The sequence below is a fragment of the Tomitella biformata AHU 1821 genome, from assembly GCF_000524475.1.
In the GTDB taxonomy this organism is placed as follows: Bacteria; Actinomycetota; Actinomycetes; order Mycobacteriales; family Mycobacteriaceae; genus Tomitella; species Tomitella biformata.
Genome location: NZ_BAVQ01000009.1, coordinates 1 through 115,343 on the forward strand (window position 1 = coordinate 1; position 115,343 = coordinate 115,343).

At 66.3% G+C, this 115,343-nt stretch carries 103 protein-coding genes and 3 pseudogenes (1 of these 106 running past the window's edge); 47 read left to right on the forward strand and 59 right to left on the reverse strand.

Annotated elements, in window-relative coordinates; all coding sequences use genetic code 11:
* The first annotated feature begins 234 nt into the window (after positions 1-234).
* Both TBIF_RS05735 and TBIF_RS05740 read left to right on the forward strand, forming a co-directional pair.
* Complete coding sequence (locus tag TBIF_RS05735; RefSeq protein ID WP_024793897.1) at positions 235-567, forward strand: ArsR/SmtB family transcription factor; 333 nt, start codon at positions 235-237, stop codon at positions 565-567.
* A 14-nt stretch (positions 568-581) separates the two neighbouring features.
* Positions 582-1,070 carry an SRPBCC family protein gene (locus TBIF_RS05740; RefSeq protein ID WP_024793898.1) on the forward strand — a complete coding sequence of 163 codons (489 nt, stop codon included), beginning with the start codon at positions 582-584 and terminating at the stop codon, positions 1,068-1,070.
* Between the two features lie 10 nt (positions 1,071-1,080).
* Here the strand turns inward: TBIF_RS05740 and TBIF_RS05745 are convergent, their stop codons facing one another.
* On the reverse strand, positions 1,081-2,535 hold the full coding sequence (locus TBIF_RS05745; RefSeq protein WP_024793899.1) for a CYTH and CHAD domain-containing protein: 1,455 nt from the start codon (positions 2,533-2,535) through the stop codon (positions 1,081-1,083).
* Positions 2,536-2,593: 58 nt separating this feature from the next.
* On the opposite strand from TBIF_RS05745, the gene TBIF_RS24365 reads away from it, so the two are divergent.
* A complete protein-coding gene (locus tag TBIF_RS24365; protein ID WP_051461374.1) occupies positions 2,594-3,154 on the forward strand; it encodes a 2'-5' RNA ligase family protein in 561 nt (186 codons plus the stop codon).
* A gap of 147 nt (positions 3,155-3,301) precedes the next feature.
* Complete coding sequence (locus tag TBIF_RS26430) at positions 3,302-3,436, forward strand: DUF8730 family Cys-rich protein (protein ID WP_268746896.1); 135 nt, start codon at positions 3,302-3,304, stop codon at positions 3,434-3,436.
* 61 nt (positions 3,437-3,497) lie between these two features.
* On the opposite strand, the gene TBIF_RS05765 is transcribed toward TBIF_RS26430, so the two are convergent.
* Positions 3,498-5,432, reverse strand: a complete 1,935-nt coding sequence (locus TBIF_RS05765; protein ID WP_024793901.1) for an oxidoreductase — start codon at positions 5,430-5,432, stop codon at positions 3,498-3,500.
* Positions 5,433-5,669: 237 nt separating this feature from the next.
* On the opposite strand from TBIF_RS05765, the gene TBIF_RS05770 reads away from it, so the two are divergent.
* Both TBIF_RS05770 and TBIF_RS05775 read left to right on the forward strand, forming a co-directional pair.
* Positions 5,670-6,827 carry an acyl-CoA dehydrogenase family protein gene (locus TBIF_RS05770; RefSeq protein WP_024793902.1) on the forward strand — a complete coding sequence of 386 codons (1,158 nt, stop codon included), beginning with the start codon at positions 5,670-5,672 and terminating at the stop codon, positions 6,825-6,827.
* Positions 6,828-6,878: 51 nt separating this feature from the next.
* The gene (locus tag TBIF_RS05775; RefSeq protein ID WP_024793903.1) at positions 6,879-7,505 is read left to right on the forward strand and encodes a TetR/AcrR family transcriptional regulator; all 627 of its coding nucleotides are present in this window, start codon (positions 6,879-6,881) and stop codon (positions 7,503-7,505) included.
* An 83-nt stretch (positions 7,506-7,588) separates the two neighbouring features.
* Here the strand turns inward: TBIF_RS05775 and TBIF_RS05780 are convergent, their stop codons facing one another.
* The 5 genes from TBIF_RS05780 to TBIF_RS05800 are packed head-to-tail and all read right to left on the reverse strand — an operon-like array spanning position 7,589 to position 12,919.
* A complete protein-coding gene (locus TBIF_RS05780; RefSeq protein WP_038170005.1) occupies positions 7,589-8,623 on the reverse strand; it encodes an NADP-dependent oxidoreductase in 1,035 nt (344 codons plus the stop codon).
* Between the two features lie 28 nt (positions 8,624-8,651).
* Positions 8,652-9,437 carry an SDR family NAD(P)-dependent oxidoreductase gene (locus TBIF_RS05785; RefSeq protein ID WP_235174528.1) on the reverse strand — a complete coding sequence of 262 codons (786 nt, stop codon included), beginning with the start codon at positions 9,435-9,437 and terminating at the stop codon, positions 8,652-8,654.
* Between the two features lie 29 nt (positions 9,438-9,466).
* Positions 9,467-10,498 carry an ABC transporter substrate-binding protein gene (locus TBIF_RS05790; RefSeq protein WP_024793906.1) on the reverse strand — a complete coding sequence of 344 codons (1,032 nt, stop codon included), beginning with the start codon at positions 10,496-10,498 and terminating at the stop codon, positions 9,467-9,469.
* Positions 10,498-11,823, reverse strand: coding sequence for an FAD-binding protein (locus TBIF_RS05795; protein ID WP_024793907.1), 1,326 nt, complete (start codon positions 11,821-11,823; stop codon positions 10,498-10,500). The genes TBIF_RS05790 and TBIF_RS05795 overlap by 1 nt, the downstream gene beginning before the upstream one ends.
* Positions 11,824-11,875: 52 nt before the next feature.
* Positions 11,876-12,919 carry an ABC transporter substrate-binding protein gene (locus TBIF_RS05800; protein ID WP_084611563.1) on the reverse strand — a complete coding sequence of 348 codons (1,044 nt, stop codon included), beginning with the start codon at positions 12,917-12,919 and terminating at the stop codon, positions 11,876-11,878.
* Between the two features lie 109 nt (positions 12,920-13,028).
* On the opposite strand from TBIF_RS05800, the gene TBIF_RS05805 reads away from it, so the two are divergent.
* On the forward strand, positions 13,029-14,090 hold the full coding sequence (locus TBIF_RS05805; RefSeq protein ID WP_038170010.1) for an NAD(P)-dependent alcohol dehydrogenase: 1,062 nt from the start codon (positions 13,029-13,031) through the stop codon (positions 14,088-14,090).
* Between the two features lie 18 nt (positions 14,091-14,108).
* On the opposite strand, the gene TBIF_RS05810 is transcribed toward TBIF_RS05805, so the two are convergent.
* From TBIF_RS05810 to TBIF_RS05845, 8 genes are all read right to left on the reverse strand, one after another.
* Entirely contained in the window at positions 14,109-14,873 is a 765-nt protein-coding gene (locus TBIF_RS05810) for an SDR family NAD(P)-dependent oxidoreductase (RefSeq protein WP_024793910.1), read from the reverse strand.
* A gap of 9 nt (positions 14,874-14,882) precedes the next feature.
* Positions 14,883-16,607 (reverse strand): ABC transporter permease, encoded by a 1,725-nt coding sequence (locus TBIF_RS05815; protein WP_372435165.1) that lies wholly within the window; start codon positions 16,605-16,607, stop codon positions 14,883-14,885.
* A gap of 5 nt (positions 16,608-16,612) precedes the next feature.
* Positions 16,613-17,767 (reverse strand): ABC transporter ATP-binding protein, encoded by a 1,155-nt coding sequence (locus TBIF_RS05820; protein WP_024793912.1) that lies wholly within the window; start codon positions 17,765-17,767, stop codon positions 16,613-16,615.
* Positions 17,764-18,588, reverse strand: a complete 825-nt coding sequence (locus TBIF_RS05825; protein ID WP_024793913.1) for an SDR family NAD(P)-dependent oxidoreductase — start codon at positions 18,586-18,588, stop codon at positions 17,764-17,766. The genes TBIF_RS05820 and TBIF_RS05825 overlap by 4 nt, the downstream gene beginning before the upstream one ends.
* Positions 18,585-19,616 (reverse strand): ABC transporter substrate-binding protein, encoded by a 1,032-nt coding sequence (locus TBIF_RS05830; RefSeq protein ID WP_024793914.1) that lies wholly within the window; start codon positions 19,614-19,616, stop codon positions 18,585-18,587. The genes TBIF_RS05825 and TBIF_RS05830 overlap by 4 nt, the downstream gene beginning before the upstream one ends.
* 205 nt (positions 19,617-19,821) lie before the next feature.
* Positions 19,822-21,450 carry an MFS transporter gene (locus TBIF_RS05835; protein ID WP_084611564.1) on the reverse strand — a complete coding sequence of 543 codons (1,629 nt, stop codon included), beginning with the start codon at positions 21,448-21,450 and terminating at the stop codon, positions 19,822-19,824.
* 37 nt (positions 21,451-21,487) lie between these two features.
* A complete protein-coding gene (locus TBIF_RS05840) occupies positions 21,488-21,862 on the reverse strand; it encodes a hypothetical protein (protein WP_024793916.1) in 375 nt (124 codons plus the stop codon).
* Positions 21,859-22,224: a nuclear transport factor 2 family protein gene (locus TBIF_RS05845; protein WP_024793917.1), complete on the reverse strand. Its 366-nt coding sequence runs from the start codon at positions 22,222-22,224 to the stop codon at positions 21,859-21,861. The genes TBIF_RS05840 and TBIF_RS05845 overlap by 4 nt, the downstream gene beginning before the upstream one ends.
* 106 nt (positions 22,225-22,330) lie before the next feature.
* On the opposite strand from TBIF_RS05845, the gene TBIF_RS05850 reads away from it, so the two are divergent.
* The 11 genes from TBIF_RS05850 (at position 22,331) to TBIF_RS05900 (ending at position 32,590) form a co-directional block, all read left to right on the forward strand.
* On the forward strand, positions 22,331-23,119 hold the full coding sequence (locus tag TBIF_RS05850; RefSeq protein WP_024793918.1) for an enoyl-CoA hydratase/isomerase family protein: 789 nt from the start codon (positions 22,331-22,333) through the stop codon (positions 23,117-23,119).
* Between the two features lie 36 nt (positions 23,120-23,155).
* Positions 23,156-23,527: a Zn-ribbon domain-containing OB-fold protein gene (locus TBIF_RS05855; RefSeq protein ID WP_024793919.1), complete on the forward strand. Its 372-nt coding sequence runs from the start codon at positions 23,156-23,158 to the stop codon at positions 23,525-23,527.
* Positions 23,524-24,675: a thiolase family protein gene (locus TBIF_RS05860; protein ID WP_024793920.1), complete on the forward strand. Its 1,152-nt coding sequence runs from the start codon at positions 23,524-23,526 to the stop codon at positions 24,673-24,675. The genes TBIF_RS05855 and TBIF_RS05860 overlap by 4 nt, the downstream gene beginning before the upstream one ends.
* A 24-nt stretch (positions 24,676-24,699) precedes the next feature.
* Positions 24,700-25,908: an acyl-CoA dehydrogenase family protein gene (locus tag TBIF_RS05865; protein ID WP_024793921.1), complete on the forward strand. Its 1,209-nt coding sequence runs from the start codon at positions 24,700-24,702 to the stop codon at positions 25,906-25,908.
* Positions 25,905-26,867, forward strand: coding sequence for a phosphotransferase family protein (locus TBIF_RS05870; protein ID WP_024793922.1), 963 nt, complete (start codon positions 25,905-25,907; stop codon positions 26,865-26,867). The genes TBIF_RS05865 and TBIF_RS05870 overlap by 4 nt, the downstream gene beginning before the upstream one ends.
* A 32-nt stretch (positions 26,868-26,899) precedes the next feature.
* Positions 26,900-28,102 (forward strand): acyl-CoA dehydrogenase family protein, encoded by a 1,203-nt coding sequence (locus TBIF_RS05875; RefSeq protein ID WP_024793923.1) that lies wholly within the window; start codon positions 26,900-26,902, stop codon positions 28,100-28,102.
* On the forward strand, positions 28,099-28,851 hold the full coding sequence (locus TBIF_RS05880) for an SDR family NAD(P)-dependent oxidoreductase (protein ID WP_024793924.1): 753 nt from the start codon (positions 28,099-28,101) through the stop codon (positions 28,849-28,851). Before TBIF_RS05875 ends, TBIF_RS05880 begins: the two co-directional genes overlap by 4 nt.
* Before the next feature lie 14 nt (positions 28,852-28,865).
* Positions 28,866-29,648 carry an SDR family NAD(P)-dependent oxidoreductase gene (locus TBIF_RS05885; protein ID WP_051461375.1) on the forward strand — a complete coding sequence of 261 codons (783 nt, stop codon included), beginning with the start codon at positions 28,866-28,868 and terminating at the stop codon, positions 29,646-29,648.
* A gap of 109 nt (positions 29,649-29,757) precedes the next feature.
* Entirely contained in the window at positions 29,758-31,227 is a 1,470-nt protein-coding gene (locus TBIF_RS22950; protein ID WP_038170016.1) for a class I adenylate-forming enzyme family protein, read from the forward strand.
* A gap of 20 nt (positions 31,228-31,247) precedes the next feature.
* Positions 31,248-31,583, forward strand: a complete 336-nt coding sequence (locus TBIF_RS05895; RefSeq protein ID WP_024793926.1) for an EthD family reductase — start codon at positions 31,248-31,250, stop codon at positions 31,581-31,583.
* A complete protein-coding gene (locus TBIF_RS05900) occupies positions 31,580-32,590 on the forward strand; it encodes an MBL fold metallo-hydrolase (RefSeq protein ID WP_024793927.1) in 1,011 nt (336 codons plus the stop codon). The genes TBIF_RS05895 and TBIF_RS05900 overlap by 4 nt, the downstream gene beginning before the upstream one ends.
* A 4-nt stretch (positions 32,591-32,594) precedes the next feature.
* On the opposite strand, the gene lplAB is transcribed toward TBIF_RS05900, so the two are convergent.
* Together lplAB and TBIF_RS05910 are read right to left on the reverse strand one after the other, a co-directional pair.
* A complete protein-coding gene (gene lplAB / locus TBIF_RS05905) occupies positions 32,595-33,644 on the reverse strand; it encodes a lipoate-protein ligase LplAB (RefSeq protein ID WP_024793928.1) in 1,050 nt (349 codons plus the stop codon).
* An 88-nt stretch (positions 33,645-33,732) separates the two neighbouring features.
* The gene (locus TBIF_RS05910; RefSeq protein ID WP_038170019.1) at positions 33,733-34,524 is read right to left on the reverse strand and encodes an SDR family NAD(P)-dependent oxidoreductase; all 792 of its coding nucleotides are present in this window, start codon (positions 34,522-34,524) and stop codon (positions 33,733-33,735) included.
* 294 nt (positions 34,525-34,818) lie between these two features.
* On the opposite strand from TBIF_RS05910, the gene TBIF_RS05915 reads away from it, so the two are divergent.
* The 4 genes from TBIF_RS05915 (at position 34,819) to gcvH (ending at position 41,073) form a co-directional block, all read left to right on the forward strand.
* Positions 34,819-36,423 (forward strand): ABC transporter substrate-binding protein, encoded by a 1,605-nt coding sequence (locus TBIF_RS05915; protein WP_024793930.1) that lies wholly within the window; start codon positions 34,819-34,821, stop codon positions 36,421-36,423.
* 208 nt (positions 36,424-36,631) lie between these two features.
* A complete protein-coding gene (gene gcvP / locus TBIF_RS05920) occupies positions 36,632-39,532 on the forward strand; it encodes an aminomethyl-transferring glycine dehydrogenase (protein WP_084611565.1) in 2,901 nt (966 codons plus the stop codon).
* Positions 39,533-39,555: 23 nt separating this feature from the next.
* Positions 39,556-40,644, forward strand: a complete 1,089-nt coding sequence (gene gcvT, locus TBIF_RS05925; RefSeq protein WP_024793932.1) for a glycine cleavage system aminomethyltransferase GcvT — start codon at positions 39,556-39,558, stop codon at positions 40,642-40,644.
* Positions 40,645-40,674: 30 nt separating this feature from the next.
* Entirely contained in the window at positions 40,675-41,073 is a 399-nt protein-coding gene (gcvH, locus tag TBIF_RS05930) for a glycine cleavage system protein GcvH (protein ID WP_024793933.1), read from the forward strand.
* A gap of 17 nt (positions 41,074-41,090) precedes the next feature.
* On the opposite strand, the gene TBIF_RS22955 is transcribed toward gcvH, so the two are convergent.
* From TBIF_RS22955 to TBIF_RS05945, 3 genes are all read right to left on the reverse strand, one after another.
* Entirely contained in the window at positions 41,091-42,710 is a 1,620-nt protein-coding gene (locus tag TBIF_RS22955; RefSeq protein WP_235174530.1) for an LCP family protein, read from the reverse strand.
* A 96-nt stretch (positions 42,711-42,806) separates the two neighbouring features.
* The gene (locus TBIF_RS22960; protein WP_038170023.1) at positions 42,807-43,238 is read right to left on the reverse strand and encodes a GtrA family protein; all 432 of its coding nucleotides are present in this window, start codon (positions 43,236-43,238) and stop codon (positions 42,807-42,809) included.
* Positions 43,235-45,424 carry a glycosyltransferase family protein gene (locus TBIF_RS05945; RefSeq protein WP_200182808.1) on the reverse strand — a complete coding sequence of 730 codons (2,190 nt, stop codon included), beginning with the start codon at positions 45,422-45,424 and terminating at the stop codon, positions 43,235-43,237. Before TBIF_RS05945 ends, TBIF_RS22960 begins: the two co-directional genes overlap by 4 nt.
* A 135-nt stretch (positions 45,425-45,559) precedes the next feature.
* On the opposite strand from TBIF_RS05945, the gene TBIF_RS05950 reads away from it, so the two are divergent.
* Positions 45,560-46,525, forward strand: a complete 966-nt coding sequence (locus tag TBIF_RS05950; protein WP_024793935.1) for a glycosyltransferase — start codon at positions 45,560-45,562, stop codon at positions 46,523-46,525.
* The gene (gene rffA, locus TBIF_RS05955) at positions 46,522-47,661 is read left to right on the forward strand and encodes a dTDP-4-amino-4,6-dideoxygalactose transaminase (RefSeq protein WP_024793936.1); all 1,140 of its coding nucleotides are present in this window, start codon (positions 46,522-46,524) and stop codon (positions 47,659-47,661) included. Before TBIF_RS05950 ends, rffA begins: the two co-directional genes overlap by 4 nt.
* A 327-nt stretch (positions 47,662-47,988) precedes the next feature.
* Here rffA and TBIF_RS05960 read toward each other — a convergent pair whose 3' ends face one another.
* Genes TBIF_RS05960 through tal form a run of 6 tightly spaced genes read right to left on the reverse strand, consistent with a single transcriptional unit; the run spans position 47,989 to position 55,954 of the window.
* Positions 47,989-49,434, reverse strand: coding sequence for a type III PLP-dependent enzyme domain-containing protein (locus TBIF_RS05960; protein WP_024793937.1), 1,446 nt, complete (start codon positions 49,432-49,434; stop codon positions 47,989-47,991).
* A gap of 13 nt (positions 49,435-49,447) precedes the next feature.
* The gene (locus TBIF_RS05965; RefSeq protein ID WP_024793938.1) at positions 49,448-50,989 is read right to left on the reverse strand and encodes an FAD/NAD(P)-binding protein; all 1,542 of its coding nucleotides are present in this window, start codon (positions 50,987-50,989) and stop codon (positions 49,448-49,450) included.
* A complete protein-coding gene (locus tag TBIF_RS05970; protein WP_024793939.1) occupies positions 50,989-52,083 on the reverse strand; it encodes a pyridoxal-phosphate dependent enzyme in 1,095 nt (364 codons plus the stop codon). The genes TBIF_RS05965 and TBIF_RS05970 overlap by 1 nt, the downstream gene beginning before the upstream one ends.
* A gap of 58 nt (positions 52,084-52,141) precedes the next feature.
* The gene (pgi, locus tag TBIF_RS05975; RefSeq protein WP_024793940.1) at positions 52,142-53,812 is read right to left on the reverse strand and encodes a glucose-6-phosphate isomerase; all 1,671 of its coding nucleotides are present in this window, start codon (positions 53,810-53,812) and stop codon (positions 52,142-52,144) included.
* A complete protein-coding gene (gene gnd / locus TBIF_RS05980) occupies positions 53,809-54,828 on the reverse strand; it encodes a phosphogluconate dehydrogenase (NAD(+)-dependent, decarboxylating) (RefSeq protein WP_024793941.1) in 1,020 nt (339 codons plus the stop codon). The genes pgi and gnd overlap by 4 nt, the downstream gene beginning before the upstream one ends.
* 1 nt (position 54,829) lies before the next feature.
* Positions 54,830-55,954 carry a transaldolase gene (tal, locus tag TBIF_RS05985; protein ID WP_024793942.1) on the reverse strand — a complete coding sequence of 375 codons (1,125 nt, stop codon included), beginning with the start codon at positions 55,952-55,954 and terminating at the stop codon, positions 54,830-54,832.
* 189 nt (positions 55,955-56,143) lie between these two features.
* Here tal and TBIF_RS05990 point away from each other — a divergent pair, with 189 nt between their 5' ends.
* The gene (locus TBIF_RS05990; RefSeq protein WP_024793943.1) at positions 56,144-56,908 is read left to right on the forward strand and encodes a DeoR/GlpR family DNA-binding transcription regulator; all 765 of its coding nucleotides are present in this window, start codon (positions 56,144-56,146) and stop codon (positions 56,906-56,908) included.
* A gap of 142 nt (positions 56,909-57,050) precedes the next feature.
* Positions 57,051-57,698, forward strand: a complete 648-nt coding sequence (locus tag TBIF_RS05995) for a HemK2/MTQ2 family protein methyltransferase (protein WP_024793944.1) — start codon at positions 57,051-57,053, stop codon at positions 57,696-57,698.
* A 32-nt stretch (positions 57,699-57,730) separates the two neighbouring features.
* On the opposite strand, the gene TBIF_RS06000 is transcribed toward TBIF_RS05995, so the two are convergent.
* Positions 57,731-58,780: an iron-containing redox enzyme family protein gene (locus tag TBIF_RS06000; protein WP_024793945.1), complete on the reverse strand. Its 1,050-nt coding sequence runs from the start codon at positions 58,778-58,780 to the stop codon at positions 57,731-57,733.
* Between the two features lie 9 nt (positions 58,781-58,789).
* On the opposite strand from TBIF_RS06000, the gene TBIF_RS24825 reads away from it, so the two are divergent.
* Positions 58,790-59,017 carry a CDGSH iron-sulfur domain-containing protein gene (locus TBIF_RS24825; protein WP_084611566.1) on the forward strand — a complete coding sequence of 76 codons (228 nt, stop codon included), beginning with the start codon at positions 58,790-58,792 and terminating at the stop codon, positions 59,015-59,017.
* Here the strand turns inward: TBIF_RS24825 and TBIF_RS06005 are convergent.
* A complete protein-coding gene (locus tag TBIF_RS06005) occupies positions 59,014-59,625 on the reverse strand; it encodes a TetR/AcrR family transcriptional regulator (RefSeq protein ID WP_024793946.1) in 612 nt (203 codons plus the stop codon). The genes TBIF_RS24825 and TBIF_RS06005 overlap by 4 nt on opposite strands.
* A gap of 190 nt (positions 59,626-59,815) precedes the next feature.
* Between TBIF_RS06005 and TBIF_RS06010 the strand changes: the two genes are divergently transcribed.
* The 7 genes from TBIF_RS06010 (at position 59,816) to TBIF_RS06040 (ending at position 64,905) form a co-directional block, all read left to right on the forward strand.
* A complete protein-coding gene (locus TBIF_RS06010) occupies positions 59,816-60,754 on the forward strand; it encodes a metal-dependent hydrolase (RefSeq protein ID WP_024793947.1) in 939 nt (312 codons plus the stop codon).
* Positions 60,754-61,938 carry a hypothetical protein gene (locus TBIF_RS06015; RefSeq protein WP_024793948.1) on the forward strand — a complete coding sequence of 395 codons (1,185 nt, stop codon included), beginning with the start codon at positions 60,754-60,756 and terminating at the stop codon, positions 61,936-61,938. Before TBIF_RS06010 ends, TBIF_RS06015 begins: the two co-directional genes overlap by 1 nt.
* 187 nt (positions 61,939-62,125) lie before the next feature.
* Positions 62,126-62,491 (forward strand): PLD nuclease N-terminal domain-containing protein, encoded by a 366-nt coding sequence (locus TBIF_RS06020; RefSeq protein WP_024793949.1) that lies wholly within the window; start codon positions 62,126-62,128, stop codon positions 62,489-62,491.
* A 61-nt stretch (positions 62,492-62,552) separates the two neighbouring features.
* Positions 62,553-62,843, forward strand: coding sequence for a DUF4287 domain-containing protein (locus tag TBIF_RS06025; RefSeq protein ID WP_024793950.1), 291 nt, complete (start codon positions 62,553-62,555; stop codon positions 62,841-62,843).
* A gap of 59 nt (positions 62,844-62,902) precedes the next feature.
* Positions 62,903-63,913: an LLM class flavin-dependent oxidoreductase gene (locus TBIF_RS06030; protein WP_024793951.1), complete on the forward strand. Its 1,011-nt coding sequence runs from the start codon at positions 62,903-62,905 to the stop codon at positions 63,911-63,913.
* A 43-nt stretch (positions 63,914-63,956) separates the two neighbouring features.
* Entirely contained in the window at positions 63,957-64,346 is a 390-nt protein-coding gene (locus TBIF_RS06035) for a TA system antitoxin ParD family protein (RefSeq protein WP_024793952.1), read from the forward strand.
* 16 nt (positions 64,347-64,362) lie between these two features.
* Positions 64,363-64,905 (forward strand): ATPase, encoded by a 543-nt coding sequence (locus TBIF_RS06040; RefSeq protein ID WP_024793953.1) that lies wholly within the window; start codon positions 64,363-64,365, stop codon positions 64,903-64,905.
* A 22-nt stretch (positions 64,906-64,927) separates the two neighbouring features.
* Here TBIF_RS06040 and TBIF_RS06045 read toward each other — a convergent pair whose 3' ends face one another.
* The 3 genes from TBIF_RS06045 to dapA form a co-directional block, all read right to left on the reverse strand.
* A complete protein-coding gene (locus TBIF_RS06045; protein ID WP_024793954.1) occupies positions 64,928-65,941 on the reverse strand; it encodes a hemolysin family protein in 1,014 nt (337 codons plus the stop codon).
* Positions 65,941-67,308, reverse strand: a complete 1,368-nt coding sequence (locus TBIF_RS06050; protein ID WP_024793955.1) for a hemolysin family protein — start codon at positions 67,306-67,308, stop codon at positions 65,941-65,943. The genes TBIF_RS06045 and TBIF_RS06050 overlap by 1 nt, the downstream gene beginning before the upstream one ends.
* A 148-nt stretch (positions 67,309-67,456) precedes the next feature.
* Positions 67,457-68,347, reverse strand: coding sequence for a 4-hydroxy-tetrahydrodipicolinate synthase (gene dapA, locus TBIF_RS06055; protein ID WP_024793956.1), 891 nt, complete (start codon positions 68,345-68,347; stop codon positions 67,457-67,459).
* A 185-nt stretch (positions 68,348-68,532) separates the two neighbouring features.
* Here dapA and TBIF_RS06060 point away from each other — a divergent pair, with 185 nt between their 5' ends.
* Positions 68,533-69,501, forward strand: coding sequence for an NADPH:quinone oxidoreductase family protein (locus tag TBIF_RS06060; RefSeq protein WP_024793957.1), 969 nt, complete (start codon positions 68,533-68,535; stop codon positions 69,499-69,501).
* A 30-nt stretch (positions 69,502-69,531) separates the two neighbouring features.
* Positions 69,532-70,626 carry a CaiB/BaiF CoA transferase family protein gene (locus tag TBIF_RS06065; protein ID WP_024793958.1) on the forward strand — a complete coding sequence of 365 codons (1,095 nt, stop codon included), beginning with the start codon at positions 69,532-69,534 and terminating at the stop codon, positions 70,624-70,626.
* 46 nt (positions 70,627-70,672) lie between these two features.
* On the opposite strand, the gene TBIF_RS22965 is transcribed toward TBIF_RS06065, so the two are convergent.
* From TBIF_RS22965 to TBIF_RS06105, 9 genes and pseudogenes are all read right to left on the reverse strand, one after another.
* Positions 70,673-71,536: an alpha/beta hydrolase fold domain-containing protein gene (locus tag TBIF_RS22965; protein WP_024793959.1), complete on the reverse strand. Its 864-nt coding sequence runs from the start codon at positions 71,534-71,536 to the stop codon at positions 70,673-70,675.
* Positions 71,533-72,474, reverse strand: a complete 942-nt coding sequence (locus tag TBIF_RS06075) for an NAD-dependent epimerase/dehydratase family protein (protein ID WP_235174532.1) — start codon at positions 72,472-72,474, stop codon at positions 71,533-71,535. Before TBIF_RS06075 ends, TBIF_RS22965 begins: the two co-directional genes overlap by 4 nt.
* The gene (locus TBIF_RS06080; protein WP_148302175.1) at positions 72,471-73,265 is read right to left on the reverse strand and encodes a hypothetical protein; all 795 of its coding nucleotides are present in this window, start codon (positions 73,263-73,265) and stop codon (positions 72,471-72,473) included. Before TBIF_RS06080 ends, TBIF_RS06075 begins: the two co-directional genes overlap by 4 nt.
* A gap of 95 nt (positions 73,266-73,360) precedes the next feature.
* Positions 73,361-75,202 carry a flavin-containing monooxygenase gene (locus TBIF_RS06085; RefSeq protein ID WP_024793962.1) on the reverse strand — a complete coding sequence of 614 codons (1,842 nt, stop codon included), beginning with the start codon at positions 75,200-75,202 and terminating at the stop codon, positions 73,361-73,363.
* Between the two features lie 121 nt (positions 75,203-75,323).
* Positions 75,324-75,791 carry a VOC family protein gene (locus tag TBIF_RS06090; RefSeq protein ID WP_024793963.1) on the reverse strand — a complete coding sequence of 156 codons (468 nt, stop codon included), beginning with the start codon at positions 75,789-75,791 and terminating at the stop codon, positions 75,324-75,326.
* A gap of 31 nt (positions 75,792-75,822) precedes the next feature.
* Complete coding sequence (locus tag TBIF_RS06095; RefSeq protein ID WP_024793964.1) at positions 75,823-76,713, reverse strand: cyclase family protein; 891 nt, start codon at positions 76,711-76,713, stop codon at positions 75,823-75,825.
* A 270-nt stretch (positions 76,714-76,983) separates the two neighbouring features.
* On the reverse strand, positions 76,984-77,646 hold the full coding sequence (locus TBIF_RS26165; protein ID WP_235174534.1) for a zinc-binding dehydrogenase: 663 nt from the start codon (positions 77,644-77,646) through the stop codon (positions 76,984-76,986).
* A pseudogene (locus TBIF_RS26585) lies at positions 77,647-78,192 on the reverse strand (alcohol dehydrogenase catalytic domain-containing protein); the annotation flags it as partial.
* Positions 78,143-79,564, reverse strand: coding sequence for a DUF1254 domain-containing protein (locus tag TBIF_RS06105; protein WP_024793966.1), 1,422 nt, complete (start codon positions 79,562-79,564; stop codon positions 78,143-78,145). The gene TBIF_RS06105 and the pseudogene TBIF_RS26585, both read right to left, overlap by 50 nt.
* Before the next feature lie 912 nt (positions 79,565-80,476).
* Between TBIF_RS06105 and TBIF_RS06110 the strand changes: the two genes are divergently transcribed.
* Together TBIF_RS06110 and TBIF_RS06125 are read left to right on the forward strand one after the other, a co-directional pair.
* Positions 80,477-81,583 (forward strand): alkene reductase, encoded by a 1,107-nt coding sequence (locus TBIF_RS06110; RefSeq protein ID WP_024793967.1) that lies wholly within the window; start codon positions 80,477-80,479, stop codon positions 81,581-81,583.
* 641 nt (positions 81,584-82,224) lie between these two features.
* Positions 82,225-82,974 carry an SDR family NAD(P)-dependent oxidoreductase gene (locus TBIF_RS06125; protein ID WP_051461376.1) on the forward strand — a complete coding sequence of 250 codons (750 nt, stop codon included), beginning with the start codon at positions 82,225-82,227 and terminating at the stop codon, positions 82,972-82,974.
* 238 nt (positions 82,975-83,212) lie between these two features.
* Here the strand turns inward: TBIF_RS06125 and TBIF_RS06130 are convergent, their stop codons facing one another.
* Positions 83,213-84,148 carry a helix-turn-helix domain-containing protein gene (locus TBIF_RS06130; protein ID WP_024793969.1) on the reverse strand — a complete coding sequence of 312 codons (936 nt, stop codon included), beginning with the start codon at positions 84,146-84,148 and terminating at the stop codon, positions 83,213-83,215.
* Positions 84,149-84,444: 296 nt separating this feature from the next.
* Here TBIF_RS06130 and TBIF_RS06135 point away from each other — a divergent pair, with 296 nt between their 5' ends.
* From TBIF_RS06135 to TBIF_RS06160, 5 genes and pseudogenes are all read left to right on the forward strand, one after another.
* On the forward strand, positions 84,445-85,959 hold the full coding sequence (locus TBIF_RS06135) for an MFS transporter (RefSeq protein ID WP_024793970.1): 1,515 nt from the start codon (positions 84,445-84,447) through the stop codon (positions 85,957-85,959).
* A 20-nt stretch (positions 85,960-85,979) separates the two neighbouring features.
* Positions 85,980-86,807 (forward strand): SDR family NAD(P)-dependent oxidoreductase, encoded by an 828-nt coding sequence (locus TBIF_RS06140; protein WP_024793971.1) that lies wholly within the window; start codon positions 85,980-85,982, stop codon positions 86,805-86,807.
* Between the two features lie 350 nt (positions 86,808-87,157).
* A pseudogene (locus TBIF_RS26170) lies at positions 87,158-87,442 on the forward strand (transposase); the annotation flags it as partial.
* Between the two features lie 228 nt (positions 87,443-87,670).
* Positions 87,671-88,195 (forward strand): nuclear transport factor 2 family protein, encoded by a 525-nt coding sequence (locus TBIF_RS22980; RefSeq protein ID WP_024793972.1) that lies wholly within the window; start codon positions 87,671-87,673, stop codon positions 88,193-88,195.
* Positions 88,196-88,929: 734 nt separating this feature from the next.
* Positions 88,930-90,540, forward strand: a complete 1,611-nt coding sequence (locus TBIF_RS06160) for an ABC transporter substrate-binding protein (RefSeq protein WP_024793973.1) — start codon at positions 88,930-88,932, stop codon at positions 90,538-90,540.
* 311 nt (positions 90,541-90,851) lie between these two features.
* On the opposite strand, the pseudogene TBIF_RS06170 reads toward TBIF_RS06160, so the two are convergent.
* The 7 genes and pseudogenes from TBIF_RS06170 to TBIF_RS06200 all read right to left on the reverse strand — a co-directional run.
* Positions 90,852-91,463: pseudogene (locus tag TBIF_RS06170) on the reverse strand (transposase); the annotation flags it as partial.
* Between the two features lie 580 nt (positions 91,464-92,043).
* Positions 92,044-93,942 carry a flavin-containing monooxygenase gene (locus tag TBIF_RS06175; protein WP_084611569.1) on the reverse strand — a complete coding sequence of 633 codons (1,899 nt, stop codon included), beginning with the start codon at positions 93,940-93,942 and terminating at the stop codon, positions 92,044-92,046.
* A gap of 45 nt (positions 93,943-93,987) precedes the next feature.
* A complete protein-coding gene (locus tag TBIF_RS06180) occupies positions 93,988-95,562 on the reverse strand; it encodes a class I adenylate-forming enzyme family protein (protein WP_024793976.1) in 1,575 nt (524 codons plus the stop codon).
* Positions 95,559-96,371: an enoyl-CoA hydratase gene (locus TBIF_RS06185; RefSeq protein ID WP_024793977.1), complete on the reverse strand. Its 813-nt coding sequence runs from the start codon at positions 96,369-96,371 to the stop codon at positions 95,559-95,561. Before TBIF_RS06185 ends, TBIF_RS06180 begins: the two co-directional genes overlap by 4 nt.
* Entirely contained in the window at positions 96,368-97,453 is a 1,086-nt protein-coding gene (locus TBIF_RS24370; RefSeq protein WP_084611570.1) for an acyl-CoA dehydrogenase family protein, read from the reverse strand. The genes TBIF_RS06185 and TBIF_RS24370 overlap by 4 nt, the downstream gene beginning before the upstream one ends.
* Positions 97,454-97,459: 6 nt before the next feature.
* Entirely contained in the window at positions 97,460-98,611 is a 1,152-nt protein-coding gene (locus TBIF_RS24375; RefSeq protein ID WP_024793979.1) for an acyl-CoA dehydrogenase family protein, read from the reverse strand.
* A gap of 5 nt (positions 98,612-98,616) precedes the next feature.
* Positions 98,617-99,765: a Rieske 2Fe-2S domain-containing protein gene (locus tag TBIF_RS06200; protein WP_148302177.1), complete on the reverse strand. Its 1,149-nt coding sequence runs from the start codon at positions 99,763-99,765 to the stop codon at positions 98,617-98,619.
* A 307-nt stretch (positions 99,766-100,072) separates the two neighbouring features.
* On the opposite strand from TBIF_RS06200, the gene TBIF_RS24380 reads away from it, so the two are divergent.
* Entirely contained in the window at positions 100,073-101,101 is a 1,029-nt protein-coding gene (locus TBIF_RS24380) for a TetR/AcrR family transcriptional regulator (protein ID WP_024793981.1), read from the forward strand.
* Between the two features lie 92 nt (positions 101,102-101,193).
* Here the strand turns inward: TBIF_RS24380 and TBIF_RS06210 are convergent, their stop codons facing one another.
* The 9 genes from TBIF_RS06210 to TBIF_RS06250 all read right to left on the reverse strand — a co-directional run bounded on the left by TBIF_RS06210 (position 101,194) and on the right by TBIF_RS06250 (position 111,617).
* Positions 101,194-102,264, reverse strand: a complete 1,071-nt coding sequence (locus TBIF_RS06210) for a Zn-dependent alcohol dehydrogenase (protein WP_024793982.1) — start codon at positions 102,262-102,264, stop codon at positions 101,194-101,196.
* A gap of 261 nt (positions 102,265-102,525) precedes the next feature.
* On the reverse strand, positions 102,526-103,275 hold the full coding sequence (locus TBIF_RS06215; RefSeq protein ID WP_024793983.1) for an SDR family NAD(P)-dependent oxidoreductase: 750 nt from the start codon (positions 103,273-103,275) through the stop codon (positions 102,526-102,528).
* 166 nt (positions 103,276-103,441) lie between these two features.
* Positions 103,442-103,936: an SRPBCC domain-containing protein gene (locus tag TBIF_RS06220; protein ID WP_024793984.1), complete on the reverse strand. Its 495-nt coding sequence runs from the start codon at positions 103,934-103,936 to the stop codon at positions 103,442-103,444.
* Between the two features lie 150 nt (positions 103,937-104,086).
* The gene (locus tag TBIF_RS06225) at positions 104,087-105,214 is read right to left on the reverse strand and encodes an alkene reductase (RefSeq protein ID WP_024793985.1); all 1,128 of its coding nucleotides are present in this window, start codon (positions 105,212-105,214) and stop codon (positions 104,087-104,089) included.
* A 394-nt stretch (positions 105,215-105,608) separates the two neighbouring features.
* A complete protein-coding gene (locus TBIF_RS06230) occupies positions 105,609-106,652 on the reverse strand; it encodes a ferredoxin--NADP reductase (RefSeq protein WP_084611572.1) in 1,044 nt (347 codons plus the stop codon).
* A gap of 350 nt (positions 106,653-107,002) precedes the next feature.
* Positions 107,003-108,673 carry a flavin-containing monooxygenase gene (locus TBIF_RS23000; RefSeq protein ID WP_038170034.1) on the reverse strand — a complete coding sequence of 557 codons (1,671 nt, stop codon included), beginning with the start codon at positions 108,671-108,673 and terminating at the stop codon, positions 107,003-107,005.
* A gap of 75 nt (positions 108,674-108,748) precedes the next feature.
* Positions 108,749-109,474, reverse strand: coding sequence for an SDR family NAD(P)-dependent oxidoreductase (locus tag TBIF_RS23005; protein ID WP_038170037.1), 726 nt, complete (start codon positions 109,472-109,474; stop codon positions 108,749-108,751).
* Positions 109,475-109,500: 26 nt separating this feature from the next.
* Positions 109,501-110,442, reverse strand: a complete 942-nt coding sequence (locus TBIF_RS06245; protein WP_024793987.1) for an alpha/beta hydrolase — start codon at positions 110,440-110,442, stop codon at positions 109,501-109,503.
* A gap of 482 nt (positions 110,443-110,924) precedes the next feature.
* The gene (locus TBIF_RS06250; protein ID WP_024793988.1) at positions 110,925-111,617 is read right to left on the reverse strand and encodes a hypothetical protein; all 693 of its coding nucleotides are present in this window, start codon (positions 111,615-111,617) and stop codon (positions 110,925-110,927) included.
* A 104-nt stretch (positions 111,618-111,721) separates the two neighbouring features.
* On the opposite strand from TBIF_RS06250, the gene TBIF_RS24385 reads away from it, so the two are divergent.
* The 3 genes from TBIF_RS24385 to TBIF_RS06265 all read left to right on the forward strand — a co-directional run bounded on the left by TBIF_RS24385 (position 111,722) and on the right by TBIF_RS06265 (position 114,131).
* Positions 111,722-112,357 carry a TetR/AcrR family transcriptional regulator gene (locus TBIF_RS24385; protein ID WP_024793989.1) on the forward strand — a complete coding sequence of 212 codons (636 nt, stop codon included), beginning with the start codon at positions 111,722-111,724 and terminating at the stop codon, positions 112,355-112,357.
* A 173-nt stretch (positions 112,358-112,530) separates the two neighbouring features.
* Positions 112,531-113,643 carry an oxygenase MpaB family protein gene (locus tag TBIF_RS24390; protein ID WP_024793990.1) on the forward strand — a complete coding sequence of 371 codons (1,113 nt, stop codon included), beginning with the start codon at positions 112,531-112,533 and terminating at the stop codon, positions 113,641-113,643.
* 38 nt (positions 113,644-113,681) lie between these two features.
* Positions 113,682-114,131 carry a MaoC/PaaZ C-terminal domain-containing protein gene (locus tag TBIF_RS06265; protein ID WP_024793991.1) on the forward strand — a complete coding sequence of 150 codons (450 nt, stop codon included), beginning with the start codon at positions 113,682-113,684 and terminating at the stop codon, positions 114,129-114,131.
* A gap of 21 nt (positions 114,132-114,152) precedes the next feature.
* Here TBIF_RS06265 and TBIF_RS06270 read toward each other — a convergent pair whose 3' ends face one another.
* Positions 114,153-115,193: an NAD(P)-dependent alcohol dehydrogenase gene (locus TBIF_RS06270; RefSeq protein WP_024793992.1), complete on the reverse strand. Its 1,041-nt coding sequence runs from the start codon at positions 115,191-115,193 to the stop codon at positions 114,153-114,155.
* A 79-nt stretch (positions 115,194-115,272) separates the two neighbouring features.
* A protein-coding gene (locus tag TBIF_RS23020; RefSeq protein WP_235174538.1) for an ArsR/SmtB family transcription factor crosses the window boundary here: on the reverse strand, positions 115,273-115,343 show its end. The gene runs 250 nt beyond the window's last position; 71 of the gene's 321 nt are visible here — the last part of the coding sequence; its start codon lies off the right edge, out of view; it ends in the stop codon at positions 115,273-115,275.

The following is a 115,343-nucleotide window of genomic DNA, read 5'->3' on the forward strand; positions in this document are numbered from 1 at the left end:
CACCAGACCTCTCCCACCTTCGACCCTAGCGGGCCGTCGAGCTGGGAAAACCCAACACCAAAACGATATAAGCCATTCTGATCGCACGCATCGCGCTCGCTTTCGCCGTGGGGGTTCGGGATAGCTCCACCTCCCGCGAGACAGAGCGAGGTGAGCCTAACCTAAGTCCGACAAGGTTGCGGCGATCCCGCGGGCCATTGCGCAGCTCCGCACCCCGGGGTAACGTACAACCTTATGGTTGCACTTGAGTTGAGCGACGCCGAGGTGGATCGAATTTTCCAAGCCCTCGCGGACGCCACCCGCCGCGACATCGTCACCCGGGTCATCCAGAACGAGCAGTCCGTCTCCACCCTCGCCCAGCACTACGACATGAGTTTCGCCGCGGTGCAAAAACACGTGGCGGTGCTGCAACGGGCCTCGCTCATCACCAAGCAGCGCCGGGGGAGGGAGCAGATCGTGCATGGCAACATGGCCGCCCTCCGCAAGGCCGCCACGCTGCTCGACGCCTATGAGCAGCTGTGGGGCCATCGCCTACAGCAGATCGCCGACGTCCTCGCCGAAGATTGAGAAGGGATTTCATCATGACTGTCATCAGTTCGAAGAAGGACCTCGCCGCCTTGCGCATGACGATCGTCGCGGAGTTCGACGCGACCATCGAGCGCGTCTGGCAGATCTGGGCGGACCCGCGCAAGCTCGAGCGTTGGTGGGGTCCGCCGACGTGGCCGGCGACGTTCGCCCGCCACGACTTCACCGTCGGCGGCGAGTCCCGCTACTTCATGACCGGCCCCGAGGGCGAGAAGGCACCCGGCTGGTGGCGGATGACCGCCATCGACGGCCCCCACAGCCTCGAGTTCGACGACGGATTCGCCGGCGAGGACGGCGAGCCCGATCCGGCGATGCCCACCATCCACGCCGCCGTTGCCCTGGAGGCGTCCGGCGCCAAGACGCGAATGTCCATCGTCAGCACGTTCGCCACGACCGAGCAGTTCGAGCAGGTCATCGAGATGGGTATGGAGGAGGGCATGACGGAGGCGATGGGCCAGATCGACGCGATCCTGACCGAGGGCTAAGCGCCGCCAATCAGATGGCCAACCGAGCAGCGTCCGCGCGGGCCTGCCGCGCCCGCTGCAACTCGAGTCCGTAGAGCAGGCCGAAGGTGAAGCCGTTCTCGCCCGGCGCCACGTCTGCGCGGGCCCCGAGGATTCGGAGCGTTCTCGCGGCGACGACGCTGTCCTGGTGCTCACCAAGCACCTGCTGGAGCACCTTGAACCGGGCGACCTTTTTCCTCGCCCCGCCAAGGACGGGCGCGGCGAGCTCGTAGGCGTAGCGGGCGCGCTTGGCCGCTTTGCGGGCGCGGTGCAGGTCGGCGTCGCCGCCGCTCGCCGCCGCCGCGGCCACCCGGCGGACCGCCTGCCGATCGGCCCGTCGCGCATGCCGTCCGATCCCGTCGGGATCTCGCGCCGCCGCCATGACCAACGGCGGGACTGTCCGCCACCTGGCCAACGCCGCCAGCAGCGCCCGATAGCGGTCCCCGTCGAGGGCGATGCGCACCTCGTCCTGGCGCCGGATCTGCTCAGCAAGTAGATCGCTCTCGATCCGGGCGGACACCGGCCCCAGCACCAACTCGGCGGGGAGGTCCGTCAACGCCTTCGCGAACCGCTTCCGTTGCACTTGGCGGTCGCGCACCTCACCGAGCAGCCCTGCATACCAGGACAACTCCGTGTCGAGCCCCGCTGATTCGCCGGGATCAAGCAATGGGCCGAATACCCGCAGCGTGCTGCGGAGGCGTCGGGCCCCAACCCGCGTGGAGTGCACTGCGTCCAGACCCCGGCGGAACCACACATCGCCAGCCACGATCGCCTGGACCTGCGCCTCCAGGTAGCGGGTGAGCGCCGCCACCGTTGTGGCGCTCGCGCCCGCAGCGCTGACCCCATCGTGGTGGTCCCCGAGCGCCCGGCTCAGTTTCGACGGATGCCGCGATGGCCGCGCGCCGGCCCGGATGAGGCGTTTGCCGATCGCCCTCAGCACCCTCGCGTCCGCATCCTCGCCAAGTTCGACCTCCACCTCGCGCCACTCGCTGGCGACAGCGCCGTCACCTGTGACGGTCGCTCGCACTCGGTCGTCGGCAACCTCGGCCAGCAGTCGCCCGTCGCGGCCGTGGAGACGCGTCGTGCGCCGCACCGTCGTCAGAGTGGCCACCGGGCGCACACACTTGCCGAGGGCCACACCCGAGACCAGGCTCCCCAACTCGTCGGGCACTGCATCGCCCTCGCCCAAGAGCACCCGGATCTCCGTGCGCGCCTTGTCTGCGGGAACTTTCAGCTGCCACCCGACATCGGCATCCCCAGTCCGTCGGCGCAGTGTGATGCGCTGGCGCAGCAAATCGAGGTCCGCGGTGTCGTAATAGGCGCTGTCGAGGTTGACCGTGGCCTCCTCGATTCGGCCACCCGCGGGGAGTAGCCCATCGAGAGCCGGGCGGACAAACTTGCGCCCCACCTCGTATTTGTCTTCTCGCTCGATCTGCGTCGTCGCCATCCATCTATTCTGCGCGAGAACTCATAAAGGGTCTTGGACTCGCAGCTAGCCTGGAATCATGGAGCGGCCCATCAGGCGAGTGTTCGCGGCAATCGTTCCGCCCTTGGCCGTGCGCGAAGACCTGGCCCGACGTCTCGCCGCCGCCTCGGACGTCCGCTGGACTCCGGCGCCGAACATGCACGTCACTCTGGTATTCGAGCCTGCCTGCGCGGACGTGCCAGAGCTCATCACGCGGCTGGGCTCGGCCGTCGCCGGCCACCGAGCATTCCGGTTGCGGATCGGCGGGGCGGGCTCATTCCAGGCCCGACGCGGCTACACCCTGTGGATGGCTGCGCGGGGCGCAATCGAGGCGGATCAGACCGCACTGCGCGCAGTGCGGGTCGCCGTCGGGGCCCGAGCGGACGCCGTCGGGCACTTGACCCTCGCCCGGGTCCGCGAGTCCGTGGATACGGCCGCCGCGCTCGCCACGATTGCCGCGCTGCCCACGCACGAGTGGCCGGTGGAGGAGGTCTGGCTGTACGAGTCGGTCCTGGCCGGGGGCCCGGACGGGCGGTCGCGGTACGACCCGCTCGCCCGGTTTCCCCTGGCGCCTACACCGGGGCCTCCGCGAACTCCTTGAACGCCGTCATGATCTTCAGGCCGGGTGTCCCGGTGATCGGCTCGAAGGAGAGCGGACCGTCCTGCCCCCATGTGAGCAACCGCATCTACGCCCACCACACCTCGTACGTATTGTTGGGGTCGTCTGTCCCAATCTGAGGAGATCTCCATGTGCTACCCCGTTCCCTGCTCGGCCTGCGCGAAGACGACCTGGGCCGGCTGCGGCGAGCACGTTGACGAGGTCATGGTCAATGTCGCCGAGCAGCAGCGCTGCGCCTGCGAGAACCCCGTCCCCGTCGGCTAGTTGTCGTCCCTGGGGACGTTGCTAACGTCAAGACCCTCGATGGGCGGCGACCAATCCAGGCTTAAATTTCTGCGCCAGCGCGGTACCCCTCTGCGATTGCGTGGCTCAAACGTCTCGGAGACACACAATCTCCGATCACGCTCACACCATCGCCGACCTCCATATCGAACGGCGTCACCGGGATTCGCGGCTGATGCCAAACCGTAAGCACAGACCCGGTCTCGATGTCCCCGACACCGAACAGTGGCCTCAGCACCAGAGTGTCTGCCGGATTATCGGGCACTATCAATGAGTGTCCGACTCGGAGCTCGACGCCGGCCTCGCCCAGTCGAGACAACAACGGCCCCGCGCTCTCCGCAGGTACCCTCGATGCCAGCGCCGTCAGCGCCGTGGCGAAGGTGACCTGCCAACCATTACGGGCCAATGCCTCGGCCGCGCTGTAGGCGGGCCAAAATCCGTCGCCCTCGTCGTATACGAGAGCGCGTTTCCCTTGAACCTCCGGAAGGCTCCCCAGCAGGACATCATCGACGCTCGCTGTGGGACGCCCGCTCAGCTGGGTTGGCGGGCTCGCTGGCCGGGAGCCGGTGGCGAGCACGATGTGGTCCGCTGTGGATCGGATCTCGGCAATGTCATCGACCTCGATACCCGCCGCCAGATTCACATCAACTTTGAGGCGCCTGAGCTCGCGTTCCAGGTAATCGATGGCATCGATGAACGCCGCCCGGTGGGGGGACGCGGCCGCGATCCGCGCCGCACCGCCGAGCTCGATCTCCTTCTCGAACAGTGTCACTTGGTGACCTCGCCCGGCGGCCACCCTGGCGGCCTCCATCCCGGCAGGGCCACCGCCGATGATGTAGACCTCCTTGGCGTGCGGAGCCTTGATCCCCACTCCCGCGTGCCGCCCCCGCCCTACCTCAGCATTGACCGCGCAATGCAGGTGCGGGTCGAAGGCTCGGCAGTCCTGGTTGATCCCCAGGCATCCTCGGATCTCGCCCAGTCGGCCAGTCTCCGACTTCACCGGCAGATCAGGGTCAGCGATCAGCGCCCTGGCCATGCCCACCAAGTCAGCGTGTCCGGACTTGATGGCGTGTTCGGCGGTCGCGGCGTCGCGGATCCGCTGACCGACCAGCGTCGTCACCCCGGTCGCCGCCCGCACCCGAGACGCGGAGGGCACAGCGACGGCGTCGGGATTGGTGGAGTCCTTGACGTATTTGCCGCGTGTGCCATGGGTGATGCTGAAGTAGTCCACCCCGAGGTCCGTCAGGTTCTCCGCGATCCGCACGCAGTCTTCGATACCCATGCCACCGGGAATCTCCTCTTCGCCGCTGAGCCGGACGCCAAGAGCGAAGCCCACTGGCATCACCGAGCGCATAGCCTCCATCACCATTCGCATAAACCGCATCCGGTTCTCAAACGAACCGCCGAAGTCGTCGCTGCGCCGGTTCGTCAACGAGGACATGAATTGCGCCGGGAGGTAGCCGTGCGCGGCGTGGATCTCCACCCCGTCAGCACCTGCTTTGACCAGATTCTCGGTGGAGACCCGCCATCCCTCAACAATGCCCTCGATCTCGCGCACGGTCAGCTCATGCGGCGGATAGGCATCCCGCACGGTCTTGATCGGCGATGGCGCGACCGGTGCCGCCTCCGACTCGCCGCCGATGAACTCGCGCCCAAGGTGGCACAGTTGCCCCACGAACCGTGCACCGTGTCGATGGATGACCTCAACCTTGGCCGCCGTGGACGGCACGAATTCGTCTAAGTAGGCCTCCACCAGCTTCCTCGACCGCAGCGTTGTCGTCGGATGCACCACGGTGGCCCCGCCGATGATCAGGCCGACGCCCCCGGCAGCGAGCCGCTCGAAGTGGCCGGTGTCCCCCAGGGTGGGAATGCCATGATCGACCATGCTGGTGCCCGCGGGTAGCGCCACCAGGCGGTTCTTCAAGGTCATCCCGCCCACCTGAAGAGGTGAGAAAAGGCGGGGGAATTCGGTGCTCATACTGGACCTTTCGCGATGCCGCAATACCGTACTGAGTTCAGTTCTGCTTCATTGAGCGTAGGCCCACCGGCACCCGCGAGGCAAGGATCGCGAAAGCGCGTAGACAGCCTCGGCTCGCAGCGCACACCGCAGCATGGCCGCGGCCAACGCAATCGCAGCGACGTTGACAGGCCCCGAGCAGGCAAACTAAAGTGAGTTCGATTCTGGTCAATGGCCACAGAGGATGGAGTCCACACCATGACAGTCCTAGATATCGACATATCGGCGAGCATCTCCAGTGTGGTTCCAGTGGTACCGACCACAGAAGAGACCGATCTGCGGGAAGCCGTGCGCTCGCTCTTAGCGGCACAAGATGGAATCGAGCAGATCCGCCAGCTCGCCGAACTGGAGCCTGGGTACTCAGTTGAGCTGTGGTCCCTACTCGCCGACTCGATGTCGATCAACACGATCGCCGTCCCGGAATCATCTGGCGGGCTGGGGTACGGCGTCGCCTACCTCTCGGCAGTCATCGAGGAGTGCGGCCGTGAGCTGCGACCGGAACCGGTGCTCGGCTCCGCTGCCATCGGCGTGCCGGCGCTGCTGCTTGGACAGGATTCGACGCTCGAGCCGATGCTGTCTGGCGCGCTGAGCGGGCAACTCGTCGTCGCGGCCAGCGCGCTGAGCCGCAATTCGGACGCCATCGAGGCCGCCCCCGAGGCCGACGGCTGGCGACTCACCGGCACGGCCCATAATGTGCCAGGCGGGCACTTGGCGGACATCCTCGTGGTCTCCGCCGAGACGAGCTCGGGCCGGGGCCTTTTCGCGGTGGGCTCGGACTCGCACTTGGATAGGCAGCGTCATGAGTCGATTGATCCAACCCGACCGCTGACCTCGATCTCGTTCTCCTCGACCGCCGCGATCGCGTTGTCTCTCGGCACGCAGACCGAGGCGGAGATAACGACCCTCCGAAATCGCGCGGTGATCGCGCTCGCGGCCGAGAATGTCGGGATCTGCGACCGCCTTTTCGAGATGACCTGTGAGTACACCCGATCACGCAAGCAGTTCGACCGGCCCATCGCCTCATTTCAGGCGATCAAGCACCGCCTCGCAGACATGCTCCTGAGCGTTGAGCGCGCGCGATCGGCGGCGCTCTACGCCGCCGCCCATTTCGACTACGACCCGTCCACCGCCCATCTTGCGGCCGCCACGGCCGGGGCTGTGTGCGCGGAGGCGGCGCAGCATATTGCCGCCGAGTCAATCCAACTCCACGGCGGGATCGGATTCACGTGGGAGCATCCGGTGCATAGCTACTACCGGCGCGTGCTGACCAACGAATCCTTGTACGGCGACGCGACCTCGCATCGGCGAGAGATCGCCCGGCACCTTGGCCTCGCCAAGAACAGCGATTTGACCTGACTTCAAGTTACTTGTGGGTACACTTGCATCGATCTACACGAAGGAGAGCAGATGTCCGTGGCACCTGAGGTGCGTAAAGAGGGGCCACGATCCAAGCGGGCCTCTATCCTGACCGCCGCCATCGAACAGTTCGGCGAGGTCGGATACGAGCACACCAAGTGGGCGTCCATCGCCGGCGAGGTGGGCATCGGGCAAACTGCGCTGTACCACTACTTCGAGTCGAAGGCGCACTGCCTGCTGACCATCATGCAGTTGGAGCTCACCGATTCAGCCGCGAGATTCACCACTGGGACAGAGGGAATCGCTGACTCTGAGGAGATGCTCCGGTCTGCAGTAGCCGCATCGCTCCACGGATCCCCCATCGATGCTCTGCAGCGCCGCATTCTCCAGAATCACATGGACATCCTGGCCTCCCCGCGCCAGTCCGAAAAAGAAGAGGCAGAACGTCTGCACTCACGTGAACTCGTGGCCGAGATCGAACGAAATTGGACGAATCTGCTGAAGAGCGGGATGGACGACGGGACCTTCAACGCCGATATCGATCCGCGGGTGAGTGCGAGATTAGTGCTGGGTGTTCTGGTCAGCGTGTGGCGCTGGTACCGGCCCGGGGGTCCGATGCCCCTCGATGAACTGATCGACTCCGTCTCCGACGCAGTCGTTCGAATGGTGCGAGCCTAATTTCGCGTGCCGCCTACTGGGGTAACCCACTTCGGCGGCACGCGAAATTCCAGCACCGAGCCCCGGCTAGACCATGCCCATCGTTATTCGATCCGGCACAGGGTCTTGCCCACGTGGCTTCCGTTCAACATCGAGACCAACGCTGCGGGCGCCGCCGCCACGCCAGAGAACACCGTGCTCCGCCAGGACAGGCGCTTCTCGGCGAGGTGCGCACCGATCTCCGCCTGCATCTCTGCCTCGAGATGCAGGAATGAGCCGGCGCGAAATCCCTGCATGCTGGCCTCTTTGGCGACCAGCTGGAACAGCTTCGACGGCCCCGGGTCGGGAGTTGATCCGTCGTATTCGGAGACCGCCCCGCACAGCGCTATTCTCCCGCCATGCCGTAGGTTTCCCACCGCCGCAGTCAGGTGCCCCGCGCCGACGTTGTCGAAGTACTTGTCGATACCGCTGGGCGCAAGGCGGCGGAGCGCCTCATCAATGGACTCGCTGCGATAGTCGAACACGTCAGACAACCCGAGTTCACCGGTCAGATAGTCCAGCTTCTGCTGGCCGCCCGCGGAGCCGATCACCCGGCAGCCTCGTAGTTTCGCTAATTGGGCGGCGATGCTGCCCACCGCCCCTGCGGCCGCCGACACCCAGACGACATCGCCGGGCTGGACCGCAAGCACCCCGACCAATCCGGCGTAGGCCGTGAGCCCCGAGCTCCCCAGCGGCCCCAGGAACCATTCCAGGGGGAGGCTGCCGGGGCGCACCTTGGCGAGAGCGCCGTAGCCTCCCAGCGAACCGGCGCCCCCGACAACTGCATACTCTCTGAAACCGTGCATGTGGGAGACGATGTCCCCCACTTCGAATCCATCGCAACGACTTTCGACCACCGCGCCCAAGGCCAAGCCGGGCAACGGCTCGTTCAAGCCCACTGGCGGGAGGTAGCCCGGAGGCGTGGCCGCCGCCAGCCGGATCCGTATCGAGGGGTCGACCGATAGCCATAGGTTGCGGACGAGCACCTCGCCTGCGGCCGGTTCCGGAATTGCCGCGTCAACGACCTCCAAGTCGCCCTCGGCCAATCGGCCATGCGGCCGACGGCGGAGCCGCAGCATCTGATTGCCGTCCAGACTCATTGCTCCACCTTTCGCGGCCGCAGCCGAATCACGCGACGGTGAACTGTCCGCCGTTGGTCAACAGAATCGCTCCAACCACATTCGCGGCGGCCGGAGAAGCCAAGTAGAGGATCGACTCGGCGATCTCCTCGGCCGTCGCATAACCTCTGGCCGGCCCAGCCTCCATCGCCGCCCGCAGGTGCGCCGGCGTGCGCGCAGCCATCCCCGTATCAACTGGCCCAGGCGCCACCACGTTGACCCGAATTCCATACGGCAGCAACTCTTTTGCCGCTGCCTGGCTCAGCGCATGCACGCCGGACTTAGACGCGGCATAGTGCGGATAGCCCGTGAGAGTGTCGAAGGCCGACGACGAGCCAACTGTCACAATCGCGCCGCCGCTTCCCCGCATCACTCGGGCACCGGCGCGGAGCAGATGGAAGGTCCCGTCGAGGTTGACGCGCATAACGCGCCGCCACGCCTCGTCGGATAGCCGGCTCAGCACGTCCACCGGTGCCCCGGATTCGGCTGCCTCGTAGATCCACTTCTTGCTCTCGGGATCGTCCACCCCGGCCGCATGCACGATGACGTCGATTCGGCCCGACGCCTGGACCGCCTCATCGATCGCGCGGTCCACCTGTGCCGGGTCTCCGACATCTACGCCCAGGGCGGTGGCCCGCTCTAGTTTGCTGGAGGTTGCCTCCGCTGTGCCGTGCGCGATGTCTACGGCATAGATGTGCTCGGCTCCACGCGCGGCCAACAGTCCGCATGTCGCGGCCCCGATCCCCGAGCCAGCCCCGGTGACAAGGCAAACTTTTCCCGCGAACTGATCCTTCACTGATATCTCCCTAGTGCGGCCAGTGACACTTAGCGGAAGAGTGTCTCTAGTTCGGTGCGGTAGCGCTGAGCGCCCTCACCGACGGTTACTTCGAGGTTCTGATCTGGAACTTCCTGCGCAGCGGCCAGTGACCCCGTCACTCCGGGAAGAACGGAGGCATACCCCACGGAGGTCGCTTCCTGGCCGGGCACGGTCACCATGAAGTTCGCCAATACCTGGGCCGCGTTCGGGTGCGGGGAGGTCCCCATCACCAGTCCGTACCACTTGGCACCCCAAATGTGCTCGCCAGCGGTCCACTCGACCGGAGCTCCGGCCTCCTTGGAGGGAAGCATCGGGTCAGCCATCAGCCCGGCGCTGATCTCGCCTGATGCCAGTGCCTGTCCGAGCGGCTGGTTGCTGGGGTAGATCCGCGGCTCCTGCGCGGCCAGGTCGGTGAGGTATTCCCGACCGCCATAGTTGGCCTCGATATGCGAGTAGTAGTCAAGGTAGGTCGGGGACGTCGCGGGATTGACGATGCCGACCTTGTCCTTTAGCGCCGGATCCAGTAGGTCTGCGGGCTCCTCAATGCCGTTCGGCAGCAAGTCCGTGTTCCAGCCCAGGCCCAGGATGACCGCGCCCTCAAGGAAGAACCGATCGTCGACGATGCTGGTGGCGCGATTGTATTCGGGATTGTCGAAGTCGGGGCCGATGATCGAGGCCGCGACATCGGAGTCCGCGTTGGCTTGCATCCACGAGACGTCGGTGATGACGGCGACGTCGCCGATGCCCTTACCCGAACGGGTCTCGGCGTCCATTTTCGCCAGGAGGTCGGAGTCGACGCCGCGGACCACTTCGAGGTCGATCTCCGGGTAGGCCGTCTCGAAAGCCGTCTCGAGTGCTGCCAGCCTGGGGGCAGCCTGGGTCGAGTAGATCGTCACCTTGCCCTCGTTATTGGCAGCGGCAACGACGTCCTCCCAGCTGCCCTCGACGGGGCCGGTGGTCCCAGTGGAACCGCCGCAGGCGGCAACGGCCACCGCGGTCACTGCCATGACGGCCAGAAGCCGAATTTTTCCAGCGTTCATTATGATGCCTTTCCTGCAATTGATGTGTTGGCTGCGGCGAGACCGAAGACGAGCGCAGAGGCGATACCGCCCGCGTATGCGCGGCGCCACAGTCCGCCGGTGTCTGAGCCTGCCGCTAGCAGGCCTGGAATCGGATCGCCGAGATCGGTCAAGACCCGAGCGTTTTTGTCGATGCGGAGTCCCTGGAAGGGGAAGGTGATCGCCGGAATGGTCTCAATGACGTAGTACGGCGGGGTGGTGAGCGGTTCCCGGTCACGCAGACGCCCGGGCGTCGGTTCGCCAGTGGCGACCTGGGCGTTGAACTCTTCGATGGCCGTGGCGATCGCGGTCCCGTCGTAGCCCCATTCCTCCGGAAGATAGGCCAGCTCGGAGAGCGTCTCAGCCTTCCCGACCCGCCCACCCCGCTTGCTGGCCAGCGCGAACTTGTCGACGGCGACGGCACCGTCGACGTACGAGCCGAGCATCCACTGCTGGTAGACGCGCTCATCGGCGATGAGCAGGCCCCGCGACTCGGGTTGGTCGAGCAGCTCCATGGTGGTGAGGTGGTCCCCGAGCGTCTCATCGGTGAAGCGCTCGTTGGCGAGGTTGAACAGCAGCGCGTGCTCGCTGTAGTAGAGCGAGAGGTCGACGAAGTCCGCGTCGGTGAATGCGACGCCGCTGGGGATCAGATGGCCGTAGAAGCCCGCATTCTCGAATCCGGTTGCTGCACCCGCCGCAACCCCTAGCCGATAGCCAGTCCCCGTGCTGCGGGGGTTCGAGCGCAGCGGCATCTGCGCCGCCGCCGGCCCCAGCAGCTCCGTCAATAACTCCGGGCTGCCCTGGAACCCGCCGGTGGCGAGCAGGACGTGGTCCGCCAGCACGTCTTGCGCCACGCCCGCCCGGGTCACCGCAATACCGGTGACGACGCCGTCGTCAGTGAGTAGGCCGTCCACAGTCGTCTCGAGCCAGACAGCCCCGCCTGCATCAAGCGTCTTCCGCCGGCAGTTGTCAACGTACTGGTTGGTGTCGAATTTATGACCGCGCCCGCCAAAGTCAAGGATGCGCTGGGAGGCGCCCACCTCGACCCCCATCGACGCGATCCATTGCACACCCTCGTCGAAGCCGTCCACCAACGCGTGCCGGAGGGTCTCATCGCCAGCCGGGTTCGCGCGGTCCATCACCTCCCGATCGGGCGCGGTCCACGCGTAACCGGCGTACCGCGCCGATCCGCCAACCTCGCCGCCAATCTCCACCACCAGCACAGACTGCCCGGCCGTCGCCGCGCGCGCGGCCGCGGTCAACCCAGCCATGCCTGCTCCGACCACCACGAGGTCATACCTGTTCATGCTCTGTTGACTACCCATTACCGTCCTTTAGCTGGTCTTTACAGGTCTTCCACTACTGAATAAACATCTGGCCCCACTGCTGCTGAAACTTCGTCACCGCCTCGGGCGTCAGAGCATCGATGTCCGGGATCGGGGTGTCTTGTGCGCGCGCGACCGCGCCGGGGATATCGGGCAGCGCGGACGCATAGCCGGCGGAGAGCGCTTCCTGGCCCTCCGGTGTCACCATGAAGTTCGCCAAGACCTGGGCCGCGTTGGGGTGCGGTGCGGCCGCGAGCACATGGCTGTACCAGGGCGTGCCCCAGGCTGGTTCCGGCAGCGTCCAGCCGACGGGCGCGCCCGTGGCCTGCTCCCGCACCAGCGGCTGCACCATCGGGGTGGCCACGATCTCGCCGGAGTTCAGAGCCTGCGCGATACCGAGTGAGCTCGGATAGATACGCGGAGCCAGCGCGGCCAGGCGTTCATTGAAGTCACTGCCCCAGTTCTGGTCGAAGAACTGGAATTGGTCGATCACCGCCGCGAATCCGGACGGATTGACCACGCCGATCTTTCCGCGCAAGGACTCGGTCAGCAGATCCTGCGGCGTTTCGAGTCCCCCAGGGAGTAGCTCGGTGTTCCACCCGAGCGCCATGACGGCCGCACTCGTGAGGAACAGTTTGTCATCAAGGACGCTGCGATCACGCTCATACACGGGGTTGTCAAAGGCCGGCCCCACGAGGTTCAACGAGTAATCGCCGGACTCCGCCGCCCGCGTGGTCCACGCCGGATCTGAGGTCATGTGCACATCCGCGGTGCCCTTCCCCGTCCGCTGCTCCGTCTCCACCCGCGGGTTGATCTCGACATCGGTACCCCGGGTGAACTCCATGGAGATGCCCGGATACGCCGACTCGAACGCCTCCTTCAGCAACTGCAGATTGTCCGGATGCTGCGTCGAGTACAGATAGACGCTGCCCTCCTGCTCCGCCGCCGCCACAACGTCCGCCCAGCTCCCGGCCACCGGCCCAGACGCGGTCTCGGCTGCGGAACTGCAAGCGGCTGCGGCCGCAACCGCTACCACCGCGCCAAGAGCTCCTGCGATCCGCCGAATACGCTTGCGCACAAGACCCTCCTTGGTAAACTGATTTCAGTTCAAACTAATCGACCGGCCGGTGTGGTGTCAATCACTCACTGACCTGACCCGCAGCCTCCTAGCCGAAAGAAGGGCACCAATGGCGTCCCGAAACATGCTTGCCGTGCAGTTGACCGAGTGGGGCAGCGAGCCCACTGCGCGGGAAGTGCCTGTCCCCACACCCACGGGCACCGAACTGCTGATCGCTGTCGGCGCCGCCGGGCTCTGCAGGTCCGACCTGCACGTGATGGATACTGCGCCCGGGAAATTCGCCTACTCACTGCCAATGACTCTGGGACACGAGGTCGCCGGCACGGTTGTCGAGGCGGGGCCCGACGCTGACCATGCCAGGATCGGCGACTCCGTTGTGGTCCATGGCATCTGGGGCTGCGGAGCCTGCCGGAACTGCCTTCGGGGTCGGGAGAACTACTGCCTGTGTCTCGGCGTCGACGCCAACGGCCGCCGGCTCCCGCTGGGCAACGGCCTGGGCCACGACGGCGGCCTGGCCCAAGCCATGCTGGTCCCGCACGCGCGCCATCTCGTGAACACCGGCGACCTCGACCCCGTGCGTTCCGCGCCCCTGGCGGACGCGGGTCTGACCGCCTACCACGCGATCTCCGAGCACCGCGCGCTACTCGACCACAACTCCGTGTGCGCGGTCGTCGGCGTGGGCGGCCTTGGCCACATGGCGGTGCAGATCCTCCGGACCATGGGCGTCGGGCAGATCGTCGCGGTCGACACCCACGACGACGCGCTCAGCCTGGCCCGGAGCCTTGGCGCGCATAGCGCGGCCACCACACTGTCCGCGGGGCTCGGCGGAAATCTCGCCGATGTCGTGTTCGATTTCGTTGGCTCTCAGCGCACCCTGGAGGACGGGCTGTCCGCCTTGGCACCGGGCGGACGATTGGTCGCCGTGGGCAGCGCCGGCGGCCAATTGGCCGTGTCCAAGGATCTCGGGCTGGCCACGGGCTGGTCCGTGAGCGCCCCGTTCTGGGGTTCGGCGGGCGACCTCGCAGCGGTGGTGGACCTCGCGCAACGCCGCGAGCTCGAGGTCACCTCCACCACGTTCGACCTCATTGACGCTGTGGAGGTGTACCGAGAGCTACGGCACGGCCACATCAGTGGCCGTGCCGTAGTGATTCCCCCGCCACTGGAGTTGTAACGCTCCAATTTCTACGCTCTAGGCGCAGGTCCAGCCTCCGTCGACATACAGCTCGCTGCCGGTGACGTACCGTGCGTCGTCACCGGCAAGGTAGGCCACCGCGGCGGCGATGTCCTCCGCCTTGCCCAGCCGCCCCATCGGAGTGTTCGCGAGCATCGCCGCATGGCGATCTGTGCCCTCATACCGCTCCATCAACTGGTCTGTGCCGATGAACCCAGGGTGCACCGAGTTCACGCGCACGCCCTTCTGCGCCCAATGGAGTGCAGCGTTCTTGGTCATCGTGCGCACCGCGCCCTTCGCGGCGGCATAAGCCAGGCTGTTGCCCAAACCGCCGACGGAGCCCAGGATCGAGCAGATGTTGACGACCGAGCCCCCACCGGTCTCCTCGATCGCCGCCCCGGCATGCTTCATCCCAAGCCAGGTGCCGGTTTGGCTGATATCGATGACCTTTTGGTACGTCTCGAGCTCCTCGTCCACAACGCTTGCGAGGCTGCCTGCGGCGGCGTTGTTGATCAGCACATCGAGTGTGGAGTATTTGTCCATGACGGCCGCGATCACGCCCGCCCACTCGTCCTCACTCGAGATATCCAATGTCGCACCGTAGTGCCGCGCGTGACCGGGCAGGCCCGCGATGAGGTCGTCGATCGGTGTGCCGACCAGGTCGGTGGCCACAACCGCAGCGCCCTCCTGAGCCAGGCGGCGGGCGATTTCGCCCCCCAGCCCACCGGTGGCGCCGGTGACCAGCGCCACCTTTCCCTCTAGTCGAGTCTCGCCTACTGCCATCTGGTCCTCCTATAGCTTGCTGAGCACGTTGCGGCCACCAACCAGCATGGCCAGGATTACGCCGATGCTGGTCACCGCGGTCATCAGGAGCGCCATGGCTGCGACCAGCGGATAGGAGCCGTTCTGCCACATGTCATAGAGCAGTGTCCCCATGACCTGGGTGGTCGATGCCCGCACTAGCAGGGAGGCGGCGAACTCGTGCGTGAGCAGGATGAACATCAGCGCCACCGCACCTAGAATCGCCGGCCGCATCAGCGGGAGCATGATGCGCAGGTTGGTCACCATCGGCGAGGCCCCGCTGGTGGCGGACGCCTCGGTATAGGCATTGCCCAGCGACAGCATCGCCGTCATCTGCATTCGAGTTGCGAACGGCAGCATCAAGACGATGTAGACCAGGATGATCACTGTGCGAGTCCCGTAGAGGATCAGCGGCGGCTCGGTGTAGGTGAGCAGGAACCCCACGCCGAAGATCACGGCCGGGATACCCAGCGGCAGCGAGGCCATCAGGTCGCCGATCAGGCTGAGAATCTTGAAACGCCGACCGCGCACCAGAAGGTTCGCCAGCATGTAGCCGATCGGCACACACACGGCCACGGCACCGAGCGAGGTGACCACGCTGGTGATCACCGATTCCATGACGGCCGGATCGTCCACCAGCGCCCGGAAGTTGTCGAGCGTCAGCAGGCTCCAGGACAGTGAGCTCGACCAGTATGGCGTCAGAGACACGATGACCAGACCGATAATGGGAATCACCAGGGCGAATAGCGCGAACACCATGATGGTGACGCTTGCCCAGCGCGCACGGCCACCGGATGGCGCGAAGGCTTTGCCGCCGTGCGTGACGAAGCGACTCTGGTTTCCCAGCAGGTATTTTTGCACCAGGACCAACACGATGCCGAAGATCACCAGCGGAGATCCCGCGGCAGCCGCGGCAGCGAAGTCTGAGGGCGATTCCGACACTCTTCGGAACATGTCGGTGGTGAGCACGTTGACGCCGTTGTTCTGTCCGAGCAGCAGGGGGCCGGTGAACTGTCCAAGGCCGAGCAGGAACGCGATTCCGCCGCCGTAGACCAGAGACGGGCGCAGCAGCGGCAAGACCACGCGGAAGAAGACCCCGACGGTGGAGGAGCCGCTGATCTGCGCGGCCTCCAGATGCTCGCTGCTGATGTTCTGCATACCGGCGCTGACGAACAGATAGACGAAGGACGTCAGCCCAAAACCGGTGAGGATGATGATCCACGGCACCGTGTACACGTCGATGGGGCCGGTATCGCTATCGCTCCACCACATGATCTTCCGCAGGATCACATTGAGGTACCCCGGGCCCGGCGAGAGCAGGAAGGCCCAGCCGACGATGTTCGCGACGGCGGGCATCACGATCGGCATGATCGGGATCACCCGCAGGAATCCCATGCGATCGGGCAACCGGCTCGCGGCAAAGGCGAGCAGCGTTCCGAGGACCATGGCAATCACCAAGGAGCCCAACGCCAATGCCACAGTGGTCCAGATGGTCTCCGCGATATCGAACCGGCCGTACTGGCTCTTATATCCCTGGGCGCCGTCCTCGAACGCCAAGATCTGCAGCCGGACCATCGGCACGACTACGAGGTATGCCAGCACCGCCAAGAGAATGCTGTAGCCGATCCGCGCACGCCAGTGCGCCGACACGGAGAACGTCCGGAACCCGGTGGGGGCTGGTGGCGTTGTCGGCGTCGCGGACGCTGCTGGCGCCATGGTGCTCATGCGTGGCCTCCGGCTCCGCTGGACACGGAGTCCACGGCGCCGTCGACGTCAGGGGCGAATACGCGCAGAGCTGACGGCGAGAAACTCACCACCATGGGGTCACCGGTCTGGCTCTTCTTCAGCGTGGCGCTGTGCTCGACGGCCGGGGCTCGCAGGATGAGCTTGTCGGCGCCGCTTCGGACGGTGACGTCGTAGTAGCGGCCCCCGTACTCGTAGTCGACGAGTTCCGCGTGCAGGGCCACATTCCCTGCGGGCACCTCGGAGGCGGAAGCGTGCAGGGAGACGTCGTCGGGACGCAAACGCCCAATCGCCGCGTCAGCGCGGTCGGGAACCCCGCGGACCACCGCACGGCTGAGGTCCACCTGGTCCCCAGCAGCTGTCTCCCACCCGTGGGGCCCACGGCGGAGTTCAATCCGGTTGGACATACCGATGAAGGCCGCCACGTACTCGGATACCGGGTTCTCGAACACGGCCTCGGGAGCCTCGTACTGCTCGATCTTCCCGGACTTCATGATCGCCACTCGGTCACCGAGCGCGAACGCCTCAGACTGATCGTGGGTGACGAACACTGCGGTGAACCCCAGCTGCTGGTGGAGCCGGTGGATCTGCGACCGCACTTGGTCCCGCAGCCTCGCATCGAGGTTGCTGAGCGGCTCATCGAACAACACCAGATCCGGCTTGGCGACCAGTCCCCGCGCCACGGCGACGCGCTGCTGCTGGCCACCACTGAGCTGCGACGGGAAGCGGTCCAAGAGGCCCTCGCAGTCGACCATCGCGGCGGCCGTCTCGACCGAGCCGTCGCGCATCTCCGACCGCATCTTCCGGACCTTGAGCGGGTAGCCGATGTTTCTGCGCACGGTCATGTGTGGCCAGAGCGCATACGACTGGAAGACCATGCCGATGTTGCGCTTGTGCGCCGGCACGTCAACGTTCGCGGCGGCATCGAACATCTTCTGCCCCTTGAAGGTGATCTCGCCGCCCTGCGGTGTCTCCAGGCCAGCGAGGCACCTGAGCGTCGTGGTCTTCCCACATCCGCTGGGCCCGAGGAGGACGAGGAATTCCCCGTCCTCGATGGGGAGGTCCAGATTGTCGACAACCACGTTGTCGCCATACTTCTTAACCAGGCCATTTACTGTGAATTGCGTAGTCATTTCCCGCTCTCCGCGTTCTTCTTCTTCTTCGAGGTATGCACGCCTGCGGCGGTTCCACCGTCGACTAGGAGGTCCACACCGTTGACATAGCTGCTGCGACGATCGACCAGGAACAGGATCGCCTCTGCCACCTCGCCTGGCGATCCGCGGCGCTGGAGCGGGATGCTGCGCACATAGGCTTCCACATCGTCCGCAGCAAAATCTGGTAAGTCGGTGATACCGGTCTCGATGCTGCCAGGGCACACGCTGTTTACTCTAATTCCCTTGTGCGCCAACTCAATTGCAGCCACTCGACTTAGGGCCCGTACCCCGAACTTAGCCGCGCCATACGCGCCGAGCTCCGCAGTGGCCAGCACGCCGCGGAGCGAGGAGATGTTCACCACCGCGCCGCCCGGCACCATGTGGCGCGCGGCTGACCGCACACCGAGGAAGGTGCCCACCAGGTTGAGGTCGATCATTCGTCGGAAGGACTCGAGCGAGGTCTCCGCCAGGGGCGCCTTCATCGCCGCCCCTGCCGAGTTCACCAAGACCGTCAGCGGAGCCCCATCCGCTGCCATCTGGTCCACGGCCGCATCCCACGATTGCTCATCTCGCACGTCTAGGACTCGGAATCGATCTGCGGCTCCGAACTCCGCCGCGGTGCGACGCCCCTGCTCCTCATCGATGTCGGTGGGGTACACAAGCGCGCCCTCGCTGGCCAGCAAAGCCGCCGTCGCCGCCCCGATGCCGTTTGCCGCGCCGGTCACGAGCACGCCGACCCCGCGCAGGCCGCCCGCGGGCGCCACTCCGGCCGGACCGCCGGAGACTTCGGATGAGGTCACTGGAACACCTCGGACCACTGCTGCGAGTACTCGCGGACCTTGTCCGGAGTGAGGTCGGCGGTGTTCGGCATCGTGATCTCCTGGGCCCGGGCCACAGCGCCGGGGATATCTGGCAACACAGCGGCGTAGCCGGAGTTCAGCGCGGTCTGGCCCTCTTGGCCCAACATGAAGTTGACGAGCACCTGCGCGGCGTTGGGATGCGGCGCGACATTGAGGACTTGGGTGTACCACGGGGTGCCCCACGGCGAGGACGGCAGCGCCCAATCGACGGGCGCGCCACTGTCCACTTCGGTGACGAGGGGCTGGACTGAGGGCGCCACTGAGATCTCACCGGAGGTCAGCGCCTGCGCGACGCCTAGTGCGCTCGGGTAGACGCGGGGGCCGAGCTCGGCGACCTGGCTCCAGAAGTCCTGCCCGTAGGTGTCCGCGTAGAAGCGGTACATGTCCACGTAGGAGGCGATCCCGGTCGGGTTGACGATCCCGATCTTGCCGCTGTAGGCAGGGTTGATGATGTCCTCCGGCTTGCTGAGCCCGTCTGGGACCGCGTCGGTGTTCCAGCCGAGCGCGAACACCGCCGCGCTGGTCAGGGCGAACTTGTCATCGATCACGCTGGCTGACCGGTCGTACTCGGGTGCATCCAGATTCGGAGCCACCAGGTCCGTGGAGTAGGTCCCGGACTTCGCCGCGATGTCGATCCACGCCGCGTCCGTGAGCATGTGGACGTCGGCGATGCCCTTCCCGGTCTTATTCTCGGTCTCCACCCGTGGGTTGATCTCCGGGTCGGTCCCCCGCACGAAACTCATCGTGATCTCGGGGTATTCGGACTCGAAGGCCGCCTTGAGCGCTTCCAGGTTCGCCGGCTTCTGGCTTGAATAGAGCATCACCTCGCCCTCTTCGTTGGCTGCCGCGACGATCTCGTCCCAGCTGCCATCCACGGGAGCAGTAGCACCACCACCGCTGCTGCACGCCGAGACTCCAAGGACGACGGCGGCCGACAGCAACGCTGTCACCGCACGCGATAACTTCATCATGTTTTACGTTCCTTTCGTGGCTGTCGTACGGCCCTCGGCGACAGGCGGTCCCCCCGAACTGCATGTGCGGGTCGTCCAGTCGGCAATCCTCTGGGTCCCACCCCAGGTCAGTGAACCGATCTCAGTTCAGGACTCTAACGTGGTCATGTTGTGATGTCAATCACCAGCTTGGAGGCCATAAACACCCCCTGCGGCCAACCCCTCAGCGCTGGCGTCGCAACCGGCGGCGAGGCGCTCGAATGCGGCCGAAACCCGTTGGCTCCATGAGGAATCGACGCGTGGAGTCCTCGACGAGGTGCCCGGCCAATCGAGCCCTAACCCGGCCTTCCGGGATGGTCAACCGATCCCGTTCTTGGGCCAGAAAGTCATCCCAGACATGGAAGGTGGAGAGCTCCACAAACGTCCCTGGGTCGCTCATGTCCTCCCAAACGACGCAATCCACGGCTCCGAGCCGGAGCCGCGATAGCCGAACCTCGCGCATATCCCGGACGAACTCGGCACGCCGATCCGGTCGGACCACATAGCGCGTCTCCACTCCCGCCCTCCGGCCACGCATATCGGAGTCAGCCACCCGGTCCCACTCCGGGTCGGAGCTGCCCGCGGGCTCCGGCACCAGCTCGTCGCCGCCACGAATCCGAACTCGGAGGAAGGTCGCGCTGGCGGCGCCCATCAAAACCGCGCTGATGAACAGCGCTGGCACCAGTCCAAGCCAGTCCGCCACGAGGCCCCAAGTCATGGCGCCGGCGGCCTGCACCGCCTGCCCGGTCACGATCAGGATCCCGAGCACTTGCGCCCGAATCCACGCCGGCACCACATGGTGCGCCGCCACCATCCACGTGCTCTGCACCGCCACCCAAGCGGCGCCCGCCACCACCATCAGCCCAGACACACCTGGAACCGAGGGGATCACCGCCATGCCCGCCAACACAACGGCGTAGGCGATGGCGCCAAGCGCCACAAACGAATTCCAGGACAAGCGGCGACGCAACGGCATCAGCAGCAAGGTCCCCATCACTGCGCCGATCCCGATGGCACCGGAGACCAGCCCGAATTCGAAGGTGGTCGCATGCAATCGCTCATTCGCAACTATCGGGAGCAGCGCCCACAGCGCGCTAGACGGCACTCCAAACGCGACCATCAAGAGCAGCAGAGTGCGCATCCAGCTCGAGTGCCGGATGAATCGGGTTGCCGTCGCAATGTGCTGGGTCCAGGAGTCGGGCGCGCGCCCTCGCCCCGAGTCGCGCGGCACCTGCCAGGCGGCGATCGCGGCGCACACCGCGAACACCACGGCGACCGCCACAAATGTGGCCGAGGTGCCGAACGTCGCCAGGATCGCCCCGCCGATCACCGGCCCCACCGCGCGCGCACCGTTGAAGACGGCGCCATCGAGCGCTGGCACCACAGCCATCAGCGGCCGGTCGACAAGATGGGGCAGCAGCGCCTGCCAGACGATCGCCATGGTCGCCAGACCCGCGCCGGCCACGAATACCGTGGACATAAGCACGGCGACCCCGACCACGTCCAGCGTAGCCAAGATCGCGGCTACCGCCGAGATCCCCGCCAGCGCCACCGACGCGGAAACGAGCAGCAGCCGGTGCCCGACCACATCCGCCACAGCGCCGATCGGCAGGCCGAGGAGGAAGAAGGGCAGGCTCGCGGCCACCTGAACCGTGGCGACGACGGTCGCAGACTCGCCCCCCACGGTGAGAATCCACTGCGCCGCAAGGACGATGATCCAGACGCCCACGGAAATGCCGAGCTCAACGGGGACCAGGAGCCGGAAACGACGCACCCGCAACGGCGCGAACAACCCCACTTGACCCCCGCTCATCGCGGAGCCGGCCTTCCCCTCGGCGCCCGGCCGACCATCAGGCGAAGTCGACCTCGGGCGTTCGGGCGATCAGCAACCTCCGCACCTGCCCGGCACTGTCAATTTGCGCCGTCGCGGTGAAGGACGCTTCGAACTCCCCCGCCCGGGTGGTCCGCCCAAGCACCAACTCATGGCCGGATGCCGCCACACCGACGTCGACGTGGTGGATCAGGGTGCTCTTCTCCCGTTGCGCGAGGTAGCCGATCAGCCCATCGCGGTCGCCGACAAATTCCGCAGACTGTCCATCCCCCTTCGAGAACTGGACCGACATCACGAAATCACTGGTGATCATGTCCAGGACGTGATCGGGCGCGTCGGAGTCCATGTGGGCGAACCACTGGGCGAGCACCGGAGTCGTCATTGCGTTGGTCATCGAACCTCTCCTGCCGGTAGAACCGAGAACTCGGCGCTGAATGCGACCTGGTAGCGGTCGATCAGGCCGTCCGCGCCGATATGCATGACGCCGGTGAAGTAGCCCGTGGTGCGCTCGCCGTTCTCCGTCACCTCACCCTGCGCGAACTCCAGGTCCCCGTCGGCGGCGGCGCGCAGGACCACATGCTGACGGTCCACCGGGGGCCGGCCGCGCAGGTAGCTGAGCATCTCTGACCTCCCCCTACCCCGATTTTCGCCGGTCGGGAGGATCATCGCGAACTCCACGTCTTCGGCGAGGAGAGCTGTCGCCTCCTCCAGCCGCCCGCTGTCGAGCGTCGCGTAGTACTTCTCCATTTTTGCCATAAAGTGAATTTAGTTCAGGACTTCCCCGCTGTCGAGTCTTGACATCCATCACACCGCAAGATAGAACTTGAACCGAATCCAGTTCATCTAGCGAAAAGGTGCCCCCATGATCGACACCGACCACATCATCCTCGAAAAAGACGGTCCCATCGCTCGCGTTTGGCTCAACCGCCCCCACAAGAAGAACGCGGTCACCCCGGAGCTGTTGCACCGACTGGACGAGATCATCGTCGAGGTCGACAACGACCCTGAGCTGCGAGTTCTGGTGCTGCGCGGCCGCGGCAACATGTTCTGCTCCGGCTTCGACCTCGACATCCTGCTCAAGGACTACGTCGGCAGCACCAACGCGATGGACGTCGCCGTGCTCTCCGCCAAGGTCTGCGACCGCCTGTACTCGATGAACACGCCGTCGGTCGCGGTCCTCGAGGACTACGTCACCGCGGGCGGCTTCGAGCTGATGATCTCCTGCGACTTCGCCGTCGCCGCGGACGATGCCAAGATCGGCGATTTCCACATCCGCCGCGCGCTGTTCGGCGGCGCCGGCCCGATCTACCGCCTGCCGCGCATGATCGGCATCCGCAAGACCAAGGAGCTGATGCTCACCGGCAAGCTGCTCTCCGGCAAGGAGGCGACCGAGTGGGACCTCATCAACGCCTCGGCCCCGGCCGACAAGCTCGACGAGCTGGTGGATGATTTCATCGCACCGCTCATCGACAAGAGCCCGTTCATGATGAAGCTGACCAAGATGACCATCGACCGCGGCCTCGACGCCGACATCCAGTCGCTGATGGTCATGGAACACCTCGCGGTGGGCAACGCCCTGCAGTCCGAGGACGGCCGCGAAGGCGTCCAGGCATTCCTGGAGAAGCGCGAGCCCGTGTGGACCGGCCGCTAACGAGCAAGCACTGACAACCGGGACCGGAGGAACATAATGAAGCGCCAACAAGCCGTACTGCAGGGCTCGGAGTGCAGCACCTGCGGCGCCGTCGGCTTCCCAGCGAGCGAGCATTGCGCGCGCTGCGCCACACCGACGGCGCAACCCCGCGAGCTGAGCCGGGAGGGCACCGTCTGGACGTACACAGTTCAGCAGTTCGCGCCCAAGTCGCCGCCTTATGTTCCTCCGCCCGAGGGCTTTTCACCCTTCGCGGTCGGATTCGTAGAGCTCCCCGAGGGCATCCGCATCAGCGCCATTCTCGACTGCGAAGACTTCACCGACCTCACGGGCGCGCACGCCGTCCTGGTCGCCACCGAACCCGTGCCGCGGTTCGCCGTGAAACCACACACCGAAGAGGTGAACGGATGAACGACGACGTCGTAATCATCGGGGCCGGACTATCTAAGTTCGGCCGGCAGCCCGGAATCACCGGACGCCAGATGGCGGTGACCGCCATCCAGACGGCACTCACCGACGCGGGCATCCAGTGGCCGGACGTGCAAGTCGCCTTCGGTGGCAGCGATGGCTCCGGTTTGGCGGACACCCTGGTCGCCGAGCTCGGTCTCACCGGAATCCCCTTCACCAACGTCAAAAATGGCTGCGCCACCGGCGGCAGCGCACTGATCTCCGCGGTAAACGCGGTTCGAGCCGGTGCCGCCGAGATCGCCCTGGCCGTCGGGTTCGACAAACATCCCCGCGGCGCCTTCGACCCGCAGCCTGCGGACTGGGGCTTGCCCGAGGGGTACGGCGAGGCCGGCCTCATGGTCACCACGCAGTTCTTCGGCTCCAAGATCGCGCGCTATATGCGCCAGCACGGGATCAGCAACAACACGCTGGCCCGGGTTGCCGAGAAGGCCTACCGAAACGGCAGCCTGAACCCCAATGCATGGCGCCGGGACCCCATGTCCCTGGAACAAATCCGTGATGCGGACATGGTCAACGATCCCCTGACTCGTTACATGTTCTGCTCCCCCGGCGAGGGCGGAGCGGCCATCATCGTCGCCACCCCCAGCGCAGCACGCCGACTGGGCGCCCGCCCGGTGCGGATTCGCGCAATCAGCCATCAGACCCGACGCTTCGGCTCCTTCGAGGTCTTCAGTCCCGCGGTCCAGGGCAGCGGAGAGCCGCCCAGCGTGAGTGCGGACGCGGCGCGAGCGGCCTTCGCTCAAGCCGGGATCCTCCCCACCGAGGTCAACGTGGCACAGCTGCAGGACACCGAGAGCGGTGCCGAGATCATGCATATGGCGGAAGCCGGATTCTGTGAGCACGGCGAGCAGGAATCGTGGATCACCAATGGCGACACCGAGATCGGCGGCCGGCTACCGGTCAACACCGACGGCGGTTGCATCGCCAACGGCGAGCCCATCGGGGCCTCCGGCCTGCGGCAAGTCCACGAGGTCGTGACGCAGTTGCGCGGCGACGCCGGGGCCCGCCAGGTACCGAACTCCCCCAAGGTTGGGTTCACCCACGTGTACGGGGCACCGGGCATCAGCGCGTGCACTGTCCTGACGGTCTGACTCAAGGATCGAGACGAGAAATCGATGACCACACATACCCCCTCTGATCTGGCTGCCTTCACGGAGAAGGCCCGGACTTGGCTCGCCACCGTCGCCCTCCCCCGCTCGAGCAGCAAGTGGGGGGAAGGTTCGGATTCCGTGGCGGTGTTCGAGAACTGGACCGCCGCCGAGGAACGCGCGCACACCGATGCCATCGCGGCCTATGAGCAGCAGAAGTTCGACGCCGGCTGGGGCGCATTGACCTCGCCCCAGGTGTACGGCGGCCAAGACCTGCCGATGTCGTACGAGCTCGCCTTTCGCAGCGCAGAAGAAGAGTTCGACGTGCCCAGGCGCACCGAGATGTTCTCTGTCACACAGAATTTGGTGGCGCCGACCATCGCGCAGTGGGGCACGCCGGACCAGCGTGAACGTTACGTCCGCGCGATGCTGCGGACTGACCTCATCGCCTGCCAACTGTTCTCGGAGACCGAGGCTGGCTCCGACCTGGCGGCGGTGCGCACCAAGGCCGTCCTCGATGACTCGGGCATGTGGACGCTCAACGGGCACAAGGTGTGGACCTCAGGTGCGCGGGTGGCGGACTTCGGTGTCGCCGTCTGCCGAACCGATCCCAGCGCGCCCAAACACAAAGGCATGACCGTCTTCCTCGTCCCGATGGACGCCCCGGGGCTCAGTGTGCGGCCAATCCGTCAGATGACCGGCGGCACCTCCTTCAACGAGGTCTACCTCGAGGACGTGCGCCTCGAGGACCAGTACCGGCTGGGCCCCGTGGGCCAGGGCTGGTCGGTCGCGCTAACCGTGCTGGCCGCGGAGCGGTTGGACGGGGCCAATCTCGGCCTGGCCAATGCCGACCAAGCGATCGCGCTGGCACAGAACCTCGGCCGCGACCTCACGGAGATCGAGCGCGACAAGGTGGCCGACCTCGCCACCCGCATCATGGTCCAACGCATCGCCGGGATGCGCGTGGCACAGGCGATGGTCAACGGCGTCGAACCCGGGCCGGAGGCCTCGCTCGGCAAGCTGCTCGCCACCGACACGATGGCCCGCACCAGCGAGGTGGCCCGGCTCCTCCTGGGTTCGGATCTCGTCGCCGACCACAGCGGGTGGGGTCGGTTCGCCTGGTCCCAGCACGTCCTCGGCGCGCCCGGCTACCGCATCGCCGGTGGCACAGACGAGATCCAGCACAACATCATCGCCGAGCGGGTGCTTGGCCTACCTAGGGAGCCTCGACCATGAATGCCGGACTTCAGCAAAGAGTTTCGGACACCCTCCAGCAGACCCGGGGCCTGACGCTCACCTCGTTCGAGGTCCTTCCGGGCGGGCATTCCGGACTGACCTACCGGGTTGGCACCGATGGCGGCGACCTCGTGGTCAAGGCTGTGCCGGAGGGCCAGCGCCCCATCGGCCGACATGACATGCTCCGCCAGGCGGCGATCCTCACCGCACTCGCTGATACCGATGTGCCGGTACCCGGAGTCGTCGCGATCGATCGGTCCGAACCAGCGTGGTTTGCCATGGATCTCATCGTCGGGGAATCGCTGGAGCCGGTGCTTGATGATCCGGCTGTCCGCGCTGAACTCGCCGCCGCCCGGATGCTTCGAGCGGCGCAGATCCTGCCCCGCCTCCACGCCGTCGACTGGCGGACTCTCCCCGATGCGGGCGAGGCGCTGACGCCCGCGGACGAGCTCGCGCGCTGGGCAAAGACCCTACATGCGGTGCCACCGGCCTTGGTCGAGGGCGGCGAGCAGCTTCTCGAGCTCCTCGCAGCCACAGTCCCTGCCCCCATGGCTCCGACACTTGTGCACGGAGACTACCGACTGGGCAATATCATCTCGGCTGATCTTGAGCCGGCGGCGCTCATCGACTGGGAAATTTGGAGCATCGGCGATCCACGCGTCGAGTTGGGTTGGTTCCTCGTGTTCGCCGACGGCGCCAACTTCCCCGGTGTCGGCCGCGAGGTCCCTGGCCTCCCCAGCGCGGCAGAACTGATCGCCGCCTATACCGAGTCTGCGGACGGACTCCCCGACATGGCGTGGTTCAACGCTCTGGGGCGGCTAAAGATGGCCGCCATCATGGGCCACAACCTGCGCCGACACCGCGAGGGCCGGCATCACGACCCCGCTCAAGAGATGCTCCCCGCCACAATCAACCGGCTCATCGAAACCGGTACCGCCCTGCTGTCCGCTGCGCACTAACCGGCCCACTTTTCCCCGCCTGGAGGCTCATCATGGATTTCTCCTACTCTCCCAAGACCGTCGAGTTAGCCGAAAAGCTCGAATCCTTCATGGCCGACCATGTGTTCCCGGCCGAGCGCGTCTACGACGAGCAGATCGCCGCCAACGCCAATCCGCACGAGCAACCGCAGATCATGCGTAACCTGCAACAGATCGCCCGGGACCAGGGCCTGTGGAACCTGTTCATGACCCACGACGGGCTGGGTGCCGGCCTCACCAATCTCGAGTACGCGCCCCTCGCCGAGATCGTCGGCCGCTCGATCATCGGCAACGAGGCGATCAACTGCTCCGCGCCGGACACCGGCAACATGGAGATCCTGACCATGTACGGGACCGAGGCGCAGAAAGAGCAGTGGCTCAAGCCGCTGCTCGACTGCGACATCCGCTCCGCCTTCGCGATGACCGAGCCGGCGGTGGCGTCCTCGGACGCCACCAACATCACCTCGACGATCATCCGGGACGGCGACGAATACGTCCTCAACGGCCGCAAGTGGTACACCTCCGGCATCCTCGACCCCGATTGCAAGCTGATCATCTTCATGGGCAAGTCCGATCCGGACGGCCCCACCTATCGGCAGCAGTCCATGATCTTGGTGCCGGCCGACGCGCCGGGCGTCGAGGTGCTCCGCGACCTGCCCATGTTCGGCTTCACGGATCGGCTCGGCCACGGTGAGGTCCAGTTCACGGACGTGCGGGTGCCGGTGACGAACATGCTCGGGGCCGAGGGCGACGGCTTCGCCATTGCGCAGGGACGACTGGGGCCGGGCCGGATGCATTACGCGATGCGCGCTGTCGGTATCGCGGAGCGGGCCCTGGAGATGATGGTCCGACGATCGCTGGAGCGCGTCGCGTTCGGCGAGCCGCTGGCCAATCGCGGCGTCATCCGCGAGTGGATCGCGCGTAGCCGCATCGACATCGATCAGATCCGGCTCCAAGTGCTGTACGCCTCGTGGCTGATGGACACCCAGGGCAATGCCTCCGCACGGTCGGAGGTGGCGGCGATCAAGGTCTCGGCCATGGACATCGCCCACGAGGTGGTCAACCGCGCCGTGCAGACCTTCGGCGCCGCCGGAGTCAGCAACGACACCATCCTCGCTCGGCTGCACGCCATCACGCGAGCACTGCAGATCGCCGACGGGCCCAATGAGGTCCATCTGCGCACCATCGCCCGACTGGAGATCAAGAAATACTCATGAGCACAGACTTGACCGGAAAAGTAGCGCTGGTGACCGGAGCCAGCCGCGGCCTGGGGCTGGCTATCGCCCGCGGGCTCAAAGAGGCCGGCGCCACCGTCATCGTGTCCAGCCGCAAGATCGAGGCCTGCGATGAGGTCGTCGCCGCCCTCGACGGGGGCCCCGGCGAGGCGTACCCGCTGGCCCTGCACGTTGGCCGCTGGGACGAGCTCGAGCCCGCCGTCGACGGCATCATCGAGCGCCACGGCCGGCTCGACATCCTGGTCAACAACGCCGGGATCGCGCCGCTGGCAGACAACCTGATGTCGGTCTCGGAAGCCTTGTGGGACAAGACTATCGAGGTCAACGTGAAGGGCCCTTTCCGCCTCATGGCAGTGGTCGGGGACCGCATGCGCGCGGCCGGCGGCGGCTCCATCATCAATATCTCGAGCATCGGTGCGCTCCGACCGAGCCCCGCCGAGGCCATGTACGCGGCCGCCAAGAGCGGGCTCAACGCGTTAACGCAGGCCTTCGCCCAGGAATACGCTCCGACAGTGCGGGTCAACTGCGTCCTGCCAGGGAGCTTCGCCACCGATATGGCCGAGAACTGGGACGAGGAGTTCATCGGCCTGGTCACGGACGGGCTGCCGGCTGGCCGCCTCGGGGATCCGCGGGAGATCGCGGGCATGGTGACGCACCTCGCGGGCGACAACGCCGGTTACACCACCGGGGCGTTGATCCCGGTGGATGGCGGCCGGACCGCGGTCTACTGACGGAGATGACAAATATGACCGAATCAACCACAGCAGAACTATTGTCAGGAATGTTCGGCCTCCACGGCAAGACCGCGGTAGTCACTGGGGCGTCATCGGGGCTCGGGCTGGGTTTCGCCACCACGCTCGCCGCGGCTGGCGCGACCGTGGTGGCCGCGGCCCGGCGGCTCGACCGGCTCGAGCAACTCGCCGCAGACAATCCGACGATCATCCCTGTGCAGTGCGATGTCACCTCCGATACCGACCGCCAAGCGCTCATCGAGCGGGCTTTCAAGGTGACGGGCACCGTCGACATCCTCATCAACAACGCGGGGATGCCGGGGCCCCCGGACGCCGAGCAGGAGACTGCGGAGGGATTCTCGTCCCTCCTCGATCTGAATTTGGCGGCCGGATTCCACCTTTCCACCGCACTGACCCGTCGTCTTGACGAGGGCGCGAGCACCTCCATCATCAACATCTCCTCGGTGATCGGCCTCGTGTCGACCGCCCCTATTGGCGGGGCCTCTTATGCCGCGTCCAAGGCGGGCACGCTTGGCATGACCCGAGAGCTCGCTGGGCAATGGGGCCGGCGTGGGATCCGGGTGAACGCGGTCGTGCCCGGTTGGTTCGACACCGACATGACCGATGGGCTGTTCGCCAACGAGAAGTCCGCCGGATGGGTTCGCCGGAACACCATGCTCGGCCGAGGCGGCCAGCCCGGCGAGGTCAACGGGGCGATCGTCTTCCTGGCCTCAGATGCCTCGAGTTACGTCACCGGCCAGACCCTCGTCGTCGATGGTGGTTGGACGGCGCGATGAGCAGGACAACCCCGACTCCGGTGCTCCCCTCCGCGATAGATTGCGGAGGGCGCAGCGCGCCACAGCATCAGTTCAGAGGTGATTTCGTGTGAGAATTCTGGCATCCGAGATGCGCGCCCGTGCGCGCGTGTCTCCCGACCTCGTCGCCGTGATCGACCAGTACGGCGAGCATTCGTTGGGCGTGCTGATGGCCGCGGCGGAGGCGATGGCTGGCGCACTCGCCTGGCATACCTCCTCCGCGCCGACCGCCATCGTCGCCGCCGACAACAGCTGGCGCACCCTCGCCTCCGCGATCGCCGTCGGGCTCCGCGGCGGTGTCGTCGCGGTACTGAGCCCCCATGCCACGGCCGGAGAGTTCGCGCTCGCTCTCGCCGACATCGAGCCCGACGTCGTGATCGCCGACCAGTCCATCGCCGAGCGATGGGGCGTCGACGCGGAGGATTTCCCCCACCTGCTGCCCGGCTGCGCCGGTCGAGACATCCTGGCCGCCAGCCAGTTCGGCTCGATCGATCGGTGGCGGGACGGAGCCGTGATCGCCATGACCTCCGGCAGCACCGGCAGGCCAAAATGCGTGGTGCAGACCGAGGAAGCGCTCCGATACGCGGCGCAATCGACCATTGATGTCGTCGGGCTGAGGCCAGAGGATGCCATTGGCGCATTCGTCCCGCTGTCCTCTGTGGCGGCCGCCTGCTTCGGAATGTATCTGCCCGCATATCTCGGTGGCACCATGGTGTGCGTCGAGAGGTGGACCCCCACGGTTGCGCTCCACGCGATCCGAGACCACCAGGTGGCATGGACCATGCTCGTGCCCACTATGGCGCTGCAGCTGTCGGTCGCCGAGGGCTCTGAGCAGCCGCTGACCAGCTTGCGCGCGATGACAGTCGGCGGCGGGCCGATGAATGTGCGAGCACTGCAGGAGGCCGAGGAGAAGCTGGGCACAGTGTTCCTGCGCGTGTTCGGCATGTCGGAGTGCCTCGGGCACACCACCCCGGCCCTCGACGATCCGCCCGAGACGCGTCTCGGGCGTGATGGCCGCCCCTTCCCCGGGACCATCGTGCGGGCCGTCGACAGCGCCGGTACCTCCCTGCCCCCCGGGCAGATCGGCGATGCACAGGTCCGCGGACCATCGATGTTCCTGGGATACGCCCGCGACGGCGTCCCCCAGTTGCCCGAGCTCACAGCCGACGGCTTCCTGCCCACCGGAGACTTGGTGGAAATCGGGGAAGACGGCTTCATCCAGGTGATGGGCAGGCAGAAGCAGATCATCATTCGCGGCGGCCGAAACATCGACATCAACGAGGTCGAGAGCGCCATCGCCCACATACCCGGCATCGTGCAGGTGTGCGTCGTGCCTGTGCCAGACGATCTCCTCGGCGAACGGGCCGCGGCGCTGATCGTCACCGGCGGTGCGGAGATGACTTTGCAATCGGTGACCGAACGGCTCGACCATGCTGGATTCCCCAAATTCAAATGGCCGGAGTATCTGTTCACGGTCGATGACCTGCCCCAAAACCGCGTCGGGAAGCTCTCCCGGCCCGACGCCGTCCAACTGGCCCGCGAACTCGCCGGCCAAGCCTGAACACAAACCGAGAGGAAATTATGTTCAATCTGATGGTTCTAGCCTCCAGGCCCAGCGACTGGACCCACGAGCAGTACATCGAGTGGTGGCGCGGCGAGCACGCCGAGGTGACTTACCCGCTGCCGGGGCTGCTGCGCTGGCAGCACACCGAGATTGTGGAGGGGATCGATGAGAAGTCCGCGGGGTGGGATGGGCTCTCGATCCTGAGCTTCGAATCCCGCGAGGCCTTGGATGCCGCGCTGGCCAGCGACGAGTGGAAGGCTGCCATCGCGCACGTTGGGGACATGCGCGGCCGCCGGATGATCTGGTACGGCAACGAGCAGACGATGGTGCCGTTGACCGACTCCGGATCATGACCCTTGAGTGGGTGGAGCCCGGCTGCCACCCGGTCGCCGACGGCGTCTACCGGATTCCGCTGACGCTGCCCCAGGACGGTCTCCGCGCGGTGAATGTCTATGTGCTCGAGACCGATTCGGGTCTCGCCCTGATCGACGGCGGATGGCATCGCCCCGACACCTACCTCGAATTCTCGACCGCATTGGCCGAGATCGGACGGAGTCCGGACGAGGTCCACGACGTCTACGTCACGCATATTCACCGCGACCACTACACCTTCGCCGTCGAGTTGCGCCGGCGTCATGGGGCACGCGTCCATCTCGGGTCGAAGGAGGCCGCCGGCCTGGATGAGATCGCCCTCGTCAACAGCAACGTGCCCGAGACGTCCCTTGGCGAGCTTCGGCGGGCTGGCGCCCCCCAGCTCGCCGCGGACGCCTACGCGCTCACCGTGGACGAGCCGTTCGACCTGGCAGATTGGGAGACGCCCGACGGCTGGCTCTCCCCCGGCATGCTGCCGCTGGCCGGCCGCAATATCGAGGCCGTCCACACACCCGGACATACCAAGGGACACATCGTCTTCCACGACCACGACAACTCCCTGTCCTTTACCGGGGACCACATCCTGCCGAGGATCACCCCCTCGATCGGGTTTGAGCTGGGTAAACCTGATCTGCCGCTGGGGCGGTTCCTCGACTCTTTAACCATGATGGCGGACGACGACACTCACACCGTCGCCCCCGCCCACGGCGCCGTCGGCGGCAAGGTCGGATCACGGGCGCGCGATCTGCTCAGACATCACGATGTCCGGCTCGACCAGATTCTAGAGATCCTGGATCAGTGCGGACCCCAGAACGGGCATGCGGTGGCGTCGACCCTGACCTGGACTGGCCGCAATCGCTCGTTCGCCAGCCTCGACACGCTGAACCAGATGTTCGCGGTGTGCGAGACGATGGCGCATCTCAATCTCCTCGTGGTGCGGGGCGAGCTCTCACTCGGTCACGCGGACGAGGTCAGCGTTTACAGCTGAGGCATCACGGCACGCGGTGGGTCCACTCCGCGCGGCTGAACTTCGTCGCCACCAGCTCCCGCGCCTCGGCCAACTCGCCTGGCGTGTAGTCGCTGTCGCGGGTGTCGTACTGCGCGCGGAAGTGCTCCGCGAAGGACGTGAGGATCGCCGCGCGCGTCATCCCGGTCTGCGAGCGCAGCGGGTCCACCCGCTTGGCCGCGCTCTTGGTCCCCTTGTCGGACATCTTCTCCCGGCCGATGCGCAGCACCTGCGTCATCTTCGCCGCGTCGATGTCATAGGCCATCGTCACGTGGTGCAGCACCGCGCCGTTCGCGAACCGCTTCTGCGCGGCCCCGGCGATCTTGCCCTTATCCGAGGCGATGTCGTTGAGCGGCACATACCGGGCGTTGATCCCCACCTCCGCGAGCGCGCCCATCACCCACTCGTCGAGGAACGCGTAGGACCGCTCGAAACTCAAACCCTCCACCAGCGACCCCGGCACGACGAGGGAATACGTTACGCAGTTGCCGGGCTCCATGAACATCGCGCCGCCGCCGGAGATCCGCCGCACCACGCCGATGCCATGCGCTGCCGCCTGCTCCTCATCGACCTCGTTGCGCACCGACTGAAACGAGCCGATCACCACCAGCGGCGAGTCCCAGTCCCAGAACCGCAGGGTGGGCGGGCGCTGCCCGGTCGCGACCTCGCGGGCGATCACCTCGTCCAGCGCGACGTGCATCGCGGGGTCCAGCACCACCGGCCCGATGACGTCGAAGGTGTGGTCCGCCCAGCTCGTCGCGTGCCCCAGCGCCCGCCGGACCGCGATGCCCACCGACTCGGGGGTGAAGCCAATCATCGACACCGACTCGTCCAGCCGGGTCGTGATCGCCGTCGCAAGCTGCTCGACATTCGCGTCGGCGGGCATGCCGGTCAGCGCCGCGTTGATCTCGGCCAGCGCCTCGTCAGGCTCAAGGAAGAAGTCTCCCGAGACCGCGACGTTGGCAAGGAGCCCGTCCACCACATCGACCTCGACCGCGACCAGCTTGCCGCCCAAGACTTTGTATTCTCCGCGCATCTTCTTACCCTATCGAGGCTGTTGCCGAATCGTGGAGAAGACGTCTCGACGACCGGCTCCCCGGCGGTTCTGGCGTCGGGCCCGGCCCCTAGTCCACGTTCGGCGCCCACTGCACGCCGTTGATGTGGCTACCGCCATCGACAAAGAGGGTGTTGCCCGTCAAGTACCGGCAATCGTCGCCGCCGAGGAACACTGCGACGGGGCCGATGTCGTCCAGCGGATCGCCAAGGCGGCCCATGGGATTCGCGGCGTCCATCCGCGCGGCGTTCTCCGGGCTTGCCGCCGCCATCCGGTTGTAGGCGTCGCTCTTCGCCCCGGGGCAGATGATGTTGCAGCAGATCTGGTGCTCAGCCCATTCGCGCGCGGCAGTGCGGGTGAGCGTGCGCAGTGCCTCCTTCGCCATGTTGTATGCCACCGAGTACATGTGGGCGTTGACGCCGTTGAGCGAGGCAATGTTGATCACCCGCCCCGTGCCGTGCTTGCTCAACTCGGGAAACGCGGCCTGCATCCCCCAGAACGCCGCCATCGCCCCCACCTCGAACCCGGCCCGAACCGACCCCTCCGGCGTCTTCTCCAGCCGCGCATAAGGGATTCCGCCCCAGGCGTTGTTGACCAGCACGTCGAGGCGGCCGAAGTGCTCGACGGCAGTGGCGATCATGTCCTGGACCTGCTGCCTGTCGGCGACATCGGTGCGAACGAACTCGACGTTCGCCCCGTACTGCTCACGGAGCTCGGTCGCGGCCTTGGCACCGGCCTCCTCGTTGAGCTCGGCGATCAGCACATTCGCACCGGCCTGGACATACGCCTCCGCGATGCCCCGGCCGATCCCCAGACCGCCCCCGGTGATCACCGCAGACCTGCCAGCCAACCGTTCAGACATCTCGTCACTCCCATCATCGACAACCGTGGCCTCGCGCGGCGGGGCCCTCCGGAATTCCTCGTCACCATCCGACAATGGGGCCGCCCATGAGGGCGGCACGGTCTCACTGAACAGGACTCCGCAATCCAGGCGACACCGGGCGTTGGGCACTGTGTGCCACAACCCCCGACAACCCCGGGCCACGGAACGCCAAAGGATGCCGGAGATCGGCTACCACGATCATTTCTGGGTACTTCGTGGTGCCGCAATATCCGTCGCCCTTGATCGGCGGACCAGGAATAAGGAGAACAACACGTGTTGAGTTCAAGAGGCCGCGCGAGTATCGCAGCCGTCGTGGTGCTGGGCAGCCTGGTACTGGCGTCCTGTGCCAGCGGCGGCAGCGATGGAGCCACCGCGGGCGGTGGCAGCGATGACGCCACCACCATGGGATTGATCGGAAACCAGCCCGACGGCGGGGATCCCATCAGCGGCGGCAAGCTCACCTATGCCTCGTACTCGCCCATCGCAAGCCTGGACCCCACGGTCACCATGCCGTCGGGCGCGACGGGGGCGTCGGAGCTCAGCGCCGTCTACGACGTGCTGGCACGCTGGGACCCGGTCGATGACACCTTCAAGCCGCAGTTGGCGCAGGAGATCACGCCGAACGAGGACTTCACGTCCTGGACCGTGACCCTGCGCGACGGCGTCAACTTCAGCGACGGCACCCCGCTGAACGCCGAGGCCGTCACCTGGAGCATCGACCGCTTCGTCGAGAAGAAGGGCCTCAACGGCCAGCTGATCTCGGAGGGTGTCGCCTCGACCACCACCCCGGACGAGCACACCGTGGTGTTCGATCTGCACCAGCCCTCGGCCACTTTCCCCGCGCTGCTGGCCGCCGGCCCCGGCATCATCGTGGCGCCCAGCTCGGTGCAGGGCGATGAGTTCACCCCGATCGGCGCAGGCCCGTTCACCGTCGAGCGCTTCGCCCCCCAGGATGAGCTTGTCCTCGCCCCCAAGGCCGACTACTGGGGCGGCAAGCCGTACCTGGACCAGCTTCGCTTTGTGAACATCGCCGGTGACCAGGCGAAGATCGACGCGATGGACTCCGGCGGCATCCAGATGGCCTATCTCCGCAGCCCGGAGACCGTCACCGCGGCCCGTGAAGCCGGGGGCGTCGGCATGCAGGAGATCAACAGCCTCGGCAACTTCGGCATGATCAACAACAGCGAAGGCCGCCCCGGCGCCGACATCCGCGTCCGCAAGGCCATGGCCTACGCGATCGACCCCGCCCAGATCGACCAGCGCGTCGCCAACGGCACCGGCCTGCCCGGGTCCGAGATCTTCATGCCCTGGTCCAAGTGGCACACCGAGAGCACCCCGATCACCCAGGACACGGCCAAGGCGAAGGAGTTGCTCGACGAGGCCAAGGCCGACGGCTACGACGGGCACCTGACCTACACGTCGCTCTCCGCGCCCACCGCGCAGGCCCAGGCCCTCTCCGTGCAGGCACAGCTGCAGGCGGTCGGTTTCAATGTCGAGATCGTGTACCTCAACAACGCCACCGATGTCACCAAGCGCAACTACATCGAGCGCGACTTCGATATCAGCCGCGGCGCCGCCAGCCTCATGGAGCAGGACCCCTACATCCGCTTGGACAGCTCCCTGAGCAGCACCTCCCCCTCCAACGCCCTCGGCTTCTCCGATCCGGCGATGGATGCCGCGCTGGAGGAGTTGCAGACGGCGACCACGGACGACGCGAAGCGCGCGGCCATCGCCAAGATCCAGACGGTGGTCAACGAGGAGGTCCCGTTCCTGTCCTGGGGCGCGCAGGCCACCTTCATCACCTGGCAGGACGACGTGCACGGCGTCAAGCCCAGCCTCGACACCGTCATCCTGTTCGACAAGGCGTGGATCGGCTAGTAAAAGTTCTCGATCCACAGTTGACCGGCGCGGCTCCCATTGGGAGCCGCGCCGGTCGCGTTTGCCACCGCGTCCCACCCAGCAACGTGCCCGCATCCACACAGGTGTCGCTGGCCCCGTCCAGCGACCGACGGGCCAAGCACACCTGATGGCCCGAATGCTAGGACTAACGTACGGAAGAACGGGCCACCGCCGTCCCGGCTGTGTAATGTCAGGCCCACCACAACTGCATTCGCCGAACCGAGACTGGAGCCACCGCGTGTTCGATTCACCCTCCGGCGAGTTTCCCGGCCGTCACATCGGCCCCGATGCCGACGCGGCCCGCCACATGCTCGATACGCTGGGTTATGAGAGCCTCGACGCTCTGATCGACGCCGCCGTACCCGCTCAGATCCGCAGCACCTACGCGATGGACCTGCCGTCCGCGCGCACCGAGCAGGAGGTGCTGGCGACGCTGCGTGCGCTCTCCGAGCGGAACAGGCCGCGCATCCAGATGATCGGCCTGGGCTACCACGACACCGTCACCCCGGCAGTGTTGCGGCGCAACATACTCGAGTCCCCTGCCTGGTACACGGCCTATACGCCGTATCAGCCCGAGATCTCGCAGGGCCGGCTCGAGGCGCTGCTGACGTTCCAAACCCTGATCGAGGACCTCACCGCCCTGCCGCTGGCGGGGGCCTCCCTGCTCGACGAGGCCACCGCCGTCATGGAGGCCGTGCTGCTGATGCGCCGCGCCAACAAGGCGAAGCCGGAGTCCGCGGTGGTGGTGCTCGACGCCGACTGCCTCCCGCAGACCCTCGCCGTGGTGCAGGGGCGGGCCGAGCCGATGGGCATCCGCGTGGTGCTCGCGGACCTGACGACCGGGCTGCCCGACGGCGACATCTTCGGCGTCGTGCTGCAGGCCCCCGGCGCGAGCGGCGCCGTGCGCGACAACGCGCCGCTGATCGCGCAGGCCAAGGCGCGCGGCGCGTTCGCCGCCGTCGCCGCGGACCTGCTGTCGCTGACGCTGCTCACTCCGCCCGGCGAGCAGGGCGCGGACATCGCGATCGGCTCGGCGCAGCGCTTCGGCGTGCCGCTATTCTTCGGCGGCCCCCACGCCGGGTACATCGCCGTGCGGGCGGGCCTGGAACGCATGCTCCCGGGCCGCCTCGTCGGAGTCTCCGTCGACGCCGCCGGGAAGACCGCCCACCGCCTGGCCCTGCAGACCCGCGAGCAGCACATCCGCCGGGAGAAGGCCACCAGCAACATCTGCACCGCCCAGGCCCTACTGGCCAATGTCGCGGCGATGTACGCCGTCTACCACGGCCCAGAAGGCTTGCGCGCCATCGCAACCCGCGTCCACGTGCACGCCAGCTCGATCGCCGAGGGGCTGCGTACCGCCGGGCACGTCATTGTCCACGACACGTTCTTCGACACCGTCCTCGTCGAGGTCCGCGGCTGGGCCCGCGATGTGGTGGCGCGCGCCGAGCGCGACGGCATCAATCTGCGACTGGTGGACCCGAACTTCGTCGCGGTCTCGTGCGACGAGCTCACCACAACCGGCATCGTCGAGCGGGTCGTCGACGCCTTCCGCATCGGGATCCAGGCCGACGCGGCCGAGCCCAGCCCGGGACCGGCACTGCCCCAAGCGCTGCTGCGCACCTCGAAGTTCCTGCAGCACCCGGTCTTCGCGCAATACCAGTCGGAGACCGCGATCATGCGCTACCTACGCAGACTCTCCGATAAGGACCTGGCGCTGGACCGCACGATGATCCCCTTGGGCTCGTGCACCATGAAGCTGAACTCCGCCGTGGAGATGGAGCCGATCAGCTGGCCCGGCTTCGCCAGCATCCACCCGCTCGCCCCGAGGGCCCAGACCCGCGGCTACCGGGAGCTGATCGCCGACCTCGAGGACTGGCTCGCCGAGATCACCGGCTATGACCGAGTCTCGTTGCAGCCCAACGCCGGATCGCAGGGCGAGCTGGCTGGCCTGCTCGCGATCCACCACTACCACGCCAGCCGCGGCGACCATTCCCGCAACGTGTGCCTGATCCCGCAGTCCGCGCACGGCACCAATGCCGCGTCCGCCGTGCTTGCCGGGATGCGCGTGGTGGTCGTCGCCACCGCCGAGAACGGCAACATCGACCTGGCGGACCTGCGGGCAAAGATCGCCGCCCACGAGGGCATGGTCGCCGCGATCATGCTGACCTATCCCTCGACGCATGGCGTGTATGAGGGGGAGGTGACGACGGTCTGCGAGCTGGTGCACGACGCCGGCGGCCAGGTCTACGTCGACGGCGCCAACCTCAACGCGCTCGTCGGGCTCGCGCAGCCCGGGCAGTTCGGCGGCGACGTCTCACACCTGAACCTGCACAAGACGTTCTGCATCCCCCACGGCGGCGGCGGCCCCGGCGTCGGGCCCGTCGCGGTGCGCGCGCACCTCGCCCCGTTCTTGCCTGCGGACCCGCTGAATGCACGGGCCGAGGGGTTCGGGCCGCCGGTCTCGGCGGCCAACTACGGCTCCGCCGGGATCCTGCCGATCACCTGGGCCTACATCGCGCTCATGGGGCCAGACGGGCTCACCAGCGCGACCACGACGGCCGTCCTCACCGCGAACTACGTGGCGCGCTCGCTGACCGAGCACTACCCGGTGCTGTACACCGGGCCGGCGGGGCTGGTGGCCCACGAGTGCATCCTCGACCTGCGCGCCATCACCAAGGCCACGGGCGTGACAGCCGAGGACGTCGCTAAGCGGCTGATCGACTACGGCTTCCACGCGCCGACACTGTCTTTCCCCGTGGGCGGCACCCTCATGGTCGAGCCCACCGAGTCGGAGGATCTGGCCGAGCTGGACCGGTTCATCGCGGCGATGATCGCGATCCGCGGCGAGATCGACCGAGTCGGCAGCGGCGAGTGGCCCCTGGCCGAGAGCCCGCTGCGCCAGGCCCCGCACACTGCGGAGATGGTCACGGCCGACGAGTGGAAGCTGCCGTACTCGCGCCAGCTCGCGGCGTACCCCGTGCCGACCCTGCACGCTGCGAAGTACTGGCCGCCGGTGCGCCGCATCGACGGCGTGCACGGGGACCGCAACCTCGTTTGCTCCTGCCCCCCGCCCGAGCACTACGCCTAACTCGTCCGCAGCCAGGAGGCCTCATGTCCGCCACCCCATTGCTCGACGAGCATCGCGCGCTCGACGCCCACTTCACCGACTTCGCAGGCTGGCAGATGCCGCTGAAGTACGGCAGCGAGCTGACCGAGCACCACGCCGTCCGCACGGCCGCCGGGCTGTTCGACCTCTCCCACATGGGCGAGATCGCCGTGACCGGGCCCGGCGCCGCCGCAGCACTGGACCACGCGCTGAGCGGCGAGCTGTCCAGGGTGGCGATCGGCCGCGCCAAGTACTCGCTGCTGTGCGATGCGGACGGCGGGGTCCTCGACGACCTCGTCATCTACCGCCTCGCCGACGAGCACTTCCTCGTGGTCGCCAACGCCGCCAACACTTCGACGGTGCTCAAGGAATTGTGTTTCCGGGCAACGAGTTTCGACGCGATCGTGGAGGACCAATCGGCCACCACGGCGCTGATCGCGGTGCAGGGCCCGCTCGCCCTGTCCATCGTGGCGTCGCTATCCGCGGAGCCCTCGATAGCCAGCGGTCTTCGGTACTACGCCGCCGCTCCAGCCGTGGTGGCCGACGTCGACGTCCTGCTCTCCCGCACCGGTTACACCGGAGAGGACGGCTTCGAGCTGTATCTGCCGAATGCCCAGGCCCCAGCGCTGTGGCGGGGCCTGCTCGCGGCGACCCTCGCCGTCGGGGGGCTGCCCGCAGGCCTCGCCTGCCGGGACACCCTGCGCCTCGAGGCGGGAATGGCCCTGTACGGCAATGAGCTTTCTGCCGACGTCAACCCGTACGAGGCGGGGCTCGGCAGGGTTGTGGCGCTCAGCAAGGATTTTGTGGGACGTGCTGCGCTGCAACGACTCTCCGCGCAGGGGCCGGCACGGGTCCTGGTCGGGCTCAGTGGCGAGGGGCGGCGCGCAGCGCGCGCCGGCTATCCCGTCCTCGCCGACGGCGAGCCCATCGGCGCCGTCACATCCGGGGCCTTGTCCCCCACCCTCGGCCACCCCATCGCGTTGGCGTACGTCGACCCGGCCGTGTCCGAGGTCGGCACCACCGTCGACGTCGACATCCGAGGCAAGAGCGTTCCCTACGAGATCACTGCCTTCCCGTTCTACCGCCGTTCCTGATCAGCAGCCACCACCCCGAGAGGTATCGCCATGTCCGACAACGCTTTCCCTGATGACCGCAGCTACACCAGCGACCACGAGTGGATCCTCATCGCGCCCGGCGCCGAGTTGCCGGACGCCCCCGTCCGCGTCGGCATCACCTCGGTGGCGGTGGAGGCGCTCGGCGAGCTCGTCTTCGTGGAGCTGCCCGAGGTCGGGGCCACGGTGTCCGTCGGCCAGTCGTGCGGCGAGGTCGAGTCCACCAAGACCGTCTCGGACCTGTTCCCGCCGGTCACCGGCGAGATCACCGCCGTCAACGCCGCCGCGGTCGAGGAGCCGGGCCTGGTCAACTCCGACCCGTACGGCGAGGGCTGGCTGTTCGAGGTGCGACCGAGCGCGGCGGGCGAGCTGCTCACCGCGGCCGAGTACGCGGAGCAGAACGGGGACTGAGAACTAACCTCGCCGCATCAATCCACGCAGGGCACGCCGGTGTCCGCACGGATGGGCGCACCCGCCGCCCCATGCTCCGGGCTCGCATCCGACGAGGTCGCGGCGGTGCCTCCCGGGGCCGCCGGGGTCGTCGTGCTCACCACCGATGCCACCTCCTCCATCTCGCCGAACTGCGGCGGTGCCATCGGGCTGTCGTCCCCGAGCGTGAGCGTCACCCTGCCGGCCGGCAGGGACGAGCCTGCGGTCGCGGTCACCCAGTACTTGGCGGCGAGGATCTGTGCGAGCGCCTCTCCGCCGGGGCCGTAGGTCACCGTCGTCATGTCCTTCTCCGTGCCTGAGATGATCTCGCCGACCTGGTAGCCGACCGCCGCGAGTACGTCCGCGGTGGCGCCGGCCAACCCCGCCCGGGGCGTGGCGTTGACGACGTCGACAACCTCCCTGCCCGTCGGCGTCCCGTGCGCCACGGCCTCGGCGGCGCTGGAGGCACCAAAGAGCCTCGCGACCTCGGCGCGCAGGCGGGCGGGGTTGACCAGGTTGACGTCCTGGCCGTCGACCGTCTCGTAGCCCTCGATGGGCAGGGTCTGGAAGTCGACGGAGCCCGAGGTCAGATTGCCCGCCTGGGTCGCAAACGCCACCGGGTCCATCCCGGAGTCCAGGACGATGTCCTTCTTGACCACGTCCAGCAGCGACTGCATCTTGCCGACGTTCCCGACCACGCCCGCGCTCTTGAGGTTCGCGATCACCGCGGCGATGAACGCCTGCTGGCGATGCGTCCGATCCAGGTCGCCGTTGTCGAGCCCGTGGCGCTGGCGCACGAAGGACAGCGCCTGCGACGGGTCCAACTCCTGGACGCCGGCGGGGAAGTCGGCCCCGGAGAAATCGTCTTGGACCGGCCCGTTCAGGCACACCGTCAGCGGCCCGAGGGCCTGCGCGATGTGATAGAAACCGATGAGATTGACCTCCGCGAAGTGGTCGATCGGGACCTGCAGCAGATTCTGCACCGTCGCGAGAGTGGACTTCCGGCCGGCATCGCGGGTCCGTTGCTCCAGCGTCGCCGGGTCGCTAACCCCCGCCTCCTCCAGCCGGATCCCCTCGTCGTACTTGGCCAGCCCGTAGGCCTCCTTGATCTTGCGCATGCCGTAGCCCGGGACGGCCACGTAGTCGTCGCGGGGAATCGCCACCGCGGTGGCCCGGCCGCCGTCGCCCGGCACATGCAGGAGGATCAGCGTGTTGGTGTTGTAGCCGCCGACGTCGCTGTCGCCGGCGTGCAGCTCGTCGGTGACGAACTGGGCGGGCAGGTCGCTGCCGTCCATCGCCTTGCGGCTGTCCAGGCCGATGAGCAGGATGTTCACGTCGCCGTGCGCGGACTTGGGCGCGTCGTCGCCCAGGGCGCTGAGCGCGTCGGAGACGTAGAACCCGGAGACCAGGTTGGTCTTGACCGCCCAGGCCAAGCCCACCACGCACAGGACCAGCACGGAGACGAGGGCCGTCAGCGTCCTCGCGAGGCGGCGGGCCCACGGGGCCCACGGGGTCCGCGCGGGCGTCGCCCGGCGACGGCCGGCTCGGTGCCGGGACCCTCGCACGGGGGCAGCGCCGTGGCCTGCCGGCGAGGGGTCGCGGTCTGGGTCATGGGACACCCCGGTAATAGTACCCACCGTTCGTGTGCGACGACCTGCGGGAACTACCCAGCGGTCCCGGTCAATCGGGCACGTTGGAGGCCGACGGCACCGCGGCTACCGGCGGCGGAACGAGATGTAGCGGTGGCCGAAGAAACTGATGCCGGCCACCAGCAGCATCACCACCGCCTGAGCGGGCAGGGGCGGGGCGCCCAGCGTGGACACCGCCACCGTCACTAGGACCAGGTTCAGCGCGAGCCCGCCGGAGTTGACGCCGATGAACGCGATCAGGTCGCGCAGCACGTGCCCGCGCACCCGGAACACCAGCGTGCGATGCAGGACGAAGGCGATCAGCACGCTCACGCTGTACGCGAGGATCACCGCGAGCTGGTAGAGCCGGTCGTCGTCGAGCACCCAGGACCACAGGACGAACAGCACGTACCCGATCACCGTGTTGGCGACGCCGACGATGGCGAACGCAATCGGCTGGTGGCGCACCACCCGCAATAGCGGGCCGGGGTCCACCTCCGCCCCGGCGTCCCCCGTCACGCCGGGGCCATCCGGTCCGCGCGGCGGCGGCGCAGGTGCAGCCACTCGAGCACCCCCAGGCCGGCGAGCCCGACGAGCATCGCCGCGCCACCGATCTTCCAGCCTGGCGGACGCCAGGACAGCACCAGCTCCGCGTCCTGGGTTCCAGCCGGAATATCCACGGAGACAAAGGACTTGGCGACGACATCGATGGGCACGGGGCGGCCGTCGAGCGTCGCCCGGTAACCCGGCCAGCCCAGGCGTGCGAAGACCACCCGCCCGCCGTCGGCCGAGCTGACCCGCGCCCGGCTCGTCAGATCCGACTCGCCCAACGAGATCGCCTGCACACCTTGGGTATCCGCGATCCGACCATCGCGAGTGGAGACGGGGCCATCGACCCGTTCGAGCACCGAGATCTGCTGCTCGTGGCCGGGGTAGTCGACCCATTTCCAGCCGTCGGGCGCGGCCTGGCCCCGCGCGTCCGGATACAGGGCGCGCTGCAGCACCACGCGGTCCACCTTCATCAGGTCCACTACGGTGCGCCCGGTGGTCGGCTCCACCGTAAAGGCCCGCCGGAACGCGTCGGGACACACACTCATATCCCAACGCATGCAGAGCATCTCACCGAACCAGTAGTAGCCGTTGGGCGTGTAGCCGCTGGTGTAGTCCAGTTCCAGATTCTTCGCGTAGTGGCCGAACGCCAGGGAGCCGTATGCGCCGTCGAGTGATTTCTCGCCGGGCGCGATGAGGGCGCGGTCCGCGAGTTGCAGTGTGGTGCCCTCGAAGTCGGGGAACGCGGACATCATCTCCGAGCGCACCTCGGGCAGGTTCCAGCTCATCGGGGTCGGCTGGACACCTTTGACCTGGGCGTAGGCGATCGGCGGGACCGCCACGATGGCGAGGAGGCAGGCCGCGGCGACGCCCCGGTTGTGGCCGAGCCACAGCATCGCCGCCCCGAGCGCGAGCACCACGAGCACGGCCACGAGGTGCCAGCCCAGCCGGTGCGGCGCCGCCGATGCGGAGCGGACCAGCAGCAGCGCCACGAGCACCCCTGCCGCGATCGCCCGGCGACGCCAATCGCGGGTGGTGGCGCAGCGGCCGAGGAGCACGCACACCAGCACCAGCAGCCCGATCGCGAGCATCGGCAGCACCCGGGCCGGCCAGCGCAGGGGGCCGATCGAGCCCGGACCGGCGGTCCACATCAGCATGATGACGGTGAACACCGCGACGCCGGTGAGCTCGCGCGCGGCGGACCGGGCCTTGCCCCAGTCGATGAACGCCAGCGCCGGGATGAGGAACCAGGCGATGTAGACCACTGGCATCGGCTGGACATAGCCCCACCAGGACGTGAACGCCGGCAGGGTGCTGGGCAGGCTGGCGTTGAGAGACTCCGACCACGGGACCGTCAGGAACGGGTCATTGTTGATCTGCGAGGTGCCGCGCCAGGTCACCTGCGCGGACAGCAGGCTCGGCAGGTAGGTCAGCAGACCGGCCAGCGCGGCGCACGCGGAGACGGTGAGCAGCCGCACCGACGGCTGCCAGCGGCGCTGGTAGACGACCTCCCCGATGGCGACCGCGCCGATCATCAGGCCCGCCTCCACGGCGGGGAAGACGTACTGCACCGACATGGCCAGGTAGAGGAACACAAACGTGGGGATGGGCCCGCTACGCCCGCGGCTGTAACGGACCCCAGACGCCCACGCGTGCACCACCCACGCGGTGCCGGTGAAGGCCGTCATCCAGCTGGCCTCGTCGAAGAACAGCAGGAAGCCGGTGAAGGGGATCGACACGCCCGCCACCGCCGCCCACGGTGCCTTCGACCCGTACTCGAGACAGATGCGGTAGACGCCGAGGCCGAGGATCACGGCGAAGACCAGCTTCACGACGGTGGCGTACAAAGCAAGGTTGTCGATGGACGGCGCGATCAGGTCGATCAGCAGCTGGGGCGGGTTGAGCAGCCCCACCTCCTCGATCGTGTTATTGCCCGCCATCCAGTGCTCCGGGACCATCAAAGGGAAGTCGCCGTCGCGCAGCCTGCGGCCCACCATCACCCACATCGGGGCGTACTGGGACTCCGTGTCGTCGGTGTAGAAGTGCCGCGCGTTCGCCAGCACCACGGCGAGGTATCCCACGATAATTCCGGCGACGGTGATCAAGCCCCACCGATGCACATCCCGTCTGGCCACCTCGCGGATCTCCACCCTCATATCCAATCCGGCCAGCGAGGACCTTGTCGTGTGCACGCTCGTGATGTGCACGTTAACAGCGCTGTGAGACGGCCATCACGGCGCGTGTTATTGTTCGCGGCGGCGTAGTTCTCACAGCGCCCGGGAGGAGATTCGGTGCACTCGATCTCCATTGTGGTACCCGTGTATCAGGGAGAGCAGACAATATCCGCGCTGGTCCACGAGCTGGACGCACTTGCCGGCCCCTGCGTGACCCCCGGCGGCGCGGAGTTCTCCGTCGACGAGATCGTCTTGGTCCACGACCATGGCCCCGACGAGTCGGACCGGGTGCTCCTCGACCTGGAGCGCCGCTTCGGCCAAGTGCGGGTGGTGTGGCTCAGCCGCAACTTCGGCCAGGACGCCGCGACCATCGCCGGGCTGGCGGCGGCGCGCGGCGAGTGGATCGCCACCATGGACGAGGACGGGCAGCACGACCCCGCGTTCATCGGCGCGTTCCTCGACGCGGCGATCGCCGACCGCGCCGACCTCGTGTACTCCAGCCCCACCAACACCCGCCCGCACGGGCTGCTGCGCAACCTCACCTCCCGCGGCGCAAAGATGGTGCTGTCCACCGTGTTCGCGTTCCCCGCGTCGACCCGGTTCGAGAGCTTCCGGCTGATCCGCGGCGACATCGGCCGCCAGTTGGCCGATGTCGCCGCCAACGGCGCCTACCTCGACGTGGCGCTGACCTGGGTGGTGGGCGAGACGGCCACGGTGCCCGTCGTCCTGCGCGCGGAGGGCCGTGAGGAGTCCGGCTACAACTACCGGCGGCTGTTCGCGCTGTTCTGGAAGATGGTGCTGTGCAGCGGGACTCGCGGCCTTCGCCTGGTCAGCCTGCTCGGGATCACCCTCACGATCGTCGGCGCGGTGATGGCCGTGGTGATCATCGTCCAGGCGCTCGCGGATGGCGGCGCCAACCCGGAGGGCTGGGCGTCGATCGTCGTGGTGCTGCTGGTGTGCTCCGGGGCGACCCTGCTGTCCCTCGGGCTGATCGCCGAATACCTCGGGGTGGCTCTGCACATCCTGGTGGGCAAGCCCCTCTACCTGACTGTCGACGCACCCCGGCCCGGCATCGCCGAATGACCGACGAGCGCATCCTCTTCAGCCGGCCGTTCCGAGCCGCCGCCGAGCTGGCGAACGTGGCCGTGGTGCTCGGCTCGGACCACGTGCACGGCGACGGCCCGTTCACCGGCTCCGCGACCGCTCGCCTGCGGGCGATCACCGGCGCGCCGCACGCCCTGCTCACCACATCCTGCACCCACGCCCTCGAGCTCGCGGCGCTGCTGCTGCAGGTGGGCCCGGGCGACGAGGTGATCGTGCCCAGCTTCGCCTTCACCTCCGCCGCGACTGCCGTGGCGCTGCGCGGGGCGACGGTCGTATTCGTCGACATCGACCTCGCCACCGGCAACATCGACGTGGCCGCCGTCGCCGACGCCATCACCGCGCGCACCAAGGCCGTGGTGGCGCTGCACTACGGCGGGGTGGCTGTCGACCTGGCGCCGCTGCTGGAACTGACGGCGCAGCACGGCATCTCGCTGATCGAGGACAACGCGCACGGGCTCGGCGGAACCTGGCGCGGGCGCATCCTTGGCACCATCGGCGACATCGGCACCCAGAGCTTCCACGACACCAAGAATGTGCACTGCGGCGAGGGCGGGGCACTGCTGCTGACCGACGAGAAGCTGATGTGCCGGGCCGAGCTCATCCGCGAGAAGGGCACCGACCGGGCGAGTTTCCTGCGGGGCCAGGTGGACAAGTACTCCTGGCAGGACATCGGCTCCAGCTACCTGCCCAGCGAGCTCAACGCCGCGGTGCTCGACGCGCAGCTCGCAGAGTTCGACACCATCCAGGCCGGCAGGCACCGCGTGTGGGACATCTACCGGGCCGAGCTGTCGGACTGGGCGCTCCGCCGCGACGTCCACCTCATGACCATCCCGCCCGAGCGGGGGCACACGGCGCACCTGTTCTACCTGCGCATGCCCAGCCCGGACCTGCGTGATGGCCTGATCGCGCACCTCGCGCAGCGCGGGGTCTCCGCGCCGTTCCACTACATCCCGCTGGACTCGAGCCGGGCCGGCCAGAAGTACGGCCGCACGCCCGTGCCCTGCGTGCGCAGCGCCGAGTTCTCCTCGACCATCCTGCGGCTGCCCCTGTGGCCCGACCTCCCGGATGACCAGGTGGCGCGCGTCGTCGACGGGGTCATCGCGTACAGCAGGTGACCCCGGGTGGAATGCGGATCGCCCCCGGCCGCAATGGGCCAGGGGCGCCAATGAACGCGAGGATCACCGCCAGCTGATAAAGCCGGCCGTCACGGGCGGCGACCGGTTCGCGTCTTAGGTGGCGAACAATTCAAACGCAGATGGCCCCCGGAATTCCGGGGGCCATCCGAGCATTTTTGCGCTGATTAAAGAATGATTCCGAGGCCGATGAGCAGGCCAACAACGGCCAGTCCGAGAGATCCGAGCAGCATGATGCATCCCTTTCAGATAGTTGGATATTTTCTACCATAGACAAATTTGTCGCATTCAACAACTTTCAATTACTTCTTACCGATCGGGAAGGCCATCCAGCGGATCTAACTGCCACCCGGCCCCGACGCGAATCAGGTTGCGGGCCAGCGGCATCTGGTGCGAGGCGCTCTCCACGATGTGCATGAGGTAGCCGGCGGTGTTGACGAATACCACGATGTCCCCCACCGCGAGTCCACGGGGAAAGCGCATGCGCCGCAACGTGATCAGCTCTGCCTCGATGCAATACGCGCCCACCAGGAAGCCCTCCGCCGCCGGCGAGCGGTCCGCCGCGGGATCGGGGTTGGGCAGCAGGATCGGGTCCACAAGGAAGTCGTCCGCCGCGGACCGGCACTGGGTTCGGTTCATTGCCAGCACCGCGAGCCACGAGCCGTCCGCCAGCTGCTTGCGCGCCTCCACCCGGGCCGCTGTCAGTCCGCAGCCCTCGAGCAGCGCGCGCCCCGGCTCCAGCTGCAGCGCCAACCCCAGTCGGCGCAAGCGGACGGCAGCGCTCTCTCCTGCCCCGCCCGCAGGGGTTCCGTCCAGAATCTGCCGCAGCCAGTCACCGACGATCGTCTCCTGCCAGGCCGGGTACACCGCAGGCGCACCGTGGATCTGTCCGCCGTGGACCGCGAGGCCGAGGCCCTTATTGCGCCACGTCTGCTCGGGCCCGTCGCCCAGCAGGCCCGCTCGGTGCGCCTGCCAGAACTCCTGCCACGGAGCGGGGTCGTCCAGGTAGCGGATGGGGATGCCGCCGCCCAGGTCGACAAAGCGCAGCGTGGCCCCGGTCTGCTCCACCAGGTCGAGCATGCGGTGCAGCATGACGACTCGGTCGCCAATGTCGTAGCCGTCCAGGTGCACGTGCAAGCCGACAACCTCGACGTGCGCGCCGGGATCCGTGAGCAGCCCGCGGACCTCGCCCACCGGCAGGCCAAAGCGCGACAGCGGCCGGTGCGGCAGGTCCGGGGCCACGCGCGGCGCGATGCGGGCAAAGATCCCGTTAGCCGCCGCGCACGCCCGGATCGCCGCCAGCTCGTCGGCGCTGTCGACCGAGATCGCCACCCCTGCGCGGATCGCACGGTCCAGCACCCGCGCGGGCTTGACCGCCGCAGTCAGGATGACCTTTTCTGGTTCCACCCCGCGGGCGAGCACCTGCGCCAACTCGTCGTCGCTGGAGACGTCGATGCCATGGCCCGCGGCGGCGGCCTGATCCACCAGAGCCAGTGCCTTATTCGCCTTGCGCGCGAAGCAAATTCGGACCGTGACCCCCAGCTCGGCCCCGGCCGCCACCAAGGCCGCCGCATTCGCTGTCAACGGTTCAGGGTCGATGAGGTTCACGGGGGAACCGTGCGCGGTCAGCAGCTCGGCCAGCCCCACGTGGTCCAACGTCTCGACTTGCCATGGCCGCAGCCGGCCCGGCAGCGGCACCAGCCCCGCCATCGCGTCCCGGAGTCCGGGCGCTGGGCCCGCGGCGTGCTCGTCCATCACAGCTCCTCCGTCATCTCACACTCATCTTGAGGTCCGAGCCGAGCCGGGCCGCCATCCGGGCGCCCCAGCGGTCCAGTCCTGGATGCTGGACCCGGGTCAGCGTGTCGTTGCCGATGACGACGTCCTCGGTGACACGTCCCGCCGCAGAGAGCCCCGGAACCGGCGCGCCGTCGGCCCCGATCACCCGGGCCTGCCCGTCCACGTCGACTCCCCGGCGCGCGCCCCTAGTCCGGGCCAGGCCACGCTCGGCCAGCGCGGACCACAGCGCCGACCCCAGGTGCAGACCCGGTGGCGCGAGCACCGCGTCCACCACGAGCCCGGCGCCGGTGGCGCGCACCGCGTCCGGGAGGGTGCCCCCGGCGCGGACCCGCAGGCGGCCGGACGCCAACAGCCCCGCGAGGATGCGCGCGTTGACCAGGGGCGGGCCGAACGCCAGCCGTTCGAGCTCCGGGCTCAGCTCTCGGTAGCCGGGCCAACCGGCGGGGTGCGGGCCGCAGTCCTGCTCAGCGCGCGCGACCACCACCGGATACAGCCAGCGCCAGGCCTCTCCGAGCGCCCAGCGGGCATCTGGCGGCCGCCGCCCGCTGGCGATGGAGATGGAGGTGCGCAGCCGGCGCAGCGCCTGCGCGGTCACGTCTCCTGCAACGCTCACGGGTGCCGTCAGCCGCGCCCACTCCCGGTCGATCTCCCCCGCACGCCCGGGGCCGAGGAGCATCGCCGCCGCGTCCTGGATCAGTGGGCCCAGCGGCCGCTCGCCCGCCCACGCCTCCGGTCCGCCGACGGGCATCGCCGCGCGCAGCCGCGCCCGCACCACGTCGCCGGGCTTGGCCTCCATGAGACGGCCGGTCCGACTCCACCAGGTGAGCCGCGGGCGCTGGCCCCCGCCCTCGGAGGTGAATGCGAGGGCAGTGTCGATCGCCGTGAGCGCCGCGCCGCGGATGAGCACTGCGGCCTGCGGGCCCGCCACGTCCGCCGCCCGGGCAACCAGGCTCGGCAGCGGCAGCGCCTGGATCGCCGCGACACCCTCGACCCGTCCGGGCAACTGTCCCGGCCAGGTGGGCGCGTGGCCGGTCAGGACCAGCACCTCGTCGAAGTTCCCGTACGACGCCTGGCCGGTCTGGATTCGCCACCGCCCGGGCGCGCGCTGATCAGGCTCGGTCAGCAGGGCGAACTCCCGCACGTGGCACAGCCGATCGCCCCAGTGCTCGGCCAGCCGACCGGCCATCGCCGTCAGATAGCGCCCCGCGAGGGCCCGCGCGGGGAACTGGTCGCCGTCGTGCGCGCCGGTCGCCCGCCGCCAGTCCTCAAAGGACGGCAGGAGCCGCGCCGGCCCGCCGGGGACCGCCAGGCCGGCGTCGATGGCGTCGGCCCGCAGGTTCAAGCGCGCCCAGCCCGGCAGGTCAGCCTCATAGGCCGCCCCGACGCCGAGGTCCGTGGACGGGTCGAAGATCGTCACCGTCGTCGCAGCCGCGCACACGCCGTGCGCCACAAGGCGTTCCAACGCGAACACCGCGCGCGGGCCACCGCCGACCAGCGCGATCGAGCCGCCCATCAGGCCGGCTGCGCCAGCGCGCCCGCGGCGGCAGGCTCGGCGCGCCGCGCGAGCGCGCCCACGATCTCGTCCACCCCCGCCGGCGAAAGACCCAGCTCGCGCTCGAGCCAGTCTGGGTTGTAGAGCGTGTCGAGGTAGGCCTCTCCGCCGTCGTGCGCGAGCATCGCCACCGTCTGATCGGCCGCCAGGCCCGCGGCGATCCGGGCCGCCGCCGCCACCACCGCGCCGCCGGAGGCACCGCACAGCAGTGCCTCGCGCCGCAGCATCAGCTGGGCGCCCGCGACGCAATCCTCGTCCGAGACCATCACGACGTCGTCCGGCCGGGCCCGCCCCGCCAGGGTGGGGATCACGCCGGCGCCGATCCCAGGAAAGCGCCGCGGCCCGCTCGATGCCCCGAAGATGATGCTGCCCCGGGTATCGACAGCCACGAGACGGGTGGGGACCTGACGGCTGTCGATGTAGTCCCGCAGGCCCGAGAGCGTGCCGCACGAGGACGCCGCGACGACCACGACGTCCGGCGGGCTGCCGGCCTGCGCCCACAGCTCGGCGGCGGTGCCGGCGCAGTGCGCCGCGGGGTTCACGGGGTTCGCGTACTGGTTGGGCCAGTGCCAGCCCGGATGCGCGGCCAGCGCCGCGCTGACCGCCGCGATCCGCGCGGGCAGCCACTCCCCGCTCACCGGATCCGGCTCGGTCACCCGCATGACATCGGCCCCATACGCCCGCATCAGGTCCACCTGCCGCGGGTTGGTGCGCGGGTCGACGACGGCGTGGAACGTCACGCCCCGTAGGCAGCACTGCTGGGCGAGGGCGACGCCGAGGTTGCCGGAGGTGGACTCGATCACGTGCCCGCCGGTCCGCAGCCCGCTGTGGGCCATCGCGGCGGTCATCATCGCGTCGGCCACCCGGTCCTTCGCGCTGCCCGCGGGGTTCATCCGCTCCCACTTGACCAGAACCTGCGCGGGCGAGCCTTGAAAAAGCCGGTCCAGCCTGATCAACGGGGTGTTCCCGATCAGGCCCCGCATGCCGGACACGACGCCGGGCAGCGCAGTCCCGTCATTGTCTCCGCCGACCTCACTCGCACGGTGTTTTCCCATATTTCAAAATGGTACGCACGGTTGCCCCGGGTCGCAGGACTTACCGAGAGGCCCGGCCTCAGCCCCCGACGCCTACCCGTTCCGCCGCCGTGTACCTGGTCACGAGCGCCGCGGTGGAGCTGTCCAGCACCGGCGCGTCGGGCGCCGCAGTGCCCTGCAGCTGGTCCAGGATCTGGTTCGCGAGGGTCTTGCCGAGCTCGACGCCCCACTGATCGAACGAGCCGACACCCCAGATCCAGCCCTGGGTGAAGACCTTGTGCTCGTAGAGCGCGACCAACTCGCCCAGCGCGTGGGGCGTGAGCTTGTCGACCAGGATCGTCGAGGTCGGCTGGTTCCCGGGGAACGTGCGATGCGGGACCTGCTCCGGCGCGACACCGTCGCCGAGGGCCTGCGCCGCCGTCTTGCCGAACGCCAGCGCTTGGGTCTGCGCGAAGAAGTTCGCCATCAACAGATCGTGGTGATTATCCAGCTCATGTGCGGGCCGCAGGATTCCGATGAAATCGCAGGGTGTGAGGGTGGTGCCCTGGTGCAGAAGCTGAAAGAACGCGTGCTGGCCGTTGGTGCCCGGCGCGCCCCACACGATCGGCGCGGTGTCGATGTCGACCGGGTTGCCGCCGCGGTCCACGGATTTGCCGTTGCTCTCCATGTCCAGCTGCTGCAGGTAGCCGGGGAAGGCCGCCAGGCGGTGGTCATACGGCAGCACCGCATGGGTCTGGGCGCCGAGGAAGTTCCGATTCCAGATGCCCAGCAGGGCCAGCAGCACGGGCAGGTTCTGTGTGAGCGGGGCGCTCCGGAAATGCTGGTCCATCGAGTGCGCGCCGGCCAGGAAGTCCTGGAACTGGGCCGGGCCGATGGAGATCATGAGCGAGAGCCCGATGGCCGAGGGCAGGGAGTAGCGGCCGCCCACCCAGTCCCAGAACTCGAACATGTTGGCCTCGGCGATGCCGAACTCCGCCACCGCGGCCGTGTTGGTGGAGACCGCGACGAAGTGGCTGCGCACCGCGGCGGGGTCGGCTATCGCCGCCAGCAGCCAGCCGCGCGCGGTCTCCGCGTTGGTGAGGGTCTCGATGGTGCCGAACGTCTTCGACGAGACTATGAACAGCGTCTCGTGGGGATCGAGTCCGCCCAGCGCCTCGGTGATGTCCCCGCCGTCGACGTTCGAGACGAACCGCATCTCCAGGTCCGGGTCGGCGAAGTCGACCAGGGCCCGGCAGGCCATCGCGGGGCCGAGGTCGGAGCCGCCGATGCCGATGTTGACGACCGTGCGGATGCGCCGGCCGGTGAACCCGAGCCAGTGCCCGCCCCGCACCTGCTCCGCGAACTCGGCCATCCGGTCCAGCACCCCGTGGATCTGCGGCATCACGTCCTGCCCGGCCACCGAAAGGACATCGCCGCGGGGCCGCCGCAGCGCGGTGTGCAGCACGGCCCGGTCCTCCGTGCTGTTGATCGGCGCGCCCGCGAACATCGCCTCGATCGCCTCGCCCAGCCCTGCGGCCTCCGCCAGCTCTGCCAGCAGATCGAGGGTCTCAGCGGTGATCCGCTGCTTCGAGTAGTCGAGATAGATGCCGTCGTGCTCGGCGGTGAAACTCGCCCCCCGCCCAGCGTCCGCGGCGAAGAGGTCCCGCAGGTGCGCGGACTCCATCGCCAGGTGGTGCTCCTGGAGCGCCCGCCACTGTGCCGTCTGTGAGATCGTCGTCGTGGTGATGTGCGCAGTCGTGGTGATGCTCATCGGATTGCCGGCCTCTCGTCGTGGCCACCGAAGGCGTGGCGCATCGCGGACAGCGCCTTGTCCCCGAACTCACCCTCCTGACGGGAGCTGAACCGCTGATACAGCGCGGCGGTGAGCACGTGGGCGGGGATGCCCTCGTCGACGGCGGCCTGCACAGCCCAGCGCCCCTCGCCGGAGTCCGACACCCGGCCGGAATACTCCGACAGCTTGGGATCCGCGCGCAGCGCCTCTGCCGTCAGGTCCAGCAACCAGGACCCGATGACGCTGCCGCGGCGCCACACCTCGGCGATCTCGTCGACCTGGAAGTCGTACTGATAAGCCTCGGGGTTGGCCAGCGGCGCGGTCTCCGCGTCGGCGGCGCGGTCGGCCGCCCCGATGTTGGCGCCGCGCAGGATCGCGAGGCCCTCGGCCAGTGCGGCCATCTGCCCGTACTCGATGCCGTTGTGCACCATCTTCACGAAGTGCCCCGCCCCGGCCGGGCCGCAGTGCAGGTAGCCGTGCTCCGCCGGGCTCGGCGCGTCCGGCCCGCCCGGGGTGCGCGGAGCGGCGGTGACGCCCGGCGACAAGGCCCGGAAAATGGGGTCCAGCCGCTGAACCACCGGCGCTTCCCCGCCGATCATGAGGCAGTAGCCACGGTCGAGGCCGTGCACCCCGCCGCTGGTGCCCACGTCGAGGAAGTCGATGCCCCGCTCGGCCAATTCTCCTGCGCGCCGCGCCCCGTCGCGGTGGTGGGAGTTGCCGCCGTCGATGATCACATCGCCCTCGTCGAGGACCCCCGCCAACTCGGCGACCACAGTGTCGGTCACCGCCGCAGGCACCATCACCCAGACCGCGCGCGGCTGCCGAAGCCGAGCCGCCAGCTCCCGGACCCGGGCGACCGCCTCCGCGCCCTCGGCCTCCAGGCTCGCCGCCGCGTCCCAGTCCTTGTCGTGGATGACGACTTTGTGCCCCGCCTGCATAAGCCGCCGCGCCAGGTTCGCGCCCATCCGGCCCGCGCCGATAATCCCGATCTGCATGTCAGGCCACCTTGCTCTGGTTGTGGAGGGCGTCGAGGCTCTCCCCGACGCAGGCGAGCAGCGCCCGCCAGGATTCTTGGAACTTTGCGATCCCCTCGCGCTCGAGCAGCGTGACCACATAGGTGTAGTCGATGCCGAGCGCGGCAAGGTCGCCGAACACCTGCCGGGCGTCGCCATAGGTGTCGCTGACCCTGTTCCCACGCACGACGCCGTGGTCCGCGACGGCGTGCAGCGTCGACTCGGGCATGGTGTTGACCGTGTCGGGGGCGACGAGGTCGATCACATAGCGGGTGTCGTCGAACGTCGGGTCCTTGACTCCGGTCGACGCCCACAGGAGCCGCTGCGGCCGCGCCCCATCCTCCGCGAGCGACTGCCAGCGCGGCGTCGCGAGCAGCGCCTCGAAGCGCTCGTAGGCTAGGCGCGCGTTCGCGATCGCGGCGTGCCCGCGCACCATCAGCGCCTCCTTGGTGCCCACCGCGTCCAGCCTGGAATCGATCTCGCTGTCCATCCGGCTGATGAAAAATGATGCGACGGAGGAGATCCCGCCTAAGTCGCGGCTGGCCGCACGGGCCAGTTCCAGGCCCTCGAGGAAGGCGAGCGACACCGCCTCGTACCGCGCCACCGAGAAGATGAGCGTGGCGTTGACGCTGATGCCCTCCGCCAGGCACGCCGTGATCGTCGGGAGGCACTCGACGGTGGCGGGGATCTTGATCATCACGTTCGGGCGGTCGATCAGCCAGCGCAGCAGTCGCGCCTCGGCGAGGCTGCCGACCGCGTCGTGGGCCAGCCCGGGGTCCACCTCGATGGAGACCCAGCCCTCGCGCCTGCCCGATTCCCGGTGGACCGCGGCCAGCACGTCGCAGGCCGCCCGCACGTCCTGGCAGGTCAACCTCCGCGTTGCCTCCGCGGGCCCAGCGCCGCATCGGGCGAGGTCGGCAAGCGCCTCGTCGTAGGCCCCGCCGCCGGTGATCGCCGCGTGGAAGATCGCAGGGTTGGTCGTCACCCCGCGCACCCCCTGCTCGCGCACCAGTCGCTCGAGGTCGCCGGACCGCAAGCGCGTCCGGCTCAGATCGTCCAGCCACACCGCGACGCCCGCGTCCGCCAGCTGCTCCACCGAGTTCTGCATGCAAGACCCCTTTGCGATTGACCAATGCTTGCACGAATCCGTGCATCAACTGCACGCAATCATGCAACTGAGGCGGAGTGATGTCAACGGTCTACGCTGCCTCCCGGTAGCATTGCCACCGCAGACAGCGCAGACATGCGCGTTTTGGCGCAGGCGACCACACCACGATCGGGCACAACAGGGGGCACCATGACGTCGAGCACGCGGCAGCGGGAGATCCTGCACCAACTGCTCGCCGACGGGTACGTCGAGGCCAAGGCCCTGGCCGACCGGTTCGAGGTGGACGCCTCGACGATCCGCCGAGACCTGGACGCCCTCGCCCGCGCCGGCCACGTGCAGCGCACTCACGGCGGAGCCCGGCCCACGCCCGGCGCGGTGATCGAGCTGCCCTACGCGCTCAAACGGGACACGCAGCTCGCAGAGAAGGCCGCCATCGCCCGCGCCGCCGCCGACCACGTGCGCGACGGCGACACGGTGATCCTCGACAGTGGATCCACCACTTACGCTGTGGCGCAAGCGCTTCGGCACCGCGAGGGCTTGACGGTGATCACCAATGATCTGCGCATCTGCAAGTTCGTCGCCACGATTCCGGGCATGCGTCTGCTGGTCACCGGCGGCGAACTCCTGGACTCCGTCTTCACCCTGATCGGCGAGCACGCGCTCCGCTTCTTCGACGACTACACCGCCGACGTGACGTTCCTCGGCGCCGACGCCGTCGACCCGCGCGCCGGCATCACCAACACCAACACCCTCGAGGTGCCGATCAAGCGGGCCATGATCGCGGCTGGCCAGCGCACCGTCGTCGTCGCCGACAGCACGAAATTCGGCCGCCGCACCCTGGCGAAGATCGCCGCCATCGACGAGGTGGACACGATCCTCACCGACGCGGAGATGCCCGAGGACGTGGCCGCCGACTACGGGCCGCGCCTGACTCGCTGCCCGATTGAGGCGTAGCTGCGAATCCCCCGGGACCGCCGGGCCACACCACCGGCGAGATCTACCGGCGAGCACCCACACAGCGGCGATTTCAGCGATACTCGCATGGTGAGCCGGTCACGTCATCGCCCAGCCAGCCACACGACCGTGAGGATGCCCCATGCTGCTCCGCCTGCCCGGCGTCTACCCCCCACAGCAAGACACCTGGCTGCTCGCCGACGTGCTGGCCGACGAGAAACTGGGTAGCGGGACCCGACTGCTGGACCTCTGCACCGGGACCGGCGCCCTGAGCGTGCGCGCCGCCGACTGCGGGGCCGGACACGTCACCGCGATCGACATCTCCCGGCGCGCGCTGGCCACCGCCTGGGTCAACTCCCGGCTGCACGGGCATCGGGTTCGCGTGCTGCGCGGCGACCTCACGGCACCCGTTCGGGATGAGCTGTTCGACGTGGTGGTGTCGAACCCGCCGTATGTCCCGGCGCACGGGGACACACTGCCCACGCGCGGCTCCGCACGCGCCTGGGACGCCGGCACGGACGGGCGCCTGCTGCTAGACCAGATCTGCGTGCAGGCGCCGGAGGTGCTCGCCACGGGCGGGGTGCTGCTGCTGGCGCAGTCTGCGCTCAATGGCGTGGCCAAGACCTGGTCGATGCTCGAGGAGCAAGGATTGTCCGTCGAGGTCGCGGCTCAAGTCGACATCCCTTTTGGGCGAGTGCTCTCCGCTCGCGCGGAGCTCTTCGAGGCGCGCGGACTGATCCGCCCGGGCGAGCGCACAGAGGGGTTGCTGGTGCTCCGCGCCACCAAGTAGTCCGCGCCACCAAGTAGCACGGCGTCAGCGCGTCACACGGCCGGGGCGCGGAGCGAGCTCTCGCCCCTCGACCAGCAGCCGGTGATGTGCGCGCCGAGCAGGTCGTCGAGCGCAAGGCACGCGGCCGCGCCGAAGATGATGTCCGCCGCCAGCTCGGGACGCTGCTGCGCGAGACCACCAGCGAGGTCGCGGACAACGATCTGCTCATGCACCGAGTCCGCCTCGACGTGCTCGTCGTAGAACAGCGTCGCAGCCCGGCCGAAGCCCAAGCGCCGCAGACCCGCGCTGTAGTCCTTGCTGGGCGCGGAGGAGGTGGTCTCCACCGCGCACAGGTGCCCCACCAACGCCCCCAGTAGACGCCGGTGCAGCCCGAAGAGGGATAGCGCGTTCAAGCTCGCCAACGTCACCGAAGGGACAAGGTCGAGATAGTGCGCGTATTGGCTCGACAGGCCGAGCTCGCGCATCGTCGTCGCGAACAACGTGGAGTGCATCCGCTCGAGGCGGCCGCCTCCGTACTCGTCCGCCTGCACCTCCACCAACGCGCCCTTCGGCGCCCCCGCGAGCCGCGGGATGCCGAGCGTGTGGACGTCGGCTTCCCGAAGCTGGTTGAGGGATCGATGGATCAGCACCTCACGGAACTGCTCGACGTCCGCCTCCCGCGCCATGAACGTGGACATGCCCGGCCCGGCGGATGGGGCCGTCATCTCCCACAGGCGCGGCACCACAGCCTCGGGGCCATCCTCGGCGGGTACAGCTCCGATCTCGCGCAGCGCGGCCTCGAACACGGCTTCCAAAGTAGCCCGGCCCGCGAGCAGGTCGAGGTCCCACTCCCACCGGTCCGACACCTCGCTGAGCCCCTGCAAATGCAATTCGTACAGTATCGTGAGCGACAACTGGGCGTCCTCGTCGAAGACAATCCAGCGATGATCGCGATTCCCATCCACCAGTGCCTGCGCGGCGGCCGCGAAACCTGGGTTCGCTTCGAGGCCGGAGAGCACCGCAATCAAATGCGCGCTCAGCGGACCACGCGCGCTCGGCATCGGCATCCGCGTGCCGCGCGGGGCTTCCAGATCGATTTGCATGGAGGACACATGAACTCCGTTTCCAACCCTCAAAGCGACAATGATGACGTCACCATCACAGTGTGCCCGGACGGGCCACTGCTTGTGCGCGGACCTGTGACCTTAATCGACGCCGACGGGAATCCGATCAAGAAGGAACGTCCCACCATCGCCCTGTGCCGCTGCCGGGGGACCTCGATAGCCCCCTTCTGCGACGGTACGCACAAGAAGAGGCGGCGTCGACAGAGCTCGACCTAGAGCCTCGGCGGCTGCGCTTGGATCGCCGTCCCCAGCCAACGCCGCAGGTAGGCCCGCAGCTCGTCGTCGGTGCGCGGCGGGCTGCCGGGGGACAAGAAGAAGGACTGCATCGTGCGCAGCACGTATTCCACGAGTCCCTCGAGCGCCGCGTCGTCGTAGCCGTGCCGCTCCCAGTCCACGTCGAAGCGCCGGATCATCGTCAGGCCGAACCCCCTCGCCTCGGCGGAGGTGAGGCCGTCGCGGTTCAGGCTCGGGTGGTCGCCGGTGAGCAGGATTCCCAGGTGAGGGGTGCGGCGCACGTCGGCGAGGGTGAAGATCACGCCCTCGGTCATCGCCTCCGCGGGATCCGCGAGCCCGCGCACCCGCTCTGCCAGCCGGTCGAGGAAGCCGTCGACCGAAGCGATCGCGGCGGCCCGCATGAGGTCATCCGCCTTGGGGAAGTACCGGTAGACCGTCTGCCGGATCACGCCGAGGGTCTCGGCGACGTCGGCGATGCTGATCGCGGTGCCCGTGCGCCCGATCAGCTCGACCGCCGCGTCGACTATCCGCTGCGCCGCATCCTCGTCGTTCTCCGGGGGGCTACCGCCCCACCCGCGCCTTCGTGCCAATGCCCGCGTCCTCGACTCGAATCGGTGTCGATCGACTGAGCGTCCATCGGTATCAAGGCCCGAAGGTAGCACAGAGACGAAAGTGATCATACAACCTTGCGTCATTGTGTATGGTCAGTGTCCACGGCTTCGAATCACCAGTGCGGGGCCATCTGACCAGCCCACTTCTCGAATCACGAGGTACCGCGCAGTGACCGACCTACAGATCCGAAAGATGAACTTCGCATTTGCGGACCACCACGTCCCGTTCCTGTGGAACGAGGCGAATCCGGCGTGGTCGAGCATGTCCAACGCCGTCTCTTTCCTGGCCATCGGCTTCGAGAAGATGATCCTGTCGCTGATGCGCGAGGTCATCCCCACGATCACCGACCCCGCGATCGCCGAGGAGGCGGACGCGTTCATGCGCCAGGAGGGCCAGCACTCGGCCGCGCACCGCCAGCACGTGCGGGGCCTGATCACGAGCTATCCCGGCCTGCAGGAGACGCTCGACGAGGTGGTCGGGGAATTCGACCGACTCTCCGCCGAGACCTCGCTCAACTACCGGCTGGCGTATACCGCCGACCTCGAGGCCACCTTCACCCCGGTGTTCAAGCTGATGCTCGACAACGAGGCCACCCTGTTCCAGCCGGGCGATGACCGCGTCGCGTCGCTGTTCATCTGGCACTTCGTGGAGGAGGTGGAGCATCGCAGCTCCGGCCTGAAGATCTTCAACGAGGTGGTGGACAGCGAGTTCTACCGGATGCAGATGGCCCCGTCGATCTTCAACCACGTCCTGAAGGTCATCATGATCGCCTGCGAGGGCTTCAACGACCACGTCCCCCTCGAGGAGCGGCAGGTCGACGCGATGTCGATGTTCGCCCGCTACCGCGCCAAGCAGAAGCTCAACAAGTGGCTGCCGGGGCGCACCTACACCTACAACGGCACCTCGCCCCGGGCGTTCGACGGCCTTAAACTCGGCGAGCAGCTCACCGCGTTGGCCGGCGTCGTCCGCAGCCAGATGCCTGGCCATAACCCCGACCACGAGAACCTGCCCGCGCTCGCCGGGGACTGGTTCCAGCGTTATGACGACGGCTACGACGTCACGCGCTGGTACACCGCCTCCGCCAGCGCCAACGGGGGGAAGAGCTGATGTCTAACCTCTGCTCCCCCACCTTCTCCGACCTCGCTGTCCGGATGGGCTTCTCCTGCGAGGAAGCCGGCGGCATGATGGAGTTCCGCAGCCCGACGGCGCTGGAGAACTGGACGCTCCCGGTCCTCGAGTACACGATCATCCTCGGCTCGATCCTCGCGCTGGTGCTCGCGATCGTGCGCCTGCGCCGAGACCGCGACCCCACGAACATCGTGCTGTGGTTCGGGGCCTGCGCCTTCCTATTCATCATCGAGCCGCCCCTGTACTTCCCCGCCGCCTTCGGCATCGAACAGCACGTGGACACCATGTTCGCCCACAACGTGTTCACCGTGGACTTCATGTGGGGCCGGCTCCCGCTCTACATCATCGCCATCTATCCGCTGATGGCCACGATGGCCTTCGAGCTGGTCCGGATGCTCGGGGCCTTCCGCCGCTACAGCGGATTCGGCGGCGCGCTGATCGGCGCGGCCTGCGTCGGCTTTGTCCACCACGCGTTCTATGAGATCTTCGACCAGCTCGGCCCGCAACTGCGCTGGTGGGAGTGGTCTCTCGACAACCCCATCAACCAGCCGTTCTTTGACTCCGTCCCCTTCCCCAGCGTCGCCGTGTTCGCCGCGCTGTGGCCGATGTCGCTGGCGTTCTGCGTGCAGTATTTCGTGGGCCGGCATGTGGACGCGGGCAAGAAGTACACGGGGATCGGCATCGTGTGGCGCACCATCATGGTCGGCCTCACCGCCTCGGTCGGCGTGTTCATCCTGCCGATTCCGGCGACGGTCCTGGGGATCGGCAGCGACACGCGCCGCGGCTTCGTCTACGGGGCCGAGCTGGCGATCTTGTCGGTGGTCGCCATCGTGGTGCTGTACCGGCAGTGGTCGCGGCTCCGCGCTGAGGGCTCTGGCCCCGGAAATCAAGGCAGCGGGTACATCAACAAGCCCATCCGCTACTTCGCGATCTTCTACCTCGCCGTCCTGGCTCTGCTGTGGGCGACCGCGCTGCCCGACTACTTCGGGGCCGTCGACGGCGTCACCGCCAACGGCGATCCCACCGGCAGCCTCTGGTACACGCTGGGCTGCTTCGCGGTGGGCATCCTGGTGATCGTCGCGACGTACACGGTCCCGCAGGTGGCCCCGGCCCCGGCGGCTGTCGCGCCCGAGGACGAGCAGGAGTCCGTGCGCACAACCTAAGAGCCTCAAGCGCGAACTGCCCCCGGCCATTTGGCCGGGGGCAGTCCTATGACGCAGATAATGCTGCCGAGGCCGTTCAGCAGGGCGCCGAGGATGGTTCCGACCCCACCTCGTGAACCCCGTGCCGCCACCCGCGGTTGGGTATGGTGCTGACCAGCACAATCCACCGATCGTATTGGGAGCACCTATGCCGTATCTCGGCCTGCTGATCATGGCCCTGTGGCTGTTCTCCCTGATCGACGCGATCACCGCGGACGACGGCGGCATCCGCCACCTGCCGAAGGCCGTATGGGTGATCGCCGTGCTCCTGGTGCCGCTCGTCGGGTCGTTGGCCTGGTTGTTCCTGGGCCGGCCCGTCCGCGGCCCAGTGTGGGGCGGCGGCACCGGTGGTGGTGCGGCGCGCCGAAATTCCCCATTCCCCGAGTACGAGACCAAACCCGGCCGCTACGTCGCCCAGACCCCCGAGGCAGACGCGGAGTTCCTGCGCCAGTGTCGGGCCCGCGCCGAGGAGCAGCGGCGCATCGAGCGCGATCGGCGCCGGGCCGAGGGCTGACCGCAAACCCGCTATATTCGAGCAGCCGAAGCTGTTCCCGAGCACAGAGGGTGAGGCAACATTGTCCTTCCAGGCGTACCTCGACACCATCGAGGACAAGACCGGCCTGACGCCGCGACAGCTTCTCGCGCTGGCGCACGACCGCGGGCTCGACAAACCGCCGGTCAAGGCGGGCGCGATAATCGACTGGCTCAAGGAGGATTACGGCCTCGGTCGCGGTCACGCGATGGCGGTGGTCCACATTGTCAAGAACGGACCGACGATCAGCGACAAGCACGTCGGCTCCGCGGGTAGCCACCGTGACGAGTCCACTGAGCTCTGGCTAGACGGAAAGAACAGCAAACCCGCATAACGTCGCATGCTGCGGCACGCGTGCCTGCGGCCTTCGCGCACCCGATGAGAGGCCTACCAATGCGGTTGTCAGTAGTGGACCTGGGGGTCGTTGCCCCGGGCACAGACGAGAAGCAGGCCCTGGCCGACTCGATTCAGCTGGCTCGGCACGTCGAGGAGTTGGGGTTCCATCGGATCTGGTTCGCCGAGCACCACGTGAGCGCCATGGGCGCCTCGCACCACCCGGAGCTGCTCATCGCAGCCGTCGGGGCCCTGACCTCTCGGATCCGCGTCGGCTCCGGCGCGGTGTTGATGAACCACTACAGTCCCTTCAAAGTCGCCGAGATGTTCAAGCAGCTCGAGGCGATGTTCCCCGGCCGCGTCGACCTCGGGATGGGCCGCGCCACCGCCGGGCCGGTCATCGACATGGCGCTGCAGCGCGACCGCCAGCACCCGGCCCAGCCCGACCACACCCAGCAGGTCGCCGAGACCCTGGCCTGGCTGCACGGCGGCTTCCCCGACGAGCACCCGTTCGCCACGTCGCGGGTGCTGCCGTCGGTGCCCGAGGTGCCGCAAACCTGGCTGCTCGGGTCCAGTCCCAGCGGATCGAACCTGGCCGCGGGCCTGGGCATCGGCTACACCTTCGCCGGGTTCATCAACCCACCCGGCGCGGCGTCCGCCCTGCGGAACTATCGCCAGCAATTCCGGCCCCAAGAGTTCGGCTTGCAGCAACCGCGGGCGATCCTGGCCGTCAACGTCACCGTCGGAGACACCGCCACCGACGCGCAGCGCCTCGTCGGCTCACCCAAGGCCTATTACGCGCGGCTATACCGGGGCGACACCGGCACCCTCGTGCCCGCCGCCGACGTGGCGGCCAGCGAGTTGACGCAGGCCGAGCGGGACCAGCCCACCAGCATCGTCAACGGCCAGTGGCCGCAGTTCGTGGCCGGCGACCCCGGTCAGGTCCGGGCCACGTTGGAGCAGATGGTCGAGGAGAGTGGAGCCGACGAGGTGATGGTGCAGAACCTGATCGCCGACCCCGTGGACCGGCAACACTCGCACACGCTGCTGGCGGAGGCGTTTGGGCTGTAGCATTGTGCTACGGACCCTACCGCCGCGTGAAGGGACAGAATCCATGCCGAGCGCCACTGACCGCCCCACCCGAGTCGACCGCGAGCTTTTCGACAGCGCCGCTGCAGAGGGCAAACGCCAAAGCCGATCCGCGAAGCAGCAACTCGACCATTGGATCCGAGTCGGCCGTGCCGTGTCCAGCCACGAGTCCGCGGCACGCAGCCGCGTAGAGGCGGCCTTGGCCGGAGCTTTGGGGCTGGACGAGCTGACCTCCGACGAGGGGGTCGTGTTCAATGCCGAGGTCAGCGCAGCCATCGACAGCAGACTGGCGGACACTGACTATGGCGCGATCTTGGCCGAGCAGGGCGTCACCACCGTCAGCTTGGACGATGACGGCAATATGGTCGAGCGCCGCCCCGGCGGAGCCGTCACCATCCGCGACGCGCGCGGCTGAGCAGCCACTCCACCGTATGAAGCGACTCGACCTCATCGTCGGCTCCAACGGCGCGGGAAAGTCCACGTTTGTCCAGATAACCCTGGGGCCGCTGCTCCCCCGAAGCGTGTTCGTCAACGCGGACGAGATCGCCAAAGAGCGCTGGCCCCACGATCCCGTGCACCACTCCTACGATGCGGCCCGGGTCGCGACGGCCACCCGTAGCCGGCTCATCGAACTCGGCCGGTCGTTCATCGCGGAGACCGAGTTCTCCCACCCGTCCAAGTTGGACCTCGTCGCCGATGCCCTCGCAGCCGGTTACGAGGTCCACCTCCATGTGGTGCTGATCCCCGAGGACCTGGCCGTCGAGCGCGTCGCGTGGCGGGTGCACGCCGGCGGGTATTGGAAGCTCGTGGCCACCGCGATCGACCTAGCCGACACCGCGACGGTCTACGACAACAGCTCGCTGCGTGGGCCAAGGGTGGTGGCGCGGATGAGCGGCGGATTCAGCGTCGGTGCGCCAGCCTGGCCAGCCTGGTCCCCCGAGGCGCTTGCCGCGCGGTGGCCCACCATCGGCTGAGCTCCACACGGCTGTCCATCGCTCAAGCGGCGCTGCCCTCCGCCTCGAACAGCCGCGCCAGCACGTCGGCCAGCGTGATGACGCCGGCGATCGCGCCCTCCTCCACCACCACCGCCAGGTGCGTGCGGCTCTCCCGCATCGCGGCGAGTGCCTCGTGCGCGGGGGTGGACACGCCGAGCTCGAGGACCGGCCGCATCAGCTCGGCCGCAGTGTCTCCTTCCGCGGCGAGGAGGGTGTCCCGCACGTGGACGACGCCGCGGGCGACGCCGTCGTCGAGCACCAGGATCCGCAGGTGGCCGGTGCGCATGGACGCCACGCGGATCTGCGCCGGCGTCGAGGCAGAGGCGACCACCGTGATCTCCTGGTCGCGGCGCAGCAGCGCGCCCACGGTCACCGTCTGCATCTCCAGCGCCCCGCTGAGCTGGGCGGAGTAGGCGGCATCGAGCGCCCCGACGTCCGCCGAGTGCTCGACGAGGTGCCACAGCGCCGCGGCGTCCTGCCCGCCCCCGACCTGGTCCGCGGGATCCACGCCCACCTTGAGCAGCAGCCAGTTCGCCATGTTGTTGAGCACCCGCAGCAGCGGGCGCGTGCACCACATGAACCCCCGCATAGGAATCGCCAGCATGGTGGCCGAGCGCTCGGGGTGCGCGATGGCCCAGGACTTCGGGGCCATCTCGCCGATCACCAGGTGCAGGAACGTCACGATGATCAACGCGAGGACGAATCCCGCGATGTCCGCGCCCCACAGCGGCAGGCCCGCGGTGTTGAAGACGGGGGTCAGCCAATGGTGCACGGCCGGCTTGGTGATCGCGCCGAGCGCCAGGGTGCACACGGTGATACCGAGCTGCGAGCCCGCAAGTAGGACCGTCAGCTCCGACGCGCTGCGCAGGGCTGCGCGGGCAGACTTGCTGGTGGCGGCTGCGTCCTCGAGCCGGTGCCGCTTGGCGGAGATAAGGGCGAACTCCACCGCCACGAAGAACGCGCTGGCCGCGATAAGGACCACGGTCAGGGCCAGGACTATCCAGGGGTTGGACATCAGCGCGCGTCCTCCTCAGTCTTGGATTCGGCCAGTCTCAGCCGCAGTTCGGATGGCACATGGCGGTCGATGCCGAGGACCTCGATGACCAGGACTCTCTCCGGCGACCCGTCCACCAACAGGCTGGCGGGGCCGGGATCGAGGGGGACGCGGATGCGGGCGCCCACCTCGGGCAGGTCGCGGTGGTAGGCGATGGCCAGGCCGGCGAGGGTCTCGTAGTCCCCCTCCGGCAGGTCGCGGCCGATCACCCGCTCGACCTCATCGATGTTCAGTCCGCCGTCGAAGCGCCAGGAGCCATCCGCGTCGGGCGGCCGCTCGGGGGCATCCGGATCGTGCTCGTCCTCGATCTCGCCGACGAGCTCCTCCGCGATGTCCTCGACGGTGAGGATCCCGGCGAAGCCGCCGTACTCGTCGACGACGCAGGCGAGCTTGCTCTTCGACTCGGTGAGCTCGGCGAGCGCGCGGGGCAGCGGGAGCGAGGCGGGCAGCAGCAGGGCCGGCCGCGCGATGTCCGCGGCTGTGCCTGCGTACGGCGGCTCCAGGGCCAGCACGTCATGTAGATGCACGACGCCCACAATGTCGTCGGGGTCCCCGCCGAGCACGGGGTAGCGCGAGTGCCCGGTCCCCATCAGCGCCCGCACCTTCTCGAGGGAATCTGTGGCGGCCACGGTGTCCACCCTGGTGCGGGGGATCGTCGCGTGCTCTACGGGGCGGGTGGGGAAGTCCAGGATCCGGTCGAGGACGTGGGAGAGCTCCGTGGGGAGGTCACCGGCCTGGCGCGACGCGGACACGATGTGCTCGAGGTCCCGGGCCGTTGCCGAGTGCTCGACGTCGTGGACCGGCTCGATCCGCAGTGCCCGCAGCAGCAGGTTCGACGCCTGATCGAAGAACCAGATCAGCCAGCCGAACAGCCGCAGGTAGATCGTGGTGGACCGGGCGAGTGCGCGGGCCACCGGCTCGGGCCGCGCGATCGCGAGGTTCTTGGGAAACAACTCCCCGAACAGCATCTGCACCAGCGTGGAGAACACCAGCGCGACCACCGTGCCGATGGCCAGGCCGACGGCCGCGCCCAGGCCGATGTCGCCGAATACCGTGCCGATCGAGACACCGATCAGCGGCTCCGCGACATAGCCGACCAGCAGCCCAGTCACGGTGATCCCGAGCTGGGCGCCCGAGAGCATGAAGGAGGTCCTGCGGGTGACGGCGAGGGCACGCTCGGCGCCCGCGTCCCCAGCCTCGGCCTGGGCCTTCAGGCGGGAGCGGTCGACGGCCATGAACGCGAACTCTTGGGCCACGAAGTACCCGGTGATGGCGGTGATCAGCAGGACCGCGAGCACGCCGAGCAGCAGGGTGAGGAACAACATCATCGGCCGGATACCGCCTCGCGCTGGGCACAGGTGATATCCGGCCTGAATCTATGGCTGTCCATTGCTCCTCTGAGTGGGTGGGGCGACCGCGGGTCGGTCGCTCAATTGTCTTTACGCACGGCGACCGGGAAAAGTTCCCGCGGTCCGATTAGAGCAGGCCAGCCGCCTGTAGGGCCGTCCGCAGAATCTCCTGGTGCTCCGGCGGGCCCTGCCGCAGCGGCATACGGAGGTGGTCGGACTCGATCACGCCGAGCATCTTCATCGCGGCCTTCGCCTGGATCGCGCCCTGCGAGACGTGCATGATCGCGTCGACGACTGGGATGACCTGCGCGTTGATCTCCCGGGCCCGGGCCAGGTCGCCGCGGTCGACACACGCGATCATCTCCGCGTACTTCTCGCCCGCCACATGCCCGACCACCGAGACCACGCCCGCGGCCCCCTGCGCGAGGTGCGCGAGGTTGACGACGTCGTCGCCGGAGAACCACAGCAGGTCCGTCTCGGCCATGAGCCGGGCCGCCTCGAAGAAGTCGCCCTTGGCGTCCTTGACGGCCTTGACCTGCTCGATCTCGGCGGCACGGCGAATCGTGTCCGTGGCCAGCGCGGTGCCGGTGCGGCCGGGGATGTCGTAGAGCATCACGGGGGTGTCCCCGCCGGCCTCGGCGACCATGCGGATGTGCTCGAGGATGCAGTCCTGGGGCGGCTTGTTGTAGTACGGGGTGACCACCAACAGCGAGTCCGCGCCGCGGGCCACCATCTCCCGCGCCGCGCGGGCTGAGTGCTCGGTGTCGTTGGTGCCGCAGCCGGCCATCACCTTGACGCGGTCGCCGACGGCCTCGACGACGGCCTGCACGCAGTCGTAGTCCTCCCCGTCGGTGGTGGTGGGGGACTCGCCCGTTGTGCCGTTGACGAGTAGCCCGTCATGGCCATGATCGGCCAGGTGCACCGCGAGGCGCTGGAGCCCGTCGAAGTCGATGGAGCCGTCATCGCGCATCGGCGTGACCATCGCAGTGATCATCCGCCCAAAAAGTGTGTCCGCCATGGTGCACAGGATAGTCGGGCCAGCCGCGATACCGCAGAAGGCGGTCACCCGATCTCAGCGCGCGCCGTCGGGCGCCCTTCCCGTGATTGCCATCACCGACCTCCCGCCGTATGGTCCTACCTAACGATCGCTAGGTAATCGCCGGAGTCAAGCATTGCTGGCCGCGGCCGGGACTAGGAGCACGTATGCAGGCAATCCAACTGACAGAGCTATCCGGGCCCGACGGGGTGGGCCTCGTCGAGATCACCGAACCCAGCGATCCCACACAGGTGCTCGTCGACCTGCACGCCGCCGGGGTGTGCTTCCCCGACCTGCTGCAGACCACCGGCAGCTACCAGATGGCGCGCGAGCTGCCGTGCGTGTTGGGTCTCGAGGGCGCAGGCATCGTCCGGCACGCGCCAGCCGACTCCGGCCTGAACCGCGGCGACCGCGTCGCTGTGCTGACCACGGCCGGGGGCTCTTGGCAGCAGACGGTGGCAGTGGAGCCGGCAGACGTCTTCCCCCTGCCTGACGCCGTCTCCCTCACCGCCGGATCCGGTTTCCTCGTCAACTATCTGACCGTGCACTTCGCCCTCGACGAGCGCGCGCGGTACCGGGCCGGCGAGACGGTGCTGGTGCACGGCGCGGCCGGTGGAGTCGGCATCGCGGCACTGCACGTCGCCGCCGCCCTCGGCCTCGAGACCATCGCCGTGGTCAGCACCCCCGAGAAGGCCGCCGTCGCCGCAGCGTCCGGGGCCACACACGTCGTCCTCCTCGACGGCTGGAAGGACCAGGTGCGCCAGCTCACCGGCGGCCGCGGCGTCGACATCATCCTCGACCCCGTGGGTGGGGACCGATTCACCGACAGCCTGCGCAGCCTGGCCCCCAACGGGCGGCTCGTAGTGCTGGGATTCACCGGCGGCGAGATCCCCACCGTCAAGGTCAACCGCCTGCTGTTGGGCAACACCTCGGTCCTCGGCGCGGGCTGGGGAGAGTACCTGCGGACGAACCCCGGATACCTTGCCCGGCAATGGGAGTCGCTCTACCCATTGCTCGAATCGGGCACGCTGACAGTCCCCGAGCCGACGCTGTACCCGTTGTCCCGCGCCGCCGACGCCCTCGCGTCGCTGCGCGATCGCACCGCCACCGGCAAGGTCGCGCTAGCCCTCGTATGACCTATCAACTCTCTCTAGGAGGTCTCTGAAATGGCAGGCCCACTACACGGCGTTAAAGTTCTCGAGCTCGCGGGACTCGGCCCCGGGCCCCACGCCGCGATGCTGCTGGCGGATCTGGGCGCGGACGTCGTCCGCGTCGAACGCCCCTCCGGCGGACTGCAGATCGGCTCCCCCGAGCAGGACCAACTTCTGCGCGGACGGCGCTCCGTCACCGCGGACCTCAAGACCGAGGCCGGCCGCGAGACCGTCCGGTCCCTGATCGCGAAGGCCGATGTGCTGGTCGAGGGCTTCCGCCCCGGCGTCACCGAGCGACTGGGTTTCGGGCCCGACGACTGCGCGCAGCTCAATGACCGGTTGATCTACGCGCGCATGACCGGCTGGGGGCAGGACGGCCCGCTGGCCCAGCGCGCCGGTCACGACATCACCTACCTCGCCCTGACCGGCATTCTGCACACCATCGGCCCGGCTGAAAAGCCCACGGTCCCGCTGAATCTCGTGGGGGACTTCGGCGGCGGCTCGATGTTCCTGATCCTGGGCATCGTCTCCGCGCTGTACGAGCGGGAGCGCTCCGGCAAGGGCCAGGTGATCGACGCGGCCATCGTCGACGGCACTTCTGTTCTGGCGCAGATGATCTGGTCGCTGCGCGGGAGCGGGGAGTGGAGCGATGACCGCGCCACCAACCTGCTCGACGGCTCGAGGCCGTTCTATGACACCTACGAGTGCGCCGACGGCGGCTTCGTGGCGGTGGGCGCGCTCGAGCCGCAGTTCTACGCACTGCTTCTCGAGGGCTTGGGTATCGATCCGGAATCGCTTCCCGCGCAGATGGATTCAGCCGGCTGGCCGGTGCTACGCGCGCGGTTCACCGAGGCGTTCGCAAGCCGCACCCGCGACGAGTGGGCGGCGATCTTCGTGGACACCGACGCCTGCGTCGCTCCCGTCCTGACCCCCGCGGAGGCCGCGAAGCACCCGCACCTCGTCCATCGCGGTTCCCTCGTCGAGGCCGACGGCATCGTGCAGTCCGCCCCGGCCCCGCGGTTCTCCCGCACGACCCCCTCTCAGCCCTCCGGCGCGCGCAAGCCCGGCGCGGACACCGACGCGGTGCTGGTGGACTGGCTGGGGGCGTAAGCGCTCAACGTGGGAGTCCGGGGTGTCGACGCCCTTTAGACGCCCTTTAGACTCCGATCGACCGGACGAACCGGACGCAAGACTCGATGGCAGCGACGGAGACGCCGTGGTCGGGGTAGATCAGTGGCCACGTGTGCCCTTGATCCGCAATCACCTCCAGTGTGCAGGTGATGTTCGCGGTCGCGAGCGCCCGAGTCAGGCTGAGACCGTCCCCCACCAGCGCCTCGTTGCCGCCGACCTGGATCAACGTGGGCGGAAAGCCGGTGTGGTCGGCCAGCAGCGGCGAGACCAATGGATCGGCCGCGGAAGCGCCCTGCAGATAGTCGTCCCGCGCCGACTCCGCGCTTGCCAGCGGGAAGAAGACGTCGGTCGCGGTCTCGTAGAACGGCGACGAGCAGTGCAGGTCGAGCCACGGAGACAGCAGCATCAGCCCGTCGGGTGTGCGAACGTCGCTATTGCCCACGGCGACGACCACCGCGGCGGCGAGGCCGGCGCCCGCCGAATCTCCGGCGACGACGATCGGCCCGTCCGTCGCGGACGCGAGCTCCTCGTAGACCTTGAGGGCATCGCGCAGTCCGGCCGGGAACGGGTTCTCCGGCGCGAGCCGATACCGCGGCACGACGACCGTCGCCGCGGCACCCGCGGCCAGCGCCGCGGCATGGGCGTTGTACGCCTCCGGACTGCCCATCCGATATCCGCCCCCGTGCAGGTAGAGAACGGTGGCCTGGTCTCCTGCGCGGAGGGTCCGGCACGGCACACCCGCGAAATCCGCATCGCCCGCCGTGACTCCCAGTGCGGGATCGAGCTCGGTCGCAGCGAACTTCGCGCGGCGTTCGCGGAGCTCCGGGCTCGCCGGTGCGCCCGCCCGCTCGGCGGGCAGCGACTGGTGCAGTGCCGAGGTGGTGCTCACGAGTGCGCGATCTGGACGAGCTTGTCCGGATGGCGGACTGCGATTGTCCGGCGGATGCCTTCGCGCCAGTCCACCGTGCATGGTCCGGTGATGGCTGCACGCCGACTTGTGTCCGCAATCGAGCCCCGCAACGTCCCCTCGATCGGGACCACCTCGACGGTCGCATCGATGCCCATCAGCTCGCTGGCATATGCCGCCCACTCCTGGACGCTGACTGCTTCGTCGCCGCCCCAGTTAACGATGGTGGCTGGCACGGACGCAGCACCGAGAAGCGCGCTGACCTGCAGGTTTATGTCGTCTTCGTAGATCGGACTGTACATGCACGGATCCCAGCGGGTGGTGATCGACCGCCCCTCTGCGAGGGCATCGATGTGCATGGCGGGCAATCCGCCGTTGGGTCCGTACGAGGCGTTCATCCGAGCGATCGTGACCGGGACGTCGAAGGCTCGTGCGGCGAGCCGTGCGGTGGCCTCCTGGCTGATCTTCGAGATCGAGTAGGTCGGGGTATGCGTGCTGTTGCACTCCCCGAGCGGCGACTCCTCCGTGAACATGTACATGGGGTCGTCCTGCGGCCGATAGACCGAATGGGTCGACATCACGAGGGCACCCTTGGCCGATCGGCAGTGCTGAAGGAGGAGCCCGGTGCCCTCCGCGTTGTCGCGGATCGCGGCGTCGTAGTCCCACCCCGGAGCCAGATTCGCCGCCAGATGCACAACGTATGTGAAGTCGGTCGGGACACCGGTGAAGTCGCCGTCACCGAGGTTGCAGGTCACCGGGGTGATCCCCGCCTCGATCATCCGCTGCCGATCGTCTGGTCGGCTGAACCGCGCTAATCCCCACACTTCGTTCTCGGCAGCGAGCATGCTGGCGATTGGGAAGGCAATCTGCCCCGTAGCCCCGGTGACCAGGATCTTCTCGCCGCTCAACACGGAAGTCACCACAGTTCGTCTGTGTATTTGTCCGTGCCGATCTCGGTCGGGATGAACGGCGAGGCGAAGGTGACTCGTCCGGCACCCGAGCTCTCGATGTTTGCGGCGTAGTCGACGATGTGCTGCCAGCTCTCCACGGGGTCGCCTTCAAGAAAGCACATCTGCAGGATGCGCTCGGTGGTTCCGCCGTCGTTGCCCATCTTCATCGGCACGTTGTGATCGGCGGGCCAGGGCTTCATCCGCCAGCTGCTCACCAGGTCGACGGCACCGGTGCCGAGCAGCGTCTTGACCGGTCCGCCATCGATGGCCTGGATTGCGGCGGCGCGGTCGAAGCCCTCCGCCGGCTCGATCATCACGGTGACGAGGCCGCGGTAGTTGTGATCGTGTGCGAGCTCGAGGGGCACACCGTCCTCTTGAGCCGAGACCGTCGAGTCCGGCAGGTACTGGGCGGTGTGCACGTGCTCACGCTCGGGGAAACCGCGGCCGGCTGCGTACAGCTCGCCGACCTGGGTGCGGGCCCAGCCCTCTGCTTCTTCCATCTCCGGCTCGTGCACCCAGTAGATCGCGAGGTACGAGCCGTCCTCAGTCTTGGTCGCGACCGGTCCGGTCGCCGGGAAACGCAGGTCCTTGAGCCGCTTCGGCGCGACCCAGCGGCTACCGGCGAACCAGCCGGGACCGACCATGCAACCCGAGTAACGGTGGTCGCGCTCGTACCAGCGGTTGTATGCGACCTCGTGACCGCGCGTCGGATCTACCAGGGTGAACAGTGCCTGGCCGAGTCTCACTGGAGTCAATGTCATTACTATCTCCTTCGTATTTTGGCATGGCCATGTGGGCGGCCCTTGGCATCGGCTGCCCACAGGCCACGGAATTCTTGCGAACTACGGCCGGCGACTCAGCGGGTCACTGCGATGCCGTCGAGCTTGTCGTCCTCGCGCCACTGGCGGAGCAGATCGAAGTACTCGTATCCGGGTCCGTAGAGGCCGCCCACCAGAGTGCTGCGCTTATCGTCGAGGCGGCCCTCATTGTTGTACTGACCCGGGGTGCATGTCATGTTCCAGTCCCGTCGCATCTCCGCGTGCTCGAGAATGGTCTGGTTCCATCCGGCTTCTGCCTCGGGGGTCGGCTCGATGGTCCGGATGCCGTCGGTGAGGGACTTCTCGACCATGTAGACCATGTGCCTGGCCTGGTGGTCGATGAGGTTCGCGATGTTCGACACCTGTGTCGACTGGAGGAATCCGAGGAAGAACAGATTCGGGAAGTCCTCGCTGAGGAAGCCGTGGTAGGTGCTGGCGCCGTCGGCGAATTTCTTCGACAGTCGGTTGCCGTTGCAGCCCGTCACGTCATAGCCCGCTTTGTCGGTCCAGGTACGCCCCTGCTGGAAGCCGGTCGCATAGACGATGAGGTCGACTTCGTACTCGTGGTCGCCCACGACGATGCCCTTCTCCGTGATCCGGTCGACCGGCGTGGTGGCGGTATCAACGACGTCGACGGACTCCTTGTTGAAGGCGGGCAGGAAGTCGTCGCTGAAGCCCGGCCGCTTGCACATGGTGCGGTAGTAGCTCTTCAACCTCTCGGCCTTGGCCGGGTCAGTCACGATCGAGTCGACGCGGTCTCGCAGCATCTCGTTCCACTCGTAGTCCGAACGCTCCATCGCATCCATGAACTGCTCGAGGGTCGGCTCCGCACCGCCGGCCTCGTAGATCGCACCGAGCTGGTACTTCGCGAACTTGATCCAGCCGTCGTCGATATCGCAGTCGGCGGTGGCGCGGTCCATCGCACATTTATCGAAGGATGCGCGGCGCACACCGTGCCAACCTGCAGGCAGAGACTTGAACCATTCGATGTCAGTCGGCGCGTTCTCGCGGGGTGCGATCTGAGTGGGCGTGCGCTGGAAGACGACCAACGATTTCGCGTACTCGGCGAGTTGCGGAATGGCCTGCACACCAGTGGCGCCGGTTCCGATGACGGCCACGCGCTTGTCACGCAGCTTGTCCAGGTCCCCGGCGCTGTCGCCGCCCGTGTACTCGTAGTCCCAGCGGCTCGTGTGGAAACTGTGACCGGTGAACTTCTCGATCCCCGGAATGGAGGGCAACTGCGGGCGGCTGAACTGACCACTCTGCGTCGAGACAAAACGTGCGCGAAACAGGTCGCCGCCATCCGTCCGAACCATCCACCGCGCGGTGTCCTCGTCCCACTCCATGTCGGTGACCCGCGTCTGGAACAGTGCGTGGTCGTACAGGCCAAACTGCTCACCCAGCGACTGGCAGTACGCGAAGATCTCGCTGCCGCGGGTGTACCGCTCCGTCGGGATATATCCGGTCTCCTCCAGATACGGCAGATATACGTACGACTCGACGTCACAGCGCACGCCCGGGTATCGGTTCCAGTACCAGGTGCCACCGAAGTCTGCGGCGACGTCAAGGATCTTGAAGTTGGTGACACCGGCCTTCTTCAGCTCGATGCCCGCACTGATGCCCATGAAGCCAGCGCCGATGACGAGCATGTCGAGATCCGCGGTCACCGGCGGCACGGTGCGAGGACTCGCATGCGGGTCGGCGTCGAACGATGCGAACTTGCCTTCGAAATCGATCGCCTGGAATGTGTCGGCACCGGTGTTGGGCAGGCGCTTGTCACGCTCGGCCGCGTACTTCTCCCGGAACCAGTCCAGGTCTTCCACCTTGCGCTGCGGTGCCCAGAGGTGCGGATCGCGTGCAGTCTTTTCTGGGGCGGTCATGAATGTCCTTTGTTTGTCACTGCATCGGCAGGAGCCTTCCGGCTGCGGAGGGGATCCGTCACCGTGCTGCGTTCAACGATTGATTGAGTGACGGCGAGAATCCGACCGTGGCCAGGCGCGGTCACCACGGCGTGCCGGCCGGGATGTGCATGATCTCCACGCGGTTGCCGTCGGGGTCGGCCACGAACACGAACTGCGGCGCGGTCGGGTCATCCGTACCCACGCGGGTGTCCGGCACCAGCACGCCGCCGTAACCGCAGAGCGCCTCCGCCGCGGCGTCGATGTCTTCGGAGAAGAACGACAGGTGGGTCATTCCCAGATGGTTGCGTCGGGTGGGCGGGGTGCCGATCACGCCGGGCTGCCGGTAAGCGAGCAACTCGATGCGCATACCGTCCTTCTCCAGGAAGGTCGAGGAGAGGCTGCACGGCGCATCGACCTCAGGAATTTGCTCGTCGACGTCGTATTCCATGAGCTTGACGAAGCCCAGTCCGTCGCAGTAGAAGCGAAGGCTCTTCGCGAGGTCGGAGACGCACAGCCCGACGTGGGAGGTGCGGTACTCGTGCGCGGCCGATTCAATGTTCTTAGTCATCTGGAGTCCTTGTTGTTCGAGGTGGGCACGGTCAACCGACGGCGACGGGAGTGACCGGGCTCGCGGTGCCGCCGGTAATCTTCAGTGCGCCGATTGTCAGCAAAAACTCGTAGCACTTGTCGGCCGCCAGCTCTGCCAGGTTCATGTTCTCGACCAGGTGGATGCCGTTCTCGACGAGCAGGATGATGTGTCCGCCGAGATACACGTTCTGGTCGAACGGGATCGGCTCGATGGCCGCGTTGTCCGAGCCGACCAGCGCCACGTCCTTCTCAGCGAGGAAGGAGGCCGCTTCGAGACCGATGCCCGGCTGCGGCATGATCTCGCCCTGGTTTGCCATGTAGTCCTCGAGCCATCCCGTGCGGATGAGCACCAGATCTCCCGTCTGCAGTTCGACGCCCTGACCATCGAGTGCCGTTTGCAGATCAGCCACGGTGATGACGTAGCCCGGATCCAGCAGGTCGACGCCCTTCGATGCCGCGACGTCGATGAGGACACCACGGCCGGCGATGCCGCCAACCTTGTCGATGCTGCACTTGGCCGCGCCCGAGTACGGCGTGACTTGATCGGCCGGGTATCCGTTGTAGATCTTGTTGTCTGCGTACACGTGGCACAGCGCGTCCATGTGCGTCGAGGTGTGCGACGGCATGATGAGCTGATCCTCGTTGGCACCGACACCCGGAGCGCCGCCGTTGGCGCGGGCCATCGCCTCGTCCTCGTGATTGGTCAAGGTCAGGCGCTGCGGAATTCCGCGGTACTCGAGGTTGGGCACGCCCGACCGCTGGATCGGAATGCTGAGGCTGTAGGTCTTGCCGGTCTTCGGCAGGCGGAGTGCGGCGAGCACCCGCTCCGGGGTGAGGAGATTGAGCGCGCCCAATTCATCCGACTCGCCCCAACGACCCCAATTTGACTTGCGTGTGCTCAACGTTGACTCCTAAACATCAGATTCTTAGTAGCGAGGGATGGCTGCCATGCGGATCTCGAAGGCGCCGAAGTTCGAGTGCGAATGCGGAGCTTCTTGCGGCACTGCACAATCCATCAGCTTTGTGATTGGACTCACTGTAGCCACCGGCCACGCATGCGTCAATAGCGTCGATTTGGCGCGGCCCACCTCTGCGCGAACCGCCCTCGGCCCAGCATGTCCAGGACCGGGAACTCGACAACGTCCGGTCCGCGTCGCGGCCTTCACTGATCGCTAATGGTTGTCGAAAACCACCACGGCACGCCCACGCAGAACTCCCTTGTCGAGGCGTCGGTATGCCTCTGCGACCTCGCCGAACGGGAACTTCTCCACCTCGTTGCGGATCACCCCGGACTGGGCTAACTCGATCACGGAGTGAGCGTCCGCGATTGTCGACCCCTGGAAGGAGAACACCTCACCGTCTTGCGGGAGTCCGCCGAACCAGGACCGTTCGAGCCTGCCGCCAGCAGCGCCAACCAGCCCGAAAGCGCCGCCCTCGCGGGTGGCAGCCACGCCGGCCGAAATCGTCTCGTCAACACCGACAAAGTCGAGGACCACATCGGCGCCGCGTCCGTCATCGCTCATCACCCGGATCTGCGCCGCGGTCACATCACCCGCCACCATGAGCGTGTCATGCGCTCCGAGTTCACGCGCGAACTCCCGCCTCGCCTCACTGGTATCGATGACGACGACCCTCGCAGAGGTGAGCAGCCGCAGGTACTGCACCGCGAACGAGCCCAGCCCACCTGCGCCGATCACCACCACGACCCCGCCGGGAGTAATTCGTGGCAACGCCCGGCGGACCGCATGGAATGCCGTCGCGCCCGCATCCGTCAGCGGACCCGCACTGCTCGGGTCGAGGCTTCCGAGCCCGACCAAACCACGTGTGCTGGTCACCCGCACAAACTCTGCGAGGCCGCCGTCTCGGCCGTAGCCGCGCCCGACTCGGCCGCTGGGGCACGAGATGTCCTCTCCGCGCGCGCATTGCCAGCAGTGTCCGCAAGACGCCGGTGAGACGAGCGCGACCGGATCTCCCTCCCTAAACCCCGTCACACCGGACCCCAGCGCCGCGACCCACCCCGCAGTCTCGTGACCGAGAGTGAAAGGCATCTGCAAACCGAGAGACTCGCCGACCTCTCGCGGCATCTCCATCAAACCGAGGTCCGAATGGCACAAGCCACATCCCGCCACCCTCACCACGACCTCACCCGGTCCAGGTTCCGGAACGGGCACCTCGACGATCTGCGGAGCCTTGCCCCACTGCCTAAGCTGATAGGCCGACATCATTTCCAGCATGCGAATGTCCTTTCGGTCTTCCGATCGCCTTCCGCCGCACGGTGGAAGGCGACTGCGGCGACAAGGAAGGCCGGGGGTCTTGTTGCTGACAGCGATCTCATGCCGGTTGGGAGGTCCGAACCGCCGGCGGCATCGGATACGAGCCATCGATCAACGGCGAGAGCGGACCATAGAACCTCGCGGCGAGCTGGAATCCACCGTCCGTGGATACCGGTAGCCAGTTCCGGGCCAGGTTGGCGTCCTTTGGGCGCTCAGCCTGCAAGTAGAAGGTCAGCTGCCCTTCGTCCGTGTGGTACAAACCAGCATCAGACAGATAACTCGTTACGCTGTAGCGATTCTCAGGATTGTCGATGAAGTAGCCCTGGACGTCATACACGGGAATTTCCCAGAACTCCGTGACGGGCGGCAAGTTGTTCACGTCGAGGGTGATCGTGTAGGAATCCGCGCCGTCGAACGGCCGGCCGTCACTGTCCTCAAATAGATATCCGATGGTGTGGGACTGGTACGGCACAGGCGTGCCCCAGGCGACGTCGTTCGCCCCGGCCTTGGATCGGTAATCCAAATCGTCGTAGAACAGGCTCGACTGAAGCCGCCAGCCGTTCATGTCGATCTGCGTCTTGTCGAACGCATCCCGCGATGCGATGCGGGCCTGGGAGAACCCACGCTCGATGGCCCCTCGCTGAACATCAGTGAGCCGCTCGGGTTCGAAGTCGACCCCGTCACGTAGACCCAGGTCAGCGAGTCTCTCGATTGTGCCGCACTCCTTCATGGAGTCGCGCCGCAGCGTCATCGTCGGATCAACCAAGACCAAGGAGAGCAGTTGAAGATAGTCGACGCCGGTCATCGACTTGCCGATATCCGTGATCGCGTCCATCCGCGCGAATGAGGCGTAGCCCCCCTTGACAATGGGCTGATCTTCCAAATCTGGCACCCGGCCACCGTTTTCCAGCCACAACGCCAACGGGGATGCGCGCACGCCGCAGACCGCCGCCCGCGCCCCTGCCATGTCCTCGGCGGTGCGCGTCGTCACCGCCACCCGCACCGTCAACGAGAAAGTGTCGGACGGCGCCCGCACGATCTCGGTCCCCGTGAATCCGTCCGGGAGAGATCCTCGCCACCGCGGACCAACGATCACATATTTTTGGGCGCTATTTCCGGTGAATTGCGATCCGGCCATGAAGAACCAGTCGACGTGAGGGTCGAGAGCCTGCACACTCCAGTAACGTCCGTCATTCACCGCGGGGGTCTCGAGCACCGCCGGCCCGTCCGACACATCGAACATCCCGCCGGAATACAGAGTTGAGGCATTGACCGTCGTCGCATAGCGCACCTTCGCGTCGAACAGATCTAGCGTCGGCTGCACTCGATTGATCCCCCGGTAGGCGGGTTGCCCCTCCATGCCGGCGTACAGGTGCCGCAGTTCGTAGAAGCCGACGAGACTGATTCCCCAGTCGAATGCTTCCGTTGTCAGTCGGGCGAGGTCATCCGGGGTCAGTGTCGGGTCGATCATCGGTTTCATAGCGGTAACTCCTCTGGGCTCTTGCGGCCATGGTTGCCGCACCACGTAGTAAGGCTTCATCTATTCGCGTGGCGAAGGTAGGGCGTCGGATGGGACAGCTACAACGGTCTCCCCCGACCCGCTCAGTGATCACCAGATCGATAGCGGGACCGGGCACAGTGGCGCCGCCGACTGCAGACCTGGCTTGCATCCGCGTTCGCAACCGAATCTCTCGTCGCGGGGCGCACCCGAATCCCCCACCCATCTGATCGGTCGACTATTCGACCGCATTGGTCAAATATCGTGATCTGAAGGCTACCGTCGAGGCCACGTGAGGTCAATCACCAGAGCCTCCGCCCGCGAACAGGCCGCACCTCGAGCCCGCACCGCCGGCCGGAAAGAAGAGCCGGCGACCCTTCCACCTGTACAGCCTCACTCGGCAATCCGGACTCCACCCCATAGACCTGGTGCCGAAGTGAAGCCAATGGAGCCCCTCGCGACCGAGGTCGCGCGACGCCGGCCGCGGCCGATCTTGATGAGCCACAACACATAGCGGGCCCTCGGGCGCGAAGATGGCGGCTCCCTGCGCTTCCCCGACGCACTGCGGGGCCCATGACGGTCGGGGCGAGCCCGCAGCCCCGTGAACCTCCCCACGTGCGCATGCCACATGGGCGAACTCAGCCCATTGACGCAAGAGTAGCCTATGGCTACAGTGATGCACGCCACTGTGCGTGCTGGGTTGAACCAAGCACTTCGTGCGACATCGATGCCTATCTGCGGCCCGACTACGCGAAGCGATTGCGGGCAGATGGATCGTCTCGGCGTGATCGCTGGAAGTGGGCACGCCTCCTTGTCAGCAACGCCGAAGCATCTCGTGATGCCGCCTCAGTTCGCTACGAGAGTCGTGGGAAACCCTTCAGGAAGAGGTATGAAATGATCCGACTATTCGAAAATTATCGACTCGGTGACGTTGTTCTCAGGAATCGCGTGGTGATGGCTCCCATGACCCGAGCGCGCTGCGTCGACACTATCGCGGGTGCGGATACGGCGGAGTACTATCGCCAGCGCGCGACCGCGGGATTGATTGTCACCGAGGGCACGCCGATCTCCCCGGAAGCCCAAGGGTATGCGTATGTTCCCGGTATCTGGTCGAGTAAGCAGGTTGCCGGTTGGCAAACGGTGACCGATGCTGTGCACGATGTGGGGGGCCGCATTTTCGCCCAACTCTGGCACGTCGGCCGACTATCGCACCAGTCGCTCCAACCCGAACGGCAGCGTCCTGTCGGAGCTGGCGCGGTTCCGGCCAACGACTGTATGACTTTCGCATTCACCGACGAGGGCACCGTCGGCTTCGTCAATGTGGCCGAGCCACGGCCGTTGTCCACCGAGGAGGTGGGCCGCGTGACTCGTGACTTCGTCCGCGGGGCGGCCAACGCGAGAGAGGCGAGCTTCGACGGGGTGGAACTGCACGGGGCCAATGGCTACCTATTCGAGCAGTTCCTCAACCCCTCGACCAACACTAGAACCGATCGCTATGGTGGTTCGATTCAGAATCGCGCCCGGTTCCTCCTCGAGACTGTCGACCGCGTGAGCGAGGTAAACGGTTCCACCCGCGTCGGTATCCGCTTGTCACCATTCAGCGATCTGTTCGACATGCCCGCCTACGCCGAAGCGGCCGACACCTACCTGTATCTAGCGTCCGAGCTGTCTCGACGGGACCTCGCCTATGTGCACCTCATCGACCAACTCCCCGGCGGAGATCGCATCGTCGGTGACGATTTCCTCGTTCCGTTCCGGGCGGAGTACGGAGGGACGATCATCCTCGCCGGCGGCATGACCCGAGACCTCGCAGGGGACCTGACCGAGAGGGGCTTGATCGATCTCGCCGCGTTCGGGCAGCCATTCATTGCCAATCCCGATCTTGTCGAACGTATGCAGAACGGGTGGCCCCAGACAACGCCTGACCGGGACTCGTACTACGGCGGCGCTGGGGCGGAGGGCTACCTAGACTACCCGAGGTTCGATCCGGCGACCGTATGACCCCCCCGTTCCATGAATCCGATCACGTCCAACCACGCACGAATGGATGACCATGTCTGAATCGCTTCTTCCGGATTATGACCCAACCACCCTTGTTCGATCCATTACGGTCGAGATCGAGGCTCCCGCGAGTCTCGTGGGGGAGATCGTCACCGACCTCGATAGCTATCCGCTCTGGAACCCCCTCTGTGTGGCGGTGAGATCAACCCTGTAAATGGGTGCGCCGGTTGAGATGACGCTGACGGACTACACCGGCGGCGCGGGCACATTCCCCAACACCGAGTATGTCTGCGCCGTCGTGCCAGAGCGTCTGCTGTCGTGGGAGTTGCGGCCCACCGAGACATCTGCGCAGGCCGCCGCGATCAGATCATCGAGCCCATCTCTGAGGATCGGTGCTCTTACCATTCGACGGATGCCTTCCCTGGCGTGGAAGCGCAAGAGATCATGGCCGAAAGCGGCGCCTGGGTGAAGCGCGCATTCGACGAGACCGCCGAGGCGCTGAAGCTTCGCAGCGAATCCCTCTATGCGGATCGCCAACGTTGACAACCGCGGTCCGCGGTGCGCAAGACTGAGGGTTCCAGGCTCACGCTGCTGACTCTGGGCGTGTATTCCATTGTCGTTTCTATTTGAAAGATCGATACATGACAAACCGCATGCAGGACAAGATCGTCATAATTACCGGCGCATCATCGGGTTTAGGGCGCGCCACGGCAGAATTAATGATCGCCGAAGGAGCCCGTGTCGTAATTGCGGACACCAACCGGGAAGCGGGGGAGGCTGTGGCGAGTGCCATCGGCGCTCAGTTCGCCCGCACCGACGTCGGAAACCCGGAGGAAGTCGATGCCCTCGTCGCAGCCACTGTGGCCCAGTACGGGCGGCTTGATGTGATGTGCAATAACGCCGGCGTTATTGCCACCACACCGGTCATCGAGACTACAGACGCAGACTTCGATCGCATGGTAACCGTTAACTTCGCAGGAGTTTTCTATGGCACTCGGGCGGCAGGGCGGGTGATGACCGAGCAAGGGTTCGGCGTTATTGTCAACACGGCGTCGAACGGCGGGTGTTCCCCCTCAGCCGGCATGGCTGTCTACAGTGGCACAAAGGCGGCAGTGGTGGCCCTGTCTAAGGCCTGCGCCATCGAGCTTGCGCCCAAGGGCGTGCGGGTGAACACAATCTCGCCGGGGACGATGCTCACCGGCATGGTGCCTGACGTGGAGGGCATTGTCGGAATTCTGGATAAGATCCAGCCCATTGGATACGCCGCGAATCCATCCCAGATGGCGGCCGGAATTCTATTCCTGGCCTCGGACGAAGGCAATTACGTCACCGGTCATGATCTGGTCGTAGATGGAGGAGCAACGGCAGGACGCGCCGCTGTAGGAACCTGAACTGCACGGGGGGTGTGGCTGTCCGGCCGATCTTTCCCATGACCCTCATTTCTGCACGCCGGTGCCGAGTACGGCCCGCAAGCCACCCCCTCCCCTATCGGCGGACCTCACAGGGCATAACCGCCAGGGCATAAGCGCCAGGGCTATCGCCGGCTTCCACCACCGCCCCAGCAAGGCTCTCCAACCTGGTTCGACGAGCCCAACGGCGATGCGTCAATCGCCCAGGGAAACGAGGCGGCTATCCGCTTTCGGCGAAGGGATTGCGGCCACCAACTTCGGCCGTGACCTCGGCTGCGACCTCGAGCAGCGCCGCGCCCCGCTGCGCGAGCTCCGCGGTGGTAATCTCCCCGCCGACATTCAGGGTCAACACCATCGACTGCCGAGTATCCGAGTCAAATGTCGGCGCCGCGATGAGACTCACATTATGCGACTCGGCGCGGTCTCGCACCGCACCGCCAAAGAACATGTGGTCCCCTAGGCTAGACACCAGATCAGCGACCACCGTGCGCATCTCGTCGGGAACATCATTCGATGCCACGCTGGCCATCAATCGGTGAAGACGCTCCACCACCGGAGAGCGATTCTCGACTAGATATCCAGTGCTGTGACATTCGGTGGCCATCGTGCGCAGGCCATCTAGGTCAAGCCCCGATGTCAGGGTGGGCTCCCGTCTCAACCACTGATCAAGTTCGTCCGCAGGTTGCCAGAGCATCAGCATCAATCCAAGCGGCGGAGCAAAGTGATAGGTCTCGCCGACGCTGGCTCGCGCACTCGCGCCGGGCGGCGTGATGACCTCAAGCATCATGATCTTGTCGCCCATCGCACCGGCGGCGGCACAGTGCGCATTGAACCTCTCACTGAGCCTTTCGAGCCCTTCCCGCACGGCTGGCCCCAATGCGAAGTCCTTCTGGGCTGCCCGGCCAGCGGCCACCAACGCCGGCCCGAGCCCGTACTCCTTCGTGAGCGGGTCTCGCAGCAGATACCCACATGCAGTGAGCTCCAAGACGATGCCAAGGCAGGTGGGCTTGCTGATCTCACAACGCCGAGCCAACTCCGACAGACCGAAGCGTTGACCCTGGTTACGCACCAGAAAGTCGAGCACCCGCACGACGCGCGCGGTGGGCGGCGATACCTGCTCGCGACTAAGGGAACCTGCAGTTCCAAGATTGACCATTGACGAATCCTAAGGCCATGCCCTAACGTGACACAAATCATCCTACCGCACCGGTCTATATTTCGACCACTGTGCGGGCTGCCGTAATCGCCAGCCCGCACCCTTTGCGCAGCGTTGTCGATGAATCAAGGACCTTGCGGCCTTCACCCCCCAAGAGTGAAGGCCCTCAATAAATCGCCGCACAGTCAGTAGCGAAAACGCCATGCCCGGGTTATCTCCGGTTCCAGAAACACTCAAGCGCCCTCCCGAGAGCCCGCCTTGACACCCGAACACACATTTAATTGAGAGAACAATCTGTGACGAACCAAGTGCACCCACTGACACCATCCAATAATCTCGACGAACCCACTCAGACCACTCGGCACTACATCGCCGTCCTCGCCTCGATCGTGCTGCTATTCGAAATCGCTCCTCTCGAATTCAGCATGATATATCCGTCGCTGCGCTACATGTCAGCGGAATTCCCCACCCCGCACATCGGCTGGGTGCTCACTACCGTCAGCCTGACCGGCATCATCGCTATGCCGATCATCGGCAAGCTCGGCGATATCTACGGGAAGAAGCGCATGCTGATGTGCGTCGCCGGCCTGTTCGCCCTGGGTTCGCTAATCTGCGCCACCGCGCCCAACTTCCAACTCCTGCTCATCGGCCGAGTTCTCCAAGCCACCAGCATCGGCATCACCCCTATCGCCTACGGCCTCATCCGTGACACATTTCCGAAGCGCATGGTTCCAATCGCTTTGGCCGCCGTGTCCACCGGTATCGGCCTCAACGGAATCATCGGTCCGATCCTCGGCGGATATCTCGCCACCGAGTTCGGCTACCGCGCCATCTTTTGGTTCCTACTCGGCTATGTGGTGATCCTGGCTCCCATCGTCTACCTCTTGGCTTCCGAGTCACCGCTGCGCCTGCGCCATCGACTCGATTGGATCGGCGCGATCCTGCTCGGCGGCGGCGCCGCACTGCTGCTCCTCGGCATCAGTCAGGGACCTCAGTGGGGGTGGGGCTCGGTTCGTGTGTTTGGCGCGCTCGCGGCCTCGCTGGTGCTGACCTCGATCTTTGTCGCGCACCAATTGCGCACGGAACAGCCCCTGGTCGACATCCGTCTGCTTGCGATGCCGGTCATGCGCGATAGCATGCTCGCCGGCCTATTCGCCTCGTTCGTGATCGGCGGGTTCGCCTTCGCACTGCCGCTGATGTTGATGACGCCGCGAGAGGTTGGAATCTCATACGGGTTCGGGCTGACTGCGCTGGCATACGCACTATGGACCACGACACATGGCCTCGCGGGAATGGTGGGAGGGCCGCTCGCCGGCTTGCTCGCCCGCCGGAGCGGACCGCGGAGCAGCCTGATTATCGCGATGGCAAGCCTTGCAATCAGCGTGACGTTGCTGGCCTTCTACCACGATCACCTCTGGCAGATCGCTGTCCTAGCAGGGTTGTACGGCCTCGGCATGGGATTCTTCTATGCGTCCCAAGCCAACCTTGTCGTCGAGTCCGTCCCAGCCTCCCAGACCGGGGCGAGCGCCGGGATGGTCGGCTGTGTGAACAGCCTCGGACCGGCTCTGGGAGTCACCGTGCTCGGTGCGGTGCTCGCCGCGAACACATTGCCGACGGAGCCAGCCGTCCGCCAGATCGTATACAGCGAAGCCGGATTCACATACGCGCTACTGGCGGCCGCCGTGTCAGCGGTCCTCGGGCTTGTTGTCGCGATGAGGATGAAGGACGGGCGCAGCCCGGCCACCGGTGGCGCAGCCGCCCCGCGCCTGCCAGCGCGTGGGCTGGCAGGCGCCAAAGCAGACCAGTCTTGACAACCCAAGGAAGGAATCCCATGTCCACAGCACACGAGATCTTTGCCGGAGGCACTGCCGTCATCACCGGCGCAGCCTCTGGCATCGGCGAGGGACTTGCCCGCCATGCAGCCGCTCTCGGCATGAATGTCGTACTCGCAGATATCGATTCGAGTCGAGTCGAGGCAGTCGCGGAGGAGTTGTCCAGCGGTGGAACGCGGACGCTCGCGATGTGCACTGATGTCAGCGACCCACACTCGGTCGAGGTCCTTGCGGCAAGTGCATATGAGCAGTTCGGATCGATTCGGCTGCTCGTCAACAATGCGGGCGTCGAGGCGCCCGGGCTGTTCTGGGAGGTGCCGGTCGAGCGGTGGCACCAGCTGCTCTCGATCAATGTCGGCGGTGTCGTCAACTGCGTGCATTCGTTCTTGCCCCGGATGATCAATGCAGGCGAGCAGGCGTACGTACTCAATGTCAGCTCAATCGGCGGGCTAAGCGCGGGGCCGCTCCAGTCCCCATATCTCACAAGCAAGCACGCGGTACTCGCGCTGAGTGAAACGCTCTATCTGGATGTCCAGGCTGCTGGCGCACCTGTGCAGGTGTCTGCGGTGCTCCCCGGGGCCGTGCGGACTCGGATCTACTCGTCCGCGACGGGCAACGGCGCCAGCGGCGAAGGCCTGCGCGATCAACTCGATCAGTATCTCAGCAACGGAATCACACCGGCCCAGGCGGCAGAGACCATCCTCGCCCAGGCCGCCGACGGTGCCTTCTGGATTGGCACCCAACCTGAGGAGCTCACCGCCTTCGCCACTTACCGAGCCGAGCATCTCGCGCATCTCACGCCTCCGGCCCCCTTCGCTCCGGCGTGACGGGATCGCCATTGGAAGACGCCGACCGATTCCCCGTCGCGGAGATTCGACGCCAACCCCTCGGGGCTCTCGATTAGCCTCAGGAGTCCGCGAATTGCTCGCCTGACCTGTTTCAGATAACGGTTCTCAGGTTCTGTATCGGCCAATGGAGCCCGGATTCGCTCACTGCCAGCGACCGAATCCGGGCTCCACGGCCCCAGAAGAAGATCCGCGTCTTTCACCGCATCCGTGCTGGCCCCACCGCTCAAGACGGGGAAGGAATGCTCCCAATCTGCCAGACTGACCTGCTGTCGCAATCTCGGACGGTAGACCCTCCTAAGGTGAGCGATCAACTGAAATGAGAATCAGCGGTGAGCGGATCACGCAGACGGTTCAGCCGGGAGTTCAAGGACGAGCTGTGCCAGGAGGTCGTCACCACCTCGCGCACGATCAAAGACGTCGCCGTGGCCTACGGCGTCGGCACGGAAACCCTGCGGACCTTGTTGCACAAGTACCGCCAGGCCCATGGGGGCACCGAGACCGAGGTGACGCTCGATGAGCGGGCACGTCTGAAGGAGGTGGAGCGGTACAATGCCGAGCTTCGCGCGGAGACGGCGTTCCGGAAGAAGCAGCGGCTCACTTCGCGCGGGAGCAGCGACAGTGAGCTGATACGAGTACATCGGCTCCTGCCGAAACGACCCCGCCAACACCGGCAAGGTAGCCGGAATCTCGTAGAGCATGGAGCCGTTCGGCTCGTGTATCCCAGCATCGAGGTGCCGACCAGGGGTCGTGATCTGCACCCGGACACCCGCGGTCCCGACCAGCTGTTCTCCGCGATGCGTGCCCCGGCCGAATGGGCGAACGCCGCCTGTTAAGTTCCTTCAATGAGCAAAGACCTCAGTGCCCGCGTCCGCGCACTGGAAGATCGCATCGAACTATTGGAGCTGGAAGGACAGTACTCCCGATTCTTCGACGACCACGACGGCGATGCGTGGAGTGGCCTGTTCACCCCGGACGGGATCTACCAGTCACGAGACGCTGGAGCGACATTCGTACAGGGACGGGCCGCCTTGAAAGACTTCTGCGATAACGCACCGTTTGATGGCCTGCATCTGTTCCACCTGCCCCAAGTCACCATCCTCGATGGCACGGCCACTGCTCGAATCCACCTAGAATACCGGGGAGTCTGGCCGCGGGATCCCGGCGCTCCGCAGGTGAACATGGTCGGGTATTACGACGTTGCCTACACCCGCGTCGACAAAACCTGGCTGATCTCGCGCCGTGTTACGACGACGTTCTCCCGGGAGCAGTCGACCACGATCGGCTACCCGTCGGGCAGCGGTCTCGACGCCCGAGCGACGGAACGTGAAGTGCCGACGGCAGGCCACGGCCCCGCGCCCGCACAGTAGCGTTGAGACCGCCGACGGGCAGCCGTTCGGCGAGCGCGTTGGTCCATGCCGCTGATCAGGCGCTGCGCCCCAACGCATCTGGATGCCATGCCGAGTTTGCTGCCGTACAAATGACAGCTTTATCCGCGCGCGCCGTCGACCGACACATGCGAAACGGGGTCTATGCGACCCCGTCCGGGGCCCACCGGCACCGCACCACGATTTCCTGGCGGGAAGGACAGCCAGCGAGGTCCGACCTGCTCGATCGAGGGTTCACGGCCGAGGGCCGACCCCCAAACTGGCCACGGATTCCACATACATTCGGTGCCGTCCGAGGCGATGCGCGGTAGCGCACAACACCCCCTACACGATGCGGGCATATGGTTCGCCCACGCGGCGTTTGTGATCGACTGCTTCTCGCTGGCGATCGCCGGCTGGCAAGCGTCAACCGCGAAGGACACCTCGGTGCGAGCACCTCGCTGAAGATGGCGCAATTGCGCGGCAACCACTGAGCGCCCTCTACCGAATCCAGACCGGCCCTGCAGTGCCTTACGCAAATCCTTACGCACACTTGACTTTTCGGCCACCTCCTACCCGCTAAGCCACCACAGATTCCAAATCCGGCAAAGCGCAATCAGGGCTTCGCATCGCAAACCCCATTCCAATGGTTGCCTCAACTGTGGCCACTGGCTACTGTGTTCCCTGTCACCACCAGTACGGATTTCTAGCAGCGTCCGATCAATGAGGAGAGATCAATGAAGCGAACGCACTCCCGGCTTGGCCGGGCTTTAGCGGGGATCATGGTGAGTAGCGCCGTGTTGGCGGGGTGCGCGAACGCTGGTAGCAGCGACAGCAGCGGCGGGGCGTCCTCGGACCAGACTTTGGGGACGCGCGGCATCCAAGGCAGTCAGGTCGCCCCGAGCAGCCCGGCCAAGGGTGGTGTGCTGAGCTTCGCGGGGTATGCGCCGGTCGCGAGCCTCGATCCCACCGTGACGCACCCGGCGGGGTCCACTGGCGGCACCGAGCTGGCGGCGGTGTACGACGTTCTGATCAAGTACGACAACGATTCCCACAGTTTCGAGCCACAGCTGGCCAAATCGATCCAAGCGAGTCCCGACTACTTGACGTGGACATTGGAACTCCGAGAGGGCGTGCGATTCAGCGATGGCACGGCCTTCGACGCGGACGCGGTGGTCTCCAGCATCGACCGGTATAACGAGCGGGGCGGCGCATACTCAGCATTGTTCAAAGAGATGGTGCAGAGCACTGTGGCAAAGGACTCCACCACAGTCGAGTTCACGCTGAGCCAGCCGTGGCAGAACTTCCCTGCAATCCTGTCCTACGGGCACGGCATGATTGTCGCGCCGTCCGCGCTACAGGGGGAGGATTTCACTCCCATTGGCGCTGGCGCGTTCACTGTCGAGAGCTTGCAACCGGCACAGGAGCTCCGGCTGAAGGCGCGCTCCGACTATTGGGGCGGCGAGCCCCACCTCGACGGGCTTCGGTTCGTCGCGATCGCTGGCGAGCAACCGAAGCTTGATGCGCTCAGAACTGGTGGGCTCGACATGATCTACCTACGTGAGGCGGACACCACCAGCACGGCCAAGGGGGAGTTCCCCGGATTCCTCGACATCACCAATATGTCGATACTCGGCAACATCAACAATGCTCCTGGCCGTCCGGGCTCCGATGTTCGGGTGCGCCAGGCAATGGCCTATGCCATAGATCCGGAGGTCGTGAATCAGCGGGCTTGGGACGGCGCGGGCATGGCCGGCTCAGATATGTTCGGGCCGCAGTCCGTGTGGCACGGTGATGCCACTGGCGTGAAGCCCGATTCAACGAAGGCGCAGGATCTGCTCGATCAAACGAAGGCGGAAGGCTTCGACGGCAAGATCACCTATCTCACTGTAAACACCCCTGACCAGCAGAAGGTTGCCCTCGCGGTGCAGGCACAGCTCAACGCCGTTGGCTTCGACACGACCATCGAGTACGTCAGCACCGCCACAGATATGGTGGTCCGCACAATCGTTGACCGCGACTACGACATGACGTGGGGTGCCTACGATGTGTCCGATATCGACCCAGAGATCCGCCTGTTCAACACGCTATCGAGCACGCGCAACAACACCATCAGTCTGAAGAGCCCGGAGATGGACGCCTTGCTCAGCGAGGTGCTCTCGGCACCGGACGCCGACGCCAAGCGCGCGGCGATCAACCAGATTCAGGAGTTCGTCAACCGGGAGCAGCCGTTCCTCACGTGGGCTTCCGCAGGCCAGGTGTTCATCGCATGGTCGGAGAACGTCCACGGGGTTACCCCCTCGATCGAGCAGATCTTGCTGCTCGACAAGGCATACATCGTCGACTGACTCTGCCTGGATCACTCCCGCGGACGGCTGGCTGAGTTGCGCTTCTCAAATGCCGAATACCTACTGGCCCGCGGCCAGGTCATCACCGACCTGGCCGCGGGCCATATTCCCGATCTATTAGTGCGTCTGACGCTAGCCTCGATCTTTCATGAGGTGCCGGTGCTGGCCTGATCGGTTTCGGATTGCGGATTTCAGGCCGAGATTCGGCCGATGGCACCCAGGCATCGCCCGCTGACCGCGGATGAGGTCTGGGTTCCATTGCCCCAGAAGAAGATTCGCTCTTTCATCTCGTCGATGCTGGCCCCCGCCGGTCAGGACGGGGCGGGCAAGTCTTTGAGTCTGGCCAGACCGTGGGCAACCAGTTCCGACCACGGCGCGTGCGCCGACAATCTCAGCCAGGTGCGGCGGGCGTGCCGTGAGATTCTCGCGGCGATCGAGAACATCCGCAGGCGGAGACGTTTCGGCTCCCACCGCCGCGCCTCATGGCCGGTCAGGGCCAGCATCTGCATCCACGCCGTCAGCTCCGTCGCCAGGCCGACGATCGCGAGCCAGATCTGGTTCTGGCCGAAGTAGCGCAGCGGGAGATTCGTCAGGCCGGTGTCCTTCGAGTTTCGGATCCGGTCCTCGCAGCGCGCGCGTTGACGGTGCCGTAGCTCCAGGTCAGCGAGCTGCCCGCGCTTGGTGTTGGTGACGAACGCGGTGATCCGCAGGCCGTCAACGTCGGTGAACCGCAACTGGGCGCCCGGGTCGGGACGCTCCTTGCGGATGATCAGCCACATCCCGTCCGGCCAGCACGACAGGTCCGCCATATGCGTGAGCTCGGCGACCCATGCGCCTTTGCGGGGCATCCGATCGGCGTTGTAGGCCGGAGTCCACCCGTCCTTCGGGATCATGTTGATCAGCCCCGCGAGGGTCTCATTCAAAGTGCCAGCGTGGGACACGATCGAGGTTCCGGTGGTGTCGGGGGACAAAGCGGGGTACGGGCTTGTAGAGTTGCTCACCAGAATGGTGCTCCTTGTTCCTAAGATTATTGAACCGTCGCAAGTCCAATTATCGCAGGTCAGAGCACCATTCTTCTATTTTTCGGGGGCGTGTCGCTCAATCAGCGTGAAAGCCCGAGGCTAGACATCAGAGGCCACGGAGTGCTATTCCCATGCCCGAGTCGGGGCCGCTTTACAGTTCGCATGCCGACTGGCTGACGCAATCGTCTTCTGCGTCAACTCGAGCGGGACCCGATGATCAGTCCCCCGAATCCGCCGTATATTCCCGAGCTGCGTCTACCGACTGGGCGGCTCGCCAGCGATCGGCGCCGCAGGTCAGAGCCCAATGCGGCGCTTCGAAGCCGTGATCCTGTGCCTCGCGGCTGGTGCGAGCGAGCGCGGCAGCCGTGCACCCATGTCACGACGTGTGCAAAGCGAGCCGAACCGCTGATCCGTTGCTGGTGATCCTAGATCCAGCACCGGCACAGGCGGTTTCGGCTCGCTCCGCTTATCGAGGGAAGTACTACTGCACGTCCGTGTACTCGAAGTGCGACTCATCAGGGCTCGCGCACAATTCGTAGAACTTCTCGCCGCTCCAGGGCGCGTTCATCTGCAGCCGACCGAACTCGTTGACGTAGTAGTTCTTCTCCGTCGCTGTGCTCGGCGACAGGTAGATGAGCTTCTTGGCCTCTTCGTGCAGTTGGTCGTTGTAGTCATCGAACGCGTCCTGGCGAATAACCATCGACGAACGACCGTTCTCGATCATGCCGACGATGCCCTCGGCGATGTAGCGGGTCCAGATCTCGAACCAGGTGGGCAGTCCCGATCCGCTCGCCACCGGCTGTGAGTTGGGGCCATAGAGCATAAACATGTTCGGGAACCCCGGAACGGTCATACCGAGATGCGCTTGCGCGCCCTGGCGGGACCAGACGTCCTCCAGTGTCACACCGCCGATGCCGTAGTACTGCGTCGGCCAGAGGTACTTCTCCGTCTGGAAGCCGACCGCAGCGATGACCAGGTCCGCGTCGCGGGCCTCGCCGTCTGCGGTGACGATCGCGGTGTCGGTCATCCGATCGATCGGAGTCGTCACGAGCTCGACATTGTTCCTGGTCAACGAGGCATACCAGTTGTTGTCAACCACCGGACGCCTGGTCATCGGCGGGTAGTCCGGGACGAGCTGATCGATCAGGTCCTGCCGGCCGTCGACCTGGCTCGAGACGTAGCCGACCAGGATCTCGCGCAGCATGTCGTTGCGCTCGCTCACGTCGCCGCCATTCGCGATCCACTCCTCGTCCGGCATGATCACGTTCCGCAGATCAATCGTGCTCAGCCCGGCGACATACTTGTTCCAGTTCCAGTAGTAGGGCATCTTCTGGACCAGCCACTGGAGTTCGTCGGCGATCGGCACGCCGTAGTTGACACGCGGCGAGATCCACTGCGGTGTCCGCTGGTACACCGCCACCGACTGCGCCTTCTCGGCCACCTTCGACAGGAGCTGGACCCCGGTCGAACCGTTGCCGATGATGGCGACCTTCTTCCCCGCGTACTCGACGTCGTCGCTCCACTCTGTGGTGTGCACGATCTGCCCGGCAAATCCGGCGACGCCCTCCACCGGCAGGTCCCGCGGAGTCGCGAACACGCCACTAGCGGCGACCACCACATTTACCTCGACCTCCGCGGTGGAATCCTCGCCGCTCACGGTCAGAGTCCAGCGCTGCGTCGCGTCGTCGAAGCGGGCCTCCTGAATATCGGAGTCGAACTGAATGTGCTCGTAGACGCCGTGCTCGTGCGCCACGTGATCGATGTACGCGCGAACCTCCGACTGCCGGGCGAAATGTTCGGTCCACGGATACTTTTTCTCGAACCCGAACTCGTAGATGCAGCTCAGCGTGTCGACGCGAACGTCGGGGTAGGTGTTGACGCTCCACACCCCGCCCACCTCCGAGCGACGCTCATAAACCGTGAACGGGATGCCGAGCTGAGCCAGCTGCACACCCATGGTGACACCGGCGAAGCCCGCACCGACGATCGCGACGTGGTATCCCTCCGGGACCACCTTCTCTCCAGTCCACTGAGCCGGGAACGGCATGTCGGCGAAGGCCGGGATGTGGTGGCGCATGATCAGGTCCTCGGGCCCCAGCTTGCGGGCCTCGGCCATCTCAAGCAGCTCGACTATCTCGTCCCGCGACGGGGCCGGCAACGCGGACTCGTCGGGCTCGGCGAGCAGGTACTCGACAGCTTTCACCCGGATGAGCGCGATGTCGTCGTCGGAGAACTCGACTCTGTCCGCGGCCGGGCCGAAGACACGTTCGGGCGTGATCGCGGCGATCTCCGCATCTCGGGTCGCCTGGTACAGCGCCATCCGCAACGCGTTCGCATCGGCGCACTCGACGGCGCGCTCTATATAGCTACGTCCTGGCATGGGAACTTCCAATTCTCAAGTCTGGTGGAGGACCTGGGGCACGTGTCACTGCGCGGTTGCGCTGGCCACGACCCGCAAGTCGATGACGGACTGCCGAAGGTTCTGCTTGCGGATCTTCATCGTCGGCGTCTTCGGCATCTCCGAGACGATCACGACTTCTTCGGGGAACTTCGCCGGCGAGATGCCGGCATTGCGGCAGTAGGCCCGGATCTCGTCGACGCCGATGTCGGCCGCGCCGTCGCACAGCTGAATCACTGCGCAGATCCGCTCGCCCGATCTGTCGTCGGGCAAACCGATAACGGCGACATCGGCCACCGCGGAGTGCTTCGCCAGCACTTCTTCGATCTCGATTGGACTGATCGACTCGCCCTTGCGGATGATCAGGTCCTTCTCCCGGCCGACTAGGACCAGGTGCCCGTCCTCCTCGAGTCTTCCGGTGTCACCGGTGAACATCCATCCGTCGTCGTCGAGAGGGCGGACGATCTCGCCATTGTCCCGGTAGTGCTTGAACAGCATCGGGCCGCGCAGCCACACCCGGCCCTCCTCGCCAGACGCCAGCACGTCATCCTCCTCAGAGCGGATCTGCACCTCGCATCCCAGGACGGGACGTCCAGAGGTGGTGGCCAGCTGCTCGATGCTGTCGCTCATCCGCGCCGAGGCGATCATCGGGCACTCGGTCATGCCGTAGGCATGCAGAATCGGGACGCCGACCTCGGCAAGCACATCGCGGAACAGCTTCTCGGGCATCGGCGCTCCGCCACCGGTCACCATGCGCAGCGTCGGAACAACCGGGGTACCCGGGTTCTTCCGCTGCTCCTCGAGCAGAAGGGCGTAATGCGGGGTCGATCCGCCGGTGATCGTCGCACCCGTCCTTCGCATCAGCTCGACCGCCGCGACCGGCTCGTAGGCCTCCATGACCACCAGCGACATGCCGCTGGTCAGGGAGGCGATCAACAGGTCTGGGCCGCCGATGTGGGCGTACGGGAACAGGATCGTTCCGACGTCGTCCGAGTTGGCTCCGATCGCATCCGCGAGCGCGACGCCGCCGGCGATGAGGGTGCCGTCCGTGTGGCAGACGCCCTTGGGCGTCGAGGTCGTGCCAGAGGTGGTGTAGATCCAGCGCACCTCGTCCCGGCCGAGTGGCGCGGCGGGGAGCACGGCCGGGTCGCCGTCGGGCAACTCACCGGAGACGATAAGCAGTTCGAGGCGGTCACCGCTCGCCGCTCGCAGATCATTGGCCATCGCCTGATGGTCAAAACCACGGAACTTGGGGAGCGTGATCAGCCATTCCGATGCGCACTGCTCAACCATGGCCGTGACCTCACGCGCCCTGTAGAGCGGAATGATCGGGTTCTGGGTCACGCCGATACGCGACAGCGCCAGGCTGAGGACCATGGTGTCGATGCGAGTGGGCAGCTGCCAGCTCACCGTGGCGCCGGGCTCGATACCGCGCGCCAGTAGGCCGGCCGCGACGCGCTCGGCGGCGGCGGCGACCTCAGCGAAAGTCAGGCGCCGATCGAACTCGTCGATGATGGCGACGGCGTCGCCGGTGGCCTCGACCCGCATCGCGAGCAGATCCCACAGGGAGCGCGCGTCGTTCGGCGCGAGGTCCGAGTTCACGAATCCTCCCCCTTCTTCTCACGTGCCCCCGACGGGAGCGGGTCTGGCGTCAGGAGCGGGTACCCGGTGCGGAGCAGCGCGTTCGCGTGCCCGTGCCAGTGGATGTCGAATGCCGACTGCATCGCGGCCTGCTGGCCCATGACATCGAGGGTCTGGTTGACCGCACGCTTGGCGGTGGCCAGTCCCCACCCGTCCATTTCCGAGATCTCGTGCGCCAATTCCATCGTCTGCGCGTCAAGCTCATCGAGCGGGACTACCCGGTTCACCATGCCGGCGTCGAACGCCTCGGCCGCGGTGAACTTGCGGGCCGTGAACAGCATCTCCTTTGCGCGGCGCGCCCCGAGCTCCCACGTGTGCGCGTGGTACTCGACGCCGCCGACACCGAATTTCACGACCGGGTCGCTGAAGTACGCGTTGTCGGCCGCGACGATCAGGTCGCACGGCCAGATCACGTTGAGAGCACCGGCGACGCAGGCACCCTGAACGGCCGCGATCGACGGCTTCGGCACATCGCGCCACTTGCGGGAGAAGCCGAGGTAGTGCTCGGCCTCCCAGCTGTAAGCGCTCTCCAGTGTTGTCTTGCCCTCCTGAAAGTAGCCCGGTGCCGGGGTCTTCAGGTCGTGGCCCGATGAGAAGTGGTCGCCGTTGGCGCGCACGACGATCACCTTGACCGCGTCGTCGGTGGCCGCCTGCTGCCAGCGGGCATCGAGGTCGCGCAGCAGGGACGCGTCCTGCGCGTTGTGCTTATCCGGACGGTTGAGGGTGATCACGCCGACGGCGCCATCCACCTCGTAGTTGATGTAGCTCATCGCGATGCTCCCGTGTAGATCCGATCGAGGGCCGACACGATCTCGGCGTCGTTGCGCGCCTCCGAGCCAAAGTCGTACTGCCAGCGCTTGGCCGCATCCGTGAACAGATGCACGTTCGACTCGACCATGTACCCGATGCCCGCATGGACCTCGTGTGCCGAGTGGACGATCTGCAGCGCGGCCTTCGCGGCCTGCTTGCGCATCAAGCCGATGTGCGGCTGCGGATCGAGGCCGGCTCCGATGGCTCCAGCGGCCGAGCGCGCGTGCGCCGAGGTGAGGTGCGCGGCGACCGCAATATCGCTGCACAGGTACTGCACCGCCTGGAATCGGCCAATCGGCCCGCCGAACTGGTGCCGTTGCTGCGCGTACAGCACGGTGATGTCGAGCAGCCGCAGCGCGGAGCCGTAGACCTGCGCGGCGCGAAGCACCGCGCCGCGCTGCTCGGCGACCTCGACAGCGCGGTCGGCGTCGCCTCCGCGGGCCAGCACCACGGTGTCGGCCACCGGCACGTTGTCGAAGGTCACCGCGAACATCGGATGCCCACCCATGTTCGGCATCGCCTCGATACTGATCGCCGAGCTCGAATCCACAATGGCCACAATGCTTTCGCCGGTACTGGCGTGAACGAGGAAGCTGTTGGCGCGGTCGGCGTAGCCCACCGCCAGCGCGATTCCTCGCAGGACGCCGTTCTCACACGTCACCGCGGAGCCCCACTCGGCAGAAGGGAACACCGGGATCACGACGGCCTCGCCGCTGCCGATGCGCTCGGCGAAGCCCGCCGATATCTCCGTGCCGATCGCCAGGGCCGCGTCGCGGGCCATCATCAGGTCGAGGAGTGGTGTGTTGGCCAGCGCGCGCCCCATCTCGACGAAGACCCCGGCGATCGTGCCGAGCGCTGGGCTATCCGCGTCGGCTCCGGTCGGATCGCCGAGCTCCAGCCACCCCAGCTCGGCGAACTGCGCAACCTGATCTACGAACGGCACCTCGTTCGACCGGTCTTCCAGCGGTGAGTACCGCGCGAAAACCGACTTGCTGACATCTGCGAGGGCCGCGAAGTCCTCGCCCCATTCCAAATCCATCATCTGCTCCTATCGCGCCAGACCGAGGCCCCGCGTCGCGAGCACCATCCGCTTGAGTTGGGACGTTCCTCCGGCGTGGTTGGCAAATGACTGCCGGTACCACGCCTCGGGCTTTCCGTTGAGGGGTGCGTGTGCCGAGCCCGAGCGCAACTGGCTGGCCGGGCCGAGCACTCGGTCGTAGATCTGCGCGAACAGCGGCTCGTACTCCTTGGCCGCGACCTGTTGGACGCCGCCGCCCCACGGGGTCTGCCGACCGTTGGCGTTGTCGCCGATGATCTCGTAGGCCAGCAGACGCTGCGTCTGGATCATCCCCGCGAGTTCAGCCAGGTCGGCCTGCGCGCGCGGATCGTCGAGCTTGCCCGGAATTGTTTTGCAGTGCGCGATCAGATCGCGCAGCCGAGACTCCTGCATCGCGTAGATCGGCTCCACCGTGCCCGACGCGTAGAAGGCCCGCATGATGTACTGCCAGCCTTTGCCCTCTTCGCCGATCAGCGAGGTCTTCGGCACGCGGACATGATCGAGGTAGGTGCTGGACTGGACGCCGCCGCCGTAGTTGCGCATCGGGTGGAGGGTGACGCCGGGACTGCGCAGATCGACCACGAAGATGCTGATCGCATCGCGCGAAGAGGGGTCGGTCGCCGTGCGCGCGGCCACATACAGGACGTCGGACATCGGCCCCCACGAGGTGAACGCCTTCTGCCCGGTGATGACCCACTCGTCACCCTCGAGGACGGCCTTCGTCTGCAGGGCGCCTAAGTCGGAGCCGGCCTCCGGCTCGGTCAGGCCCTCAGCCCAGAGGGTGCGCATGTTCGCGATGTCCGGAAGCAGTCGCTTCTTCTGCTCCTCGGTGCCACCCACCAGGATGGTGCCCGCGGCAAGGAAGATCCCGACCGTGTTGATCATCGGGGCGTCGGCCGCGTATAGCTCTTCCAGGAAGATCTGGTTCGCGATTGGGGACAGCCCCTTGCCGCCATACTCCACCGGCCAGGTCAGTCCGATCCAGCCCTTGGCGGCGACCTTCTTGCTGAACTCGACGGCGATCGCCCACTGGTCCGGGGCGTCGTCGAACTCCGGGTTGAAGGCGTTCTCCTGCGGCAGCTCGGCGTCGAGGAACTCCCGGATCTCGGCCCGCCAGGCCTCATGCTCTTGTGCCAGTGTCATTCTCATTACGCGTTTTCCGCCTGTAGTTCGTCGGTGCCTGCGGCCTGCTCAGCAGCGCCGTGGCCAAGTTCGCCCTCGGGGTAGAAGCGACGAGCCCACTTCCGGATGGCCCGGAAGCCTGCGGCTTCCGCAGTCGCCAGGCCGGGCGGCTGGGTGTAGCGCTGGTGCTCCCAGATTGCGATGTCAGCCTGCACTTGTCTGATTGCGTTGCGCTGCCGCTTGAGCACACGAGATTCGTCCTCGCCATCTTCCTTGCTCGCCCACGTGGAGAACCGCAGGATCGAGAGCTCATCGTCAACCGGCGTCACCGCTGTCAGCGAGCAGATGGCCCCGACGCCGTCGGCGTGCGAGAAGCCCAGCCCCAGGCCCAGCAGCGAGGCCCTCGTGCGGCCCACCACGGTCTCAAACTCCCCGTCAGCGCCACGGCGCTTGAAGTTCAGGGCCAGCTCGGTCTTGAAGTCGTACTCACCGAACTCGCGGTTGACGACGGTCGGGATCTCGTCAGCACGGTGGACGTACTTGAAGTGCGCGAAGTCGACGCCGTTCTCTGCGGCGTACTGCGGATGGATCGGCAGCTCGGCTGTCTCGTAGCGGCCGCCCTCCCCCAGCCCGTGGTAGTCGTCCACCGAACCAGAGCCCGAAAACAGGTCGAAGATGCTAGGCACCTCGTAGAGCGGCTCGCCGCCGTTCGCGTCGTGCCAGATGTACATGACTCCGTCGCGCTCAGCAGTGGCCCAAGTACCGATCTTACGTACGCGGTTCGTCGCCTTTTGATAAGGAATGCAGGTGTTACGACCCTCCGGGCTCCACTGCCAACCGTGGAACGGGCACTGGATGTCCTCACCGTCAACCGAGCCGCCATGCCCCAGGTGGGCGCCGAGGTGCTCGCAGTATGCGTTCAGCACCACCAGCCGGCCACTCCCGGTGCGGTAGGCGACCAGGTGTTGACCGAAATAACGCAGAGGTTTCACGTCGCCAACTGCGAGGTCGGTAGACCAACCGAGTTGGAACCACCCCGTCGGCTTCATAGATAACGCCATAGGTGTCATTTCGTCCTCCTGAACTGTTGCGACAGCGGCACTTCCGCCAACTGCGCAGAGAATCTGCTCTACGTCACGGGCATTCACGGACAACAACCTGCAGATATGCCCCATGAAATGGCCCGTAGGAGCTCGGGAACCCTGCGATCACTTCGGCAGCGGACCATAACCCCCATCACAGTAGCCAATGGCTACCATTGCGTCAACCGCCCCGCCGTGACACCACCCGCTACCGGCGATGCCACTGACCTACATCACATGCTGGTTCGATCGTCTCCAGGTACTAGGTGTGGTAGAAAAAGGAGGTTCGAAAGAAATAATGTGACGTCGGAACACCCACGTTCCCCACCATCGGCGCCGCAAATCCGGCGATGGTGTTCACCAATTACGCTGCTGCTGACCATGATAGGGTTTCCGCTATATGAAAGACCTCTGCGAAGTCGCCCTATCCGCCGACGACGTATGGACCACGCCACAGGCGGCGGAGTTCCTGAATATCAGCCGTCAGGCGATAAATAAGCGCGTCCAGAATCGGAAGATGCTCGGCTATCCGGGCATCGGCGTGACGTTGTTTCCGGTATGGCAGTTCGATCTAGAGAATCGCAGAGTCCATCCAGCCGTCCCTGAGCTTCTTACGGCATTCGATGAGGATATCGAGCCGCACACCATCGCCCGGTGGTCGATCACGAGAATCGATGAGTCAGGCCGAACACCGGCCGAACTGTTGCTAAGCCCGGACACCAAGCTGGATGCACTTCGGTTGGCCAGCACCTGTGATCCCGGCCCGGTCGAGGAAATTCTTGCGGAGGCTGCCGAGTCCAGTGTGAAGCGCGCGGACGAGAATGTCGCCGAGTGGACGCCGTCCCGCGCAGGTTCGACCGGCGCGCAACACGCCATCCTCATCGCCGCCGCGGATCTCTTCTCGCGCAAGGGCCCGGCGAAAGTTTCGTTACGGGAGATTGCCGCCGAGGCGGATGTGTCTTACGGTCTGATCCATCGGTTCTATCGAACTAAAGAGAACTTATTGGTGGCGGTGATGGAATTGCTCGTCAGCTATGGCGGCGATCGTCTGTCCGGTGAGCACGACGCTTACGCCGCAATCGAGAACTCGTTCGGCGCCGACGTCGACGCGGGCCAGTTCGGCCGGATGCTGACGTGGTCGATCTTTGAGGGAACTCGACCGGATCGCCTGCTCGGCGGGGTCCGTTCACGCGGCTATCGTGCGCAAATCGACGCATTGTGGGAAAATCCGGTAGAGCCGCAAGTGCGGCCCGAGTTCGATTCAAACGTGGTGGCGTCTCTGCTCGCCCTCGTCGGCGCGGTGTGGGATCTCTACGAGCCGTACCTCACCGAGCTCGCCGACAATCCGAGTCGCGGTCGAGAAGACGTCCGACAGGAAGTCACCGACATCCTCAAAATCCTCGTTTTCGCGACCCGCCCGAGCAAGTAGGCGGCGTGGCGCGTCGAAGAAGCTGAAACACGGGCGCAGGAGCGATAGCCGCTCCTGCCCCCGTGTTCACTGGCGAACGGCGCAAACCGACGTCAGGACTGCATGAGCAGGACTCCGCGGTCGAGCCTGCCGTTCCGGGCGTCGTCCAGGAGCGACTCGAAGTCTTCCAGCTCATAGGTCTTGGTGACGAGTTCGTCGAGGAGGAGCCGGCCAGAGCGGTATAGGTCCAGGTACTTGGGGATGTCGGCACCCGGTCGCGACGACCCGTAGCGGCAACCCAGCACCGAGCGATCCATGTAGAAGGTCGACGCCGGGACCGACAGCTTGGTCTCCGGGCCGGCAACACCGAGCATGATCAACTGCCCGCCCCAATCGAGCATTTCCATCGCCTGGCTGGTGATCGCCTCGCCACCGACGCAGTCGAAGACGTGGGCTGCCCCACCGGCGATGACTTCACGGACAGCGGCGACAGTGTCACCCGCCATCGCGTTGATGAAGTGGGTGGCACCGAAAAGGCTCGTCTTCGGCTCCTTCTCCGGGTTGGTGTCGACGGCGATGATCGTCGCCGCGCCCGCGACCCGAGCAGCCTGAATGACGTTGAGGCCGATACCGCCGGCGCCGATGACGACGACCGAGTCGCCGGGACTGACACGGGCCCGGTTCAGCACCGCTCCGACGCCGGTCAGCACCGCGCAGCCGATCAGGCACGCGGTCGTCAGCGGAATATCCTTCGGGATAGAGATCGCCTGCCCGGCCTGGACGACGATCCGCTCGCTGAAGGTCGAGAGCGCCGCGAAGTTGTGGATCGGGGTGCCGTCGAGCTCGAATGGAGTTGCCGTCTTCCCGAACGACTCGCGGCACATCGTGGGATGTCCGGAGGTGCACGGGGCGCACTGGCCGCATGTCGCGAGCGTTGTCAGCACCACGTGGTCGCCGACGGCGGGCATGGTGACGCCCGGCCCAACGGCCTCGACGATGCCCGCACCCTCGTGCCCGAGGATGACCGGGGACGGGAACGGGATCTTTCCGTTGACGACGCTCAGATCGCTCTGGCATAGGCCGCTCGCGACGATGCGGACCTGGACCTCACCGGGGCCGGGCCCGCGGACGGTGACGCCGTCAACCAGCTTGTTCTCGGTGCCGTCAAAGACAATTGCTTTCAACTTCAAGCCTCGCTGTTCTCTGGAATTCCGCCGCACACTGCGCGAAAGCGCAGCAATCCGCGGCAGGGATTGAAAGGGTGAAAATGAGGGTTTTGGAGAGATTGGCCAGCTCGATGGCGGTACGACGCGGCCAAGGCGAGAGTGCCCCGTGGAGAGATGGGATTCGGATCAACATGACCCTTGACGAATCCGGACAAACGCCAGGCGGTAGCTTCCTGTCCAGGGAACAGCCCTTCTCGCCAGTGCCGCCCGCCGCGCGATTCAGACTCCGACCGCGGAGCGGCCAGCGGTTGCGCCGCCGTCTACGACCAGATCATGACCGGTGACGTAATTACCTTCGTCCGAGGCCAGGAACAGAACTCCTGCCGCCATCTGCGAGGGCTTCGCGGCATATCCGATGGGCTGGATCTTATCCAGCATCTCGACGATTCCCTCCACGTCCGGGACCATGCCGGTCAGCATCGTCCCCGGCGAGATCGTGTTCACCCGCACGCCTTTGGGCGCAAGCTCGATGGCGCAGGCCTTCGATAGTGCCACCACTGCTGCCTTCGTGCCACTGTAGACAGCCATGCCGGCTGAGGGAGAACACCCACCGTTCGACGCTGTGTTGACGATGACGCCGAACCCTTGCTCCACCATCACCCGTCCTGCCGCCCTCGTGCCGTAGAAAACCCCACCGAAGTTGACGGTCACCATACGATCGTAATCTTCGTCCGTCGTCTCAACGACCGGCGTGGTAGCGATGACGCCGGCGTTGTTGCACATCACATCAAGCCGGCCGAACCGGGCCACAGTACCTGCGACCAGAGCATCCACCTCCCCCGGGATCCCGACATCGACACGGACAAACTCGGCGCCAATCGTGTTCGCCACAGCCTCCCCCGCCGCCTGGTTGATGTCCGCAATGACAACACGGGCACCTTCGGCGATCATTAATTCTGCTGTGGCTCGCCCCAGACCCGACGATGCGCCGGTAACAATGACGATCTTATCCTGCATGCGGTTTGTCATCTATCAACCTTTCGAATCATCGTGCCAAAGGAATCCACGCCCGGCACCAGCAGCGCGGGGTTGGGACCGAGCCGGCTAATCCGGGCAACCGATCAATACATCTACCCAGTCAAAGCGTTCATATTTCTCTCATTCGGTCTGCACTGCGTAACTCGGACCGCTGGTTTCAACGGCAGCGATCCGTATAGAGGGATTCACTGCGCTGTTTCAGCGCCACGGCGGTTTCATCGAATGCACGTTTCACCCAGGCACCGCTTTCGGCCATGATTTCCCGCGCTTCCACACCAAGGAACGCATCCGTCGAAAAGTAGGAACACCGATTCTCAGAGATGCGCTCAATGACCTGATCCCGTCGGGCGGCCTGTGCTGAAACCTCGGTAGGTCGCAGCTCCCACGACAGCAGACGCTCCGGCGCGACTGCACAGACGTACTCGGTATACGGGTACACCTCCGTGCCTCCCGTGTACTCCGCCAGCATCATCTCAACAGGCGCACCCATTTCCAGTGTTGATCTCGCCGCCACACAGAGAGGATTCCAGTGCGAATACTTGTCGAGGTCGGTGAGGACCTCCCACACGACACTCGCAGGGGCCTCGATCTCAACCGTTATGGATCGAACAAGTGTGGCGGGGTCATAGGCCGGAATAGACAATTCAGACATGATCCTCCGTTCGTACGTAGTGGGTGCAATCGGATTCAAGCGAAAACGTCTCCGCCGCAGGGAGAGATGGCACCACTGGCGCCATCGCCATCGACGCGGGAATATGGCACTTCGGCGATGCCGGGGCCTGCTCCGGCCCGAGTGGCGGCCTTAAGCGCACGGAACCGTGGGTTGCACGTATGCGGGGTCGAACCTCGGGTAGTCGAGGTAGCCCTCTGCGCCAACGCCGCCGTAGTACGAGTTCCGGTCAGGCGTGGCCTGAGGCCAACCGTTCTGCATACGCTCGACAAGGTCGGGGTTGGCGATGAACGGCTGCCCGAACGCGGCGAGGTCGATCAAGTCCATCTCCGCCAGGTCCCGCGCCAACTCTCGGGTCATGCCACCAGCGAGGATGATCGTTCCGCTGTACTCGGCTCGGAACGGCTTGAGAAAATCGACGTCTAGGACGCGGCCTCCGGCAGGAAGCTGATCGACAAGGTGCACATAGGCAAGGTCTCGTCGAGATAGCTCGGACGCTAGATACAGGTAGGTGTCAGCGGCTTCAGTGTAGGCAGGCATGTCGAACAGTTCGCTGAACGGCGAAAGGCGAACACCGACACGGCTGGAACCGACCGCCTCGATCACACAGTCGACCGTCTCGAGGAGGAACCGGGCGCGATTTTGAATTGAACCACCATAGTGATCAGATCTGGTGTTAGTCGAGGGATTCAGGAACTGCTCGAACAGGTAGCCGTTGGCCGCGTGCAACTCCACGCCGTCGAAGCCCGCCTCGCTCGCGTTGACTGCCCCGTGGACGAAATCACGAATCACGCGGCGCACCTCCTCCGTGGATAGCGGCCGAGGCTCGGTCACATCGACGAAGCCGACGGCGCCGTCATCGGTGAACGCAAAAGTCTTGCCTTCATGGGCTGGCACTGCGCCGGCACTGACAGGCCGCTGACGTTCGGGTTGGAGCGACGCGTGCGAAAGTCGACCGACGTGCCAGAGTTGGGAAAAAATGCGGCCCCCCTCATTGTGGACGGCACCGGTAACCGTTTGCCAGCCAGCGACCTGTTCCTTGGACCAGATACCGGGAACGTACGCATACCCTTGGCCTTCTGGGGAGATCGGCGTGCCTTCGGTGACGATCAACCCTGCGGTCGCGCGCTGACGGTAGTACTCCGCCGTATCTGCACTCGCGACGGTGTCGACGCAGCGCGCTCGGGTCATGGGCGCCATCACCATGCGGTTCCTGAGAACAATGTCACCGAGTCGGTAATTATCGAACAATCGGGTCATTCCATACCTCTCCTTGAAGGGCTTTCCACGACTCTCGAGACCAGTTGAGGAGGCATTACTAGACGCTGCGGCGCTCCCCGATAAAGAGCAATTCCTGTGACAGCCTCCGGTGACAACGCCGCGATCATCCGTCTGCCCTCAATCACACTGCGCAACTGGCGCTACAGGAGGGCGGCAACAGTGAGCGAGTCGCCACATCCGCCCCAGCTCGCGCAGTGTCCTACATCACTGTAGCCATTGGCCTCTTAAGCGTCAATGGGTCGCGGTGGCTCATTCACCGTGCACACATAGAGCTGCCCGCGGACTCAGTTGAGAATGTGCGTGTAAGGCACCTACCGCGTACGGCTTCGGCCGGATGACGAGCTTCGACTGGGACTACCGTCAAGCCCTAGTCTCAGAACTCGATCTCGATTGGACCCGAATCTGGACGGGATTGGCACCCGAGTACGAATCCATCGGCTATATCCGCAGGATCTAAAATGTCCGAATTTGCCATCACAACCTTGCCCGACACCACAGTGCACGCGCAGGAACCGCATTCCCCCGATCTGCAGGAGTACGGAACGTCGACACCCCGATCCAGGAGCACATCGACGAGAGTTCGGCTGACTGGCCAGCCGAACTGGTGAGATTCTCCATCCAAGTGCACTACCGTATCGACCATGGAGTCGGAACCATCATCTGAGATCGATCGGGGCGATTCAAAGGGGTCGCCTGAAATCGACACGAAGACTTCCTGATGCTGATTTTCCTGCGGCACCCCCGCAGATCGAAGTCCCACACTCACCGCAGTCATGAATGGCGCTGGGCCGCAGACGAAGGTTTCGCACGACATACTCCCCGCCGCCAGCGCAGCGATCTTCTCGCTCGAGGGAAAACCATGCACATCGTCAAACCAGTAATGCACCTTCAGCCGGCACTCGAAGTCTCGGGCATAATCCTCGAGCTCTCGACGGAAGATAACCGAGTCGCTATCACGATTGGCATAAAACAACACCACCGAAGAGTCGGCTCGGAGCAAGGCGGTCTTCAGAATCGAGATGATCGGTGTGATGCCACTACCTGCGGCGAAGAGCAACAGGTCACTCTTGCGCTCCGACGGAGTGAACCGACCCGATGGCGGCAGCACAGTGATCGTGCTCCCAGGTGTCACATTGTCACACAACCAGTTGGACCCATATCCGCCCGCTGTGCGCTTCACGGTCACCTTTAGATCTTCATCGATGTCGGGGCTACTCGACAACGAGTACGACCGGGCGACGTGCCCCGTGCGGTCACTCGGGATACGGACAGTCAAGAACTGACCTGGCCGGTAGGTGAAGAGCTCGCGAGATCCCTCCGGCTTCTGCAGTACGATCGACTTCGAATCCGAGGTTTCTTCAATAACATCGGTAACGGTCAGTTCGTGCCCGATAACGGCTGTTCGTGTGGTATTCACTTCCAGTCGCCTACGCTCTCCGGTAGTTACGTTGCATCGGTGAATTCAGAATTCGCTGACCGTCCATACACGCACATCGATTAAAACTGTTCACCATCGGCACCTTTCTTCACCATTGGGACCGAATTTCCCCAGCCTTGCCCGCACGCGATCCCGGCGACAAAATCGGGCTTTTGTTCGAGCATTCTCATAGTTGGTTCCTTCGTCCTTGATTCGGCCAGAAGACCCTCTTGCTCGTTATTCGCTGTATCGCTGGCCCCTGAGGGGTTAGTGACTGAGCCGAGGAGAACCGCGACGGCGTATCGGGCGAGCGAGGATTTTCGATTCGTTTCCTCGCGGCGCTCGGATGCTCACTCGAAAGACCGCTGCCCCGATGGCAGAGACACCCGCTGCTTCTTTTCGAATTCTGCGTACCCATGATCTGTAGCGCGGATGCACCAGTTGGAGTACCGCTCGAATCCGCCGACGTACATCAGCAGTACTCGCGGCTTGCCTGGAATGTTCGCGCCCGTGTACCAGGAGTCGGTCTTCGCATGCATCGTGCGAGCAGCGACCGTGTCCAACTCGCTGGCCCACGCCTCCTCCTGGGCGTGGGTGGCACCGAAACGTGAGATCTGATTGTCCTCGAGGTATTCGATGGCCCGCAGGATCCAGTCGACCTGCCATTCGCCCGTGGTGATCATCTGTGCCTGGACCGACGGGCTACCGGGACCATGCACCATGAACAGGTTCGGCAAGCCCGCGGTCATCAAACCGAACACAGTCTTCGGACCGTCGGCCCATCTGTCGGCGAGGCGTACACCGTCAAGCCCGGTCGCGTTCATATTCAGCATCGAGCCGGTCATCGCGTCGAAGCCGGTGGCAAAGATGATCACGTCGAGCTCGTACTCGGAATCGGTTGTGCGAAGCCCTGATTCGGTAATCTCCTCGATAGTGTCCGCCCGCACGTCGACCAGTTTCACATTGTCCCGATTGAACGTCTCGTAGTAGCCGGAGTCCTGGCAGATCCGCTTGCCGCCGATCGGATAGGTCTTCGGGCACAGAAGTTCGGCGGTCCCCGGGTCATCTACGATGGCCCGGATCTTGTTTCGCACGAACTCGGCGAGAATCGCATTCGCCTCCAGATCGGTGGAGGTGTCAGTGAATGTGCGGATGAATTCGAGTCCATTCCGGGCATTCCACGCGCGCTCCATTACCTCTTCGCGCTCTACTTCGGTGTAGTCGAAGATCGAACGCTGCTCGGCGACACTACTCATCAACACGGCACCGTGGGTTTTCAACACTTGCTTGCGCCGCTGGGTGTAGTTGGCTTTCCAGTCCTGCACGTATTCCGGATCCAACTCCCGGTTGAGCGAGGGAAGGCTGAAGTTCGGGGTCCGCTGAAAAACGGTGAGTTGGTCGGCGAGCGCGGCCACCTCTGGGGCGAGCTGGATGCCGGTGGAGCCGGTCCCGATCAGGCCCACGCGCTTACCAGCGAGTTCGACGCCCTCCTTAGGCCACCGCGAGGTGTGGTAGGCCTCGCCGTGAAAGCTGTCCAGGCCGGGCCAGTCGGGGACATTGGAGACGTCCAGGCTGCCGGTGGCCGCGATTACGTACTTGGCGACGAATCGCTCGCCCAATGCGGTGCCAACGTGCCATTCGTCCGCAGCATCGTCGAAGGTCAGTTCATTGACACGAGTCTCGAACCGGATGTTCTCGCGCAGGTCGAAACGGTCGGCCACGTGGTTGGCGTATGCCTCAAGGTCTGGCTGCGGCGAGAAGTGCTCCGACCACGTCCACTCCTGCTGGAGGTTCTCGTCGAAGGAGTACGAGTACTGCATGCTCTCGATGTCGACGCGAGCGCCGGGGTAGCGGTTCCAGTACCAGGTGCCGCCGACGCCGTCGCCGGCCTCCAGGCAGACGACCCGTCGCCCCTGTTGACGGAGACGGTGTAGGGCGTACAACCCGCTAAATCCCGCGCCGATGACGACGACGTCGAAGGGTTGGTCGGTGCGGTCGGCTGCGGGGGTCGAGGTGGACATGTTCCTCCAAAAATTAGAATCTGTATCTGCGACGTGGCGTGGTCGGGTGCACGGGCCGGTGCGGCGTGGACACCGCTACCCCAGCACGGAGCCGCCGTCGGCGATGACGTCGGTGCCATTGACGAATGATGCATCGTCCGAGGCGAGGAATACTACGACGTTCGCGGTCTCTTGCGGGTCTGCCTGACGTTTCAGACCGGTCGGGGCATCGGCGGCCGCGGTCGTCGGCGACATGCTGGTCCGGATGTTGCCGGGAAGAACTGCGTTTACCCGGATGTTCGACGGCGCGAGCTCGATCGCAGCAGTCCTCGTCAATCCACGGAGGGCCCACTTCGACATGCTGTACGCGCCGTGCGCCGGGTATGACGTGGTTCCGGCGAGCGACGATACGTTCACGATCGAGCCGCCGTTCCGAGCGCGCATGGCGGGGATGACGGCCTGGATGCCGAGGAACGGTCCGTGCAGGTTGACGTCGAGGACCTTGTCGAGGTCGGCGACCGTCTCGTCCTCCAGCAGCTGCCTGCGGTAGATCCCCGCATTGTTGACGAGGATGTCAAGCCCGCCGAAGGTCGACGTCGCCAATGCTACGGCGTCAGCCCAGTCAGCCTGGTCCGTCACGTCGAGGCGTGTGTAGACGACGGACTTGCCGAGGTCGCCGGCGAGGGCCTTTCCCTCATCGTCGAGAACGTCGCCGACCACGACCGAGCAGCCTTCGCGTGACAGCGTCCGAACGATCTGTTCGCCCTGCCCGCGTGCGCCACCGGTAACGATTGCGACCCTTCCCTCAAAGCGATTCCGCATGATTCTCCAATTTCGGTGCTCATGGTTCAGCTGTTCAGCGCTCGCCGGATGGCGGCTGTGTAGTCGGCGTCGATCCGCTGGGAGATCGCAGTCTGCGGGAACACTCCCGACGATCCGTGGAAGGTCCCGGGGGAGAGCCGCAGTTCGGTGGGCACACCGGCCTGCGTCAATCGTTGTGCATAGTCGATTCCCTCGTCGCGGAGAGGGTCGTATGAAGAAACCGTGATGTAGGCCGGGGGTAGCCCGGCGAGATCGCGTGCGCGCGCGGGTGCGGCGTACTTCGACGTCTGTTCTCGGTCGGCGTCTCCCCCGAGGTAGTGGTGCCAACTGTCGATTGAGTTCTGTCGGTTCCACAGCGGGGATTCGGTGTACTCGGTCGCCGAGACGGTGAGCAGGCGGTCGTCGAGGACCGGCGAGTCCAGCGCCTGAAAACAGACAGCGGGACCGCCAATATCGCGTGCCTTGAGCGCGACTGCCGCGGCGAGCCCGGCACCGGCGCTGATCCCGGCGACGACAATTTTGGCTGGGTCGATCCCGAGGTCATTATCTCCGGCGATCCAAGTCAGAGCGCTGAAGCAGTCGTCGAACGGTGTCGGGAACGGGTGCTCGGGAGCGAGGCGATAGTTCACCGACACCACCACCGCGTCGAGATCTGCAGCGAGTGCCGATGGAACTCGGACATCGGTGCTGGCGTCGCCGAAGACAAATCCTCCACCGTGAAAGTAAGCGATAGCGGGGAGCTGCTGTTCGGTGCGCCGCTCCGGCCTGAACACGACGAGTTCGATGTCCGATCCGTCAGCTGCCGACGCTGTTCGACGGTCCACCACGATGCCTGCGGGCACAGTGGCCATCGGGTCACCCACGCGCATCGAGCGAACGACCGCGCGGGCCGTCCCGGGGTCAGAGACGTCGAGACGCGGGATGAATCCCATCATCGGCAGGTACTCGGGGTCGACGGCGTATGACATCGATTCCTCCTTGTGCAAGGCGTGAATGCCACCGGCCGCCTCGGACTCGCACGGTTTGACGTGACAGCAGTCACTATGTTTGACCGCTAGGAGCACTGTAGCCATTGGCTACTTTTTCGTCAACTGGCGCACCCCGGCATTCTCGGAGCCCAGCCAGGAAGACCCAGATGGCGCTGGCATGCGGACACCACATCAGACACAAGACGTCGAGGCCAGTCCTCACAACGAGGGCTAAATGAGATTCCCCCAAGGACTTCGTCCAGGGACGGTGCTCCATTAATGGTCTTCTGCGGCAATACCTTCCGAGGGGCACAGACAAATCGCGCGGAGTTTCTCGGGACCTCGAGGTTGCCCCACTCGCGCTCCGCTCGCGAACTGAAATGTCCTTATCGTACCGATTCGAGCGTTGCCTTGGGTGCGCCGCTCCGGCATCACCCGCACCATCGGGAACGCTGACCCCTGCAGTCGCTCCGCCGCCGATCTCACGCCTCCAACTGGCCCGCGATCTGCTGCTCGAGCTCCGCGCACGCCGCCGTCGGCATGACGATGAGCCCGTCGAGCTCCCGACGGGCCCGGCGGTAGGCGTTCTGCCGCTCCTGCGGCGTGGCCGCCTCGTCGATGGCCAGACGCAGCAGATTCTGCGCCCGGGCGAGTCGGGACTGCTCGGCGAGGTCGAAGCCCCCGCGTCGCCGGCGGCGGGCCTCGGTCTCGGCGATGTCGAACGCGACGGCGTAGTCGTGCACGGCGTCGCGGTACCGCGTCTGCGCGGCGTCATCGTCGAGCAGCGCGTCGGGCTCGTCGGGGCGCAGCAGGTCGGCATGGCGCTTGGCCTTGTGGAACTCGACGGTCAGCGGCTCGCGCATGTCGATCATCATGGGGTAGTCCAGCAGCGTGACTAGCTCGGTCTCGTAGGCGAACCAGCGCACATCGGTCTGGATGTGCTCGTCGACGGTCTTGGCGATATCGCGACGTTGGGCCTGCTCGTCCTTGCGCGTCAGCGCCTTCGACTGGGCCACTGCGACCTTGGTCTGCTGCTTGGCGAGGTACCGCTCCTGCCGCCGGTCCGCACGCCGGCGGTTGGCCGCGCCGATCCCCTTGGCCACGCCGCCGACGCTGCCGCCGAAGACGAACACCAGCCACCAGTACTGCCCGACGAACTGAAAGAATGCATCCACCGCACCATGTTCCCACCAAGAGTGCCTCGCTGCGCCACGATTATCGACGGACCATGATCCATCTCAGCTCGTAAGATCAGGCCGAACTGAGGAGGAGACCCCCGATGGCGTCGATAACGCGTATGGCCAAGGGCGGCGGGCGTCGTGACCGTCGGGGCGAAGTCGAGGATCGACTGCTGGCATCGCTCAACCAATTGACCGCGGAAGGCGTGAGCTTCACCGAGATGAGCGTCGCGCGGCTAGCCGCCGGCGCCGGGGTCTCGAGAGCGACGTTCTACGTCTACTTCGCCGACAAGGGTGCGCTGATTGTGCGCCTCACCCAACGGGCGGCCGCGCAATTGCAGGCGCCCGCCGGATTGCTGTCGAGCCTGGCCGCAGCGGATACCGATCCGGCCGGCCTGCGTGCCGCGATCGGCCAAATTGTCGAGCTTTACCGAGCCAACGCGGCCGTATATGCCGCGCTCACCGAGTCCGCGCGCTATGACTCCGCGGCCCGTGCGGTGCTCGACGGCGCGGTCAACGGCATTATCGCCGTCACCGCGCAACGCCTTCGGGCATTGCAAGAAGCCGGGCTGGCGGCATCGGGTCCCGCCGACGAGATCGCCGCCGCCATGGTGTGGATGGTAGAGCGGATGTGCCACCAGTTACCGCCTGACGCAGATCCCGCCACCGTGGGCCGAACCACGGAAGCCCTCGCCGTGATCGCGTGGCAGACGATCTTCGCAGGATCTCAAAAATAAGTCAGACATGGTGTCTATACACACCGCCCGGATTGGTCTACGGTTCGGTGAGCACGCTCACCAACTGGAGGCTTCCCGCGATGACCCCGACGTCGAGACCCGAACCCGCCGACCGCGGCCCCCTGACCCGGTTTAGAAATCGCGAGCAGGCCGACGCGAGATTCGGAGCCAGCTTGGTCACGAGGCTCGAGGCGGGGTTCTGGGAGACCGACACCCTCGCCGATGACGTGGTCGCGTGTTTCGCCGACCTGCCCGGGCGCACCGGGTGGCAGATGCTCGAGTCCGCGATCACCCGCGGTATCGACCAGGTGCCCGACGCGCCCCCACCCCTGATCGCCCTCTTCGAGCAGGCCGCGACAGTCCCCGCCTGGGTCGATTGGGAGCAGATGGAGACCGGACGCATCGCGTATCTGCGTCCGGGGCTGCTGACGGGCCTGGGCCTGGGCTGCGCGTCGTTGGCCGCGGGCTACCGGTCCGGCGCCGGGGTCAAGCCGCTGGTGTATACCGGTCGCATCGTGAACAAGGCGGGCGTCCGGCTGCGGGAGACCGGTCGGTGGATCCATGCCGTCACCACCCCGGGCGGGATGCGGCCCGGGGGTGCGGGTTTCGCCGCCACCCTGAAGGTCCGGCTCGTGCACGCCATGGTGCGACGACGCCTCCAGACCTCGCCCGACTGGCAGTGGGATGACTGGGGCGCACCGCTCAACGACTCGGACCTCGTCCACGGGATCGTCGGCGAGTTCAGCACCGTCATGATCGACGCGGTGGTCGACGCGGGCATCCACTATTCGCAGGCCGAGCGCGAAGCTATGCACCACCTATGGCGCTATATAGGCCATGTCCTCGGTGTGCCGGCGGATCTATTGCCGGACAGCGAGGCGCGCGCATTGGCGATCGTGGGCGCACTCGACCTCACCGAGTCCGCACCCGATGACGATTCCACGCTGTTGGTGCACGCCCTGATCAACGACGGCCTGATCCCAGCCCTGCCGCTACCTGCCGGAGTCAAGGCGAGGTGCACGCCGGTGATCACCACGGTGCTCTATGGACTCACGCGCCGCTGGGCCGGTCCGGAGCTGGCCGCACAGTTCGACCTGCCGAGTACCCGGACGGGCCACCTGATCCCGTTGATCCGTCCGGCCGTGCAGGCTCTCGAACTTGCCCGCCGGATCGGGTTGCGGTCGGGCTCGACACTGGCGGCGAAAAGCCATGCACTGGTGGGCCGCACACTCGCAGCGCCCGAGGCCCCCACCATCCCCGTGGCCGGGATGGTCAACACGGGCTGAGTGATCGCCCCACGGGAGGGGCGGGACAAGATGAGCCCATGACATTGACCATCTACGCCGAGGACCTGCGCAAGGGCGCCGCCCACCAGCTCGGCTCGCACACCGTCACCGAGGCCGAGCTCGTCGAGTTTGCCGCCCAGTGGGACCCACAGGGCTTCCATATCGACCGCAGCGTGGCGGACGCCGGCCAATTCGGCGGGCTCATCGCGAGCGGCATCCACACCCTCGCCATCTACCAGCGGCTCAGCGTCGTCGGCATATTCGACGACTGGGCCGTGATCGCCGGCCGGGAGCTGCGCTCGGTGCGATTCTTGCGTCCGGTACGGCCGGGCGATGCCCTGACCGGGACCGTCGTCATCGAGGACATCGTGTTCGACGACCGCGCCCGCGCGCTGGTGACCACCTCCGCCGAGCTGGTCGACGGCGCGGGCGACCGGGTCCTCAGCCTGCTCATGGACGCCTACGTGCACGCCCGGCCGAGCACCTGAGTCCGGCCGGGCAATACAGCCTTAGAAGGTGGAGGCGTCGATGACGAAGCGGTACCGGACGTCGGAGGCCAGCACGCGCTCGTAGGCCTCATTGATCTTGTCGGCCCCGATGACCTCGATCTCGGAGCCCAGGCCGTGCTCGGCGCAGAAGTTGAGCATCTCCTGGGTCTCGCGGATGCCGCCGATGAGCGAGCCGGCGTAGGTGCGGCGAGCCCCGATCAGGGAGAACACGTTGAGCGAAAGCTTCTCGGGCGGCGCGCCCACGTTGACCATCGCCCCGTCCAGCGCGAGCAGGCCCAGGTAGGCGTCCACGTCGATGTTGGCGCTGACGGTGTTGATGATCAGGTCGAAGCTGCCGCGCAGCGTCTTGAACGTCGCCGGGTCGCCGGTCGCGTGGTAGTGGTCGGCGCCCAGGCGCAGCCCGTCCTCCTGCTTCTTCAACGACTGCGACAGGACGGTGACCTCCGCGCCCATCGCGTGGGCGAGCTTGACGGCCATGTGCCCCAGCCCGCCGAGCCCCACGATCGCGACCCGCTTACCGGGGCCCGCGCCCCAGTGCCGCAGCGGCGAGTACGTGGTGATGCCCGCGCACAGCAGCGGCGCGGCGACGTCGAGCTCGATGCCGTCGGGGATGTTCAGCACGAAGTCCTCGGTCACGACGATGTGGGTGGAGTACCCGCCCTGCGTGATGGTGCCGTCCCGGTCGAGGGCCCCATAGGTGCCGATGTTGCCGGCGAGGCAGTACTGCTCCTCGCCCTGCTGGCAGTTGGCGCACTCGCGGCAGGAGTTGACCATGCAGCCGACGCCGACGCGGTCGCCAACTTTGTGGCGGGTGACCGCGGAGCCGACCTCGGCGACGATCCCGGCGATCTCGTGGCCGGGGGCCAGCGGGAGCTTCGGCGCGCTCCACTCGCCGCGGACGGTGTGGATGTCGGAGTGGCAGATGCCGGAGAACTTGATGTCGATCAGCACATCGTGGGGGCCGACATCTCGCCGCTCGATGGTCGTCAGGGAGAGCGGCTCCGTGACGGAGTGGGCGGCATACGCCTTGACGGTGAGCATGGTTCTCCTAATGGTCGACTGATCGGGGAGGGTGGCACAGGCAGGTGGCGCCGAGGGTAATCCTTCCCCGACGCGCCAGCTACCGGGCCTTCAAGATCGCCTCGAGCAAACCCGGGAACCGCTCGTCCACCGCAGCGGTGCGCAGGCTGT

Bases quoted from the DNA above. Each gene is read 5' to 3' on its own strand.
- TBIF_RS05860 (WP_024793920.1), top strand. From the start codon at position 23,524: ATGAACGACGACGTCGTAATCATCGGGGCCGGACTATCTAAGTTCGGC.
- TBIF_RS05870 (WP_024793922.1), top strand. From the start codon at position 25,905: ATGAATGCCGGACTTCAGCAAAGAGTTTCGGACACCCTCCAGCAGACC.
- TBIF_RS05740 (WP_024793898.1), top strand. From the start codon at position 582: ATGACTGTCATCAGTTCGAAGAAGGACCTCGCCGCCTTGCGCATGACG.
- TBIF_RS05995 (WP_024793944.1), top strand. From the start codon at position 57,051: ATGCTGCTCCGCCTGCCCGGCGTCTACCCCCCACAGCAAGACACCTGG.
- TBIF_RS05835 (WP_084611564.1), bottom strand. From the start codon at position 21,450: ATGAGCGGGGGTCAAGTGGGGTTGTTCGCGCCGTTGCGGGTGCGTCGT.
- TBIF_RS05745 (WP_024793899.1), bottom strand. From the start codon at position 2,535: ATGGCGACGACGCAGATCGAGCGAGAAGACAAATACGAGGTGGGGCGC.
- TBIF_RS06050 (WP_024793955.1), bottom strand. From the start codon at position 67,308: ATGATGTTGTTCCTCACCCTGCTGCTCGGCGTGCTCGCGGTCCTGCTG.
- TBIF_RS06200 (WP_148302177.1), bottom strand. From the start codon at position 99,765: ATGGGGCATATCTGCAGGTTGTTGTCCGTGAATGCCCGTGACGTAGAG.
- TBIF_RS06270 (WP_024793992.1), bottom strand. From the start codon at position 115,193: ATGCTCACCGTCAAGGCGTATGCCGCCCACTCCGTCACGGAGCCGCTC.
- TBIF_RS05865 (WP_024793921.1), top strand. From the start codon at position 24,700: ATGACCACACATACCCCCTCTGATCTGGCTGCCTTCACGGAGAAGGCC.
- TBIF_RS05945 (WP_200182808.1), bottom strand. From the start codon at position 45,424: ATGAGGGTGGAGATCCGCGAGGTGGCCAGACGGGATGTGCATCGGTGG.
- TBIF_RS06185 (WP_024793977.1), bottom strand. From the start codon at position 96,371: ATGAGCTACATCAACTACGAGGTGGATGGCGCCGTCGGCGTGATCACC.
- rffA (WP_024793936.1), top strand. From the start codon at position 46,522: ATGACCGACGAGCGCATCCTCTTCAGCCGGCCGTTCCGAGCCGCCGCC.
- TBIF_RS06110 (WP_024793967.1), top strand. From the start codon at position 80,477: ATGATCCGACTATTCGAAAATTATCGACTCGGTGACGTTGTTCTCAGG.
- gcvH (WP_024793933.1), top strand. From the start codon at position 40,675: ATGTCCGACAACGCTTTCCCTGATGACCGCAGCTACACCAGCGACCAC.
- TBIF_RS24380 (WP_024793981.1), top strand. From the start codon at position 100,073: ATGAAAGACCTCTGCGAAGTCGCCCTATCCGCCGACGACGTATGGACC.
- TBIF_RS05900 (WP_024793927.1), top strand. From the start codon at position 31,580: ATGACCCTTGAGTGGGTGGAGCCCGGCTGCCACCCGGTCGCCGACGGC.
- TBIF_RS06140 (WP_024793971.1), top strand. From the start codon at position 85,980: ATGTCCACAGCACACGAGATCTTTGCCGGAGGCACTGCCGTCATCACC.
- TBIF_RS24370 (WP_084611570.1), bottom strand. From the start codon at position 97,453: ATGATGGATTTGGAATGGGGCGAGGACTTCGCGGCCCTCGCAGATGTC.
- TBIF_RS22980 (WP_024793972.1), top strand. From the start codon at position 87,671: ATGAGCAAAGACCTCAGTGCCCGCGTCCGCGCACTGGAAGATCGCATC.
- TBIF_RS05880 (WP_024793924.1), top strand. From the start codon at position 28,099: ATGAGCACAGACTTGACCGGAAAAGTAGCGCTGGTGACCGGAGCCAGC.
- TBIF_RS06015 (WP_024793948.1), top strand. From the start codon at position 60,754: ATGTCTAACCTCTGCTCCCCCACCTTCTCCGACCTCGCTGTCCGGATG.
- lplAB (WP_024793928.1), bottom strand. From the start codon at position 33,644: ATGCGCGGAGAATACAAAGTCTTGGGCGGCAAGCTGGTCGCGGTCGAG.
- TBIF_RS06085 (WP_024793962.1), bottom strand. From the start codon at position 75,202: ATGACCGCCCCAGAAAAGACTGCACGCGATCCGCACCTCTGGGCACCG.
- gnd (WP_024793941.1), bottom strand. From the start codon at position 54,828: ATGCAGATCGGGATTATCGGCGCGGGCCGGATGGGCGCGAACCTGGCG.
- gcvP (WP_084611565.1), top strand. From the start codon at position 36,632: ATGTCAGGCCCACCACAACTGCATTCGCCGAACCGAGACTGGAGCCAC.
- TBIF_RS06125 (WP_051461376.1), top strand. From the start codon at position 82,225: ATGACAAACCGCATGCAGGACAAGATCGTCATAATTACCGGCGCATCA.
- TBIF_RS06225 (WP_024793985.1), bottom strand. From the start codon at position 105,214: ATGACCCGATTGTTCGATAATTACCGACTCGGTGACATTGTTCTCAGG.
- TBIF_RS06000 (WP_024793945.1), bottom strand. From the start codon at position 58,780: ATGCAAATCGATCTGGAAGCCCCGCGCGGCACGCGGATGCCGATGCCG.
- TBIF_RS05960 (WP_024793937.1), bottom strand. From the start codon at position 49,434: ATGGACGAGCACGCCGCGGGCCCAGCGCCCGGACTCCGGGACGCGATG.
- TBIF_RS05845 (WP_024793917.1), bottom strand. From the start codon at position 22,224: ATGGCAAAAATGGAGAAGTACTACGCGACGCTCGACAGCGGGCGGCTG.
- TBIF_RS06265 (WP_024793991.1), top strand. From the start codon at position 113,682: ATGACATTGACCATCTACGCCGAGGACCTGCGCAAGGGCGCCGCCCAC.
- TBIF_RS05990 (WP_024793943.1), top strand. From the start codon at position 56,144: ATGACGTCGAGCACGCGGCAGCGGGAGATCCTGCACCAACTGCTCGCC.
- TBIF_RS23005 (WP_038170037.1), bottom strand. From the start codon at position 109,474: ATGCGGAATCGCTTTGAGGGAAGGGTCGCAATCGTTACCGGTGGCGCA.
- TBIF_RS05895 (WP_024793926.1), top strand. From the start codon at position 31,248: ATGTTCAATCTGATGGTTCTAGCCTCCAGGCCCAGCGACTGGACCCAC.
- TBIF_RS05850 (WP_024793918.1), top strand. From the start codon at position 22,331: ATGATCGACACCGACCACATCATCCTCGAAAAAGACGGTCCCATCGCT.
- TBIF_RS05765 (WP_024793901.1), bottom strand. From the start codon at position 5,432: ATGAGCACCGAATTCCCCCGCCTTTTCTCACCTCTTCAGGTGGGCGGG.
- TBIF_RS06045 (WP_024793954.1), bottom strand. From the start codon at position 65,941: ATGTCCAACCCCTGGATAGTCCTGGCCCTGACCGTGGTCCTTATCGCG.
- TBIF_RS24825 (WP_084611566.1), top strand. From the start codon at position 58,790: ATGAACTCCGTTTCCAACCCTCAAAGCGACAATGATGACGTCACCATC.
- TBIF_RS06020 (WP_024793949.1), top strand. From the start codon at position 62,126: ATGCCGTATCTCGGCCTGCTGATCATGGCCCTGTGGCTGTTCTCCCTG.
- TBIF_RS24365 (WP_051461374.1), top strand. From the start codon at position 2,594: ATGGAGCGGCCCATCAGGCGAGTGTTCGCGGCAATCGTTCCGCCCTTG.
- TBIF_RS24385 (WP_024793989.1), top strand. From the start codon at position 111,722: ATGGCGTCGATAACGCGTATGGCCAAGGGCGGCGGGCGTCGTGACCGT.
- TBIF_RS05965 (WP_024793938.1), bottom strand. From the start codon at position 50,989: ATGGGCGGCTCGATCGCGCTGGTCGGCGGTGGCCCGCGCGCGGTGTTC.
- TBIF_RS05780 (WP_038170005.1), bottom strand. From the start codon at position 8,623: ATGAGTCTGGACGGCAATCAGATGCTGCGGCTCCGCCGTCGGCCGCAT.
- TBIF_RS06030 (WP_024793951.1), top strand. From the start codon at position 62,903: ATGCGGTTGTCAGTAGTGGACCTGGGGGTCGTTGCCCCGGGCACAGAC.
- TBIF_RS05885 (WP_051461375.1), top strand. From the start codon at position 28,866: ATGACCGAATCAACCACAGCAGAACTATTGTCAGGAATGTTCGGCCTC.
- TBIF_RS06245 (WP_024793987.1), bottom strand. From the start codon at position 110,442: ATGTCATACGCCGTCGACCCCGAGTACCTGCCGATGATGGGATTCATC.
- TBIF_RS05735 (WP_024793897.1), top strand. From the start codon at position 235: ATGGTTGCACTTGAGTTGAGCGACGCCGAGGTGGATCGAATTTTCCAA.
- TBIF_RS05820 (WP_024793912.1), bottom strand. From the start codon at position 17,767: ATGACTACGCAATTCACAGTAAATGGCCTGGTTAAGAAGTATGGCGAC.
- TBIF_RS23000 (WP_038170034.1), bottom strand. From the start codon at position 108,673: ATGTCCACCTCGACCCCCGCAGCCGACCGCACCGACCAACCCTTCGAC.
- TBIF_RS06105 (WP_024793966.1), bottom strand. From the start codon at position 79,564: ATGAAACCGATGATCGACCCGACACTGACCCCGGATGACCTCGCCCGA.
- TBIF_RS05795 (WP_024793907.1), bottom strand. From the start codon at position 11,823: ATGAACAGGTATGACCTCGTGGTGGTCGGAGCAGGCATGGCTGGGTTG.
- TBIF_RS05910 (WP_038170019.1), bottom strand. From the start codon at position 34,524: ATGTCTGAACGGTTGGCTGGCAGGTCTGCGGTGATCACCGGGGGCGGT.
- TBIF_RS05775 (WP_024793903.1), top strand. From the start codon at position 6,879: ATGTCCGTGGCACCTGAGGTGCGTAAAGAGGGGCCACGATCCAAGCGG.
- TBIF_RS05970 (WP_024793939.1), bottom strand. From the start codon at position 52,083: ATGGGAAAACACCGTGCGAGTGAGGTCGGCGGAGACAATGACGGGACT.
- tal (WP_024793942.1), bottom strand. From the start codon at position 55,954: ATGCAGAACTCGGTGGAGCAGCTGGCGGACGCGGGCGTCGCGGTGTGG.
- TBIF_RS05790 (WP_024793906.1), bottom strand. From the start codon at position 10,498: ATGAACGCTGGAAAAATTCGGCTTCTGGCCGTCATGGCAGTGACCGCG.
- TBIF_RS06220 (WP_024793984.1), bottom strand. From the start codon at position 103,936: ATGTCTGAATTGTCTATTCCGGCCTATGACCCCGCCACACTTGTTCGA.
- TBIF_RS05875 (WP_024793923.1), top strand. From the start codon at position 26,900: ATGGATTTCTCCTACTCTCCCAAGACCGTCGAGTTAGCCGAAAAGCTC.
- TBIF_RS24375 (WP_024793979.1), bottom strand. From the start codon at position 98,611: ATGACACTGGCACAAGAGCATGAGGCCTGGCGGGCCGAGATCCGGGAG.
- TBIF_RS05815 (WP_372435165.1), bottom strand. From the start codon at position 16,607: ATGGCGCCAGCAGCGTCCGCGACGCCGACAACGCCACCAGCCCCCACC.
- TBIF_RS06080 (WP_148302175.1), bottom strand. From the start codon at position 73,265: ATGACATTGACTCCAGTGAGACTCGGCCAGGCACTGTTCACCCTGGTA.
- TBIF_RS05830 (WP_024793914.1), bottom strand. From the start codon at position 19,616: ATGAAGTTATCGCGTGCGGTGACAGCGTTGCTGTCGGCCGCCGTCGTC.
- TBIF_RS06160 (WP_024793973.1), top strand. From the start codon at position 88,930: ATGAAGCGAACGCACTCCCGGCTTGGCCGGGCTTTAGCGGGGATCATG.
- TBIF_RS05840 (WP_024793916.1), bottom strand. From the start codon at position 21,862: ATGACCAACGCAATGACGACTCCGGTGCTCGCCCAGTGGTTCGCCCAC.
- TBIF_RS26430 (WP_268746896.1), top strand. From the start codon at position 3,302: ATGTGCTACCCCGTTCCCTGCTCGGCCTGCGCGAAGACGACCTGGGCC.
- pgi (WP_024793940.1), bottom strand. From the start codon at position 53,812: ATGAGCATCACCACGACTGCGCACATCACCACGACGACGATCTCACAG.
- TBIF_RS05805 (WP_038170010.1), top strand. From the start codon at position 13,029: ATGGCGTCCCGAAACATGCTTGCCGTGCAGTTGACCGAGTGGGGCAGC.
- TBIF_RS05770 (WP_024793902.1), top strand. From the start codon at position 5,670: ATGACAGTCCTAGATATCGACATATCGGCGAGCATCTCCAGTGTGGTT.
- TBIF_RS05855 (WP_024793919.1), top strand. From the start codon at position 23,156: ATGAAGCGCCAACAAGCCGTACTGCAGGGCTCGGAGTGCAGCACCTGC.
- gcvT (WP_024793932.1), top strand. From the start codon at position 39,556: ATGTCCGCCACCCCATTGCTCGACGAGCATCGCGCGCTCGACGCCCAC.
- TBIF_RS06175 (WP_084611569.1), bottom strand. From the start codon at position 93,942: ATGCCAGGACGTAGCTATATAGAGCGCGCCGTCGAGTGCGCCGATGCG.
- TBIF_RS06040 (WP_024793953.1), top strand. From the start codon at position 64,363: ATGAAGCGACTCGACCTCATCGTCGGCTCCAACGGCGCGGGAAAGTCC.
- dapA (WP_024793956.1), bottom strand. From the start codon at position 68,347: ATGGCGGACACACTTTTTGGGCGGATGATCACTGCGATGGTCACGCCG.
- TBIF_RS05810 (WP_024793910.1), bottom strand. From the start codon at position 14,873: ATGGCAGTAGGCGAGACTCGACTAGAGGGAAAGGTGGCGCTGGTCACC.
- TBIF_RS06035 (WP_024793952.1), top strand. From the start codon at position 63,957: ATGCCGAGCGCCACTGACCGCCCCACCCGAGTCGACCGCGAGCTTTTC.
- TBIF_RS06060 (WP_024793957.1), top strand. From the start codon at position 68,533: ATGCAGGCAATCCAACTGACAGAGCTATCCGGGCCCGACGGGGTGGGC.
- TBIF_RS06065 (WP_024793958.1), top strand. From the start codon at position 69,532: ATGGCAGGCCCACTACACGGCGTTAAAGTTCTCGAGCTCGCGGGACTC.
- TBIF_RS06215 (WP_024793983.1), bottom strand. From the start codon at position 103,275: ATGACAAACCGCATGCAGGATAAGATCGTCATTGTTACCGGCGCATCG.
- TBIF_RS06090 (WP_024793963.1), bottom strand. From the start codon at position 75,791: ATGACTAAGAACATTGAATCGGCCGCGCACGAGTACCGCACCTCCCAC.
- TBIF_RS22950 (WP_038170016.1), top strand. From the start codon at position 29,758: ATGCGCGCCCGTGCGCGCGTGTCTCCCGACCTCGTCGCCGTGATCGAC.
- TBIF_RS06130 (WP_024793969.1), bottom strand. From the start codon at position 84,148: ATGGTCAATCTTGGAACTGCAGGTTCCCTTAGTCGCGAGCAGGTATCG.